The sequence below is a fragment of the Nostoc sp. CCY 9925 genome, assembly GCF_963920935.1.
Lineage (GTDB): Bacteria > Cyanobacteriota > Cyanobacteriia > Cyanobacteriales > Nostocaceae > Nostoc.
This window is the reverse complement of record NZ_CAWUDO010000025.1, coordinates 1-93,049: the sequence shown is the minus strand read 5'-3', so window position 1 is coordinate 93,049 and position 93,049 is coordinate 1. Positions and strand designations below refer to the sequence as shown.

The 93,049-nt window shown below is 41.1% G+C and carries 83 protein-coding genes, 1 tRNA gene and 1 pseudogene; 46 read left to right on the top strand and 39 right to left on the bottom strand.

Annotation, left to right across the window (positions count from 1 at the left end):
• Positions 1 to 99 precede the first annotated feature (99 nt).
• Entirely contained in the window at positions 100 to 3,282 is a 3,183-nt protein-coding gene (locus tag ACM0OY_RS15550) for an efflux RND transporter permease subunit (RefSeq protein WP_414569735.1), read from the top strand.
• Positions 3,283 to 3,345: 63 nt separating this feature from the next.
• Here the strand turns inward: ACM0OY_RS15550 and ACM0OY_RS15545 are convergent, their stop codons facing one another.
• On the bottom strand, positions 3,346 to 3,744 hold the full coding sequence (locus tag ACM0OY_RS15545; RefSeq protein ID WP_414569743.1) for a hypothetical protein: 399 nt from the start codon (positions 3,742 to 3,744) through the stop codon (positions 3,346 to 3,348).
• Between the two features lie 58 nt (positions 3,745 to 3,802).
• Between ACM0OY_RS15545 and ACM0OY_RS15540 the strand changes: the two genes are divergently transcribed.
• The gene (locus tag ACM0OY_RS15540; RefSeq protein WP_035139556.1) at positions 3,803 to 3,925 is read left to right on the top strand and encodes a membrane protein; all 123 of its coding nucleotides are present in this window, start codon (positions 3,803 to 3,805) and stop codon (positions 3,923 to 3,925) included.
• Between the two features lie 304 nt (positions 3,926 to 4,229).
• Positions 4,230 to 5,900 (top strand): MBL fold metallo-hydrolase, encoded by a 1,671-nt coding sequence (locus tag ACM0OY_RS15535; protein ID WP_414569734.1) that lies wholly within the window; start codon positions 4,230 to 4,232, stop codon positions 5,898 to 5,900.
• Between the two features lie 154 nt (positions 5,901 to 6,054).
• On the opposite strand, the gene ACM0OY_RS15530 is transcribed toward ACM0OY_RS15535, so the two are convergent.
• The 8 genes from ACM0OY_RS15530 to ACM0OY_RS15495 all read right to left on the bottom strand — a co-directional run bounded on the left by ACM0OY_RS15530 (position 6,055) and on the right by ACM0OY_RS15495 (position 13,255).
• Positions 6,055 to 6,366 carry a DUF6679 family protein gene (locus ACM0OY_RS15530; protein WP_414569733.1) on the bottom strand — a complete coding sequence of 104 codons (312 nt, stop codon included), beginning with the start codon at positions 6,364 to 6,366 and terminating at the stop codon, positions 6,055 to 6,057.
• A 678-nt stretch (positions 6,367 to 7,044) separates the two neighbouring features.
• Positions 7,045 to 7,263, bottom strand: a complete 219-nt coding sequence (locus ACM0OY_RS15525; protein WP_414569732.1) for a hypothetical protein — start codon at positions 7,261 to 7,263, stop codon at positions 7,045 to 7,047.
• A 304-nt stretch (positions 7,264 to 7,567) separates the two neighbouring features.
• Entirely contained in the window at positions 7,568 to 8,356 is a 789-nt protein-coding gene (locus tag ACM0OY_RS15520) for a Nif3-like dinuclear metal center hexameric protein (protein WP_414569742.1), read from the bottom strand.
• A gap of 34 nt (positions 8,357 to 8,390) precedes the next feature.
• A complete protein-coding gene (locus ACM0OY_RS15515; RefSeq protein ID WP_414569731.1) occupies positions 8,391 to 9,140 on the bottom strand; it encodes a hypothetical protein in 750 nt (249 codons plus the stop codon).
• 273 nt (positions 9,141 to 9,413) lie between these two features.
• On the bottom strand, positions 9,414 to 9,827 hold the full coding sequence (locus ACM0OY_RS15510) for a secondary thiamine-phosphate synthase enzyme YjbQ (protein ID WP_414569730.1): 414 nt from the start codon (positions 9,825 to 9,827) through the stop codon (positions 9,414 to 9,416).
• Positions 9,828 to 10,166: 339 nt separating this feature from the next.
• Positions 10,167 to 10,691, bottom strand: coding sequence for a hypothetical protein (locus ACM0OY_RS15505; RefSeq protein WP_414569729.1), 525 nt, complete (start codon positions 10,689 to 10,691; stop codon positions 10,167 to 10,169).
• 200 nt (positions 10,692 to 10,891) lie between these two features.
• On the bottom strand, positions 10,892 to 11,974 hold the full coding sequence (locus ACM0OY_RS15500) for a glycosyl transferase (RefSeq protein WP_414569728.1): 1,083 nt from the start codon (positions 11,972 to 11,974) through the stop codon (positions 10,892 to 10,894).
• Positions 11,975 to 12,061: 87 nt separating this feature from the next.
• Positions 12,062 to 13,255, bottom strand: a complete 1,194-nt coding sequence (locus ACM0OY_RS15495) for an aminotransferase class V-fold PLP-dependent enzyme (RefSeq protein ID WP_414569727.1) — start codon at positions 13,253 to 13,255, stop codon at positions 12,062 to 12,064.
• 183 nt (positions 13,256 to 13,438) lie between these two features.
• Here ACM0OY_RS15495 and ACM0OY_RS15490 point away from each other — a divergent pair, with 183 nt between their 5' ends.
• The 10 genes from ACM0OY_RS15490 (at position 13,439) to ACM0OY_RS15445 (ending at position 26,386) form a co-directional block, all read left to right on the top strand.
• Complete coding sequence (locus ACM0OY_RS15490) at positions 13,439 to 14,899, top strand: TM0106 family RecB-like putative nuclease (RefSeq protein WP_414569726.1); 1,461 nt, start codon at positions 13,439 to 13,441, stop codon at positions 14,897 to 14,899.
• A 243-nt stretch (positions 14,900 to 15,142) separates the two neighbouring features.
• Complete coding sequence (locus tag ACM0OY_RS15485; RefSeq protein WP_414569725.1) at positions 15,143 to 16,327, top strand: esterase-like activity of phytase family protein; 1,185 nt, start codon at positions 15,143 to 15,145, stop codon at positions 16,325 to 16,327.
• 571 nt (positions 16,328 to 16,898) lie between these two features.
• A complete protein-coding gene (locus tag ACM0OY_RS15480; protein WP_414569724.1) occupies positions 16,899 to 18,518 on the top strand; it encodes a serine/threonine protein kinase in 1,620 nt (539 codons plus the stop codon).
• Positions 18,519 to 18,618: 100 nt separating this feature from the next.
• On the top strand, positions 18,619 to 20,145 hold the full coding sequence (locus ACM0OY_RS15475) for a serine/threonine protein kinase (RefSeq protein ID WP_414569723.1): 1,527 nt from the start codon (positions 18,619 to 18,621) through the stop codon (positions 20,143 to 20,145).
• 235 nt (positions 20,146 to 20,380) lie between these two features.
• Positions 20,381 to 20,454, top strand: a tRNA-Asp gene (locus ACM0OY_RS15470).
• Positions 20,455 to 20,628: 174 nt separating this feature from the next.
• The gene (gene gltX / locus ACM0OY_RS15465) at positions 20,629 to 22,077 is read left to right on the top strand and encodes a glutamate--tRNA ligase (RefSeq protein ID WP_414569722.1); all 1,449 of its coding nucleotides are present in this window, start codon (positions 20,629 to 20,631) and stop codon (positions 22,075 to 22,077) included.
• A gap of 166 nt (positions 22,078 to 22,243) precedes the next feature.
• The gene (locus tag ACM0OY_RS15460) at positions 22,244 to 22,735 is read left to right on the top strand and encodes a hypothetical protein (RefSeq protein WP_414569721.1); all 492 of its coding nucleotides are present in this window, start codon (positions 22,244 to 22,246) and stop codon (positions 22,733 to 22,735) included.
• Between the two features lie 373 nt (positions 22,736 to 23,108).
• Complete coding sequence (gene ftsH2 / locus ACM0OY_RS15455) at positions 23,109 to 24,995, top strand: ATP-dependent zinc metalloprotease FtsH2 (RefSeq protein WP_414569720.1); 1,887 nt, start codon at positions 23,109 to 23,111, stop codon at positions 24,993 to 24,995.
• A gap of 206 nt (positions 24,996 to 25,201) precedes the next feature.
• Positions 25,202 to 25,657 (top strand): NUDIX hydrolase, encoded by a 456-nt coding sequence (locus ACM0OY_RS15450; RefSeq protein WP_414569719.1) that lies wholly within the window; start codon positions 25,202 to 25,204, stop codon positions 25,655 to 25,657.
• A gap of 159 nt (positions 25,658 to 25,816) precedes the next feature.
• The gene (locus ACM0OY_RS15445) at positions 25,817 to 26,386 is read left to right on the top strand and encodes a hypothetical protein (protein ID WP_414569718.1); all 570 of its coding nucleotides are present in this window, start codon (positions 25,817 to 25,819) and stop codon (positions 26,384 to 26,386) included.
• 532 nt (positions 26,387 to 26,918) lie between these two features.
• Here the strand turns inward: ACM0OY_RS15445 and ACM0OY_RS15440 are convergent.
• A complete protein-coding gene (locus ACM0OY_RS15440) occupies positions 26,919 to 28,229 on the bottom strand; it encodes an aminopeptidase P N-terminal domain-containing protein (protein ID WP_414569717.1) in 1,311 nt (436 codons plus the stop codon).
• Between the two features lie 523 nt (positions 28,230 to 28,752).
• On the opposite strand from ACM0OY_RS15440, the gene ACM0OY_RS15435 reads away from it, so the two are divergent.
• Positions 28,753 to 29,985: an FG-GAP repeat domain-containing protein gene (locus ACM0OY_RS15435; protein WP_414569716.1), complete on the top strand. Its 1,233-nt coding sequence runs from the start codon at positions 28,753 to 28,755 to the stop codon at positions 29,983 to 29,985.
• 73 nt (positions 29,986 to 30,058) lie between these two features.
• Here the strand turns inward: ACM0OY_RS15435 and ACM0OY_RS15430 are convergent, their stop codons facing one another.
• From ACM0OY_RS15430 to ACM0OY_RS15390, 9 genes are all read right to left on the bottom strand, one after another.
• Positions 30,059 to 30,826: an MBL fold metallo-hydrolase gene (locus ACM0OY_RS15430; protein ID WP_414569715.1), complete on the bottom strand. Its 768-nt coding sequence runs from the start codon at positions 30,824 to 30,826 to the stop codon at positions 30,059 to 30,061.
• 3 nt (positions 30,827 to 30,829) lie between these two features.
• Positions 30,830 to 31,429, bottom strand: a complete 600-nt coding sequence (locus tag ACM0OY_RS15425) for an anthranilate synthase component II (protein WP_414569741.1) — start codon at positions 31,427 to 31,429, stop codon at positions 30,830 to 30,832.
• A gap of 203 nt (positions 31,430 to 31,632) precedes the next feature.
• Positions 31,633 to 32,088 carry a diacylglycerol kinase family protein gene (locus tag ACM0OY_RS15420; RefSeq protein ID WP_414569714.1) on the bottom strand — a complete coding sequence of 152 codons (456 nt, stop codon included), beginning with the start codon at positions 32,086 to 32,088 and terminating at the stop codon, positions 31,633 to 31,635.
• Between the two features lie 152 nt (positions 32,089 to 32,240).
• Positions 32,241 to 32,768 (bottom strand): rRNA maturation RNase YbeY, encoded by a 528-nt coding sequence (gene ybeY, locus ACM0OY_RS15415; protein ID WP_414569713.1) that lies wholly within the window; start codon positions 32,766 to 32,768, stop codon positions 32,241 to 32,243.
• 38 nt (positions 32,769 to 32,806) lie between these two features.
• Positions 32,807 to 32,962 (bottom strand): DUF3285 domain-containing protein, encoded by a 156-nt coding sequence (locus ACM0OY_RS15410; RefSeq protein WP_099070512.1) that lies wholly within the window; start codon positions 32,960 to 32,962, stop codon positions 32,807 to 32,809.
• A gap of 170 nt (positions 32,963 to 33,132) precedes the next feature.
• A protein-coding gene (gene prfB / locus ACM0OY_RS15405) for a peptide chain release factor 2 (RefSeq protein WP_414569712.1) occupies positions 33,133 to 34,255 on the bottom strand; the annotation gives its coding sequence in 2 pieces (ribosomal slippage) (positions 33,133 to 34,182 and positions 34,184 to 34,255; 1,122 coding nt in all).
• A gap of 137 nt (positions 34,256 to 34,392) precedes the next feature.
• Positions 34,393 to 34,905 (bottom strand): peptide chain release factor-like protein, encoded by a 513-nt coding sequence (locus tag ACM0OY_RS15400; protein WP_414569711.1) that lies wholly within the window; start codon positions 34,903 to 34,905, stop codon positions 34,393 to 34,395.
• 33 nt (positions 34,906 to 34,938) lie between these two features.
• The gene (locus tag ACM0OY_RS15395; RefSeq protein WP_414569740.1) at positions 34,939 to 35,412 is read right to left on the bottom strand and encodes a PCRF domain-containing protein; all 474 of its coding nucleotides are present in this window, start codon (positions 35,410 to 35,412) and stop codon (positions 34,939 to 34,941) included.
• Between the two features lie 231 nt (positions 35,413 to 35,643).
• On the bottom strand, positions 35,644 to 36,372 hold the full coding sequence (locus ACM0OY_RS15390) for a Bax inhibitor-1 family protein (RefSeq protein ID WP_414569709.1): 729 nt from the start codon (positions 36,370 to 36,372) through the stop codon (positions 35,644 to 35,646).
• Positions 36,373 to 37,010: 638 nt separating this feature from the next.
• On the opposite strand from ACM0OY_RS15390, the gene ACM0OY_RS15385 reads away from it, so the two are divergent.
• Positions 37,011 to 37,796, top strand: coding sequence for an RNA polymerase sigma factor SigF (locus ACM0OY_RS15385; protein WP_414569708.1), 786 nt, complete (start codon positions 37,011 to 37,013; stop codon positions 37,794 to 37,796).
• Between the two features lie 154 nt (positions 37,797 to 37,950).
• Here ACM0OY_RS15385 and bchD read toward each other — a convergent pair whose 3' ends face one another.
• On the bottom strand, positions 37,951 to 39,972 hold the full coding sequence (gene bchD, locus ACM0OY_RS15380; RefSeq protein WP_414569707.1) for a magnesium chelatase ATPase subunit D: 2,022 nt from the start codon (positions 39,970 to 39,972) through the stop codon (positions 37,951 to 37,953).
• A 267-nt stretch (positions 39,973 to 40,239) separates the two neighbouring features.
• On the opposite strand from bchD, the gene ACM0OY_RS15375 reads away from it, so the two are divergent.
• Both ACM0OY_RS15375 and ACM0OY_RS15370 read left to right on the top strand, forming a co-directional pair.
• Positions 40,240 to 40,458: a hypothetical protein gene (locus tag ACM0OY_RS15375; protein ID WP_414569706.1), complete on the top strand. Its 219-nt coding sequence runs from the start codon at positions 40,240 to 40,242 to the stop codon at positions 40,456 to 40,458.
• A gap of 373 nt (positions 40,459 to 40,831) precedes the next feature.
• Positions 40,832 to 41,452, top strand: a complete 621-nt coding sequence (locus ACM0OY_RS15370) for a CP12 domain-containing protein (protein ID WP_414569705.1) — start codon at positions 40,832 to 40,834, stop codon at positions 41,450 to 41,452.
• Between the two features lie 192 nt (positions 41,453 to 41,644).
• On the opposite strand, the gene ACM0OY_RS15365 is transcribed toward ACM0OY_RS15370, so the two are convergent.
• The 4 genes from ACM0OY_RS15365 to purH form a co-directional block, all read right to left on the bottom strand.
• Entirely contained in the window at positions 41,645 to 42,760 is a 1,116-nt protein-coding gene (locus ACM0OY_RS15365) for an LptF/LptG family permease (protein WP_414569704.1), read from the bottom strand.
• Between the two features lie 415 nt (positions 42,761 to 43,175).
• A complete protein-coding gene (gene lptB / locus ACM0OY_RS15360; protein WP_414569703.1) occupies positions 43,176 to 43,904 on the bottom strand; it encodes an LPS export ABC transporter ATP-binding protein in 729 nt (242 codons plus the stop codon).
• A 28-nt stretch (positions 43,905 to 43,932) separates the two neighbouring features.
• A complete protein-coding gene (locus ACM0OY_RS15355; protein ID WP_414569702.1) occupies positions 43,933 to 44,430 on the bottom strand; it encodes an LptA/OstA family protein in 498 nt (165 codons plus the stop codon).
• 1,143 nt (positions 44,431 to 45,573) lie between these two features.
• Entirely contained in the window at positions 45,574 to 47,094 is a 1,521-nt protein-coding gene (gene purH, locus ACM0OY_RS15350) for a bifunctional phosphoribosylaminoimidazolecarboxamide formyltransferase/IMP cyclohydrolase (RefSeq protein ID WP_414569701.1), read from the bottom strand.
• 306 nt (positions 47,095 to 47,400) lie between these two features.
• On the opposite strand from purH, the gene ACM0OY_RS15345 reads away from it, so the two are divergent.
• A complete protein-coding gene (locus ACM0OY_RS15345) occupies positions 47,401 to 47,598 on the top strand; it encodes an NblA/ycf18 family protein (protein WP_414569700.1) in 198 nt (65 codons plus the stop codon).
• A 582-nt stretch (positions 47,599 to 48,180) separates the two neighbouring features.
• Here the strand turns inward: ACM0OY_RS15345 and ACM0OY_RS15340 are convergent.
• The 4 genes from ACM0OY_RS15340 to ACM0OY_RS15325 all read right to left on the bottom strand — a co-directional run bounded on the left by ACM0OY_RS15340 (position 48,181) and on the right by ACM0OY_RS15325 (position 52,427).
• The gene (locus tag ACM0OY_RS15340; protein WP_414569699.1) at positions 48,181 to 48,477 is read right to left on the bottom strand and encodes a hypothetical protein; all 297 of its coding nucleotides are present in this window, start codon (positions 48,475 to 48,477) and stop codon (positions 48,181 to 48,183) included.
• Between the two features lie 167 nt (positions 48,478 to 48,644).
• Complete coding sequence (locus tag ACM0OY_RS15335) at positions 48,645 to 49,682, bottom strand: ABC transporter ATP-binding protein (RefSeq protein WP_414569698.1); 1,038 nt, start codon at positions 49,680 to 49,682, stop codon at positions 48,645 to 48,647.
• Positions 49,683 to 49,796: 114 nt separating this feature from the next.
• A complete protein-coding gene (locus ACM0OY_RS15330; protein ID WP_414569697.1) occupies positions 49,797 to 51,413 on the bottom strand; it encodes an ABC transporter permease in 1,617 nt (538 codons plus the stop codon).
• A 3-nt stretch (positions 51,414 to 51,416) separates the two neighbouring features.
• Positions 51,417 to 52,427, bottom strand: a complete 1,011-nt coding sequence (locus ACM0OY_RS15325) for an iron ABC transporter substrate-binding protein (protein WP_414569696.1) — start codon at positions 52,425 to 52,427, stop codon at positions 51,417 to 51,419.
• Positions 52,428 to 52,690: 263 nt separating this feature from the next.
• Between ACM0OY_RS15325 and ACM0OY_RS15320 the strand changes: the two genes are divergently transcribed.
• The 4 genes from ACM0OY_RS15320 (at position 52,691) to coaBC (ending at position 55,863) form a co-directional block, all read left to right on the top strand.
• A complete protein-coding gene (locus ACM0OY_RS15320) occupies positions 52,691 to 53,443 on the top strand; it encodes an SDR family oxidoreductase (protein ID WP_414569695.1) in 753 nt (250 codons plus the stop codon).
• Positions 53,444 to 53,520: 77 nt separating this feature from the next.
• Entirely contained in the window at positions 53,521 to 54,141 is a 621-nt protein-coding gene (locus tag ACM0OY_RS15315; RefSeq protein WP_414569739.1) for an alpha/beta hydrolase, read from the top strand.
• Positions 54,142 to 54,296: 155 nt separating this feature from the next.
• Positions 54,297 to 54,509 carry a DUF2555 domain-containing protein gene (locus tag ACM0OY_RS15310; protein ID WP_414569694.1) on the top strand — a complete coding sequence of 71 codons (213 nt, stop codon included), beginning with the start codon at positions 54,297 to 54,299 and terminating at the stop codon, positions 54,507 to 54,509.
• An 85-nt stretch (positions 54,510 to 54,594) separates the two neighbouring features.
• Positions 54,595 to 55,863: a bifunctional phosphopantothenoylcysteine decarboxylase/phosphopantothenate--cysteine ligase CoaBC gene (coaBC, locus tag ACM0OY_RS15305; protein WP_414569693.1), complete on the top strand. Its 1,269-nt coding sequence runs from the start codon at positions 54,595 to 54,597 to the stop codon at positions 55,861 to 55,863.
• Positions 55,864 to 55,939: 76 nt separating this feature from the next.
• On the opposite strand, the gene gcvH is transcribed toward coaBC, so the two are convergent.
• Positions 55,940 to 56,521: a glycine cleavage system protein GcvH gene (gene gcvH / locus ACM0OY_RS15300; RefSeq protein WP_414569692.1), complete on the bottom strand. Its 582-nt coding sequence runs from the start codon at positions 56,519 to 56,521 to the stop codon at positions 55,940 to 55,942.
• An 85-nt stretch (positions 56,522 to 56,606) separates the two neighbouring features.
• Between gcvH and ACM0OY_RS15295 the strand changes: the two genes are divergently transcribed.
• Entirely contained in the window at positions 56,607 to 57,392 is a 786-nt protein-coding gene (locus ACM0OY_RS15295) for a lipoate--protein ligase family protein (protein WP_414569691.1), read from the top strand.
• Positions 57,393 to 57,689: 297 nt separating this feature from the next.
• Here ACM0OY_RS15295 and ACM0OY_RS15290 read toward each other — a convergent pair whose 3' ends face one another.
• On the bottom strand, positions 57,690 to 58,076 hold the full coding sequence (locus tag ACM0OY_RS15290; protein ID WP_414569690.1) for a DUF4280 domain-containing protein: 387 nt from the start codon (positions 58,074 to 58,076) through the stop codon (positions 57,690 to 57,692).
• Between the two features lie 182 nt (positions 58,077 to 58,258).
• Here ACM0OY_RS15290 and ACM0OY_RS15285 point away from each other — a divergent pair, with 182 nt between their 5' ends.
• The 3 genes from ACM0OY_RS15285 to ACM0OY_RS15275 are packed head-to-tail and all read left to right on the top strand — an operon-like array spanning position 58,259 to position 60,110.
• The gene (locus tag ACM0OY_RS15285; RefSeq protein ID WP_414569689.1) at positions 58,259 to 59,740 is read left to right on the top strand and encodes a site-2 protease family protein; all 1,482 of its coding nucleotides are present in this window, start codon (positions 58,259 to 58,261) and stop codon (positions 59,738 to 59,740) included.
• 5 nt (positions 59,741 to 59,745) lie between these two features.
• Positions 59,746 to 59,922: a DUF6888 family protein gene (locus ACM0OY_RS15280; protein ID WP_414569688.1), complete on the top strand. Its 177-nt coding sequence runs from the start codon at positions 59,746 to 59,748 to the stop codon at positions 59,920 to 59,922.
• On the top strand, positions 59,919 to 60,110 hold the full coding sequence (locus ACM0OY_RS15275) for a DUF6887 family protein (protein ID WP_414569687.1): 192 nt from the start codon (positions 59,919 to 59,921) through the stop codon (positions 60,108 to 60,110). Before ACM0OY_RS15280 ends, ACM0OY_RS15275 begins: the two co-directional genes overlap by 4 nt.
• 89 nt (positions 60,111 to 60,199) lie before the next feature.
• Here the strand turns inward: ACM0OY_RS15275 and ACM0OY_RS15270 are convergent, their stop codons facing one another.
• The 3 genes from ACM0OY_RS15270 to ACM0OY_RS15260 all read right to left on the bottom strand — a co-directional run bounded on the left by ACM0OY_RS15270 (position 60,200) and on the right by ACM0OY_RS15260 (position 63,666).
• Positions 60,200 to 61,444, bottom strand: coding sequence for a glycoside hydrolase family 10 protein (locus ACM0OY_RS15270; protein WP_414569738.1), 1,245 nt, complete (start codon positions 61,442 to 61,444; stop codon positions 60,200 to 60,202).
• Positions 61,445 to 61,654: 210 nt separating this feature from the next.
• The gene (locus ACM0OY_RS15265) at positions 61,655 to 62,785 is read right to left on the bottom strand and encodes a hypothetical protein (protein WP_414569686.1); all 1,131 of its coding nucleotides are present in this window, start codon (positions 62,783 to 62,785) and stop codon (positions 61,655 to 61,657) included.
• Between the two features lie 377 nt (positions 62,786 to 63,162).
• A complete protein-coding gene (locus ACM0OY_RS15260) occupies positions 63,163 to 63,666 on the bottom strand; it encodes a hypothetical protein (RefSeq protein WP_414569685.1) in 504 nt (167 codons plus the stop codon).
• Positions 63,667 to 64,344: 678 nt separating this feature from the next.
• On the opposite strand from ACM0OY_RS15260, the gene ACM0OY_RS15255 reads away from it, so the two are divergent.
• From ACM0OY_RS15255 to ACM0OY_RS15230, 6 genes are all read left to right on the top strand, one after another.
• Positions 64,345 to 64,752 (top strand): DUF2267 domain-containing protein, encoded by a 408-nt coding sequence (locus tag ACM0OY_RS15255; RefSeq protein WP_414569684.1) that lies wholly within the window; start codon positions 64,345 to 64,347, stop codon positions 64,750 to 64,752.
• A gap of 32 nt (positions 64,753 to 64,784) precedes the next feature.
• A complete protein-coding gene (locus ACM0OY_RS15250; protein ID WP_414569683.1) occupies positions 64,785 to 65,444 on the top strand; it encodes a phosphoribosyltransferase in 660 nt (219 codons plus the stop codon).
• 75 nt (positions 65,445 to 65,519) lie between these two features.
• The gene (locus ACM0OY_RS15245) at positions 65,520 to 66,149 is read left to right on the top strand and encodes an HPF/RaiA family ribosome-associated protein (protein WP_414569682.1); all 630 of its coding nucleotides are present in this window, start codon (positions 65,520 to 65,522) and stop codon (positions 66,147 to 66,149) included.
• Between the two features lie 4 nt (positions 66,150 to 66,153).
• On the top strand, positions 66,154 to 66,354 hold the full coding sequence (locus tag ACM0OY_RS15240) for a hypothetical protein (RefSeq protein WP_414569681.1): 201 nt from the start codon (positions 66,154 to 66,156) through the stop codon (positions 66,352 to 66,354).
• Positions 66,355 to 66,592: 238 nt separating this feature from the next.
• Positions 66,593 to 69,178: a GAF domain-containing protein gene (locus tag ACM0OY_RS15235; RefSeq protein ID WP_414569680.1), complete on the top strand. Its 2,586-nt coding sequence runs from the start codon at positions 66,593 to 66,595 to the stop codon at positions 69,176 to 69,178.
• A 249-nt stretch (positions 69,179 to 69,427) separates the two neighbouring features.
• Positions 69,428 to 69,913, top strand: a complete 486-nt coding sequence (locus ACM0OY_RS15230; protein ID WP_414569679.1) for a hypothetical protein — start codon at positions 69,428 to 69,430, stop codon at positions 69,911 to 69,913.
• Between the two features lie 127 nt (positions 69,914 to 70,040).
• Here the strand turns inward: ACM0OY_RS15230 and ACM0OY_RS15225 are convergent, their stop codons facing one another.
• Positions 70,041 to 76,310 (bottom strand): AAA family ATPase, encoded by a 6,270-nt coding sequence (locus ACM0OY_RS15225; protein WP_414569678.1) that lies wholly within the window; start codon positions 76,308 to 76,310, stop codon positions 70,041 to 70,043.
• Between the two features lie 88 nt (positions 76,311 to 76,398).
• A pseudogene (locus ACM0OY_RS15220) lies at positions 76,399 to 76,587 on the bottom strand (hybrid sensor histidine kinase/response regulator); the annotation flags it as partial.
• A 1,230-nt stretch (positions 76,588 to 77,817) separates the two neighbouring features.
• Between ACM0OY_RS15220 and ACM0OY_RS15215 the strand changes: the two are divergent.
• Complete coding sequence (locus ACM0OY_RS15215) at positions 77,818 to 78,927, top strand: response regulator (protein ID WP_414569677.1); 1,110 nt, start codon at positions 77,818 to 77,820, stop codon at positions 78,925 to 78,927.
• A 58-nt stretch (positions 78,928 to 78,985) separates the two neighbouring features.
• On the top strand, positions 78,986 to 79,369 hold the full coding sequence (locus ACM0OY_RS15210) for a response regulator transcription factor (protein ID WP_414569676.1): 384 nt from the start codon (positions 78,986 to 78,988) through the stop codon (positions 79,367 to 79,369).
• A gap of 91 nt (positions 79,370 to 79,460) precedes the next feature.
• On the opposite strand, the gene ACM0OY_RS15205 is transcribed toward ACM0OY_RS15210, so the two are convergent.
• Complete coding sequence (locus tag ACM0OY_RS15205; RefSeq protein ID WP_414569675.1) at positions 79,461 to 79,940, bottom strand: YbjN domain-containing protein; 480 nt, start codon at positions 79,938 to 79,940, stop codon at positions 79,461 to 79,463.
• A gap of 196 nt (positions 79,941 to 80,136) precedes the next feature.
• Between ACM0OY_RS15205 and ACM0OY_RS15200 the strand changes: the two genes are divergently transcribed.
• From ACM0OY_RS15200 to ACM0OY_RS15170, 7 genes are all read left to right on the top strand, one after another.
• Positions 80,137 to 80,658, top strand: a complete 522-nt coding sequence (locus ACM0OY_RS15200) for a hypothetical protein (protein WP_414569674.1) — start codon at positions 80,137 to 80,139, stop codon at positions 80,656 to 80,658.
• Positions 80,556 to 81,083, top strand: coding sequence for a WD40 repeat domain-containing protein (locus ACM0OY_RS15195; protein ID WP_414569737.1), 528 nt, complete (start codon positions 80,556 to 80,558; stop codon positions 81,081 to 81,083). Before ACM0OY_RS15200 ends, ACM0OY_RS15195 begins: the two co-directional genes overlap by 103 nt.
• 60 nt (positions 81,084 to 81,143) lie before the next feature.
• Positions 81,144 to 81,323, top strand: a complete 180-nt coding sequence (locus tag ACM0OY_RS15190) for a hypothetical protein (protein WP_414569673.1) — start codon at positions 81,144 to 81,146, stop codon at positions 81,321 to 81,323.
• A complete protein-coding gene (locus tag ACM0OY_RS15185) occupies positions 81,316 to 81,663 on the top strand; it encodes a type II toxin-antitoxin system PemK/MazF family toxin (RefSeq protein WP_414569672.1) in 348 nt (115 codons plus the stop codon). The genes ACM0OY_RS15190 and ACM0OY_RS15185 overlap by 8 nt, the downstream gene beginning before the upstream one ends.
• Before the next feature lie 80 nt (positions 81,664 to 81,743).
• Positions 81,744 to 81,998 (top strand): hypothetical protein, encoded by a 255-nt coding sequence (locus tag ACM0OY_RS15180; protein ID WP_414569671.1) that lies wholly within the window; start codon positions 81,744 to 81,746, stop codon positions 81,996 to 81,998.
• On the top strand, positions 81,979 to 82,398 hold the full coding sequence (locus ACM0OY_RS15175; protein WP_414569670.1) for a PIN domain-containing protein: 420 nt from the start codon (positions 81,979 to 81,981) through the stop codon (positions 82,396 to 82,398). The genes ACM0OY_RS15180 and ACM0OY_RS15175 overlap by 20 nt, the downstream gene beginning before the upstream one ends.
• Positions 82,399 to 82,463: 65 nt before the next feature.
• Complete coding sequence (locus tag ACM0OY_RS15170; protein WP_414569669.1) at positions 82,464 to 83,609, top strand: protein kinase domain-containing protein; 1,146 nt, start codon at positions 82,464 to 82,466, stop codon at positions 83,607 to 83,609.
• Positions 83,610 to 83,643: 34 nt separating this feature from the next.
• Here the strand turns inward: ACM0OY_RS15170 and ACM0OY_RS15165 are convergent, their stop codons facing one another.
• From ACM0OY_RS15165 to ACM0OY_RS15155, 3 genes are all read right to left on the bottom strand, one after another.
• Entirely contained in the window at positions 83,644 to 85,056 is a 1,413-nt protein-coding gene (locus ACM0OY_RS15165) for a collagen-like protein (protein ID WP_414569668.1), read from the bottom strand.
• 205 nt (positions 85,057 to 85,261) lie between these two features.
• A complete protein-coding gene (locus tag ACM0OY_RS15160; RefSeq protein WP_414569667.1) occupies positions 85,262 to 87,343 on the bottom strand; it encodes a cation:proton antiporter in 2,082 nt (693 codons plus the stop codon).
• Between the two features lie 53 nt (positions 87,344 to 87,396).
• Entirely contained in the window at positions 87,397 to 87,567 is a 171-nt protein-coding gene (locus ACM0OY_RS15155) for a hypothetical protein (RefSeq protein ID WP_414569666.1), read from the bottom strand.
• 360 nt (positions 87,568 to 87,927) lie between these two features.
• On the opposite strand from ACM0OY_RS15155, the gene bchM reads away from it, so the two are divergent.
• The 5 genes from bchM (at position 87,928) to ACM0OY_RS15130 (ending at position 92,976) form a co-directional block, all read left to right on the top strand.
• Entirely contained in the window at positions 87,928 to 88,614 is a 687-nt protein-coding gene (bchM, locus tag ACM0OY_RS15150) for a magnesium protoporphyrin IX methyltransferase (RefSeq protein WP_414569665.1), read from the top strand.
• 351 nt (positions 88,615 to 88,965) lie between these two features.
• Positions 88,966 to 89,445 (top strand): hypothetical protein, encoded by a 480-nt coding sequence (locus ACM0OY_RS15145; RefSeq protein ID WP_414569664.1) that lies wholly within the window; start codon positions 88,966 to 88,968, stop codon positions 89,443 to 89,445.
• A 101-nt stretch (positions 89,446 to 89,546) separates the two neighbouring features.
• On the top strand, positions 89,547 to 89,927 hold the full coding sequence (locus ACM0OY_RS15140; RefSeq protein ID WP_414569736.1) for a DUF423 domain-containing protein: 381 nt from the start codon (positions 89,547 to 89,549) through the stop codon (positions 89,925 to 89,927).
• Between the two features lie 279 nt (positions 89,928 to 90,206).
• Complete coding sequence (locus ACM0OY_RS15135; RefSeq protein WP_414569663.1) at positions 90,207 to 91,097, top strand: phosphate/phosphite/phosphonate ABC transporter substrate-binding protein; 891 nt, start codon at positions 90,207 to 90,209, stop codon at positions 91,095 to 91,097.
• Positions 91,098 to 91,116: 19 nt separating this feature from the next.
• Positions 91,117 to 92,976 (top strand): ATP-binding protein, encoded by a 1,860-nt coding sequence (locus ACM0OY_RS15130; protein WP_414569662.1) that lies wholly within the window; start codon positions 91,117 to 91,119, stop codon positions 92,974 to 92,976.
• Positions 92,977 to 93,049 lie beyond the last annotated feature (73 nt).

The following is a 93,049-nucleotide window of genomic DNA, read 5'->3' as shown; positions in this document are numbered from 1 at the left end:
ACATTTTATCAGTTTTACGCTCCGGTTTTTTCTGAGTTTGTGAGAAATCCGGGCTAATGACTAATGACTGATCCAAAATCTAAAATCTAAAATTTCCTAATGTCTTTTAATATTTCTGCTTGGTCGATCAAAAAACCTGTTCCGACGATAGTTTTATTTTTAATTTTGACGGTATTGGGCTGGTTTTCCTTCATGTCTTTAGGGATTGATACGAACCCAAATATTGATGTGCCAGCAGTTTTGGTAAAAGTCACTCAACCGGGTGCAGGGCCGACAGAACTAGAATCCCAGGTGACGAAAAAAATCGAAGATGCTGTTGCTGGCTTGGGCAATATCGATAATATGATTTCCAAGGTCAGTGATGGCAATTCTCAGACGACAATCAATTTTATTTTGGGTACAGATAGCGATCGTGCCACTAATGATGTCCGCAATGCGATCGCTCAAATTCGCCAAGATTTACCCCAAGACATCAATGACCCAATTGTAGAACGCCTAGAATTTTCCGGCGGCCCAATCGTTACCTACGCCGTTAAATCAGACCGCCGTTCCGTAGAAGAATTAAGCAACCTCGTAGACCAAACTATTAGCCGCGCCTTATTAGGAGTTCCTGGTGTAGCGCAAATTCAGCGTATCGGCGGAGTTGACCGAGAAATTCGCGTTAACCTCAACCCTGACCGCTTACAATCTCTAGGTATCACTGCCACCCAAGTAAACGACCAAATTCGCACTTTAAATATTAACTTACCTGGCGGACGTGCCGAAATCGGTGGTAGCGAACAAAGTATTCGCACCCTTGGAAGTGCTGCCAATGTGGATATTTTGAAAACCTACGAAATCCTCTTACCAGCAGGTGGTTCTGTACCTTTATCCAGCTTGGGAACCGTAGAAGATAAATTTGGCGATGTTCGCCAAGCTGCCTATTTAAACAATCAACCCGTAGTAGCTTTTCAGGTGTTGCGTAGTACTGGCAGCGTCCTGGTGACCGTGGAACAAGGAGTAAAAGCAGCAGTTAAACAACTGGAAAAAACACTCCCCGCAGATGTCAAACTGGATTTAATTTTTACGAGAGCGGATGTTGTCCGTCAATCCTACCAAAGTACCATTGATGAATTAATTCAAGCTTCGGTGCTGGCTGTCATCGTTATTTTAGTATTTTTACGTGACTGGCGAGCAACATTAATTACTGCCGTTGCCTTGCCTTTATCAATGATTCCCACCTTTGCAGTGCAGCAGGCTCTTGGTTACACCCTCAACAACATGACTTTGTTGGCATTAGCCCTGGCAGTGGGCAATTTAGTTGATGATGCTGTGGTGGAAATTGAAAACATGGAACGACACATGGCCATGGGTAAATCAGCTTGGGAAGCTGCTTTTGACTCTTCTGATGAAGTGGGATTGGCAGTAGTCGCAAGTGCAGCGACGATTATTGCTGTGTTTCTGCCCGTTGCTTTTATGGGCGGGATTCCAGGGCAATTTTTTCAACCATTCGGCGTTACCGTTGCCGTTTCCACAATTTTCTCAACTCTTGTAGCGCGGATGATTACGCCAATGATGGGGGCGTATCTGTTGCAGGATAAGCAGGGAAGTGGGGAGTGGGGAGTAGGGAGTAGGGGAGCAGGGGAAGCAGGGGAGCAGGGGAGCAGGGGAGCAGGGGGAGTAATAAAATTCTTTAATTTCAAATTTACAGTTCCTGGTAGCAAGAATGACAGCAGAAAACTCACAACTGTAAAGCGTCGGCGTTTTCAACCTTATAAATCGCTTCTCCAGTGGGCGTTACGCCATAGATTGACAACAATGGCGATCGCCTTAGCTTTTTTCATTGCCAGTGTAATGCTGGTTCCTTTGATTCCCAAAGGTTTCGTTGATGATGGTGACTTCGGAATTTCCAACGTCACTATAGAACTACCTCCTGGTTCCACTTTGGCAGATGTTAACAAAGTAGCAACACAAGCCACTGACCTGATCCGCCAAAACCCAGTTGTTGAAGGCGTACTAGCAACCCAAGAAATAAATTCTGCAACCCTGACCATTAATCTTAAACCCAGAGAAGAAAGAGATATCTCTCAACAACAGTTTGAGGAACAAGTACGCCCTTTATTTGAGCAAATACCAGGAGCAAGAATTAGTTTTCAAAGTCAGTCACCAGGTGACAGTCGCAAAGCTTTATCAATTGTCCTCAGAAGTGAAAATCCCGAAGCATTGAATCAAGCTGCTGATGCCCTAGAAAAGCAGATGCGAACTATATCGGGGTTGGTGGAAGTTTCGTCAACTGCGAGTCTAGTCAAACCAGAAATTTTAGTAATTCCTAACCCGCAACGGGCAGCAGATTTAGGAGTGACAGTGCAAGCGATCGCTCGGACTGCTTCTCTTGGTACTATTGGCGACAATGATGCCAATTTAGCAAAATTTAATTTGAGCGATCGGCAAATCCCCATTCGCGTGCAAATCGACCCCGAAGCACGGGCTGACATCAATACAATCACAAATCTCCAAGTCCCCAGCCAAAATGGTAAATTAGTTCCTCTAGTAGCAGTGGCAGATATTCGCTTTGGTAGCGGCCCTGCTACCATCAACCGCTACGATCGCTCCCGTCAAGTTGCTGTAGAAGCGAACCTACAAGGCATTTCTTTAGGAAAAGCAGTAGAAACAATCAACAAACTACCTGCAATGCAAAACTTACCGCCAGGAGTAGTACAGCAACCTTCAGGCAGTGCCAAAATTATGCAAGACATTTTCAGTCGTTTTGGCAGCGCGTTGGGACTGGCATTAATGTCTATCTATGCAATTCTGGTGCTGCTGTATAACAACTTTCTCCATCCATTATCGATTATGGCAGCTTTACCCTTTTGTTTAGGCGGCACATTGGTAGCGTTGATGGTTGCCCAAAAACCTTTGGGAATATATGCCTTAATTGGTGTCGTGTTGCTGTTAGGAATTGTCACCAAAAACTCGATTTTGTTAGTAGATTACACAATCATCAACATGCAGGAAGGCAAAAACCAACGTCAGGCACTCGTAGAAGCTGGCGTGTCACGTCTGCGCCCAATAATCATGACTTCCCTGGCAACCATCGCAGGTACTCTGCCTTTAGCATTAGGAATTGGTGCCGGTTCTGAAGTCCGTCAACCAATGGGAATTGCCATTTTGGGCGGTTTCACAACTTCGACTCTGTTGACACTAGTTGTAGTGCCAGTGATATTTAGCTACATTGACAACTTCCAAACTTGGATTATGGATACACTGCGCTATGGCTTTGGCAAGAAACCATCGCGCCAATAACGCCCACCAAAGACCCGATAAATCACTGTTTCTAGCTATGGGCAGCAGTTTGATAGTTTATGATTACGTCAAAACAGCTGGTAAGAAAACTCCAGGGTTAAAAACCCTTGCTGAATAATTAGGCGATCGCTTCGCTTTAAAGTTAGCAATTAAGGAAGGTAATACCAATTCAAAATTAAGAAAGCTAGACAGAACAAGGGTTTGGGAGTATGTATCTGTCCTATTCTTTAAATTGGTATAAGTTGGCGAAATTTGGAGTTCGGATACGGCAGGAAAGTGAGTATGCGACGGTTTGTCGTTTTTCCATTGAGCAGATTCTAGATGAAGATTTTTACGGACTGTAGGTTTACATCTAAAGGATGGACAGGTTGACCGAAAAGTTCTACAATCTGAACTGATTGCGGTAATTTTACCTATTGCCCAATCCAGATATGCATAGTAAAGATTTTCTAGTGATTCCATTTGATTGTGGAAGCACTAAATTAATATAGGAAAGTCTTGAATAAAGGACAGCAAACAAATGGATGTCAAGCTGATTCTAGCTGGTTTAACAGTTATATTTACGGTTTCGTGTCTATTTTTTGGCACGAAAAACGGATTCTATGACTCAGATAACTATCACGGCAATGGTTCGGCGCATTAAGAGAAATTTGTAGACGCTGGGGCAACTTTCCGTAGGGTAAGTTGGCTAAGAGCGCTCATAACTTTCACAGGGAAAACAGGCAAGAGGCAAGACTCCTTTAGCTCCTAGTTTGGTAGCTCTCTCGTTATCCAACTTTTCCGAACTAGTGCGGGTTCGGTAGAGGCGTCCTCCCCAATCAAAAATCCGTATTCTCAGGGTGTAGGGGCGCATGATAAAACTTACCCCTAAGTCACAAAACCAAAATTTCTGCAATTTTTGGGTTTTGGGATATGTCCATGACGATGAGGTTTGAGGGGAGGAGAGCATGAGGGATAATCTGTCGGCATCCTCTCGCGTAGATGCTGGGGAAGCGGGTAGTGAATTAGAATGTTTGCCCTATAGTGTTCAGCATCACGATGAGGGCGTTTGTTTATTAGTGAAGATGGGACCACACCGCATCCTGTTGGACTGTGGTTTGGAAGATATCTCATCACTGGCAAGGGGGCTGAGCAAGTCGGTACGTGGAGCGAGTCCGCCCCTACCAGCAGATTTAGTTTTAATTAGTCACGCCCACCCAGATCACGCCAGAGGCTTACTGGCGCTGCACAAAGCTTTTCCCAAGTTACCCATTTATGGTAGCGAAGTAACCAGCAAGTTACTGCCACTGAATTGGCAAGATCAAGACCCCCAAAATATCTCTCAATTTTGTCATGCTTTGCCGTTGCGATCGCCTGTGGAATTCCAAGAAGGTCTGGTGGCAGAATTATATCCCGCAGGGCATCTACCAGGGGCAGTGGCAATTCTCCTCACCTACACTACCCAACAGCGTAGTTACAAGCTACTGTATACAGGGGATTTTTTCTTATCGAACTCCCGCTTGGTAGAAGGTTTGCGTTTAGAGGAACTACGGGGCTTAGACTTGGATGTGCTGATCATTGAAGGCACTTATGGCACATCCCGCCATCCCCACCGCCGTAACCAAGAAAATCAATTAGCAGAGCGAATTAATAGAGCGATCGCTGACCATTGTTCTGTAATCCTCCCCACCCCGGCTTTAGGGCTTGGTCAAGAACTGCTAATGCTTTTGCGCTCTCATCACCACTTCACTGGACGAGATTTAGATATTTGGGTAGATGGTGCCGTTGCCACTGGCTGTGACGCGTACCTAGAATTGCTGCCCCACCTCCCCCCATCAGTACAGAACTTTGCCCGCCATCAACCTTTGTTTTGGGACGAACGGGTGCGTCCTCGCGTGCGTCGTTTGCACCCAGAAGAACGTGCCACTGTTGGCAAGTCACCCTGTATTGTCCTAACTGACTCTACGGCTGATTTGGGCGAACACTGCCAACCCAATACCGGTCCTTGGCTGATTCTCGTACCGGAAAAAATTGATATAAAACTCAATAAAAAATATTTAGCACCCACCACTGTCGAAAGCTACCTCCTAGCTCAGCATAGTGATGGCCCTGGGACTACACAGCTAATTCATAATTTGCGACCCCAGCATGTGATTTTTGTCCACGGTTCTCCTGCCTACTTAGCCGACCTCACAAGCTTAGAGGAGTTACAAAACCGCTATCATATACATTCTCCAGCGGCTGAGACTTTGGTGGAACTGCCTATTGGCGATACGTTCTTGCAACCCGCAGCCCCAGAGACGAATTACGAAGGCGAACTGACGGAGTTAGGAACAGTAGTTACAATCACCCTACCCGATGCCATCACAGCCGATCCTCGTTGGCAAGAGTTTGCCGATACTGGCTTAATCGAGGCTCGTTGGCAAGGGGAAGAACTAGTATTACGGGGATTATCTCAAAGAGAACTGCTCAATCAAAATAGCGATCGCTATACATGGACAGATGTAGACTGTTGTGGTACTTGCCGACATCAAAGGGGGCAGCGGTGTTGGAATCCAGCTTCCCCATTATATAACTTTAAGGTAACTTTAGAAGGTTACTGTCCTGCTTTTGAGCGGTTAAATGATAGTCAATCATAGTCAATAGTCATTTGTCCTTTGTCCTGTTTTACAAAGTTACGCTCCAAGGAAGCCTTGGCTTTTGACTTTGCGCTTTGTCATTGTGTCTTTGCGAATAATTAATGACCAATGACTAATGACTAATGACCAATGACTAATGACCAATGACCAATGACTAATCCGGATTAGAGTCAGTGTAACGATTGCGGATGCGTTCAGCCTCGGGACAATCCTCTGTCAGGAGAGGTTCCACATTTCCGCGTGGCACGGAAGCCAATTTTTGCGTTACAGCACCAATGCTCTCGAGGCGAACCATTTCTTCCCAAGAACAAACTTCGTCCTCTTCTTCTGTTTCATAGCGTAGGGTTACTAAATCACCCTCTATATCTATGATGCGGGCGCGTTCAATCCAGCGTTGCTGGTCCCGCAAGAAAACACATACCTCCCGCCCGTCGCAACACAGTTGATAAATCTTGCGGTGTAGCATGTACTGCTTCTGCCTTTTTAAACAACGTAGTTAAACCTGTCAAAATCTGGGTTTGACCCCATTAGATTACACCTTTAAGAGATTAATTTCACAGTTGAGAACAAGTACGCCTCGTGACCAAATCTCAAGATTTGCTTGTAGTTGTCACAATCTGGGGAGATTTTGGGTCATCAACCAATGGTTGCTTTACTAATGAACTCAATCTCTTTCGGGCTGAATTTTAGGGAATGTTTGCTTCATAGAAGTCGAACAAGTCAATATTTCTCCTCACAAGGTTAATATTTGCTGGTGAGTCCTTTCTAGCATTATGTAATAAAAAATACTGAGAAACAAGCGTTGATTGCGGTTGTTTAATTTGCCTACTTGTAGTCATTGGCATTACTATGAAGTCCGGGGACTGTGCTTTACTTTTACCCCTGTGTATTTGATCTTAACTCATTCTCTTGCTGACCTTGATGATTTTCAAAAACAACACACAAAGAGTTTTGAGTTTTTCAAGTTTTTGCTTGAACAAGAGGATCAAGGAGATGCAAAAGAGGACACGGGGACAAGGTGACAAGGAGAGAAGTGTAAGGCCGGCTTGGAGCGAACATAACTTAGGAGGAAAGACTTGTTGCAATTTTTCCTTTTGTCTGTTGTCTTCTTATCCCCGTGTCTTTGACTTGCCTTGTATTAGTATCAACAAGATTTGTACGGTAGGGGTAATTCCATTAGCACATTGGACGAGGATGCTTCTCGTTTAATTTGACCTGTGCGAACTGCATCATATAAAGCTGCGAGGGCTGACAAATCCTCTGACTGATAGCATTTAGTAGTCAGCACTTGATGGAGTAAACCTTCAGATTCAACACTAAGATATCCAGTTTGGAAAGCAGATTCAACAATTGTGCGAATCATCTTGATTAGGCCAGAGTAAGCGATTTATAACGTCTAGTGTGGAATATTTCCCTCTGCTGCTAATTGACATGGAACATTAATAATATGTGATTATCATTACAAGTGTCCAGTGATTTATATCACAAGAATGATTGATAATATAAGTTTTTGGCGCATTTACCTATGTAATATAGGCGCATAGATAAATACAACAATTTTCAGTACCTTGGCTATGTAGCATCAAGGAATGATTGAGCATTTAAGAATATTAAAATATAGTAAAACTTTTAGGCAAGCATCCAAAATAATAGTTAAAACATAGACATCAAGCAAAAAAGTGGCGGAAATCCTCATCTTTTTGGCTCAATTGCACCCAGTCTAGGTTCAAGGACTGGAATTTTTGCACCAAGCGATCGCAAGCAGGACGTTCGGTAGCATAATGTCCAGCGTCAATTAAAATGAGATTGCGATCGCGGCTTTCCTGAAACTGATGAAATTTGCAGTCAGAAGTTAGGTAGGCTTGGGCACCAGCTTTGCTAACTGCTGAAATGAAACTAGCTCCCGAACCACCCAAAACGGCAACTCGTGAAATTGTTTGCTGTAAATTAGCTGTTGGTGAAAAAATTAAATTCGGTGGAGCAAGTCGGATTTGAATTGCTTTGAGTAATTCCTGTAGTGTCATCGATGGCTGTAGGCAACCAACACGACCATATCCTAATCCTGGTTGTGTGGGTAGTATGGGAGTAACTTGTTTAAGTTCTAAGATTTGAGCCAAGACATCAGCAGTACCATCCTCTACTTGGTCAAAATTCGTATGGGCGCTGTAAATACCAATATTGTGGGTAAAGGCTAAGCGTGCCATTTCTGCGATCGCCTCACCATTACGTAAGCACTTGGGTGGTGTAAAAATGAGAGGATGATGGGCAAAAATTAGATTAGCATTAACAGCGATTGCTTCGTGCATAACTGCCAGAGTTGGTGTCAAACACACCAATACTCGTACCCTTTCCTGCAACACTCCTGGCTCAATCTGCCAGCCACAATTATCCCAGCTTTCACACCAAGCGGGATTTGCCCATGCTTCAAACCAAGTAATTAAATCAGCAATTTTCATCATTAATTTTTCAGTTGTAATTTCTCATTACTAATCAGTGTTTCTGTGGTTGAATATCTAATTTTAATGCTATTTGCTGACGCATTTCTTGGAAAGGTTTATTCCATACAGGCTTAGCATTCCAGTTCCACACTGCTACGGGAATTAGTTGTTTCTCAGCAAGATAAGTTAGCAGGCGGTATTCATCTTCTGGTTCTCGAGAAAAGGAGAATGGATTGCGGTAGCCTGTCTCACACAGTTTATAAGAAGTGATTTGACCGTGACTAATACGTTGTATCAGTTCCTTACCTTTAGTAAGTAAATAATCAAAAAAAACTAAGCTAAAAGGCTCTATATGGGCACGAGCTTCGGGGTCTTTTTGTACCCATCTTGCCCAATCAAATCCATATAGAAAGTCGTGGACATAGCGAAAGCGAATTTCTGTGTTAATTCCGAACATCTCTGTCAGGGAAACCATCTTTTCACAAAAAGTCTTTAAAAAAGAAACAGCACCTTCATCTGCTACTAAAGCCTGTCTCAACATACTACTTACTAGAAAATCAAAATCCCAGAATATGTTTTCTGGAAAATTTTGCAACTGACTATCAACTATACATGCCAAACTTTCTTGAAGGGTTGTGATGATTTGGATGTCAGTGCTTTGTTCAGCAATCAAATTTCCTAATTCTGTAAAACTGGTAATTATTTTTTTTTGGGGATTAAGTGACAAAAGATTAACTGAGTGCTGGGCAAGTATTTTATCAAGAAGTTGGAAAGTATGAGTCGGTCTTAGTTCTTGCTTCATAGTAATTGAAATAGCCCAGTCAGCTGACAATAAGTATTAGTTTATATGGAAATAAACTAATTATTAAAAAAATATAAACAAACTTAATTTTTCATTTACAAACTGATACATACAATTTTCTCAGTATGTATATGGTTAAATTGTCATGAAGATCTTTCGCCAAAAAGGCGTTCAAGTGAGGTTAAAAATATTCTATCCAAAGGCTAGCCAGTAACAACAGAGTATTTAAACTCTATAAAGCTACACCTTAAATAAATTAAATTTTAAAAATTGCTATTCAGAAATGTGGACAACTAATTCCCTTGAATGACTGCGCTGGCGGTGTTCCCAAATATAAATTCCCTGCCAAGTTCCCAGTACCAGATGACCACGATTGATGGGGATATGTTCAGAAGTGTGGGTGAGAGCTGTACGGATGTGTGCGGGCATGTCATCGGCGCCTTCTGCATCGTGAATATATTTAGCTGATTCTGGCACTAGTTTTGCCATAAAATTAGCTAGATCGACAAGAACATCAGGATCGGCGTTTTCTTGGATGACTAAGCTGGCTGAAGTGTGGCGTAAAAATAAAGTGCAAAGACCAGTTTCAACGCCCGACTCTGCAACGATCGCTTCAATTTTATTAGTGATATTGTAAAAAGATTTGCCAGTCGTGGTAATTCTTAGTAACTTTTGGTAGTGACTCATCTGGAAGATTGTTATTGATGTTAGTAAAAGCTAATTAGCAGTTCAATGTGCTGGCTGGGTTTAGTTGTTCGCCGTTGAATTATAGCTAGACAAATTAGATAGGTATAGGAAAAATGCGCTTGAACAACTCAAATATTGACGGATAATGTTTATTATTTGATTGCTCTGATGTATTTGCTCCCTTATTTCGCCAAGGAGAACCAAAGCGATTCCATGGAAGGATAGGTGTGTTAGGAAGATTCTGAGACAAAACTGTAATGTTATCTAGATCTGCCTTTGGCAAAGACAAGGACTCTTTTAAGTATTCTGTAGGAGATTTTGTACAATCTTGGTTCTTGCTCATAGTTTTTGAAGATAAGGAATGAAATAAACCTTTACTTGATGTAACAAGGCAACCATAGCAAGTCCGCTGGTTACAAAATTTGCATATTTTAATGCTTGAGAAATATCATTTACTATCTCTTGATTTATATTATAAGTCTCTTTCCAGTTTGCTATCATCTTTACCTGGTATTCCTGAGGTGAATCATGCCAATAATTCTCCGGAAATGTGGATTTTATTTTATCAGTACTGATATTGAGGTTCGGACTGATAGTCCATGTACGTGGTAATACAGCCCGGATTAATAACGTAAAATTGATCAAAAATAACAATAGTTCTACTATGCTGAAGGTACTGAAGGTAGTAAGTAGTTTAGATATCGTTACAAAGCTTAGCAGTGCAGTGTTTACGAAAAATAAGATGTTTACCTGGCTGATTAACATTTGACGTTCTTCTTTTTGTTTTTCTAGCACTCGAAGCACATCTTGAACAACTAATTTCAAAGTTTTCTCAGGGATATTTGGATTGTCCATTGATTCCATTATTAACCCTCTGCTCACTTGAAGTAGATAAAATCTCAAATCATTATCGCCACATAATTTGACCCATTGATTTGCTTTTAGAGGTTGAGGTGAGTTGGCGATCGCTAATTCCCTTACAAACTCAGAGTTTCATTCTTTAGCCTTGATTATTCTGTCACCAGAGTGACGGAAGAGGGTTTATTTATCTTGTTTTAATAACTTTAATTTGACTGGAAATAATTAATAACAGCCTGAGCGACCGCTTCATTACCATCCTTAGCAATTGGTTGGGATTGCTTTGGCGGTTGGGGTAACTCACGCAGAAAATCCCAAGTTCCTGCAAAAAATTCAGCAGGGGTAACGATTTGATGTTGGTTGTAATTACTTACACCTTCTAATAAAAAACTTGCTTCAGCAAAGTCTTCACGGGGAATAGTAACAATCGGTAGTTGTAATTTTGTCGCTTCAGCAAAAGTACTGTAACCAGGTTTGGAAACCACTCGCCCACAAATGGGCATAAAATCTACAGGGCGGTATTTACGGTCATTAATTTTGACTAAATTTGGTAAATCCGGGGCAGATTGATCGAAAATAATGAATTGCCAATCTGAAAATTCTCGCACGTTATTATAGGGAATTTGCTGTAAACCCAAACCACCAAAAGTCAATAAAATAGTTTTTTCCACTGGTGTAGTTATCCCCCAAAGAGAGCGTAAATCATCAAGAGAATAACCGGGAGAACCGCCTGTTAAGCCAATATCTGTGATATTGTTAAAAGCTTGCATTGATTCATGGAAAGGGAGACGAAACAGGCGATCGCACTTTGAATACCAATCACTGATCCAGTCTGCAACTGGGATAAATTCACCTCCCCAATCTCGATATATCAAGTCCCAGCCAAAGTTACTAATCATCCAGCAGGGAATGTTTGCAGCATTAGCAAACCCAGAAGCCAGAAAGGGAACATCTGCCAAGATGAGATTCACGCGATTTTGACGGATAAAATTGACTTCTGAGGCAATTAAGGAATTTTGATGCTTTTTAATATCCAGCAACTTTTCTAAAGTCGCTGCTTTATCCATTGTCAAACTATCCGCTTGCACCACACCCAAATCAAATGCACGGGGACGATAGATAAAATCGCCTTCTATGTAGCACTCTAACAACCAGCGTGGTGCAGTGGTCACCATAATTAGCAGAACTTCTGGACATGACTTTTGAATTGTCGCAGCTACAGAAGCCATGCGGGTGGCATGACCAAATCCGTGATTAGTGATGGCTAAATATAAAATTGGACGTTCCATTTTGAAGTGGGGAGTGGGGAGTGGGGAGTGGGGAGTGGGGAGTTAAAAGTTTGTAATTTTTATTTATTAACTTCTAACTCTTAAGTCTTAATTACTTTTGCAAAAACTTTGAATTGCCTCAAATAATTGGTCGATTTCTGATTCTAAAGTAAAGTAATGGACAGTAACGCGGATACAGCTAGGGTCGGCAATTGTGCGAGTTAATATTTTTTGTGACTCTAAAAATTCCACTAATTTGAGATGAGCTTGGGGCTGATTATTTGTAAGCTGAAAAGAGACTATACCGCTTTGGGGTGGAGAAGTTCCCAGACATTTAACATCAGCTAACGCCGCTAACTGTCGCCAGAGATAGTCACTGTTATGACAAATTTGTTCGTAACGTTCCTGTGGGGTTCCCCATTGCTGATGGATAGCGATCGCCTCCCGTAAACCGACATACAAAGGATAAGCTACTGTAGAGACTTCATATCGTCGCCCATCTGGAAGCCAATCCACAGGCTGAGATTGACTATCGACAACAATACCATTCAAGCCAATAAACGTAGGTTTGAGGCTTTCTCGCGCTTCTGGTCGCACATACAAACCGCCTGCACCAGCAGGGCCACATAACCATTTGTGACCAGTAAAAGCATAAAAATCTACTCCCAATTCAGTCAAGTTTAAAGGCAACAAACCAGCAGATTGGGCAGCATCTATTAACAGTGCAGAATGATTGTTTCTGCATACTTCGGCAATTTTATCCAGAGGTAAAACTTGACCCGTATTCCAGAAAACATGACTCAATATTACTAGGCGGGTATTGGGGCGTAAATGTTGGCTAATGACTTTTAGGGGGTCGCCTTCATTTAAAGTTGCCTTTAGAGGACAGGTAGTAACTTCTACAGAGAACCGCCTGCTGATTTCTTGAGCTGTAGCAATCACGCCTGGGTGTTCGCAATCTGAGAGCAGTATATGGTCGCCAGCACGCCATTCCAGACCCCACATAGCGATATTACAGCCAACAGTGACATTTTGAGTCAGGGTTATTGTATCAGTTGGGATCTGGAACTCGGAAGCGATCGCAACTCTAGCAGCTTGCACTTGTGGTCTTATCCAGCGATATGCCTCATTACCAAAAGGGCCTATATGCTGAAGATGAGTTTGAGTTTGAGCCATCGCATCCATCGCCCCCAGAGGCATCGGCCCTTGTCCTCCATAATTAAAATAAGTCTTATTTGCTAAAGCGGGAAATTGCTCTCGATGGCGATTTAACCTGGTTTGTGCAACAGAACTAGTGGTCATGGCAATTTTGGATTTTAGATTTTGCGGAAAGTCTGAGCGCCGGCTTCCGGCGCTCAGAACTTTCTAAGAGAGATTTTGGATTAGTCATTGGTCATTAGTTATTCCCCGCGTCCCCACCTCCCACTCCATTATTAATTGTCTGAGTTACTCCCAGAGAGTGCTAATTGTTGTTAACTTAAAGAAATGCTGATTAATGCTGAACTCCTACTGCAATACCAACGCTGTAAACGCCGATCTTTTTTAGATATCCACGGTGACAAAGGTCAGCGCGATGCTCCCAATGAGCTGCTGGGGAAACTACAACAAGACAAAATTGCTCATCAACTGAGTAATTTGGCACAGTTGACTTACCAGCAGCCTGATTATCCATCTGGAAGTTGGAAAACGGGAGAAAAGGCAACTTTAGAATTGATGCAACGAGGGGTTGAGTACATCTATAAAGGAGTGTTATCAGCAACTTATTCTGAAGCATACACCTTACTGAGTCGTCCAGATTTACTCGTTAAACAGCCAGGACAATCCCATTTTGGAGATTGGATGTATGTGCCGGCTAGTATTGAACTCGGTAAGCGTCCCAAACAAGAATATCAAGTTGTGGCCGCGTTTCATGCCCAAGTTTTGGCAACAGTCCAAGGAACTGTACCCGAAACAGCTTTGCTGATTTTGCGGACTAAAAACACTAGTTATGCAGTGGATCTGTTGAAATGGACGCCACAGATGCAGCGAATTCTGGAGGAATTTATTCAAGTTTTAGAATTACCAAATCCACCAGAGGTGTTTATTTCTCGGCAGAAGTGTAATCTTTGCCATTGGTATAGTCAATGTTATGCGATCGCTCAAACTCAGCAACATCTCTCGCTGTTACCAGGCGTAACACCCATTCGCTACACTCAACTCCAAACCTTAGATATCAATACACTGGAATCTCTCGCCAACACCAGTCCTGCCATTTTAGAAAACCTGGTTGGTTTCGATAGGGAAGTAGCGCCGAAGTTGGTAGTGCAAGCTCAATCTGTACTCCAAAAACGACCTTTAATCTTACCTTACCCCCCACCAAAAGAAAATATTACATTCACAGCGCCTATAGAACTTTACTTTGATATTGAGGCACAACCAGATTTGGATTTAAATTATCTGTTGGGTGTTTTGGTAGTTGATAGACTTGCCAATACAGAACAATTTTATTCTTTTTTAGCAGATAAACCAGAAGACGAAGAATTAGTTTGGCAGCAATTTTTGAATTTGGTTTGGCAATATCCCCAAGCGCCAATTTATCATTTTTGTGTCTATGAATTTGATACAGTCAAACGACTGGCAAAGCTTTACAATACTCCGTATTCCTCGGTGCGTCCTGTCCTGAGTCGATTTGTCGATATATATGAACAATTAACCCAAAGCGTAGCATTACCAGTAGAAAGCTATGCCCTCAAAGCGATCGCTCGTTGGTTAGGATTTGAGTGGCGTGACAAAGAAGCTAGTGGAGCCAAGTGTATTTACTGGTATGAACAATGGCTAGAAACAGGCGATCGTACTTTGTTAGAAAGTATCCAACGCTACAACGAAGATGACTGTCGCGCCACCCGCATAGTCAAAGACTGGCTCGTTCAGTTTTTCGAGGATGAATATGCTTGGCAACTTGCTTGATTAGTGCTTCATAATAGTGTGGAGATGAGTGAATAGATGAAGAATTCCTAATAGCAGTTTGCATGTCATTTGGGTAATTTAGAAATTTCTTCTCTCCACATCTACTCCGTACTTACTCAAACTGAAAGTTACAAAGTACTAAATACTGTGAAATTGTGACAAAATTTGTCTGTGGGTAATAGCACCGGACATAATTTTGGAGTTGATTACTCAGTCCCTTTTACAATTTAGCAATAGCTTTTCATGCGGTTAATTAAAAAAATCTTCGTATTTCCACGAGTTATTTACTTTTTTATCCCGATTGTAATTATCAGTCTGTTCTTCACAAATTTACCGTCAAGTGCTGCTGAGATTACTAGCATAAAATTTATCGGAGAAGTTACTTTACCGAAAAAATTAACCTTACAAAAAACCGAAGTTGGAGGTTTATCTGGAATTACCTATGATGTAAAGAATAACCTTTATTACGCTATTTCTGATGACCGTGGGCAAAAAGGTAATACCCGTTTCTACACTTTAAAAATTGATTTAAGTAAGGGTTCCTTACAAAAAAATGGAGTTGCTGTTGTTAATGTTACCACTTTATTAAATGGAAGTGAAGAAAAATTTCCTCCTAGTCAAACTGATACAGAAGGCATAGCTTTAACTAACAAAGGTACTGTATTTATTTCTTCTGAAGGCGATGTTGGCAAATTAATTAATCCTTTTATTAAAGAATTCTCACTATCTTCTGGTAAAGAAATTACAACACTTCCCATACCAAACAAGTTTTTACCAGATAAAAATGGTCAACAAGGTATCCGTAACAATTTGGCTTTTGAAAGCCTGACCATTACACCTGATGAAAAATATCTATTTACAGCTACAGAAAATGCCTTAATTCAAGATGGCTCAGCTGCTAAACCTAAAATCGGCAGTCCTTGTCGGATTTTGCAATATAACTTGCTCAGCAACCAGCCAGAACAGGAATTTCTTTACCAAACTGAACCAGTAGGACAGTTTTTGAATTTGACGGGTAAGTTTGCTAGTGGATTACCTGATTTATTTGCTCTCGACAATCAAGGACACTTGTTAAGTTTAGAAAGGTCTTTTACAGGTTTAGGATTTGCTGTTTCTCTGTTTCAGGTTTCTTTAGAGGGAGCCGACGATCTTCACAGGATTAATAGCCTTTTAGCAGTTGATTCAAAGAATATTAAACCAGTTCAGAAAAAACTGTTATTAGATTTGAGAACTCTAGATGTAGTACTAGACAACATCGAAGGCTTAACTCTTGGACCTAAATTACCTGATGGAGAGCGCTCATTAATTCTCATCAGCGACAACAATTTTAACTCTCTACAACGTACCAAAATCCTCGCTTTTAAAATCAAAATCGAAACACCACTAATCAGATTACTACGCCGTTTACTACCGAATCTGAATCGTTAACGGTACACAGTTTAAGCAATTTATTTTACTGCTATAGCAATCCTAAATCATTCGTCAAAAGTTATATCTTCGACTTCTTTAAGAAATCGGGGATCTGGACACTGGAAATTTTCACAAATCAAATACGATTGCTATATTTACTTTTTCTGGTTGTTATACCAATTTGAAAAAAGAATGCGACAGATACATACTCCCAAAGCCTTGTTCTGTCTGGCTTTCTTAATTTTGAATTTTGTTAGCGCAGCTAAGCCGTGTCCGCGAGCATCATTTTTAATTTTGAATTGGTATTACTGTGTATTCACGGAATCTACCAGCTAAATTTATCTAGTTTAATCGCACTTTCAGTGTAATTTCTCAACCGTATTCCTTAATAAATATGTTACATAATGTATAAGAGCTTTTGCATAGAGGCGATGAATGTTTAAGAAAATAAATTTTTCTTAGAGTAATTTTTCAACTTATATCGTTCAATTACCCTAAAAAATTTGAATTTATTTTTACGAATAAGAATTAATAATTGACTAAACTTATTCAAGTATTTTGCCAACAATATTTTTCATAATTGATTTTTATGACACAAAAAAAAATTGAGAATATGGTAGGGCAAAAAGTAGAATTAGACAATTACATTGGACAATTTTTAAATAATCGCTATTTAATCAAAGATTTGATTGGTAAAGGAGGGATGGGTAGAGTTTACCTAGCAGAAGATACTGCTAAAGGTGGGATGGCGATCGCCATCAAAATTTTATCACTCAGTCTAGCCAACCAGCACATGTCTCAACGCTTTGCCAGAGAGATTTTTATTGGCGCTCAATTGGGCCGTAAAAGTAAACATATTGTTCGGATTTTAAGTTACGGCGTGACTGAGGATAAAATTCCCTTTTATGTAATGGAGTATCTCCAAGGTAAAAATCTTAAACAAATTCTCAAAGTTCAGCCTTTAACAATATCGCAGTTTTTAGAGATTTCTACTCAAATTTGTTTAGGTTTACAATGTGCCCACCAAGGTATTAGCCTCAAAGGAGAAATTTATCCCATTGTTCACAGAGATATCAAACCAGAAAACATATTTCTGAGTCAAGATGCTAAACAAGGAGAAATTGTCAAAATCCTCGATTTTGGTATTGCCAAGTTTTTAACAGAGCGAAGTGGGATGACCCTGACAGATTCTTTTATCGGCAGTTTGCCTTATTGTTCTCCAGAACATATGGAAGGGCGGAAACTGCTGGATGTACGCTCTGATATTTACAGTTTGGGAGTATTAATGTTTGAAATGTTAACAGGTAAACATCCATTTCAGACAAAAAGTCACTCATTTGGTAGTTGGTATCAAGCACATCGTTTTCAAATGCCGCCTACCGTTGAAGAAGTAAATCCGCAAGTAAAAATACCGAAGGGATTACAAAAAATATTAATGAGTTGTTTAGCAAAAGAGGTAAGCGATCGCCCTGAAAATATTAGCCAAATATTAGACGAATTAGCAAAGTTAAATAGTCACTTTGAAAACAATATTATTAGTAGTAGTAATAATGTTGAAATCTCACCAGATATGCAATTAGTTCCTATAACATTATTATCAGAAAAAGAATGTTTACAGAAAAATTGGCCTAAAAATAAACCAGTTGCCCCAATTGGATTTCCCCATTTATTGCATACTCCACAAAGACCTATCCCAACTTTTTGGGCAATGTTACCCAAACAAGAAATTATAAAATTTTTGGATAAAGTCCATAGCACAGAATTTATCACTAAAATGAATATATACCCAATGTTATTATGGGTAACAGTGCTGTACGATGCCGAACCTTCTCTAACGAAATGGCTACCTTATTTTCTGGATTTGAAAGATAATAAAGGACAGAATATAGCGCGTAGTTTAGCAGAAGTAGGTTATTATCATCTACTATTTTTTCCTTTAGAAGATCCCGATCGCTGCTCTCATGTCACAACTTTAAGTCTCACAGCTAGCCAACGTCAGCAACTTATAGATTCGTTAAATATGAATCAACAATTAAATGAATCAATTTTACCTCAGGAAGCAAAAAATATTTTAAAGCTCGAGTATGAAAAGCTAAAATTAGATATGTTACGAAAGTTATTTGCACAACAAAAAGCTGAAAAAGAAAATTTAAAAAATAGATTAGCTAAATTTTGGGAGATAATTTTTAAATTTTTATCTATACGTTAAAATTTTGCTATCAAAATTAAAAATATTCCCACATTAGCTAACAATATTTATCTTCGCGTATTAGGAACTGTAAATAGACTAAGGAGCAGAGGTTATCAAAGTGAATCAAAGCCCATTTGCATCTCCAAGTAGTACGGGCTTGCTTGCCAATCGTTATCAACTCAAGCAATTAATTGGCAGTGGTGGCATGGGGGAAGTTTTTTTAGCAAATGATATTTTATTAGGGGGAACACCAGTTGCGATTAAGTTTTTGACTCAGACTGTTGTCGATGGCAAAATGCAACAAGACTTCGCTCGTGAAGCTTTAATGAGTGCAGCTTTGAGTCAAAAAAGTGTACACATCGTGCGGGCGTATGATTATGGCGTCAGTGAAAAAGGAAAACCATACTACGTCATGGAATATCTATTTGGTAAGAGTTTAAAAGATTTAATTCCGCTATCCTTATCAATGTTTTTAACTATCTCCCGACAAATTTGTTTGGGTTTACAGTGTGCCCATCAAGGAATTAATATTGACGGCAAAATTTGTCCGTTAGTTCATAGAGATATTAAACCTGCGAATATATTAGTTATCCCCGATCCAATATTGGGTCAGTTAGTTAAAATTTTAGACTTTGGTATTGCTAGATTTTTAAATTATGCATCAACAGCCAGTATAAGTAGAGGGTTTAATGGCACTTTGCCCTATTGTTCTCCAGAACAACTAGATGGTGAAAAGTTAGATGCTCGCTCTGATATTTATAGCCTGGGTGTAATGATGTTTGAGATGCTCACAGGTAAAAAACCTTGGCAACCAGAAACTGACTACTTTGGTGCTTGGTATAAAGCACATCACTTTGACTCTCCAAAGACGATCGCAGATGTAAAACCCAATCTAAAATTACCTCAAAAACTCAATAATTTAATCATGGCTTGCCTTGCTAAAAAAGCAAGCGACCGCCCACAAAATATTGCTCAAATTTTGCAAGTTATCAACAGTCTAGAACAATCTAATTGTCCCACTTTACCTACAACTTTAGCCTCTAGATCCATCCTCAGCCGTCCCTTAGATTCTGGGTTAACAATCCCATTAGAACAAATCTGTAGGCAACTTTCCTGGCCAGAGAAAAAACCAATTCAAGAAATTGTTTTTCCCCAGCTTGTACACACAGGACAAAAATCTGTAGCGGCACTATGGTTAATGTTGCCGAAACAAGAAATCAAAAACCATGCTCTTTCTACCCGATACAATCAATTTATTTTCATTACATCGCCCCACCCAATGCTGTTGTGGGTGACTGTACTATACCATCGGGAACTAGCCCCTAAATGGCTACCCTGCTACCTAGATATGCAAAATCCTCAAAATCTTAAGCTGGTGAGTTTATTAGCTCAAAATGAGCGCTACCCGTTGATTTTCTTTACTCTGGAAGCACCAAATTCCTGCGCTAATGTTCTCAGCAGTCGCATCGACCCAACTCAGTGCCAAATGTTAAAAACTTGGGTGGAACAGAGTCAGAACTTACCACCGAGTTCTCAACCCCACTTGAGTAAACAACTATTAAAACAGCAGTATAAACAAATGCAATCCCAGGTATTGCAGCATCTAGAATCAAAGCCCCAGGTTGTATTATCAGGCTCTATTTAAACCACTAATCTGCAAGTTTTGAGGGAGTGGGAGATGAGGGGACAAAGGGACAACGAGAATAATTCTTAACCGGAGCTTCGGAGTCTTTGGCTTTGCTCCTAAGAGGCTAAACGCCCTGCTACCGCTAACAGCACTCCCCAAACCTAATGACTACAGAAAAATAATTTTGAATTTACTACCCAAAAACACTTGACAAATAGAAAAAAAATAGCGACAATAGCAAAGTTGCCATCAAGGGACTGTAGTTCAATTGGTTAGAGCACCGCCCTGTCACGGCGGAAGTTGCGGGTTCGAGCCCCGTCAGTCCCGTTACAAAACGCTAATTAGTGAGTGTTGACTTCTGGGTATCAGAGGAATATAGCCGAGATATCTCGTATTAATAGGCTCAGCACAGAAGTCAGGAATCGTATCTCTATGGACTCAGGGCTTACAGTTTAAATATAAGGTACATTTATTCATGCTTTGCAAAAGAGAGAATTAACTGTGACTGTCAGAGTCCGTATTGCGCCGAGTCCGACTGGAAATTTACATATTGGTACAGCGAGAACGGCTGTATTTAATTGGTTATTTGCCCGCCACCACGGCGGGAAGTTCATTCTCAGAATAGAAGACACAGACCTAGAGCGATCGCGTCCCGAATATACCGAAAATATCCTTCAAGGACTGCGTTGGCTAGGACTTAACTGGGATGAAGGGCCATTTTTTCAATCCCAACGCCTGGATCTTTATAAACAAGCAGTAAAACAACTGCTTGACCGAGGATTAGCCTATCGCTGCTACACCACCGCCGAAGAACTAGAGGCTTTGCGAGAAGCCCAAAAAGCTAGAGGTGAAGCTCCCCGCTATGACAACCGTCACCGCAACCTTACCCCAGAACAACGCGCCACTTTTGAAACAGAAGGTCGTTCTTCTGTGATTCGCTTCAAAATTGAAGACGATCGGGAAATTGTCTGGAACGATCTAGTCAGGGGAAAAATGTCTTGGCGAGGTAGCGATTTAGGTGGTGATATGGTTATTGCCCGCGCCTCAGAAGAAGGTAGCGGTCAACCTTTATACAACTTTGTAGTTGTAGTGGATGACATCGATATGCAAATCACCCATGTCATTCGTGGAGAAGACCATATCGCCAACACAGCCAAGCAAATTTTGCTGTATGAAGCTTTGGGGGCAAAAATCCCAGAGTTTGCCCACTCGCCACTGATTTTAAACAAAGAAGGGCGTAAGCTTTCCAAGCGGGATGGAGTCACTTCCATTTGTGACTTTCAGCAAATGGGCTTTACCGCCGAAGGCTTGGTAAATTACATGACATTACTTGGTTGGTCACCCCCAGATTCAACCCAAGAAATATTTACCTTAGAAACAGCAGCCAAGGAATTTAGTTTTGAGCGCGTCAATAAAGCAGGTGCAAAATTTGACTGGGATAAGCTGGATTGGTTGAACAGTCAGTATATCCACAATACGCCTGTAGATAAACTCACAGATTTACTCATACCCCATTGGGAAGCAGCTGGGTATAAATTCGATGGTGGACGCACTCGCCCCTGGTTAGAACAGCTAGTAACTTTAATTAGCCAAAGCTTGACTCGACTGGTAGATGCTGTAGCTATGAGTCAAGTGTTTTTCAGCGACATAGTTGAATTTAGCGAGGAAGCAAATACACAACTCAAGCAAGAAGGTTCTGCTGCCGTCCTTGAGGGGATTGTCACAGCTTTGCAAAATCAGTCACAACTCTCGGAGGAATCTGCTCAGGACATTATTAAACAAGTGGTCAAAGAGCAAAAAGTCAAAAAAGGCTTAGTAATGCGATCGCTCAGAGCAGCCTTAACTGGAGACGTTCATGGCCCCGACCTCATCCAATCTTGGTTACTGCTCAATCAGATTGGTTTAGATCGGCCGCGTTTAAGTAGAGCAATAACTGACAGTAGGGAGTAGGGGGAGATAAGGGGGATAGGAGGGATAAGGAAGTATGGGGAGATTATAAAAAAGCTTCGCACCCTTCCTATTCCCCATTCCCTTTTGTAGTCAATTCTCCTCATATTGGGAACTTGGCATGTAAAATTCATGTCTTCAAAAACACTTAGAAGCAAACCTAATTACAATGCCGATAAAAGCGCTCAATAGAGGGATAAGATTATCGTTGATGATAGTTACGCTTTTCATCACCTCAGTTAATGCCATAGCTGATGCCCAAGAAGCGCCAACGATATTTGGAGATCTCACCATTGGCCCCCAGTTTTCCCCAGACCCACTGACAGTTCGCGGGATGAGTGGTGGCTCAATATCTGGGAATCAAGTAGCTGGTAGAACTGAAACAGCCACCGGTCCTTGTACTGGATTTGTTGATGAAACACCAGACCACACATTAGTGTTAACAAGTAAATTTGATTACCTAAAGCTACAAGTCCAAAGTCCTGAGGATACCACCATGATTGTTAAGGGACCCGGTGGTAGTTGGTGCAATGACGATTTTGATGGTAAAAATGCCGGCATTGTTGGTGAATGGCTGGCTGGAACTTACCAAATTTGGGTTGGTTCCTATGACAAAGGCAAGTATCTTCCTTACACTCTACAAATTACGGAAGTTAAGTAAGGCATAGCAAGTGCTGTTAACGGTAGCGGGGGTTTAGCCCGTGCTGAGTTTAGGAGTACAGACGCGATTAACCCTTTTCTGTACAACAGTTAGGAATTATGAGTTATTTTCCTTTTTTGCCCATCTCCCCATCTCTCGACTCGCCTTTCTCTTTCTTTTCTGGCACGATATTGTATTAAAATTAAGTTAACTTTAATTAAGATTCTTGTTGGCATCGCCATAATGGTCTAAAGCTTCTATGGCAGTGCATGTAAGAAATCAAATTAAAAAAATGGATTTATGAACATCCGTTTAACAGCTCAAAGTGACAGAGTGATAGACCATTCGGTTGCTAAGGCTAATGAGTTGTATAGGTATCTAGAGGCAAATTAACATGAAATTCTCCTGGAAAGTCCTGGTACTCTGGACCTTGCCGGCTTTGGTAATTGGCTTTTTCTTCTGGCAAGGGGCTTTTGCAGGTGCACCTGCGGATATGACTAAAAATGCAGCCAACACTCGGATGACCTATGGTCGCTTCCTAGAATATTTGGATGCCGATCGCGTCACCAGTGTCGATCTGTACGAAGGCGGTAGGACGGCAATTTTAGAAGCCCGCGATCCAGATCTGGAAAATCACATCCAACGGTGGCGGGTGGATCTGCCTGTTAACGCCCCTGAGTTAATTAGCAAGCTTAAAGAAAAGGGAATTAGTTTTGATGCTCACCCCATGCGGAATGATGGCGCAATTTGGGGATTATTGGGCAATCTGGTGTTTCCAGTTTTATTGATTACTGGATTGTTCTTTTTGTTCCGACGTTCTAGCAACCTCCCCGGTGGGCCAGGTCAAGCAATGAACTTCGGCAAATCCCGCGCCCGCTTCCAAATGGAGGCAAAAACCGGAATCAAATTTGATGATGTAGCCGGGATTGAAGAAGCCAAGGAAGAATTGCAAGAGGTTGTCACCTTCCTCAAACAGCCAGAAAGATTTACTGCTGTGGGCGCACGCATTCCCAAGGGAGTGCTGTTAGTCGGGCCTCCTGGAACTGGTAAAACTTTACTGGCAAAAGCGATCGCTGGTGAAGCAGGCGTACCTTTCTTCAGCATTTCTGGTTCCGAATTCGTGGAAATGTTTGTTGGTGTGGGTGCATCCCGCGTCCGCGATTTGTTCAAGAAAGCTAAAGACAACGCCCCCTGTATCATCTTCATTGATGAAATCGACGCAGTTGGACGCCAACGCGGTGCTGGTATCGGCGGCGGTAACGACGAGAGAGAGCAAACCCTCAACCAATTGCTCACCGAAATGGACGGGTTTGAAGGTAACACAGGCATCATTATTATTGCTGCTACCAACCGTCCCGATGTACTAGACTCAGCATTGTTGCGTCCCGGTCGCTTTGACCGCCAAGTAACAGTTGATGCACCCGATATCAAAGGGCGTTTGGAAATCTTGCAAGTTCACGCGCGAAACAAGAAACTAGACCCTAGCGTATCCTTAGAAGCGATCGCTCGTCGCACTCCCGGATTCACTGGTGCTGATTTAGCCAACTTACTCAACGAAGCAGCAATTCTCACTGCTAGAAGACGCAAAGAAGCTATCACCCTCCGGGAAATTGATGATGCGGTGGATCGGGTAGTCGCCGGGATGGAAGGTACTCCATTGGTAGATAGCAAGAGCAAGCGCTTAATTGCCTACCATGAAATTGGACACGCTTTGGTAGGAACTTTGTTAAAAGACCATGACCCAGTGCAGAAAGTCACCTTGATTCCACGGGGACAAGCACAGGGCTTGACCTGGTTTACTCCCAACGAAGAACAAGGATTAATTTCTCGCTCCCAGTTGAAAGCCAGGATTACTGGTGCTTTGGGTGGTCGCGCCGCCGAAGAGGTGATTTTTGGCGCTGCGGAAGTGACCACTGGCGCTGGTGGAGATTTGCAACAGTTGTCAGGAATGGCGCGGCAAATGGTGACTCGTTTCGGGATGTCAGACTTAGGCCCACTGTCGTTAGAAAGCCAGCAGGGAGAAGTATTCTTGGGTCGTGACTGGACAACCAGATCAGAGTATTCTGAATCCATCGCTTCCCGGATTGATGGACAAGTTAGAGCGATCGTTGAAGATTGCTATGAAACTGCTAAGAAAATCATCCGCGACCATCGCACCGTCACTGATCGCTTAGTAGATTTGCTCATTGAAAAAGAAACTATTGACGGTGAAGAATTCCGTCAGATTGTGGCTGAGTACGCTGAAGTGCCAGAGAAACAACAGTACGTACCACAACTGTAATAATTGATTTCTAGGCTAATGCCTGGAAATGAAAAAAGAACAAAAAATAAAATGGGGATAGTGCTGACTATCCTCATTTTTTATTGCTAAACTATTCCTGAAACTACAAAACTGCTGTGCAGGTTTAAACCGCAATATAGTTGGTTGGATTGAAGTAATAGCTGAGTTTCAGCAATCAACAGATTAGGCTTTTTGTAAGCAAAAATATGGCTACTAAATCTACAACAAAAAAAGTAATTGCCTATGTTACTAACAAAGATAAATTAATGGTATTTACACATACTGATTTTCCGGAAGCTGGCGTTCAAGTACCTGCTGGTACAGTTGAAGAAAGTGAAGAGCCATCTGAAGCTGTAGTGCGAGAAATTTATGAAGAATCTGGTGTTAAAGGAGTTCGTCTTATTGAGCTATTGGGTATTTATCAATATGACATAGCTCCTTCTCGTGAGGAAATTCAAGAACGCTACGTTTATCATTTGGAATTGACTGAGCCTACACTATCGACTTGGCGACATTGGGAAATGCATTCAAATATAAATAAAAAATCTATAGATTTTGATTTTTACTGGTTGAAGTTGGACGGCTCAGATTTAGATTTGGCTGGTGGTCAGGGTTACTTTTTACCTAAGCTTGCTCACAAGATAAAAAAGAGTAACTATTGAGTAAAAAAGTAAATTATATCAATTAAAAATTATGTTCGCCTCACCCACTCGAATGAAGTAGTAATCTGTAGCCAAGTTTGAGCAATTAACCGAATAAAAATCCGAAACTAGCAACATGGCTATTGTATATAAATATCTACCCATTTTGATTTGCAGCAAATGAATAGTAAAGCTAAATTATTGACTCTTGTACAGACGCGATTAATCGCGTCTGTACTGTTAACTTTTGCTCTTTCATCTGTGACTGTGGGAACAGTCATAGCACAGACAAAACTTACCAATCAATCTAAATTGTTCACCAATGGTATTGGACAGGTACGAGTTGGAATGACGGTCTCTCAAGCGAGCAAAGCTGCTGGTACTCGGCTAGTTGGCGACCCACCGAATAAATATTGCTACTACGTCAAGCCGGAATGGGGCCCTAAAAATGTTGGGTTCATGGTGACAGAAGGTCGTATTTCTAGAGTGGATGTCTGGAGAGATAGCAAAATTACTACCTTAAAAGGTGCAAAAATTGGTGACACGGAAGCACGGATTAAATCCCTCTATCCAGGACAAATTAAAGTCACTCCTCATAACTATGTCCAAGGTGGTCACTACCTGACATTTATACCAAAAGACCAATCTGACCAAAATTATCGTGTAGTATTTGAGACTGATGGCAAGCGTGTTACTGAGTTTCGCTCAGGTAAATTACCAGAGGTTGAATTTGTAGAGGGATGTAGTTAATTTGAGAGATTCAGGGCTTCTACCGTTTCACTTTAAAATTGATACAAATAGACAGCAGGGGAGCAGGGGGCAGGGGGAAAGAATTAGAGACTAATCATTATGTATCAAATATTTCGTGAAATGGTATTACGCAAAGGCGTCTTGGCGGTTCGATAAATTAAAAGAAATAGACAAAATCTTAGGAATTTTAACAACTACTCTAATGGAGTCCCCCAAATTTTAGTTTTGGGATAAGAATTCAGAATTCAAAATTTAGAAGCCAGAATTAATCAATCTTAGATAGCCAAACTTGATAATTTGAACAAAATCAAGCAGGTATACAATCATTGATTTTTCAACCATTCTAACTTCTGACTCCTGAATTCTGACTCCTTTTTATCTCTGACTTTTCACGGTATCTGGAAAACCCCGCTTCCATTCCTCTCCCCTGCAAGGAGAGAGGCTTTGATTTCTCCCCCTTCCCTACTAGGGAAGGGGGCTGGGGGGTTAGGTTTTGCGTTAGCTTTTCCACATGACGTGAAAAGTCAGCTTTTTATCTTTCCACTTCATCCACTTCCTTGGGAACTCCCGCAGTTAACACCTCATGTCCATTAGGTGTAACTAAGACATCATCTTCAATGCGAATACCAATGCCAATCCATCGGGGGTGAGTCTCTGGTTGGTCTTCTGCTAATTTAGTATCTGGGACAATATAAAGTCCTGGTTCCACTGTCAAAATTTGACCTGGTTGTAAAATCTGTGGTTTATCTTCACCGTGCTGGTAAACTCCCACATCATGCACATCCAAACCTAACCAATGGCTGGTGCGGTGCATATAATATGGTTTGTATTTATCTTCTTCAATTAATTTGTCAATTTCGCCTTGGAGAATGCCAAGTTCAACTAAACCTTCAGTCAAGACGCGCACTGCTGTATCATGAACTGATTTGAAGGAATTACCTGGTTGCACTTGAGCGATCGCTTGTTTTTGTGCCTCCAAAACAATCTCATATAATGTCTTTTGTTCTGGTGTAAATTTCCCTCCCACTGGAAATGTGCGCGTAATATCGGAGTTGTAATAACCATAAGCACAACCGGCATCAATTAACAGTAATTCTCCATCCTGCATTTGCCGTTCATTCTCAATGTAGTGCAATACGCAAGCATTCACACCGGAAGCCACAATGGAAGGATAAGCCGGGCCCATTCCACCCCGCACTCGAAAGATGCGTTCCATTTCCGCCTGAATTTCATACTCATAACGTCCGGGTGCTGTGATTTCTTGGGCGTGATTGTGTGCTTCAATAGCGATCGCTGCTGCTTGGCGCATTAACTCCAACTCGGCTTCGCTTTTAATCAGTCTCATGCTGTGGATAATAGTCCCGGTATCTTCAATGGCCACAGGCCCTGTACCGCGTTTGGGGTAAGTTTGTAGTAACCGTTGGTAATGCCCTAAAATTGTGTCATTAAAAGCGCGATCGCGTCCTAAGTGATAATAAATGCGATCGGCTTTTTCTAAATACTGCGGCAATTTTTCATCTAATTCGTTAATTGGGTACGCTTCATCAGCACCATAAATTTCCTTCGCTGCATCTATCCCACAGCGATAACCACTCCATACTTCCTTTTCCCGATCTTTGGGTTGCACAAACAGCACAAACCGATGTTCTGCATGATGAGGCGCTAACACTGCAACGGCCTGTGGTTCGTTAAATCCAGTTAAGTAGAAAAAATCACTATCTTGACGATAAACATACTCAACATCGTTGTGCATCACTGCCATTGGCGCACTGCGAAAAATAGCTGTGCCATTACCAATTTTTGCCATTAACTGCTCGCGACGTTGCCGATATTCTGTTTGCATAGTTGATTTATTTGTAAACTGTCGTATTATTTTACACTTTTGGCAACCAGAGGATGCACAGATGATGCTTCTCGCTAGTTGCTAATCTTAGTTATTCTAGCCAATATTTGTTTCCACTCAAGTTATAAAACATAAGCATTCAGAATAGAGAATTGAGAAGATTTTGATACCAAGCTGAATCAGCGAAAAAATCAATAAGCTATATGGCAATCTATTTGAGTTTTGAAAAATATCAGTGGTGACTGTTAATAGTTAACATTTAACAGCAATTATTAGCAGAACATAACATGATTTTGTCTATAAATCATCACATAGAAAATGGATGTGCTAACTGTTTGTATAGCACTTGAAATTTTTGAATAAATGATTTAAAACCAATAATAATTTATTTTTAAAGGCTGACATTAAGCAAAAAAAAACAGTTATAAAGAAATATTGAAAGCCTGGTAAATGTTCTTTGATTACAGAAAGGCATGGCTCGAAAAAGTTAAAAACAGATAACAACCAATGATAAAAAAACACCATGTTTGGAAAAAGTTCCTCAGACTTGTCTTTGAATACGTCTCAATTGGCATCAGAATCTTTCCAAAAATCGCAAGCATTATTAGCATCTCCACTTGATAATTCAAATACTCTAAAATCTGGCTCATTTTTTGGCAGCAGCAGTTCTTCTCAATCAGAACAATCTGCGGTGGTGTCAGAAAATCCCAATCCTAATCCTTACTTAACCAGTGCAGCGATCGTTCCTGATTTCAACGGTGATGGCAAAACAGACAAAGTTTGGGTCAATACTCAAACTGGTGAAATTATCGTTCGCCTGATGGATGGAACAAGAATTGTTGAACAGGGTTCTTTAGGTCAATTCGACCTATCAGCTTATGATTACAAAATTGGTGATTTCAATGCTGATAACAAAACCGACTTCTTATTACGCAATAAGACAACCGGCGAGAACAGCATTGTCTTAATGGACGGAACCAGAGTTGCTAGTGCGGCTGCTCTCACCAACGTTGACCCAGCATGGACTTCTCAAATTGGCGATTTCAATGGCGATCGCAAAACTGATATCTTCTGGCACAATAGCCAAACCGGCGAGAACGCTATTTGGGAGATGGATGGCACAAATGTTGTGAATGCAACTGTTTTAGACACCACTGACCCAGCCTTAACTTCTACCATTGTTGATTTCGATGCCAACGGCAAGAGCGATATCTTCTGGCGCAATCAGACAACTGGTGAGAACAGTGTTTGGTTTATGGATGGTGCCCAAAAGACTGAGTTTAGCTTGCAATCACAAGATGCAGCCTGGACTTATCAAGTTGGCGATTTCAATGGCGACTTAGCCACAGACTTGCTCTGGAGAAACACTCAAACAGGTGAAAGTAAGGTTTGGGTGATGAGAGGCATCGTAGTTACAGAAGGTGCTTTGGGAACACTTGACCCCTCTTGGACTTCTCAAATTGGTGATTTCAACGGTGATGGTAAGACCGATATCTTCTGGCGGAATGCAACCACAGGTGAGAACACAGCTTGGTTGATGGATGGTACAAACGTTGCCACTCAAGCCTTCCTACCGAGCAATAGTGCATCTCTAACACCATCCCTCGGCGATTACAACGGTGATGGCAAAACTGACATCTACTGGCGCGATCAGACAGCAGGTGCAGACAACATTTGGACTATCGATGGCACAACCGCCGTTGAAACTCCCATCGGCGAAGCAGATAGACTGACCCCAGAGTGGTATACGTTCTAAAATTAGAATTCAGAAGTTAGGAGTGGGGAGTGAAGAGTTATTATTCTCCCTCATCTCCCTCATCTCCTACTCATCAAAATTTGTAACTCAAAACCTGAACCACGCTGCTTTCCGGCAAATCTTTAGGATTAATGGAAATAGTATCTCCACTGCTACGCCGCACTGTTACTCCTTGCATTAAGGCCAGAAAATCATCGAGTGGCGAAATCTCACAGGCAGCACCATCGGCGGCTTGTGTTCGGTAATGGGTGGGAATTACTAGCTTGGGATTTAATACTTCAACGGCCTGCTTTGCTTCTTGAGCATTGTAGGCTTTTGCGCTGCCGCCCACTGGAATAAATAGCACGTCGGGACGACCCATGAGAATTTTTTGCTCAATGGAAATAGGTGCAGCAGCTCCACCTAAGTGTAGGATATTAATTCCGCCTTGTTTCCAACTCCAAGCGGTATTGGAGCCAAACTGCTTACCACCTTTGCGATCGTGGTCTGTAGCGATTCCTTGGAACTTAATACTTTTGAATTCGTAAACCCCTGGTTCATAGATCAGCTTTGCATTGGCTGGTAGTGTATCTACAGCACCTTCATCCAGCAGTTGGCTGCTAATTAATACTAAATCCGCTGCAACTTTTGGCACACGATACCCAGCAGTACAGCCGACCGCCCGAAATGGATTGACGAGAATTTTTGCACTGCTACCATCAAAAAGAAAGCAAGTATGACCCAACCACTTAACTGATAAACCGCTAGATTGTGCGTCAGCTCGCAGGTGGGAACCCAAGGTAGTAACTGAAGCTGTGACCAATCCCGCCCCAGCATAACCCATCAACTGTCGTCGTTTCATTAATTAAGCTCTCGACTGTAACTGTTGGAGAAAGTTTCGCAATAATTGTTTTCCTGATGATGTCAGGACACTCTCTGGGTGAAACTGGACGCCCTGAATCTGAGGATAGTTCCGGTGCCGTACTCCCATAATTGTGCCATCGTCAACCCAAGCGGTGATTTCCAGCACATCAGGGCAAGTCTCGCGATCGATGACTAAACTATGATACCTGGTGGCGGTGAGCGGATTTTCTAATCCTTGGAAAACCCCCACCCCAGTGTGAGTCACCAGAGAGGTTTTACCATGCATCAATTCTGGAGCAGAAACTATTTTACCACCGAACACTTGACCGATACTTTGATGGCCCAAACAAACACCCAAAATTGGTAACTCTTGTCCTAGTCGTTCAATCAACTCTAGGGAAATACCGGCATCTTCTGGGCGGCCGGGCCCAGGAGAAATAACCACAGCTTCTGGCTTTAATGCCCGAATCTCATCTATAGATATTTTGTCGTTACGAAAAACTCTAATATCACCTGCCACTGGGAACTCTGCTGCCAATTCTCCCAGATACTGCACCAAATTATATGTAAAACTATCGTAATTATCGATGACTATTAACATAACTAAGAAAAAAATATAGGTTGCAGGTGACAGATATAAAACTGTCATAGCTCATAGGGGTAGACAGGCGAGCAGCTACTTGAGAAAGCATCTAGTCAGTTACTAAGATACTTGCCATGATCCCATTGTTGAATTTGGAATTTTGAATCCTTAAGAATCACTTGGCGATGCCTGCGGTGTTTGCTAGCCTACGCACATCACATCTACAAACTCGATATAATTAACGCTACCAGAGGAGGAAGCAACAATGTAGCAGCTACCAGCACCGCTACCAAAGCCGAAACCAGCACTGCACCAGCAGCACAATCCTTGGCGACTTTTGCCAGCTCGTGGTAAGTCTGCTTAACTGTTAAGTCTACAATGGACTCGATCGCTGTATTGAGTAACTCTAATGCCAAAACTAAACCACTAGTGATACCAATTACTGCTATTTCTACTGGTCGCAGATGTAAATATACGCTTAAAGCGATCGCCATTGCACAAACACTGGTGTGAATCCGAAAATTACGTTGAGTTTGAAAACTATAGGTGATTCCAGCCCAGGCATACTTAAAACTAACAAATAAATTAGAAGCAACCTTCCACGAAAATTCCCGTTCGTTGGTCACAATTTTTTGTAACGAGGTAGGCGTTGGCGATGGAGAAATTTTTTGGGACATAGACTTAAAATATATAAAAACACAGTTACTACAGTGGGAATTTTGGCCGATATTTATAGCGTAATTAACTTTGAGTCTATATTTCAGCAATTTTCCATAGAGGTATTATAAAAGTATTACCCAAAATTAACACTAAGGCGTGACTAATTGTGCTAGTCTTTGTCAATAGGAATACCTACTGCATTCAGCAATTTTACTTGCTGTTCTAACATTCGCTCCAAACTTTCTTCGTCAGGATGATCCCATCCCAATAGATGCAACAAACCGTGAGCAGTTAACCAGACCATCTCGGTTGTTAAACTGTGTCCCTGCTGTTGGGCTTGACGTTGTGCGGTATCCACAGACACAATAATATCGCCTAAATATAGTGGTACAGAGGCAAGCATTTCTTCGCTGTGAGGAAAATCTACCTCCAAAGCAGCAAAAGCTAAAACATCTGTGGGCTTATTTTGTTGACGATATTGGGCATTGAGTTCTTGAATTTGCGAGTCATCTGTCAAACGCAGCCCAATCTCATAACCTGGTGCTGGTGGAATATCAGGCTGAAGTATTTCTAACCAGTTATTAAACCACTTCTCCCAAGTTTCAGGAGTAATTTGGGCATAGGTTTCGCCAAGATTTACCGAGTTTGTCAGGGACAACTCGTAAAAATAATCTTCTACATACAATTCAACTCCCAAAGCTACGCACTCTCCTAGTCTGAGTTCACGGTTTTTTGTTAGTGAGTTAGATAGGCAAGGCCAATGAGGACGGCTAAAAGTCCTATAGTTGTTAACGCAAAATGTTTCAGGGAAGTTCCACCCTTACGCACCATATTTCGCATGGCGAGTTTTACGTAGCTGGGTTGAGGTTCTGATGAAGGAGAGTTACTCATAGTTAGTTCGATGGCCGATTCTTCTATTACTGTAACAGTTGGGTCTGCTATGGGATTGCGATCGCCAAAGGCGGGGCGTAGCCCATCGCTGCAATCTCAAAATACTAAAAAAATAATAGGTACTAAGTAATAGTAAAAATAATTACTTAGTACCTATAGCTAATGCCCAATTATGCAGGAGTATTTTCTACTAGTTTATTTTCTTGGCGCAGATAAGCTTGGATGAATGTATCAAGTTCGCCATTCATTACATCTGTAATCCCTGTTGTTTCCGTATTTGTGCGTAAATCTTTCACCATTTGGTAAGGATGAAACACATAGTTACGGATTTGGTTACCCCAAGAGGCTTCCACCATATCGCCACGAATTTGGGCAATTTCTTGGGCGCGTTGTTCTTGGGCAATGACGAGTAGCTTTGCCTTGAGTCGAGCGAGGGCTTTTTCTTTATTTTGCAGCTGCGATCGCTCTTCTGTACAGCGCACTGCAATTCCGGTCGGAAGGTGAACAATTCGCACCGCAGTTTCTACTTTGTTGACGTTTTGCCCACCTTTGCCACCAGAACGAGTTGTGGTGATTTCCAAATCTTTATCAGGAATATCTAGTTGTACAGAGTTATCAATCTGCGGCATTACTTCCACCCCTGCAAAACTGGTTTGTCGCTTGCCGTTGGCATTGAAGGGGGAAATTCGCACTAAGCGATGTGTACCCATTTCTGAACGCAAGTAACCATAAGCATAGCGACCAGTAATTTCTAAGGTTGCCGATTTAATTCCGGCTTCATCACCTTCCGACTCTTCAGCTAAAGTCACCTTGTAGCCGTGAGCTTCGCCCCAACGGGTGTACATCCGCATCAACATAAATGCCCAGTCTTGGGCATCTGTGCCACCAGCACCAGCAGTAATCGTCAGTACAGCACCCTCAGCATCGTATGGGCCAGAAAGTAACTGTTGTAACTCCCACTGATCCAGGTCACGATTTAGTTTAGTGATGGTAGATTCTGCTTCTTGGAGTAGTGCCTCGTCGGTTTCTAACTCCAACAACTCAACAACTGCCTTAGTATCTTCCAGATTGGCGTGCCAGCGATCGTATTGCTCGATGTGGGCTTTTAAGTCGTTGAGTTCTTGTAGTGTTTGTTGGGCTTGGGTTTGATCATCCCAAAATTCTGGCTGAGCAGATATTTGTTCTAGGTCTTGAATTTTAGCTGTCAGTGCAGGTACGTCAAAGATAGTCCTGGGTTTTACCCAGGCGGCTAGACAACGTTTCGATTTCGCGTTTGAGTTCTAAAACTTCCATAGTGCTTGCTGAATCTAGGAATAGAGCGCTTTGGATTTGGAAATTGCTCTTTATTTTACTCGTCTTTATTGATTTTAGCTGTAGTTGGGCAAATTCTCTTGACGCGGCTCAATATAAGTGACAAAAATTACTTGAAACTAACCAGAGGTTCTTTGCTGTTGTATGGAGGCTTTGAGAAACAAATCGATTTCACCCTCCAAAACATCTGTCACAGCAGTTGTTTCAACTTTGGTACGCAGATCCTTTACTTTTTGGTAAGGATGTAAAATATATTCCCGGATGAGCTTTTTGGATAAAGATTCTATTTGTCGGGGTTGAATTTCGTGAAGCTGGACACCCTGAGCTAGAGCGTAGGCGTAGCCCGTCGTAGACATCGCCAACAGTTTACTCTTGATAATAGCTAAACCTTTCTCTTTGTTCTCTATCTGACGGCGCTCTTGGTCGCAAAATACACTAATCCCGGTAGGAATGTGAATCACCCGCACCCATGTTTGTGGACGGTTGACATTGCCTTGTGAGCGTGGCAGAGTAATTTCCAAATCTCTTTCTGGAATCTCAAAGTCCATAGACCGATCCAGAATCGGGCTGACTTCTACAGTGGCTGGCCAAGTATATCGCCTGCCATTGCCACAAACGGGAGAAATCCGCACTATTTTTGTATGAGTTCCTTGTTCTGATTTTAGTCAGCCATAGGCATAACGCCCTCTAATTTCTAGGGCATAACTAATGCTACCTTTATCCGTATCATTAATGTCTAGCGGACATACCTGATGTAGGTGACTTAATCCCCATAAATAGTACATTCGGAACAACATAGATGCCCAATTTTGGGTTTCTATGTCACCAACTTTAGTAGTAATAGTTACTAATGCTCCGGATGAATTGTAAGGATTAGACAATAACTGCCTTATTTCTGGTGTTTCGATTTCTGGTTGAAGTTGAGTTAAGTTAATTTGAATCTCTTGGAGTAATTGTTCGTCAACTGATGATTCCAAAAGTTCTATGGCAGCCTCGATATCTTGTAAAATAGAGAGCGATCGCTGATATTGTTCCTGCCTTCTAGATATCAGGTATTCAATTTTTTTAGATGTCTGATGAGCAGTAGCTGTATTTTCCCAAAAAGCCGTTTTAGCGATTAGCTGATTTAGGTTGTGAATTATTCCAGTTAAATATCGCAGGTCAAAGACAATCCTGTGGTTTGCCCAAGATATTCGACAATCTTTCTACTTCACTTTTGATATTTAAGAGTTCGAGCATAGTTTTGCTCACTTTCATCTCAACTTATCTACATATTCTACTGGGAAACAGATGAAAAAACCGTAGTTGAATTTTTAGCAACCACGGTTTTACTTTAAAAACTTGACTTTTGTACTAGTGCCTACAAACGATTAATCGCGGCCATTTATCGCAATTAGCAACCGCAGGATAAAGACAAACAAATTGATGTAAGTAAGGTACATCGATAAAGCTACAGGCAGATACTGGTCATCGCTGTAAGTGCGGGGCAAGATGTAGAAATCGACAACAGATGCCCCAACAAAAAGGAACACTCCTAAACCGGAAATAGCGATTTCTAACCAATTTGGCGTGTAAACACCAAATAAGGCAAATCCAAATTGGGCAAGACACACAACCACCAAGGCAATGATGCCGAGATTGATGGTTTTCGTCAAAGCCATACCGTCTTGTTCAGATAGATTTGAACCTATTTGACGGGCAGCAATAAATGTGATGCCACAACTGAGTGCAGCTAAACCAATACCTTGAATGCCAACACCTTTTTGTCCCAAAGCGACAAACACCAAGCCACTGAGTGTATACCCAGATAAGAGGCTGTAGGTTGCCAACAAGGGCAATGCAAGCCCCTTGTTACCTTTTTCGGCAACATTTTGGGCAACAAAGAACAGAATTAACTCTACAATGACTGCACCTATGAAAGTGGGAAAGAACAGCTGGGGATTAGTACGGATAACTCCCAGACCGCCGTATGTCCCCAATGCGGTTAGCACAAGACCACCGCCGACGTAAGGAAGGGCTTTGGCAATTACATTTGGGCCGATAAGGGCTTGAGTTTTAGCTTCACGGAAAGCTTGACGAAAGTTGCTGGTATTGCTCATAGTGAGTTTTTTCAGTCAAATGTCCTATTTATTTCCATTGTTACCAATATTTACGGCTAACAGCCAAGGTAAATTGCCTTTGTGCCAACTGTTAAGCTTACGCATTTCTGGCACAGTTCTGCAATTTTGAAGGTTATATCAGCGCCAAGTGTCTTGCCAAAAGTTTGAATCAGACCTGGGAAAAGGTTAAGGGGTAAGGGGTAAAGGATGTATTCAAAACCTTTCCCCTTTTTCCTTTTCCCTTTAACCGAACCGTATTGCTATATCCATACCTAACTAAAAAAATCAGATTGCCCAGTTTCTTTCAGGATTAATCTAGTACCGATCCGCGTTGTACTCAGTATGACAGATGAATATTGGGTCACTAATGCATCTTTCAGCATAAATAGCTAGTTTTTTAGCAAAAGCTAAGGATTACCGGCGATTTAATTGTTACTTGGCACATAAAAATAAGCAGCCAGAGATCGAGTAGCAAAATCATGCGTACATCTACTGAATTGTGGAGTGTGACCCCTGATAAGTTCAGTGAAACGACGATGGCTTATTCAGCCTTGGCTAACGAAAATAATTACAGCCTTGAATAAGATATACGCAACTCCATTTTGTCATGAAATAGGAGTTACAACAAAGGAATTTATATGGCAGCAAGTGAGTCCTCTCTACGAACTGATGGTATAGAATTATTACACTTGTACCACCAGAATCCATCTATAAAACTTCGTAATAAACTTGTACAATTACATACTGGCTTAGTGCGGAAGATGGCTCATAAATTTAGCCATCAATGTAATGAACCTTATGAAGATTTAGAACAAATTGGTTATTTTGGTTTAATTAGAGCGATTGAGCGTTTTGACCCCAGTCAAGGATATGCTTTTAGTTCTTTTGCTGTACCATATATTCGCGGTGAGATGCTGCACTTTCTACGCGATCGCAGTACTCTATTAAAGATTCCTCGTCGTTGGCAAGAACTCTATAACGAAGGACAAAAAATTCGCAAAGAATTGGCTATGTCTTTGGGTCGTGCTCCCAAAGATGCTGAAATTGCTAAAGAACTTCGGGTCTCTCTGCAAGAATGGCAAGAAACCAAGTTAGCTGCTCAAAACCGTTTGCCTTTAAGTTTAGATGCCACCGCAGTTAACTATGTTGATTGCCAAATCACCTTGGGTGAAGCACTTCCTTGCCCTCGTTCTACTGCCCAACAACAACTAGACGAAGAACGGCAACAACTCCAAGGGGCAATCAATATGTTAGAAGAAAAACCCCGAATGGCAGTTGAAATGGTATTTTTGAAGGAACTTTCTCGCAAGGATGCTGCTAAGAATATCGGCACTAGTCCGATGACAGTAACGCGGTATTTACAAAAGGGAATTCAAGATTTAATTTGCTATTTACAACCACAAATTATGCCCACTGGATCGTAGTTATTAGTCAATAGTCAGTAGTTATACCATTTTAGATTTTGGATTGATAATTTATTTCTCTTAAAGAGTTTCGTGAATCCATCTATCTAATTAATTTTTTAGATTGGTATTTAGTAGAAAAGCAACAAACAAGTGACTAATGACTAATGACTAATTATCGAGATTTTAAATCAGCGATCGCACCTCTAGTCATAGCAGCAATGGCTTGATCTGTCGCTTTTGGTAAATGATAATACTTACCTGCTGCTGTTTGGGCTAATTCCTTCGCAAAGCCGGTAGAAACAAATTTACTCTCCGTATCAATTACTAATAGTTGCATCCCCAAAGCACGAATTCTCGCAGCAATTTCGATCAATTCTGCTTTGATATCTGGCTTTTCTCCTGGTTCTAGTTGTTCACCTAAAGAACGCGCCAAAGGAATATTACCCCGTCCATCGGTGATTGCTACAAGGACTACTTGCCCAATATCTCCACTCATTTGGGCATTTAAGCCGACGCGCACAGCTTGGGTTAAACCATGCGCTAAGGGCGAACCGCCACCACAGGGCAATCTTTCCAAGCGGTTACGCGCCAAGGCAATGGAACGCGTTGGCGGCAATAATACTTCCGCCTGTTCTCCACGGAAGGGAATCAAAGCTATTTGGTCGCGGTTTTGATAAGCTTCTGTCAAAAGTTGCATCACTGCGCCTTTTGCCGACTGCATCCGATTTAAGGCCATTGAGCCAGAAGCATCTACTACAAACACGACTAACGCCCCAGCTTTGCGTACCAAGCGTTTCGAGCGAATGTCACCCTGTTCGACAATCACTTTTCTGTCTGGGTGTCGCTCTCGGCGTGCTTTTTGATATGGCGCAGCGGCTCTGAGGGTAGCATCTACGGCAATGCGTCGCACTTTCCCCTTGGGCAACATTGGCTTAATGTAACGTCCTCGGTCATCAGAAAAGATGACGCTGCGACTACCAGATTTCCCCTGCCGCTTCGCCATCTGAGTAAAATAAAGCACACTGTCATCCAAAATTACCCCTTCAGGATCGAAGATGAATTCTTCCGGGATACTGGGGGGTTCTTGCTGTTGATTTTCTTCCTGTTCTTCTTGTTCTTCCTGTTCTGATTCGTCTGGTTCTTCTTGATTTTGAGGTGGGGGTGGCGGCGGTGGCGGTGGTTGTTCTGGTGGCGGTGTTTGCACGACTGTTGCCCGTGGTACAATCACTAATTCCACGGCACGGCGTAAATCTTCGGCATTTACTGTTGTGCGTCCTTCCAAAGCTGCTGCTGCTTTGGCAACTCGCACAGCAAATAACTCGGCGCGATGTCCCTGAACTCCGCCACGAATGGCTTCATTCACCAGGTAGGCGATTTGTTCGTGGGTAATGCAGACATCCTTGAGCCATTCCCGCGCCAGGATAATTTGGGTTTTCAGGGCGTCTAAGTCTTCGTTGTACTGCAAAAGAAACTGTTGCGGAGATTGGGAGTAGGCGATCGCTTGCTCTACTGCTGCTACTCTTTGATCTAAGCCGAGTACACCGTCAGCAGAAAGAGCGATCGCAATTCTATCTAGTAAATGTTCCCTTAATGCTCCCTCTTCTGGGTTATAAGTGGCAATAAATAAGGATTTACACGGATGCTGAAAACTAATCCCTTCCCGCTCAATTTGGTTGCGTCCCTCAGATAATACTGTCAGTAACTGATTTGATATTTGGTCATCTAATAAATTAATTTCATCCACATACAGCACACCTCGGTTGGCTGTAGCGAGTAACCCAGGTTGAAAAATCGTATCACCTTGCTTTACCGACTTTTCCACATCTACAGAACCTAATAGTCGGTCTTCTGTAATACCTAGAGGGATTTGCAAAAAAGGCGCAGGAATGATTTCGACAGGAATATCTTGAATGTCTTTATCTGCATATTCCGCCAAAAGTTGATCGTCCCATTCTTCTGGGTGGTTGGGGTCACAGTTGCTGATTGAGCCTTTGACAACTTCAATGGGCGGTAGTAGAGCGTGGATAGCACGAGCCATCACAGATTTTGCTGTACCGCGACGACCTGCGATCGCCACTCCCCCCAACCCCGGATCGACGGCTGCTAATAGCAAAGCTAATTTAATCGCTTCTTGACCGACTACGGCTGTTAAAGGAAACGCAGTGATAGTAGGGTTGATAGTGGGCGCAGGCATGGTTTGAATGATAGCTAGTCTCGGCCTTTAGCATATCAATTTCTCGCACATTTAAAATAATTATTTATGGGAATTCATGCAGAATTCTAGCCTTGTCACGCCACTACGCGTATTTCAAAATTAAATATGAGTTCTAAATTGGCAAAGCTATCGATCTAAAAAAGTGTAAAAGAGCGAAGATTTAGAACCTCCATTTTAGATAAACTCTAAGTTCTTACCCTATTTTTATAAAAATCCGAGATAGACACAAAAGTTAATACGCAAGCAATGATGTTTAACGAATCCCAAACTGAACTAGCTACTCTGTGGGAAGAACACATACGCCACGAGTTTGTGACTAAAAACACTGAAGATACACTTCAAACGATGGTTGCAGATGCATATGTCAACCATGTTCCTGTTTTGACAGGCGGTGTTGTCAGGAGGCACTCAGAACGTTTTACAGTACTCATTTTATTCCGAAAATGCCGCCAGATACGGAAATAATTCCAATCTCCCGTACGATTGGTACAAATCAAATTAGAGATAGTTGAGGATTTGCTCTTGGTATTTTTGCTCGTAGTAAGTAGTCTATCCCTCGGTCAAGTATAGTTCAAAGTCTGATTTTTAGATTCTTAGAGTTATTGAGAATACTGCTAGATTTTATTTGACAGAATATTATCATTAATTGATGCTGAGTTTTTAAGCATTGGTCACATTCGATAACATCAGGAATTGACAATTGCTCTAAGTTTATTGTTGTAGCTGGGCAAAAATTCAAGCTTTTCACTTTCTAGTTAACAAACTGTGCGCTGCAATGCTTCGCTACGCTTCTAAGGGCACTATGCCGCACTGTACTATTTTCCAGGAGACTACAGCAATGATGAAAGCTGAAGATATCATGACCAAAAACGTAGTTACCATTCGCGGTTCGGCGACTGTTGCTGAAGCGGTGGGGCTGATGAAAGAGAAAAGATTGCGGGCGCTGGTTGTGGATCGTCGCTATGACAATGATGCCTATGGCATTGTCACAGAAACAGATGTTGTCTATAAGGTAATAGCCTACGGTAAAGATCCAAAGGAAGTGCGGGTTTACGAAATTATGAGTAAGCCTTGTATTGTGGTAAACCCCGATTTGGGTGTGGAATATGTAGCAAGATTATTTGCTAATACTGGTATCCATAGAGCGCCTGTGATTCAAGGTAAGCTGTTGGGTATCATCTCAATTACCGACATTTTGACCAAAAGCGACTTTGTGGAAGCGCCAAAAGTCCTACTGTTAGAGGAGAGAATTCAAAAAGCTATTGAACAGGCTCGTGCTATTTGTACTGAACAAGGTGCTTATTCTAAAGCCTGTGCAGCTGCTTGGGATGAGGTAGAAGAACTCCAAGCAGAAGCAGCTCATCAAAAAGCTGAGGGTATGGTGTCAGCTAAAGTTACTTTTGAGAAATATTGTAAGGAAAATCCAGATGCACCAGAATGTCGAAATTATCACCCGTGATTGAGGTGGGTAAAGAAGAGGACGCGGGGAGTAGGAGACGCGGGGACGCGGAGAGTAAGAAGAAATCAACAGTGGCAGACATACGGAGAAATTATCAAATATCCTCTCTGTGTTCTCCTTCCCCGCGTCCCCGTGTCTCCGTGTGCCCGCGTCTGTGCGTCCCCGTATCACCGCGTCTTTGTGTCTCAGGATTTACCGTTTAGCGACTCGCATCAATAAAAATATACCTATTCCTAAAAAAACGAAGTTGGGTAACCAAGCCCCCATAAAGGGAGACAAGACGCCTGCTTGTGCGATCGCACCACTAATAAAGAAAATTAAGTAATAAGAAAAAATAACTATCACGCTAATTCCAAAACTGGTGCCTCTGCCGGTGCGCTGGGGTATGCTTCCCATCGCTGCACCAACTAAGCCAAAAACTACGCACACAAACGGCAAGGAGATTTTTTGTTGAATTCTAACTTCGAGTTTCCGAATTTTTTGGCGATCGCCACCGAGACGTTCCACTTCTAATTGATCGAACCCTTCGGCAATATTCATTTCGTCATAATCCCGGCTTTTTTCTGCCAAACTTAATGCCGTGCGGGGTAGTTGCAGTTGTTGTTGTTCAAATCTGACAATGTTGCGGTAAGAGCGATCGGCTGCGACAAAATAGATAGTGCCGTTATAAAAATCCCAAACATTTTGAGAAGCATTCCACTGGGCGGATTCTGATACTACAATTTGATTCAGACCTTTGGTTGAACGATCTATAATTGTCAAACCCGTCATACGCTTACCATCAAATTGGTCGGCGTAAAACAAGCGTGTCAAGATTCTATTCCTAGAGCCATCTGGCTGTACAACATCCTGGTATTCAGGATAAAAAATATTTTGCTGTTTAAAAGTTGGCTTGTCTGATTTGAGGGCTTTATCCAGAGTCATAGCCGCTTGGTAATTTGCTGCTGGTGCGATTTGTTCATTAAACACAAATGTCATTCCTGTAACCAGAAGACTTAACATCACACCAGTTAGCACCATACGATAAACACTCACCCCACAACCACGTAAGGCTATTAGTTCACTTTCGCTGGAAAGACGACTGTAGGTCATCAAAGTAGCCAGCAGTGTAGACATAGGGAAAGCTAAAACGATAAAGTTGGGAAACTTTAATAAAAAAACCTGAATGGCAATGCCTACAGGCAATCCAGATTCGACAACTTTTCTAACTAGATCGAATACAGCATCAATCGTGACGCCAATTGAAGAGAAAGCTCCGACACCAAAGAAAAACGGTGGCAACAATTCGCTGGCAAGATAACGATCCATAATCGTAAAAGGCAGCAGCGAATATAGATTGTAGAAAGACGTGAGTTTCTTTGATATCATAAGCAACTTCAAAAGTTAAATATTGGCAACCCTGGTAAAGCAAAGCATACAGTAGGAGTCAGAATTAAGAATTCAGAATTCAGGACAAAAACAGGTTTCATATCTGGTTTGAAAGTGTCTAAATTCTGTACTTCCTTAGCTGTATCGTGTTTAGTATCAAAATTCAATTCTCAATAACTAAAAATTAACTAAGAAATTCATACTAAAAAATCAAAAAGTAAACTATTCTTTGAAAATATTAACTAAATACAGTAGTTTGTGATTAGATGAAGTATGGCATCTCAGCCTCAAAACTAGATATGAAGATTTTTTCACCCCTGACTCCTGACTTCTGAATTCTCTTGTAATTTCTAATTTAGACTTGAAAACTATCGCCCAAGTAATATTGGCGCACGAGGGGGTTGTGGTAGAGTTCGTCAGAAGTGCCAAATGCGAGAATTTGTCCCTCACGCATGATGTAACCGCGATCGGTGATGGCGAGAGTTTCACGGACATTATGATCTGTAATTAAAATACCCATACCGCGATCGCGCAATTGAGCTACAATTTGCTGAATTTCTGAGACTGCTATAGGATCGACTCCCGCAAATGGCTCATCCAAAAATAAAAACTTTGGCCCTTCTCGTCCAGCAGCTAAAGACCTTGCTAATTCCGTCCGGCGTCGCTCACCACCAGAAAGTTGAATCCCTTTGCTATTGGCTAATTTTTCCAAGCGAAACTCCCGCAGTAAACTTGTTAGTCGCCTTGACCACTCCCATCGTGGCACATTAGTTTGCTCCAGCACCAATAGAATATTATCTTGTACCGAAAGTTGACGAAAAACACTTGGTTCTTGTGCTAGATAGCCAATACCCAATCGTGCCCTTCTGTGCATTGGCATTCCTGTAATATCGAGATTATCTAGCCAGACTTTTCCTTGATTGGGTTTTTCTAGACCTGTAGCTATGTAAAAAGTCGTCGTTTTACCAGCTCCATTAGGACCCAGCAAACCAACGACTTCCCCTTGAGCAACAGAAAGGTTGACACGATTGACAATTACTCGCTTGTTGTAAGATTTGTGAATATTCTCTAAAACAATTTTCATTGTTGACAGCCTTTCTTAGTAGTAGATGCTAATTAGAACGCTTAAATTCCGGTGTTTGTGGGGGAGGTGTCGCAGTTTGTCCAGCGTTATCTGATTCCTCCACCATGTAGATGGACTCTACCTGACGGTTGGGTTGGGGTAAGGCGACAAATCGCCCTTCATCAATTAAATAGGTTACCTTCTCTGCCCGAATACTGTTACCTCCCTGTTGCAAAATATAGACGTTGCCACTAAAATCAATCCGGCGTTCTTTACTAAAGTACTGTGCTTGGGCGGCTGTTGCCTGAAGCTGGCGAGAAGGATACGACATTTGCACATTGCCACGAGCCGTGATTACTTGAGTTTTGGCGTCATATTCTTGCACATCAGCACGAATAGTCAGAGGGCGATTTTCTCCAGATGTTTGTGCAGTAGCGGTTTGCAGTTGGTTCGGCAAAGCAAAAGTTCCTAAGAGAAAAGCTGGCAGCATTAAGGCTAATCCAATACGGTGCATCTGGGATATGGGCAATTTATAGCAGGGCATCATTGCAATTTAGGGTTGAGAATTTGGGCTTGTGTTTTAATTATCTCAAGTACTCTATCCAGAAATGAAATGTACAATCTGGAGCGATTTACGATAACTACTGGCTGAAATAGTGACGCTACGCCCAACCTCTAGGTTTCACACAACTTTATATAAAATCGACTTTCAAAATTCGGTTATTAAAAAAATTAAATATTCTGCTGATTATTACCGTTATTTTTGTTATTTTCTATCGGTAACACCATTTTGCACAAAGACTAATATACAGTAGATTCCAAGTTAGTAAGGTACACCATCTAGGTCTGGAGAAACTAAGACACGGGGACACGGAGAGTTTTAAATTACAAGTAATTAACCGGACTTGATATTACGCAAAGCTCCGATTATATAGCCCTAGTCGTATCGGTTAGGCAATCTTGATCGCTCAAAGACTTGAAGCAAGTCGGTTTATACTCAGCACTTTGCTATAGTTGGTAGGAATTTTTTATATTTTTATGTATACCAAGCTAAAAAGCGCCTGGGAGTGTTGCCGTGTTTCCACCCCAGACGCTTTTTATTCTTAACTTGCTCCTCACACACAACTAAAAGATATCACTGCTGTAACTAAAACGCGAGTGTAGCGAGTGACACTTTGAAAACTGCACCACAATCCAATTTCTAAACAAAAATTAAAAAGCGCCTGGGAGTGTTGCCGTGTTTCCACCCCAGACGCTTTTTATTCTTAACTTGCTCCTCACACACAACTAAAAGATATCACTACTTCCATGAAAAGGCAAGTATATTGAATAACAATTTTTTTAAAGTCTTATTTATGATGTCCGGCAAATCACCCTTAATATGTCATTGCGAGTGGAACGAAGTCAAACGACGCAATCACAAGGTTTTTGTCATTGCTTCCCTACGCTGCGGGAACGCTAAGAGCGAACAGTGGCAATGAGGCTTATTTGAACTGACATCATATTACAACCAATCCAATTTTGTAGACACAAATTAAAAAGCGTCTGGGAGTGTTGCCGTGTTTCCACCCCAAACGCTTTTTATTTTTAACTTGCTCCTCACACACAACTAAAAGATATCACTGCCTTTATCAAAGAGCAAGTATTTTGAGTGACACTTTTAAAACTGCACCAGGTTACAGCCCAGAAGTTAGTGTAAAAAGTGACGTACACCAGTTAAGACCATTACTAAACCCAGGTCGTTAGCAGCTTTGATAGAATCTTTATCGCGCACACTTCCCCCTGGTTGGACAATGGCTGTAATTCCTGCTGCTGCGGCTGTTTTGACTGAATCATCGAAGGGGAAAAAGCCATCGCTGGCGAGAGTTGCGCCTTTGGCTTTTTCTCCGGCTTGTTCTAGGGCAATTTTCACTGAGCCGACGCGGTTCATTTGACCAGCGCCTACTCCTAGTGTAGTCCGATCGCTTGTCACAACGATGGCATTGGATTTCACGTGTTTGCAAACCTTCCAGGCAAACAGTAATTCTGCCAACTCATCGGCGGTGGGTTGACGTTCGGTCACCACTTGCCATTGACTAGTATCAGCAATGATGTCATCGCTAGTTTGAACGAGAAAACCACCTGCGATCGCTTTTACTGTTTGTTGAGGTCCACTGCTCAAATCTGGTAAAATTAAAACCCGCACGTTAGATTTCTTGGCTAAAATTTCTTGGGCTTCCCCTTCACAAGCTGGTGCAACCACACATTCTAAAAATGTTTTAGTTAATTCGCTGGCTGTAGCCGCATCTATGGGACGGTTGAGTGCCACAATTCCACCAAAGGCAGAAGTTGAATCAGCGTTGAAAGCTTTTTCGTAAGCTTCTGAAATAGTACTTCCCAGCGCCGTACCACAGGGATTTGTATGTTTAATAATCGTTGCTGCTGGGGTATCACTGAATTCTGCAATAATTCGGCGTGCAGCTTCCAAATCAACCAAGTTATTGTAACTCAGTTCTTTGCCTTGGAGTTTCGTAGCGGCTACCCATCCCGTTGGCGTAGTACCAGTTTGATACCAAGCAGCAGGCTGGTGGGGGTTTTCGCCGTAACGCAGAGATTGTAATTGTGTGCCGCTGAGGTTGTAGTTTTGTGTACCTGCGAGGTAAGATGCGATCGCTTGATCGTAACTAGCAGTGTGCGAAAATCCTTTTAATGCTGCCTTTTGGCGAAATTCTAAGGATGCTACGCCGTTATTTTGCCGCAATTCCTCTAAATACTCGTTATATTGTCCTGGATCGCATAATACAGTCAGATGGGCAAAGTTTTTCGATGATGCCCGCAACATTGCAGGGCCACCGATATCAATCTGTTCAACAGCTTCAGCTAATGTCACCCCTGGTTTAGCAATAGTTTCTTCAAAAGGATAAAGATTTACCACTACTAAATCAATCGGGCGAATTTGGTTATTTTCTAAATCTGTAATATCTTGGGGAACATCCCGGCGTGCCAAAATTCCGCCGTGAATTCGGGGATGCAGCGTTTTAACTCGACCACCTAAAATTTCTGGAGAACCTGTATAATCAGCAACTTTGGTAACTGGGAGTCCAGCATCTTTGAGTGCCTGGGCTGTTCCCCCACTGCTGATTAAATCAAAGTCGAATTCTTCAACCAAGCTACGGGCTAGGTCAATTAAACCAGTTTTGTTAGATACACTCAGCAGTGCTAGACGCGCCATTGATCAATTCCTTAAAAGTAGGCTGGAAGCGGAGGATCTCAAGTTTTGCATAAGCCTTGGTTCACTTCAAGTGCGTCCAAAAGTCCATATTTGCTGTGCCAGATGGCGCGATCGCCTCAATTTTGTAAATATTTTGTTATACTTATTAATATAAGTTTACACTCAAGCACTACACTGCTAAAGAAAAAAATGCCCTGTTGCTCAATGAGTGTATGACTGACCCACAACAGCTAGGTATTTAGCTTCTTACTAAGATAGCCAGCATTAACCTTTTAGTTTTCACCCAGTTTGGCACAGGAGCCTGCGATGAATCAGCCTATTACATTATCTTTAGAACAAGAATTTAGCCTTAGAATCTTTGCTGACCAAGTGCAGCAGATGTCTCGTGAACAAGCCCAAGAGTTTTTACTGGTGCTGTATAAGCAGATGATGATTCGAGAAACAACCTACCAAGAATTGCTAAAGCATGAGTGGGAAGTAGATTCAGACTCAATCTTTGAGTAAAGCAGGGGAGCAAATATAGTACCTGTTGTAGATATGTGGTTAGCTGCGGATGTATCAGGGCAAACACTAGACAGTCAAAATGAACAAATAAATCTTAATTAAAGCCCAATCTTGTCGCATTTAATCAATTTAAGAAGAAAATCAAACAACACCCTATGATGGTAATTAGTAGCATTCGTGTCTGATACTTTCTTTTTTGCCTTCAAAGGAAATCAAGTAACTCAGCTCCTGATTTCCTGACAGCAGAATCTGAAAGCTTTAACTGATTAACCTATTTGGGAAACTGTGATGTCAAAGGAAAGAAAAAGTAATAAAGAAGCTAAAAAACCTAAAAAAGATCCCAAAGACAAAAAGGAGAAAAAAGACCCAAACAAATAGTAGTGTAAGCACACCTAAATTAGTGTTGACAAAAACCTTAGTTAATAAGTTAACGAAAGAATCAGATTTATCGTTTGATTTATTATTTAAGAGTCAAAGCTATGTCTACAGCAGTCCTTAATGGTGACGCTCCTCACGTCGCTAACGCTACGTTCGCGGAGCGTCTCCTTGGTGCATTCTCTCGTAGAGAACAGAAAATACACCTCAATTATTTTCAAAAGCAGTCAAAGACTCTAACCAAAATAAATTTTGGTGCTGATTCTTATTTTTGAGGTTATTCAAATAGTTATCAGTGTAGCGAAAAGCAGCTGCACAGTCGTAAGCCCCAATAGCCATAGCTTGCAAAAAAACTGTTGCGGGAATTTCAAACTCTAAAAATTTTTCGGCTAAAATCAACAAATCTTTATCTGTTGCAGCTAAAGTAGTTTCTTGCGACTCAAGCGCTGGTTGTTTTGATCTCTCCTGATTCACTTGGGTAATCGGCATTGCAGGAGTGGTCATAAATGCACCCTAATAAATTGGATGAGTGCAGTTTGGATCGAAATGCCTAATGAGTGTAACCGTGTTTTTGCGGTATTTATCAATTAAAGATATGAAAGCACCAGCACAATTGCGGTCATATGTCTCAAGCAGAGGCTATTTAAGTTGAAGGCATAAATCTTAATTTATCACGAAAAAACCTGTCCAGTATCACTTGCTATAGATATCTGCACTCGTGTACCTACAGATAAGGCTGTATCAGTCATCGTTCGAGCATAGAGTTGTTTACCAGAGGGAGTTTGTAAACAATATTGGTATTCGCGTCCTAAAAACCGTCGGGTGCGAATGACTACAGGCGCATCATTGGCTGGCTTTAAGATAAAATCTTCTTGGCGAATCATGATTTCGCCAGCGTCTTCGGTGTCATTTGCCGCTAACTCAAAACTGCCGATTTCTGTTTCCCATAAATTACCTTGACGACGGGCAGGAAGGAAATTTGCTTGGGTGACAAATTCGGCGACAAATCTTGATGCTGGATGAGTATAAATTTCTTCTGGTGTGCCTAGTTGTTCTAAGTGTCCTTGGCGCATGACACCTACTATATCTGAAATCGCTAATGCTTCTTCTTGGTCGTGGGTAACAAAAATAGCTGAAGTACCTGCGGCTTTGAGAATATCTCGCACTTCTTCGCGCAATCGTAATCTAACTTGGATATCAAGATTGCTCAAGGGTTCATCTAAAAGCATGAGTTGGGGTTGGGGTGCCAAAGCACGCGCCAGGGCAACTCTTTGCTGCTGTCCACCTGAAAGTTCATAAGGGTAACGCTTTTCTAAGCCTTCGAGTCTGACCAAAGCAATGACTTCGGCTACACGTTTTTGTATTTGTTGTTTAGGAAAATGTTTCAGCCCAAAGCCCACATTTTCTGCCACATTGAGATGGGGAAAGAGTGCATAATCTTGAAAAACAATGCCGATGTCGCGCTGTTCGGCTGGGATACAAATAGAAGTATTACAAACTATTTTTTCTCCAATTTTAATTTCTCCTATTTGCAGACGCTCAAACCCGGCAATCAATCGCAACAGCGTAGTTTTACCACAACCAGATGGGCCGAGCAATCCTAATATATCTCCTTGTTGCAATGTCAAAGATATGTTATCTACAGCAGGAAAATAATTTTCTGTAAACTGCTTGGTGACATTCTGTAAGTGGAGAATTACTTGTTGCATAAAAGAGGGGTTAGAAAAGAGATTTTGGCGTTGCTGATTAAAAGTATAAATTTAGTCTCACGCGCTGCCTTGCCTTTGCGTGAGATAAAAAATATTTCTGCAAGATATCTAAATCTAAAGTTTTGTTTGTATTTGCGTTTGATTGATAATTTTCTCTTTTTTGATGTTTTCTTGAGATAAGACTAATAAGGTTGAACCTATGGAAACTAGCAACATGGCTAGAGAGGACGCGGCTGCGTCGGCAAAATCTACATTTTCTGTGGCTTGCCAAATTTGCATCGCTAAGGTGGTAAATCCGATGGGTGCTAATAGTATAGTAGCGGGTAGTTCTTTAATTGCTGTCAAAAATACTAGCACTGCACCACTTAAAATTCCCGGTTGTACTAATGGTAGGGTTACTTCTCTTAAAGTTTGCCAAGGATTCCTACCTAAGCTACGTGCTGATTCTTCTATTTGGGGATTTAATTGTAAAAGTGAACTGCGGACTGTTCCCACTGATTGTGGTAAGAATAAGACTAAATATGCAAATATCAACATGGGTAATGTTTGGTACAGCACTGGCAAATAGTTGGCACCAAAAAATACTAGAGATAAAGCAACTACAATTCCTGGAACTCCAAAACCTATATAAGAACAACGTTCAATTATAGCGGTGATTTTATTGGGAAATCTAACTGCTAAAATTGCAACTGGTAGGGCAAAGATGGTAGTAGCTAAAGCTGCTAGTCCAGCTGCGCCAATGGAGTTGAGAACGTTGGGGAGTAAGTTGGGGAAAGTGTAACCACTGTTAAATCCACGAATCAACCAAAATAGGGTAATGCCTACTGGCAAAACTACACCGAAGCTAGTAATTAGCAGACAAAAACCGAAGGCTGGCCATTTCCAAATTCCTAGTTTGGCAATTTTTGGTGGACGCAGGGAAGCGGAACCACGACTATAATATGCAGCACGCGATCGCATTCGATATTCTAACCACAAAATCACCAATACTAGTATTACTAACATCAATGATAAAGCTGCGGCTGAGTTGCGATTAAAACTAGCTTTGTATTGCAAGAAAATTGCTGTTGTAAAGGCATCAAACCGCATCAATGAAGGTGTACCAAAGTCCCGCAAAGCATACAAAGCAACTAATAATCCACCTGCAATTATTGATGGTTTCAACTGCGGCAAAACTACCCGCAAAAAGGTTTCTCTGCTACCATAACCCAAACTCCTAGCTGCTTCTTCCAAAGATGGGTCAATACCTTGTAAGGCTGAACGTACACTCAGCAGCATGTAGGGATAGGTAAACAAAGTAATTGCCAAAACTGTTCCAGGAAAACCATAAATAGAAGGTAATTCTTCTACTCCCAATGGTTGCAACAACAACTGTAAAAAGCTGCCCCGTGGTGCCAAAGTTGCAATCAGCGCAAAACTGCCTACATAACTAGGAACTGCTAAGGGTAATGTTGTCGCTACTAACCAAAAACGTCTTCCTGGTAAGTCTGTCCGTACTGTTAAAAATGCTAAGGGTATGGCAATTAAGGCGGAAAATAATGTTACCGTCGCTGCCATCGCCGCACTGTTGAAAAAAACCATGACATTGCGGGGACGAGAAATTAATTGCCATAATTGTTCCCCGCCAATGCCTGTGGTACGAATTACTAAATACAGTAGTGGCACAGCGATCGCAACTGCCACTACTGCTGCGGCTAATGTGAGAAATAAGGGAGGTCTAACCGCTTTCAACTGTTACAAAACTCCTGCCTGCTGCAATAAATTCAATGTTCCTGGCAAATCATCTAAGTCTGTCAGGCTAACATTTGGTGGATTGAGTTTGCTAATTGGCACCTGTTTTGATGGTGCTGAAATTCCTTTTACTAAAGGATATTCGTTAGTTTCTTGAGCAAAGTAATTTTGGGAACTCTGTTTGAGCAGGTAATCAATTAAGGCTTCCGCATCAGCTTTTTGGTCAGTTGTATTTGTAATTGCTACCCCTGCCACATTAATTATTGATCCTGCATCTTTTTTGGTGTAGTGATGAGCAACAGGGAAGTTAGGATCGTCTTTTTTGAAACGATACAAGTAGTAATTGTTTACCAAACCAAGATGAATTTCTCCGCGTCCCAAAGCTTCAACGATCGCCGAATTTTTACCGTAATCTTTGACAGCATTTGCTTTCATATCTTTGAGCCATTGTAGAGTCTTTTGGTCTCCATCTATGACTCGCATGGCGGTGACAAATGACTGAAATGAACCGTTAGTTGGTGCCCAACCGACTTTACCGCGCCATTTTGGTTGTGTTAACTGCGAAATTGATGTTGGTAATTCGCTTTGTTTGACTAGCTTGGTGTTGTAGTCAATTACACGGGCACGTCCGGAAATTCCGACCCAATGACCTTTGCTAGAACGAAAACGAGAATCAACTTTGTTCAGCAATTTCGGGGCAATTGGTAATGTCAGTTGTTTTTTCTCTAAAGTGCCTAAAGCACCAGCGTCTTGAGCGAAAAACAAGTCTGCACGGCTATTTTTGCCTTCTTCTAAAAGAGCGATTGCTAATTCCGCAGTATCGCCATAACGTACTTGGATATCTTTGTTCAGGTCTTTTTTAGCTTTTTCGATTAAAGGCCCAATCAGTTTTTGCTCTCTCCCTGAATAAATTACCAGCGTTTTTGTTTGGGCGTCTACAGCTATCCCGATTCCCCAGCCGAGTGTTAAAGCTAGAGCTAACGCTGAAACTTTCAGCAATGGTAAAGTTTTCAATCTTCAGTCCTCCACCTTAATACTTACTAGGAAGTTTTTGCAATAAATTTGGTATTCTCAACCTTTACCATTAACTTGTGCTACTAAGCAAGAATATTTCTCAAAACATTAAATTTTCATTCTCTAGCCAGATGATTTTCAGGCAAGGAAACCTAGCCTTTTTTCTAGGTTTTCTTACCTGAAACTTTGTGAGAGCATTTAAACAGAGCTTAAACATACTGTTGTTAAATGCATCATAGATTCTCAATTCAAAGGAGTGGCTAATGGTAGGAAATAGTGAACTCAAGAATAAAGTAGCCTTGATTACTGGTGCAAATAAGGGTATAGGATTGGAGATGAGTCGCCAATTGGGACAACATGGATTGACGATTTTGATCGCAGCCCGGAATTTAGAAGCAGCAAAAACGGTAGCTAGTAACTTGCACGATCAAGGAGTCTCAGCAGAAGCGATCGCTCTTGATGTAACTAACAGTAGTCAAATTCAGTCTGCTTTTCAACAGATTAGCGATTCTTTTGGTAAGCTCGATATTTTGATTAATAATGCAGGTGTATTTTTGGATGACGACTGGTTAACCAGTAATGCCAGTTCTGTTTCAATAGACATTATTCGTCAGACATTTAATACCAACTTTTTTGGCTTAGTTGAACTGACTCAAGTACTGCTACCGTTAATTTTAAAAAGTCCTAGCGGTCGAATTGTCAATATCTCTAGTATTGAAGGCTCATTGACACTTCATGCTACTCCTAATTCACCAATTTATGACTCTAAACCATTTGCTTACAATGCTTCTAAGGCAGCAGTCAACGCCTTTACCATCCATTTAGCCCATGAGTTACGCAATACTCCAGTAAAGATTAATAGCGCTCATCCAGGTTGGGTGAAAACTGAATTAGGTGGTGAAGGCGCAATGATAGATATCGCCGAAGGGGCAAAAACTGGCGTTGAGTTAGCAATATTCCCTGACGATGGACCTAGTGGTGGCTTTTTTCATCTTGGTCAATCAGTACCTTGGTAAAAAATTTAGCTAATAAGGTGGAAGTTTACTTCAAGAGATAGGATCTACTAAAAGAGTTATGTTTTAGGAGTAGACCTCTGTCTTTACAATTTATTAACGTTCCCACAGCCAATTCTCAACCGCCCGCAGGTTTAATTGTCACTTTGCATGGTTGGGGTGCTAATGCTGAAGATGTAGCATCTTTGTTGCCTTTGCTTGACTTACCCAATTACCAATTTGTATTACCCAATGCACCTTTTCCTTATCCCTATTCTCCTATAGGGAGGGCATGGTATGACTTGAGGGCAGAAAATATGTACGAAGGGTTGGCACAAAGTCGGCAACTGCTAATAGATTTTTTGCAATCTATAGAAAGCAATACTGGCGTGCCTTTGTCACGGACTATTTTGAGTGGGTTTTCTCAAGGTGGGGCAATGACTTTAGATGTAGGATCGAAATTGCCCCTAGCAGGTTTAGTTGTTATGAGCGGGTATTTACATCCTGATGCCGTAACAGCCGCGAAAGGTGAAATTTCCCCGACTTTAATTTCCCACGGGAGATATGATGAAGCTGTGCCACTAAAAGCAGCGTCAAAGGCACGAGAAACTCTAGAGTCTTTAGAAGTGGCGGTGGAATATCACGAATTTGACACGGGGCATGAAATAGATCCACAAACGTTAAACGTGCTACGGAAATTCGTTGTCAAGACAATTGCTTAGTCAAGATTACGATTTTTTTATAATTTCTGGTATAAATGCGGAAAAATTTCACGAAATCAATGACCTCTAGTGAGTAATATATATTGGGAGGCTGCAAAATAACGCAACTTCACCCATGCTGAAGGCGAATGCTGCATAAGGGAGGGGCAAGCATTATGACAACTCTAAGCATTTCCAAGAAAGAAATTGCTGCCATGACTGCGGCAGAAGTGGAACAGTTAGCTACACGTCTAGAACTGGATAACTACAGTAATGCTTTTGAGGGTTTAAATGATTGGCATCTACTACGAGCGATCGCATTTCAGCGTCCAGAGTTAGTGGAACCCTACATTTATCTGTTAGACTTAGAACCCTACGATGAAGCGTAGCATTTTTAGATTTTAGATTGGGTTGAGTGGCTAAAATCAGAAGTTATCAGGGTTAATGTATCACTTGCTTAATCCGAAAGTACCAATGCAATCTTCCTTAAATCCAAAATCCAACTTGCGCTTCGAGCGCACTAAAGGTGCGACCCAAAATCCAAAATTGAACAGGGTTCTTATTGGTATAGGTGGCGGTATCGCCGCCTATAAAGTCTGTGAGTTGATTTCGACGCTGTTTAAAACTGGGGTGGAAGTGCGAGTCATCCTCACCCGTTCGGCACAGGAATTTATCACGCCTTTGACTGTCGCAACCCTATCTCGCCATCAAGCATACACAGATAATGATTTTTGGCAAGCAACTCACTCTCGTCCGTTGCATATTGAGTTGGGTGAATGGGCAGATGCGATGGTAATTGCTCCCTTGACGGCTAATACATTAGCGAAGTTAGCCTACGGCATGGCTGATAATTTACTCACAAATACTGTGCTGGCTTCTACTTGTCCCGTGCTGTTAGCACCAGCGATGAATACGGATATGTGGGAACAACTATCGGTGCAACGAAATTGGCAACAGCTATTAATAGATAGCCGATATCATGGGATGAATACAGCATCAGGTTTATTAGCTTGCGATCGCGTTGGTGCTGGGAGGATGGCAGAACCCCCAGAAATTCTAGCTTACATTCAATCACTGTTACACACCGAAGGCAAACGAGATTTAGTCGGGAAACGAGTTTTAATCAGTGCTGGGGGAACGCGAGAATATCTCGACCCAGTAAGATTTCTTGGCAATCCTTCCACAGGTAAAATGGGATTAGCCCTAGCCCAGGCAGCACTCCACCGAGGCGCAAGGGTAACTCTGGTGCATACTCCAGCTAATTGGGAACTACCATTGGGAGTACAAGCAATTCCTGTCATTAGTGCAGACCAAATGCACCATGCTATGGTGGAATATTTAGCCAACGCTGATATCATTGTCATGTCAGCAGCCGTGGCAGATGTCAAGCCCAGAGATTATAGTATAGAAAAATTGCCCAAGCGATCGCTCCCCCAAGCTTTACCCTTGGAAGCCGTACCCGATATAGTCGCCCAATTAGGACAACTCAAACAGTCGCATCAAATATTAGTTGGCTTCGCTGCACAAACTGGAGATATTGTCAATCCTGCATTAGAAAAATTACAGAAGAAAAAATTAGATGCGATCGTCGCTAATCCTATCGACAAACCAGATAGTGGTTTTGGCAGCGATCGCAATCAAGCGATATTTTTAGATATACATGGGCGGCAGCTAGCGATCGCACCTTGTTCTAAATTAGAAATGGCACATCAATTATTTGATTTTCTCACCAACGAATTTTAGATTTTCAATTTTGGATTTATCCGTGGGGTAAATCTAAAATCTAAAATTGTCTGACGAGGGAGTTAGCCCTGGACTTCTAGGCCTCTTCTGATTTTATGAACTCATCGTATTTCTGGTCAGAGAGCAAGGCATTAAGCGCAGAGGAATCGCTAAACTTGATTTTTACCAACCAACCTTCGCTATAGGGGTCTTCATTGAGTAGTTCTGGGTCATCAGAAACTGCCTGGTTGACCTCTACAACTTCGCCTTTTAGGGGAGCAAAGACCTCTGATACTGCTTTAACCGATTCGATAGTACCTAATTCGTCGTCCTGGTCGAAAACGCGGCCAACCTTTGGCAATTCTACGAATACAACCTCACCGAGCTGCCTCGCTGCATAATTAGTAATGCCCAGTGTAGCAATGTTGCCTTCAACCCGAACCCATATATGCTCCTTGGTATATTTCAGGTTGCTAGGAATGTCGGCAAAGGCTAGTTGGAGAACGCCGGTTAGCCAAGACTGATTGCTTTGTGGGTGGTTGGTCTGTACAGGTAGGGCCTGAGCGATCGCTTCACTCGCGGCTGGCCAGAATAGGTTGGTAACAAATAAAGCCATAGTCAGTACCAGAGCGATCACGGAACGGATCGCGTACTGACCGAGCATTTTGATTAAATTCATGGACAGATTCTTCTTATAATTTGAAACAAAAGTATTATTAAATACTGATATTAGGATGTCAATAAATCTTTAAAGTCCGAAACCTATGAGGCAACTAGTAACTAAGTCATCATCCACCTGGCGTTTCATTCCCATGCTTCAAACATCAGGAGGAGTACAAATGGCGATCGATGCTTGGTTGTTTAAGCAATGCGAAAACGGACAGCATCCGCCTACCTTGCGTTTTTATAGTTGGTGTCCCAATGCGCTTTCCTTGGGACATCTGCAAAAACAATGGCCTGCCCAGTGGCATAATCTAATCTACCAGGGACAGGAACTCGATCTAGTTCGTCGGCCAACGGGAGGTAGAGCTGTTCTCCATCAAGGAGACTTAACCTATGCCCTGATTACAAGAGCGAGTACTGGAAAAAGCTGGGCTATTTATGAAAACATCTGTAACTTTTTGATCCAAGGCTGGCAAACGTTAGGTATTGAATTAGATTATGGTTCTGCCGGACGGGGTTACATTCATAATCCCAGTTGCTTCAACACAGCAACAGCCGCAGACTTAGTTACCGCCGATGGAAGTAAATTTATTGGTAGCGCCCAACGCAAGGGAAGAAATACCATTCTGCAACACGGCTCGATGATTTTATCTACAGATAAAGGTTTATTTGAAGAAATCTTTGAGCAACCGGCTCCCTGGAATACCTCGCTTTGTAGCATACAAGAACAGGATAGCTGGATTGTTAAGATTGTGGATAATCTGACAGAGACGGCAAAACAGTACTTTGGTATAGAATTAGTCACCCAACCATTTACCGATCTAGAATGGCAGGATATCCTCAAATTGCGATCGCTTTATGAAGTGCGTAGGCGTAGCCCGTCGTAGACATCGCCTATTCTAAAACTTTAAGTTATGTAGGAAATACTTAGAAAGAAAGTTGCTATACAACATAGTTTTGCAGTGCTTTGAGTGTATGAACTTCTTCAAAAAAGGAATATAGGAATCCGGTTTGATTTCTGAAAAAAATCCGTACACTTCTAATCCCCTTCTTCAGTATTGCCTATTGCCTATTGCCTGTTCCCTGCCTCTACGAGTAATTTCAAAAATCAAATACTAGTCTTATAGTTTCCATACCGTATTAGAAAGTATGGGTCAATCTAAAATCTAAAATCTAAAATTCTTTTAGGGAATAAATACTGTTGATTGACCAGGATAGACCACCTCAATCACACCCGCCCACGCACACATCAATTTAGATGTATTATTCAGTGCTGGGCTGTTAGCGATCAAAACGGTGGGCGAACCAGGCGCCCAAGGCGCGGGGATCACAGGCACACAAGGCATAGGCGTCAATACACCCGAAGCAGCTGCTGTGGCGGATGCAACCGCTGGATTGGCTAAAGACGAACACATACCAAAAGGCATGATATTCACCATTGGCTTATTATCCAAAATGTTCGCATCTGGCGTACCGGTCAATACCCGATTGATGGGCAGAACTACCAACGAACTTGGTGTAAGCCCAAAGCTACACTTGAGCGTTGCGCCGGAACATACTTGCAGAGCCATAATTATCCCCTCCACAAATCAAGATACAATTTCCTGGATACTGTAGCGTAGCATTCATCAGGTTGTATTGCAAAACGCCAAGGCGGATAATTTGGGCAGAAGACGGGCGACGTTATACATTAATAAGTGTGTCTGCAATACCGGACTTGTTCTGGCTTAGTCTCAATAGCAAAGGTTTGGAGATGTCTACTTTATCAGAAACTTCTATCCTGGCGGCAATTCTGCTAGTAGCTTTAGGCATTTTGGGTTGGGGCTTTTATCGCGCTAGACCTTTTGGCAAGCTAGGAATCTTGGCTTGGTTACAGTCGGTGGTGTTGATGACTCCGTGGCTACTGTTTTTTGGATTATTTGCCGCAGGAATTTACATCAACATAGCAGGTATATTGTTCTTAGTGGTGACTTCTGCTGGATTGTACATCTACTTAGGCAGCCAGTTACGGGCAGCTGGACAAGATGCCATACTCAAGCAGCGGGCAACCGAAAGACTCGCCGCCCAATCCTCACCTGAAGAAAATTCGCCACAACCAACAGTAATAGAACTCAAACCCCAGATTCCACCGATACCAGAAGATGACTTGAATGCAATTAAAGGTATTTTCGGTATTGATACTTTTTTCGCCACAGAAACGATCCCTTACCAGGATGGAGCGATTTTTAAAGGTAATCTGCGGGGAGAACCAGAAGAAATTCACAACCGTTTGAGTGTAAGTTTGCGAGAACGGCTTGGCGATCGCTATCGCTTGTTTTTAGTGGAAAATACAGATGGCAGACCAGTAGTTATTGTTCTGCCCAGTCGCAACGATCCCCGACCAATGCAGTTATCGCAAAAAGCTTTTGCAGGTATTCTCTTGGTAGCCACCATAGCCACAAATTTAGAAGCTGCGGGATTACTGCTGAATTTTGATTTCTTTACTAGTCCTGCAAGGTTCACAGAAGCTTTGCCCATAGCTGCCGGCATATTTGCGATTCTAGTAGCTCACGAAATCGGTCATTGGGTACTTGCTCGCCGTCACCAAATCCGCCTGAGCTGGCCGTTTTTTCTACCTGCTGTGCAAATTGGTTCCTTTGGTGCAATTACCCGCTTTGAATCTTTATTACCCAACCGCAAAGTATTATTTGATATCGCCTTGGCAGGGCCAGCCGCAGGTGGTATCGTTTCTTTGGTAATGCTGATTACTGGCTTGCTGCTTTCCCACCCTGGTAGCTTATTTCAATTGCCAAATCAGTTTTTCCAAGGGTCAATTTTGGTGGGAAGCTTGGCGCGAGTTGTCCTTGGTTCCGCCTTGCAGTCGTCTTTGGTAAGCGTTCATCCCTTAGTGGTGATTGGTTGGCTAGGGTTAGTAATTACCGCTTTGAACTTAATGCCCGCAGGACAACTAGATGGCGGCCGTATTGTCCAGGCGATTTATGGACGCAAAACCGCAGGACGAGCAACTGTAGCAACTTTAATTTTACTGGTGCTAGTGTCTCTCGGTAATGTTCTGGCTATGTACTGGGCGTTCGTGATTTTCTTCTTGCAACGAGATTTAGAACGCCCCAGCTTGAATGAAATCACTGAACCCGACGATGCTAGAGCCGCTTTGGGTCTTTTGGCTCTATTCTTGATGATTACTACTCTTTTACCTCTGACTCCTGGCTTGGCTGGACGCTTGGGAATAGGATAGTGCTTATGGAGCCTACACCCAAACAAGCAATATCCGCAATTCGAGTGTGCGCTCAACTTACCAGGGTTTATAAACAAATAGACCTTGTGAGATTGGACGAGCGCACCAGAAATGTTTATATTTTGGCCAATAATTCAATAGAAGTTGAGATCACACCGACTGGAAAAATTCTTTGGTTATGACAAAACCTAACTTTCAACAAATGCCTTTAGAGCAGCTAAAAGCTTATATTTTGGAGCATCGCAATGATGATGAAGCATTCCATATCTACATAGATAGGAGACGTGCCCAATCTCCAAATCAATTGCCAATGACAATTGAGGAAGCAGAGGCTGAATTACAAAGACGGTTTGGACAGCAAGCTAGTTAAAAACACATGAAAAATTCTTAAGTAATTGTCGATGAACCTCACCTAAATTAAGCGATATGTTCACCGACAGATTCTGATAAAAATTAACTTTATGGTTTCCAATCTGCAAGTATATTCGGATAAGTCGTTGGTGTGGGGAAAATTTTCTGGAAACTGGTTTGACGATCTAGGGGCTTTTCTTTGCTCATGTTCCAGAGAGTTTCATAGAAAAAGAAAGAGACTCCAGCAAAGTTGCGATCGCGTACTTTTTGCACTTGTGTCTGAATTTGTTGCATGGGTATAGATCTATTTTTTAATCCAGCTAAAATGCCGATACTCACCGGAATATGACTCTTTGCAGCTTTCACTTCTGGATATTCTAATTCACTCACAAAAACATTCAAATCATCCCGATAAATTTGTAAAACCAAATCTTCAACAATTCCCATCCGTTCCCACTTCTGCCAGTCTGCTAAAAAGTATTCGTAAGAAAAACGCTGAGGATTGGGTGCAACAGAAACGATACAATCTTTTTTAGTAGCTTTGATTGCTATAAATACCCGCTTCATAAAGTCGGTGATTTTGTTAGCTCTCCAACGTACCCATTCTGGATCTTTAGAATTTTTAGACGGAGCTTTACCACGGTGTTCTTTTTTATAAAGTGCCACTGTATAAGCATCGTATCCTAATTCTGAAGGTAAACCAAAATGGTCATCAAATTGAATGCCATCGATATCATAATTTCTAACAATTTCAACGATTAAATCTTGGATGAATTGTTGCACTTCTGGGCGAAAAGGATTTAACCAAACCCGATTATGTGTGCCTTCTTTGACAATCCGCGTCCCATCACTGCGACTAGTCAGCCATTGGAGATGATTTTTAGCCAGTAGGGAATCCGCTGGTGCCATAAAGCCAAATTCAAACCAGGGAATGACTGTTAACCTTTTTTGGTGTCCCACATCCACAATTTCTTTGAGCATATCTCGCCCTCGCAGTCCTGGTGTGGGATCGATCGCTCGTCCAATTACTTTCGCTGCAACTTTGCTAGGATACAATGTATACCCCCAATTCCAAACCGCCGGGTATACGGTGTTAAAATTGAGTTCACTCAGGCGTTGTAAAGATCCCTTAAGGCGATCGCGCTCAAATAACACATCACTATCAATATTCGTTAACCAAACTCCCCTTAACTCATGCGTCGGTAATTTCTGAGGAATAGTTTGAGCGTTTAACGGCAACGATAACATCACCGTAGCTACCACGCTTAAGGTAGCCATCAGGAGAAATAACGCTGACTTTCTACCTTGGCGAATATTCCAAAACCCAACACACCACTTTACAAGTTTTTTCATCATCTACCACAAGTGCGATCGAATTATCGTTTCGATTGTATGTCCAATATGAGGCATTGGGCATGGGGTATGAGAAGAGGACAAGGGGGCATGGGAAAAGGGAAAGGGGTAAGGGGAAAAGGGGAAAGATTAAATTTATTCCTTTTCCCTTTAACCTTTAACCTTTTCCCCTGTTCCCCATCTCCCCATCTCCCCAGTAAAGAGTCGCCATTATTGAGCGCTAGCTGTAATCTGATTCCAAGCTTTAACTACTAGTTGTAAATTGCTTGGCAGATTATTTTGAGAAATATCGTTGTACTGAACTGTATTTTTTTGGCTTGTGAAAGTGTAGGTGATAAAGTCAGCAGCACCGCTTGGTGCTGGATAACTGAGATTGCGGAATTGAGTAAATTTATAGCGTTCTAGCGATCGCAAAAATTGTCGCACCTGTTGTACAGAAACACGGCGAACACTACGTTCAGAATCATTCGCATCACCAATCCGCACGCGAATCAATTGCCCATTTTTGAGTAAAATAGTCTCGTAAGTTCTACCAGCAAAACCCCCACTGGAGATTTGCCGAAATACTACATCTCGATCCAAGGGTGGTGGTAAGTCGCTGACTGGAATTTGCACAGGTGTCAGTGTACTTTGGTTAGCCTTTTCATTCAGCCTAACTATCGAACCTGTTTGATTTGTATGATAAACCAAAGTTTGTTCCCGTCCACCAACAACTACCCGCCAGCCTGGTACCAAGGCTTGGGTACAGAATTCATCAGCACTAGCTAATTCTAAACAGCCATTTTTCCAAGTTTGCTGTTGAGACTCAACAATCGTTAGCTGAGAAATCAGCTGTTGCAAACGTCTAGATGCTACCTGCAAAACAGCATTTTTTACAGATGTGGGTAATTTATCTGAAGGAGTATTTGGCGAGGCTAAACGTAGCGATCGCCCATCGTTAGTAGTATGATAAATCCAATTTTGTTTGCCATTAGATACCACAACCCGCCAACCAGTAACTAACGCTTCGGTGCAGCCTTCATCCGGTTGAGGTAATCCCAAACAACCATTACCCCAAGTCTGTTGACTATAGTTAGTAATTTTCAGTTCTCTAGTCGAAATTCCCTGTCTGCGAGCTAAATCTTGCAGTACCGCGTTAGCTACTGGACGCGGCAAGCGATTTGATTTAATATTGTCTTTAGAAACCTCATTACTCGTTTCTAGTGAGAAATTTGCAGAACCCGCTGTGGCGCCTTTGATGAGTGTTAAACCGCTGGTAACAGATAAAATACCAGTCAAAAGCAAAGCCGTAAAAATTCGTGCTTGATTCGTGCTAAAACAAGTTTTCACCATGATCTTCATACTAATATACTGCTATTAGTCAATAGTTATAAAACTAATAAATAATATCCTGTGACTCAGGACAAAAAACTGTATATTCCCAGAACTTCACTAGTTGGGATTAGCTTAATTTTTGTCTTTTGAGGCAGATATAAAGACACAGACGCTAATGTAATGATTCTTTGTTCCTGAACTTTACCCTGCCTTAAGCTTTCTGACGGGCGTATAGGTTTCTCAAACACGACTTGACGTTAGTCGGATGCGATCGCATTGCCTCTGAATGTAAAGAAACATTTCTATTTTTCGAGAGCAGCCCAAGGGCAGTAACCAACTCCCACTCATTATTCCCGTACAGAGGTAATTAATCGCCTCTCTACTCCCTATGTTTCTCAAAAAGGTTAGGCTCTAATCGCTTGTTGTTCAGGTTGAACTAACTGATTATTAGGTACATCAAATCTAATAGTAGTAGATGCCCAATCTTTGAAATCGGGTGCTAACCAGACTAGCTTGCAAAGAATTTCGTCATTAACCCACAACACCAAGGGAAACTTAAACTGTTTGCGAAACTCATCTCGCATGATGTTGGTACTGATGATTAGTTGATTAATTGCCACTACAGATTCTAAGCCCCGTACTATCAAAGCTTCGGGTTGAGTAGCACCAATTGTATTGGCAATAGGCGTGTACAACGTATCAGCGGCAGGTGTAAGCAGGATTTCCGGGATGTCTGCTGATGAAAATTCTGTTAACAAATTCAGGACTTGCTGTTGTCTTTCAACACAGTTACAACACGCTAAAATCAGTGAAAACTCTCCAGCAGAAACCATCATTGCTCTTGCCAGCCTCTTAGTGGCTGCTGTGCTGCTAACTGTAGTGTTTTCCGAATTAGTTAAGCCGATCATTTCTAAAAATCCTGCTTTGATATTAAAAATAGCTGATCGTTATTCAGTTATTCTACCCTATTGATTTTGACTCAAAAGTGTTAAAGCATAATTAGGATGATATTTATCAAACGAATTTTAACATAATTTTATACTTGCTTCAAATAATAAGAATATTGTGAATTTTCGCAAATTTATAATTCAGGGATAATGTGAAGAAAACATCAATATTTGATTAAATAAAACGGGAAAAGCCTAAAATTAGCAGTTCCATGATTACTCTATCCTCTATAAATTTTCGGATCTAGGAGTTATTAAGTAAGTTATATTGAAGATTTAGTTAAAATATATACTCAGAATAAATCTAATAATCAACATTGGCAAGTGGGAGAAAATTGATAGCAATTGACCAGGGGCATAGCTAGCTGTGCCCCTTAATTTGTAGCTTATTCAAATAGAAAAATCTTCCTCCCTTGGTTTATAGTATTTCACGGAATCTGATACCCATACACAGCTAAAGGCTCACAGCTAGCTGCTCCTAGTTGCCAAGATTTTGAGAAATGTAGTGTGAGTCATCCGTTTGATAGAACTGTAGATTGAAGATGTCGCCCCGTTAGTCAGAGGACACGGCATTTTTAGCTTTCTAAGATCGGCTCAGAAGGTCAGACTATAACAAGTCATGCACGATCTGGAGGGAAAATGCAACACGATGAGTTTATTGGACAGGTGCAAAATCGTGCCCGTCTCAGTTCACGTGGTGATGCGGAACTCGCAACCCGCGCGACTCTGGAGACGCTAGCGGAACGGTTAGCTGGAGGAGAGCCTTTCAATGCCGCTGCTCAACTGCCAAGAGGGATTGCAGAATATATGCGACATGAATATGCAGGTGCTGGAGAACGTTTCTCTATTAATGAATTTTTTGAGCGAGTCAGTCAAAGAGAAAGTGTAGAGCTTCCAGACGCTGTTCATCATGCCCGTGTGGTTATTGAGGTATTGAGTGAAGCGATTAGCAGAGGCGAGATCGATGATATTCGCTCTCAATTGCCATCAGAATTCGATCCGTTGTTTGAGGCAGGTAGCGAAGGACGAATGCGTATAACTACTTGAAATTTTTGTAAATTCATAAGGGGTGTTACACCATGCTATTCAAAGATAGGAGGTTTGCAGGTCAACTTTTAGCTAAAGAGTTAGCTGCCTATGCTAATCGCTCAGATGTTGTAGTTTTAGGGTTACCAAGGGGTGGCGTACCCGTTGCCTTTGAGGTTGCTAAAGCCTTAAATGCTCCCTTAGATATTTTGGTGGTACGTAAATTGGGTGTACCCGATCAAGAAGAACTAGCAATGGGAGCGATCGCTTCTGGTGGTGTGCGGATACTCAACAAACACATTATCAACTCGGTGAACATCTCCGACGAAGTAATTGCTAGGGTGGCAGTGCAAGAAGAACGAGAGTTAGAGCGACGGGAACAGCTTTATCGAGGTGAGCGCCCCTTAAGAGACTTACGCGGACGCGTGGTTATTTTGGTAGATGATGGTTTAGCTACAGGTGCAAGTATGTGGGCTGCTACTGTGGCTGTGCGAAAACAACAACCAGCTGCAATTGTAATTGCTGTGCCCGTAGCCGCGCGTGAAACTTGTCAACAGTTAGAATCCGAAGTAGACCAAATCGCTTGCGTCTCCACACCCAACCCTTTCTACAGCGTTGGTCTTTGGTACGAAAACTTTCCTCAGACTACAGATGAAGAAGTCCGAGAATTACTCATAAAAGCCGCGAATGGTCAACCATTATTTACTGGCTGAGGGGAGTGTTGACTAAGGAGTTATTATTCTCCCCTTTGCCCCTCCGCTTCCCAGTTCCTGATTCCCAATTTTCAAATGAAAGTTACACCAGAAATTACCTATCGCAATCTAGAGAAAACTGATGCGATCGCTGCTTTAATCAATCAAAAAATTGCCAAGCTAGAACATATTTGCAATTACATAAATAGTTGCCACATCGCAATTGAAAAGATACACGATCGCCCCCGCAGTGGTTCTCCTTATAGAGTTAGAATTGATATCACCGTACCTCCTGGCCACGAACTAGTAGCAGAAAGTAATCCCGACGAGGGGAAGCACTATCAGCCACTAGATGTGGTAATTAGAGATGCCTTTGATGCGGCTTGTGGGCAACTTGTCAAACTCACCCAGCGCCAACATCACAGTAATAAGAATTTGAGCAATGAAGCAGCCCAGGATACAAGGGCATTTGTCACCAAATTATTTCGCGATCGGGGCTATGGCTTCCTTAAAACCTTCGATGGACAGGAAATTTACTTCCACTGTAATAGTGTGCTACATAACGAGTTTCAACGGTTAGAAATTGGTACTGGTGTCCATTTTTGTGTAGAGCAAGGTGAAGAAGGACTGCAAGCAAGCACAGTAAAAATTGTTGATAAACCAGGAGTGCGTGCTGGCAAATCCCAGCAGACTGTAATTGAACCGCCATTGGACTGGAGGGAGTAGAGGTGTGAACCTACAAGTCTATGAATTGAAACAAACTGCATCGCAACTGCTAGCTGCAATGCTATCCAACCCCCACATTTATGCTCAAGTCAGCGACGAGGGAGGCTATGGAAAAATGGAACAACAATTGATTATCGTCGCTGTTGAAATGGCTGAAAGCTTAATTGAGCATATTGAAAATGCTCATCCTCGTAGTGGGGAGTAGGGAGTGGGGAGATGAGGGAGCAGAGGGAGCAGGGGAGGCAGGGGGAGTGTGGGGGGAAAGATTTCTTCCCACACCTCCCACACCTCCCAATGCCCCATGCCCTTGCTTGACGGGATGACGCTGGCTGAACAAGCGATTAAACTATGGATAATATGAAATGTTGCTTTTAGCACCTCTTACATAAATTTAATTGCATTGTTAAATCTAACATCTCATCCTGTTATATCTAATACTAATTATGTCAGTGTATCAAGGAAGTTGTGGGGAGACCACCGATGTGATTATTGGTGTTCACAACCAAGAAAACGGCGAATTTCAATCAAATTCTGCTCCTGTGGGTGCTCTTGCCACAAGACAAGGAACTTTTTCTACGTTTCTTGCTCCCTTGACTCAAGATACTTTTAAACAGGTTGTTAAGGATGTTGAGCAAAAATTACAGATTGTTCATCAAACCCTATCGATGCTCGATTCTCAGGGTTTTGAAACTATCTTGCAAGAAATGTTGCATTCGATTACCTTAAAAACCGGGGAATTACTGGGGGCAGACCGGACGACGATATTTTTATTGGATGAGGAAAAACAAGAACTCTGGTCAATTGTGGCTGAGGGAGAGGGCGATCGCTCCTTAGAAATTCGCATCCCCGCCAATAAAGGTATCGGTGGTGAGGTCGCTACTTTCAAGCAAGTTATCAATATTCCCTTTGATTTTTATGACGATCCGCGATCGCATTTTGCCCAAGCACAAGAAAAAAGAACTGGCTATCGCACTTACACAATGCTGGCTTTGCCGTTATTAAATGAACATGGGCAATTAGTCGCAGTAGTACAATTACTGAATAAATTAAAATCTGGTAGTAATTCCAATGCTCCACTGGCAGAGCGCATTGATACCAACGGTTTTATCTGCGCCGACGAACAATTATTTCAAGAATTTGCCCCTTCGATTCGGCTGATTTTAGAGTCCTCACGCTCTTTTTATGTAGCTACCCAAAAACAAAGAGCAGTGGCGGCGTTGATGAAAGCAATTAAGTCCCTTTCTCAAAGCAGTCTCGATTTAGAAGATACCCTCAAACGGGTAATGGATGAAGCCAAGGAATTAATGAATGCCGATCGCAGTACACTGTGGTTAATAGACCGCGATCGTCATGAATTGTGGACGAAAATCACCCAGGACGATGGTTCAACCAAGGAGTTACGCGTCCCCATCGGTAAAGGCTTTGCTGGGATAGTAGGCGCATCTGGGAAAAAGCTAAATATTGCCTTTGATTTATACGACGATCCCGACTCGGAAACAGCCAAACAACTCGACCAGCAAAATGGCTATCGCACCTGTAGTTTACTTTGTATGCCAGTATTTAACGCCGACCAAGAATTAATCGGTGTTACCCAGTTAGTAAATAAAAAGAAATCTGGGGATTTTCCGGCTTATGATCCCGCTTCTTGGCCGAAAGCTCCCGAATGCTTCCAAGCTAGTTTTGACCGCAACGATGAAGAGTTCATGGAAGCTTTTAATATTCAAGCGGGAGTAGCCCTACATAATGCCCAGTTGTTTGCCACAGTCAAGCAACAAGAACAAATGCAACGAGACATTCTCCGCAGTCTTTCCAATGGAGTAGTTTCTACTGATAAATCTGGATTAATTATCGCCGCCAATGAAAGCGCTAAACGTTTGCTGGGGCTGGAAGCAGACGACCGTTTAGAAGGTAAATCAGTTAATGATGTCATCGCCATTAAAGAAAGCGACTTTAGCAAGTGGTGTCAGGATGCTTTACACGGAGCTGACTCGAAACGCCGCCAACAATATTACCCCGATCGCACTCTTTTAAGTGCTGGTACAGAACAGCATAGTATTAATTTATCGATTAATACAATTGCTGATGCCAGCGACCACGAGCAAGTCCGTGGGGCGTTGGTGGTGATGGAAGATATCAGTGATGAAAAGCGGCTCAAAAGTACCATGTACCGCTACATGACCCAAGAATTAGCAGAAGAATTGCTGAAGTTGGATGACGCTAAACTAGGAGGCGATCGCAAAGAAGTTTCAATTTTATTTTCGGATATTCGCGGCTACACCACTTTGACGGAAAACTTGGAAGCAGAAGAAGTGGTGAGTATGCTCAATGAATATTTTGAATCAATGGTGGAGGCAGTTTTTAAACATAAAGGTACTCTTGATAAATACATCGGCGATGCCATTATGGCTGTTTTTGGTTCTCCTTTACCTTTACAAGAACACGCTTGGATGGCGGTGCAAACATCTTTAGAAATGCGCCAACGCTTGCATGATTTTAATCAGCGTCGCCATTCACTTAATAAGCCCAGAATCAACATTGGTATTGGCATTAATTCCGATACGGTGATTAGTGGAAATATCGGCTCTAGTAAGCGAATGGAATTCACAGCCATTGGGGATGGTGTTAATCTCGGCTCTCGACTGGAAAGTGTTAGTAAACAGTATGGTTGCGATATTATTATTAGCCATAACACTTTTAAACCATGCCAAGAAAATATTTGGGCCAGAGAACTAGATTACATTCGCGTCAAAGGCAGAAATGAGCCGGTATCCATATATGAATTAGTGGGTTTGCGTTCCAATCCCATTAATAGCGAAAAACTACAAGTGATTGAGCATTATCATAAAGGACGCGAATATTACCTCAAACGCGATTTTAACCGTGCCAGAGCTGAATTTGCCCTAGTTTTAGCAGCTGATAACCAAGACAAAGCTGCTATGTTGCATCTGTTACGTTGTCAGCATTGGTTACAAGCACCCCCAACAGAGTCAGATTGGGATGAAGGAGTCTGGACGTTTCTGGAAAAATAGGTAGGAGCGTACAGCTGTACGCCCTTACTTGTCGAATTCCTACACAAAAATTGAGTGTTTCTGAGAGTTAAAATTACTTTTTAAAGCTTTTTAATATTTCTTAATTATCTTTAAAAAAACTTGGGATTTAACGAAGAATTAAGAGCGATCGCCCTTGATATTCCCAATCAATGTAAAGCTTAGTTGATATTTCTTGTCAAACTGGTGATCAAGTTACAAACTAAGAAATACAACACACGCAATTATTTTATGACTGCTATTTCTAACGTTGCATTCAAACGGCCAATTTGGCAAACCGCGATCGTATTGACTTTGGGCTTTTGGCTGAGCGCAAGTCTAGTTTTAGATTGGGTAATTATGCCTAGCCTTTATGTTTCTGGCATGATGAACCAAGCTGGTTTTACTACAGCGGGCTATGCGATTTTTTGGAACTTTAATCGCATGGAATTATTATCTGCTGCTGTAGTATTGACGGGAGCACTGGTTTTAAGCAAAACCCAATTTCAAAGGGGTATTAGCAGCGTCGTTATATCTGTACTGCTGTTGAGTGTAGCTCTGCTTGACACATATTTCTTGACTCCGCAAATGTGCGCGATCGGAATTCAACTCAATCTATTTGAAGCTGCTGCTGCTATTCCATCAACAATGAATTTACTACACGGTGGTTATTGGCTACTGGAAGTAATTAAGCTGATAGCAGGTGGCGTACTTTTAAGCTGGTTCTGGCGCGAGTAGGTTTCAGTAAATAGTGGAGTATAACGCTGAGAATGTCCACTTTTAAATATCATCTCAAAGACGCAAAGAGTTTCTTTGCGTCTTTTTGCTAGATGGCAAAATGCTGACTAAAAACCCAAGCCAAAAATTACAGCGGAATTTCAATAATAAATTCTGTGCCTTTACCCAGAACAGAGTTACAACTTAATTTACCAGCGTGAGTTGATTCAACAATTTGCCGAGCGATCGCTAATCCTAATCCTGTGCCTTTACCAACAGCTTTTGTAGTAAATAAATGGTCGAATATTTTATGTTTGACTGATTCACTGATCCCTTTAGCATTATCAGCAATGGCAATTTTGACTAGATTGTTTTCCACTGAAGTTGTAATTTTAATACAGTTAGGATTGGCTTTAACTTCCTCAAAATTGCGTCCGTCATTAGATTCCTCTAATGCATCAATAGCATTTGCGAGAATATTCATAAATACCTGATTTAATTGCCCAGGAAAACATTCAAGTCGAGGTAAATTACCGTAGTTTGTGATAACTTCAATAGCGGGACGTTGTTCGTTAGCTTTCAGACGATGCTTGAGAATGAGAATAGTGCTATCAATGCCTTCGTGAATATTAAACGGCACTTTGTAATCGCGATCGGCACGAGAGAAAGTGCGTAAACTGGTGCTGATATTTTTGAGCCTATCACATGCCATAGTCATGGAATCAAGCATTTTGGGCAAGTCTTCTAAGCTATATTCCAAGTCAATTTCTGATTCGTGTTCAAGAATTTCTTCACTTTTGTTAGGTAAACTTTCTTGATAGAGTTTCAAGTGTTCAACAATATCAGCCAAAGTAGGTTTAGCTTGTTTAATACTGGCAGCAATAAAACCTAAAGGATTATTCATTTCGTGAGCGACACCAGCAACTAAGTTACCCAAAGCAGACATCTTCTCACTTTGGATCATTTGTAATTGGGCTTGTTGCAGGTTTTGTAAAGCAGTTTCTAGCTCTTGTGCTTTTTGTTGAAGTTGGACTTGAGCAACTTTGCGAACGGTAATATCATCTGCTAGGGAAGCAACTCCAATTAACTCGCCATCCACATTCACAAGTGGATTATTATACCAAGCGCAAATAATAGTTTTGCCATCCTTTGTGATATTTTCATTGACACTGTAATTGCCACCCTGCTGCGATAAAATATCGGCGGCAACTTGCTTTATTTGTACTTGAATCGTTTGAGGAACGATGAATTGGAATTGACGACCCAAAGCCTCCTCTTTTGTGTAGCCAAATATCCTTTCTGCTGCCGGGTTCCAGTCAGTAACCTGAAAATTGGTATCCCACTCTACAACTGCTAATGGAGTTTGTTGAACTAATAGCTGGAGTCTTTGCTGGGATGCTCGCAGTTGTTCCTCTGCTTGTTTACCTCCGCTAATATCCAACAACAATCCATCCCAAACTACAGTTCCATCGGCTTTTTGTTCTATTCGAGCTTGGGCGTGAATCCATTTAACAATCCCAGATAGTGTAATAATTCGGCCTGACCACTCAAAAGGGGTTAGGGTTTGCATTGAGTTAGTAACAGACTGCTGATAAGTTGCGGCATCATCTGGATGTATTCTTTCCAAGAGCAACTGCACATTAGCGATCGCTTGTTCGGCTGTGATTTCGTATAGTTGATAACATTCCCTACTCATATAGGTTAGAGACATTGCACCATCAGCAGATATCTGGTACTGATAAACAACCCCAGGAACATTATCTACAAGTTTCTCAAAGCGAGAGTTACTCGCACTTAACTCATCAAACGATCGCTCTAACTTTTGGGCATATTCCTGAGAACGTTCATAAAGTCGGGCATTTTCTAGGGAAATTGCGGCTTGGGCACAAAGTAGATTCAGGAGTTCGATGCGATCGCTAGTGAACGCTCCTGTTGCTAAATTATTTTCTAGATATAAAATGCCCATCAACTTGCCTTGATGCAAAATGGGACTACACAAGATACTCTTGGGCTGTTGACGAACAATATACGGGTCATTGGCTAAGGTTGGATCTGCTGTCGCATCCACCAAGACAATAGTCTGTTTGTTGTGCTTAACTTTGTAAATCAGCTTCAGGGGAATTTCCTGGCTCTGTTCAACCGGAAGGCGCTGTAACACGACGGGCTGTGTTCCTTCAGTAATCGACCCTTTAATTAGCAAGCGTTCGTCTCGCAACAGCATTAACACACACTTATCGGCTCCTGCATTTTCGATGACGATAGAAAGTAACGATGAAAGCAGTTTTTCGAGTTCGATTTCACCGGAGATAGTGTGGGAAGCTTTGAAAATGGCAGCTAAATCAAGGTTATCTGAGACACTGCTATTAGATGTGGGGGAACTAGTGGATGTAACACTCCCTAATGCAAAGATGGTTTCTTTAATGGAAAGGGGAGAACGGATTTGCTGTAATATGGGCGCAAGTAATTGGGGATAGCGTCTTTCTAAGTCGGCGACTTTGGCTTTTGCACCCCAGCGAGCATAGGCATAGTAGGCTTGAGTCATATACTCCTGAGCAATCCGATCCTTACCCCATTCCAGGTAAAACTTGGCTGCTAGTTCGTTGGCGAGTGCTTCAATTTGGGTAAAGTGATTTTCTTTAGCTGCGGTAATGGCGCCATCGTAACAGGCGATCGCATCTGCGTAGTTACCAGAAACTCTTGCCATTTCAGCCGCCAGCAACAGCGATTGATGCAAAAAGTTCTCTGGACAGGTCTGCGTCCAAGTTTCTAGCAGCTGCCGGTGCTGCTGCATTACATTCCAGTAGTGCTGTTGATTCTCTGGTGTTGCTTGTGGATAAAGCGCGGCTAAACTCAGCGGGTAATAGAAGTGGAATAGAATGATGGGAAACAGACCAAGATTAGAAGCCAGGGTTTTTTCAGCAATAGCAGCGACTTCCAGAGCATCGGTATAGCGACTATACAAGTACAATAGCTGGAGTTTCAAGAAGCAATACCAATTGATACCAGCTTCAAAATTATTCTTTTGCCAAGCATCAAGGCAGAGAATTTGGCGATCGCCACCATCGACCAGTAAATCGGGTTCTGACAACAAACCTTGCAGGTGCAAAAGAAATTGCTGCTGTAGGTTAAATGTATGCGTCATATTCCCGTTATTTACTTGTTGCACATAGCCCAAGTATTTCTCGGTTTCGGCATACACTTCTGATAGACAATCGCCCTTTAACAGCATCGTCCAAATGAGACATATTACTGCCCAGATACCAAACCCAATGTCACCTGTTTCATAACTGGTCTGAAAAGATTGTTGGTAAACTGCTAGGTTTTCAACCAGTGGTCTATTGTAGGGATTGATTGTATGACCAAAAACGTTATTGGTTTTGGGAATGAACTTGATGCTATTGAATTGGCGATCGAGCTTTCGCCCCAACGTCGCGAACTCATAAGCACTTCGATAGTTTCCCTGAATCGTGAGCATCATCCCATACAAACAGTAAGCACAGCCCGAACTTTCGGCATTGCCATAGGTTAATGAAGTATGAACCATTAAAAGGATGCTCAGAATTGTCAACGCTTGATTACCACCGACATAAGCAGCTCCCCAGAGATTGGGGAGAATTGACATACATACCTTCCTCGCCGGATCGGTCATCGTAGGTAAGTCAGATAAATCTGCGGGTTGCACAGTTGCCAGTTTGAACTGGATTTCCTGGAGTGTGGTTGCAATTAGCGCTTGCTGACCTTCGTCGGTTGCGGGAATGCTCATACCCATCACACTCAAGCTACTCAGTGCAGCCTCATAAGCGGCGAGTAGATTCTCTCCCTGATTGGATCTCAGGGCTAGTTGCAGCCCATAAATCTCTGCTAGATCGAATTTATTCTGAACGTACTGTAATGCCCGATGTAATAGTTGTTCTGCCTCGTCAAAGCGCCCTGTGATGTATTGGCACTCTGCACATTCCTGATAAAGCTTAAACGTGAGGTCGTAGGCAGTCTCCCAACTATCTTCGGGAAGCATTTCCATAGCGATCGCGCAGTATTTAATGGCTGCCTTATAAGCTGTGGAAACTTTTGCTTTCTTGCCAGCAATCAGATTCAACTGAGCTAACTCATAGCGATCGCCGATTTGTTCTATCAGAGCAATTCCATTGTTCAACTGATTAACAATATCAAAAACATGGAGTTCTACAGCTTCCGGTGCAGTATTTTGCAACAGCAATTGCCCAATTTTCAGATGAGTGGCTTGCTTTTGGTCGTCAGGAATCAGAGAGTAGGCAGCTTGCTGGACGCGATCGTGTATAAATTTGTATGTAACTGACATTTGTACTTGGTCATTGGTCATTTTTTCGCTCTTTTCTAATGACAAATGACGAATGACTAATGACTCTTGTTGATAAAACTTATAAACATCACCAATTGGTAAAATTAACCCTTCTTGTAATGCTTTCCACAAACTAGCAGCCGTTTCAATTTGTGAGTGTTCCGAAACAATAGCTAAAGTTTCTAAATCAAATTGATTGCCAATACAAGCACCTAACTGCAATATCTGTTGAGTTGATGGCGGTAGTTTTCGTAATTGCAATGCCATAAAGGCAACAACGTCATCTGTAACTGCTTGAGTAGTCACTTGTGCAATGTCAAATTGCCAACAGCCTAACTCAATATCAAATTGAATCAGATTTTCTTGATGTAATGCTTTGAGAAATTGGGTTGCAAAAAACGGATTACCTTTGGTTTTCTGATAAATCAATACAGAAAGATTCCATGCCAAATCTTCTATACATTTTAGTGTATCAGCAACTAAATTATTTATTTGTACTTGACTCAATGCTGCTAAAGTAATCGTATTAATCGTTGCTTGTGATTTGGTAATTTCATCCAAAGTCAATATTAATGGATGTGTTGTTTGGACTTCGTTATCACGATATGCACCAATGATAAAAAGATGACCTGCATCAACCATTAATAGCTGCATTAAATTCAGTGATGCCGAATCTGCCCATTGCAAATCATCTAAAAAGATGACTAACGGATGTTCAGCACTGGCAAAGACTTGAGTAAAACTTTTAAACAATAAATTAAATCGATTTTGTGCCGCCGTTCCTGATAGCTCTATGGCAGGTGGTTGTTGACCAATAATTATTTCTAGTTCTGGTATTACTTTAATGATTACCTGTCCATTTTCTCCAACAGCATCTAATATTTTGTTTTTCCATTGCTGAATCTGGGCATCACTTTCTGTTAACAATTGTCCCATTAAATCACGGAAGGCTTGCACAAAGGCACTGAAGGGAATGTTGCGGTTAAACTGGTCGTATTTACCTTTGATGAAGTAGCCGCGTTGCCGCACAATCGGCTTATGCACTTCGTTGACAACTGCTGTTTTCCCAATCCCCGAAAACCCAGCAACCAGGATCATTTCTGTTGCGCCAAGGCTAACTCTATCAAAGGCTTGGAGTAGGGTTGATACTTCGGTTTCTCTGCCATAAAGTTTATCGGGGATGATGAAGCGATCGCATACATCCCTACTCGCAATTTGAAAGCCTTTAATTTCACCATCAACTTGTAGCTGATGCAAGCATTTTTCTAAATCAAATTTGAGTCCCAATGCACTCTGATATCTATCTTCAGCATTTTTCGCCATCAATTTCATGACAATATCACGGAGTACTTGGGGAATCTCTCTTGCCTTTTCCCTTAAATCCGGTGTTGGTTTAGCAATGTGACAATGCACTAATTCCATCGGATCGTTTGATAGAAAGGGTAATTCTCCTGTGAGTAATTCATAGAAAGTCACACCGGTTGAATAAAAATCAGTCCGGTAGTCAATTCCTCGGTTCATTCTCCCTGTTTGTTCTGGGGAAATATAAGCCAGCGTCCCTTCCAAGACATGGGGATTTACAAGAGTTTGAGTTTCTCGTGGTAGTAGTGATGCAATACTAAAGTCAATTAATTTAACTTGTTTTGTTTTGGGATTGATTAATATATTACTGGGTTTAATATCTTTATGAATAATGCGTTCTCGATAGAGAATATCTAAGGTATTGCATAGTGCGATCGCTATTTCTAAAAACTCTTGTATGGATTGTAAGTTTTCCCCCAATCCCCACTCCCTATTCCCTACTCCCCATTCCTTGAGAGAAATTCCCCCAAAATCTTCCATCACTAGTGCATAAGCATTCTGATACGCTTGGAGGCTATAAGTTTGGACAATCAGAGGTGAGTTGAGATTTTTAGTTATGGTGTACTGATTGCGAAACGACAAGAGTTCGCTGAAAGCCGGATAAGGATTTTTCAGTAGTTTAATCACTACTGGTAAGCAGTCAGTCTCTCGATTCCCTCGATAAACTACGGTTCTGGAACCATTGTAGAGTTCTTCAGTTATGCGATATCCAGGAATATCCACAAGAGTACTGATCATACTGTTAAATCCTCAAAATCTCTGGATTTAGTATTCCCGGATATATCTAGTTATCTTTAAACCAAAGCAAAAATTTACACTTGATTTACTCAAAATTATGTCCGTGGTTCGATTCCTTTAATAACTCAATAGCGTTTGCTGAAATATTCATAAATACTTGATTTAATTGACCAGAAAAACATTCGATTTCAGGTAAATTAGCTTAGTTCGTGAAAACTGCGATCGCCGGACGTTTTTCGTTAGCTTTCAGACGATGTTTGAGAATGAGAATGGCGGAGATCGCAAAACAAGCTACAAAAGCCTTTTACTCTCGCTTATTAGCCTGTATCAAGATATCTTTTTGAAAAATTAGCGCTCCAAATATCATGCTTAATACTTAGAATTTGTATTTATTTCCTATACTTCATGCTTATCGAAAAAATAGTAGATATTTGTGATATTTTAAACATGAAAATTTTCATTTTCAGTTTTTTTACAAATTCTGAATTTTTACCTACAAATTAACTTTTACTATACATTTTCAGCATCTCCGGACATCCACACAAATAAATATTTATAACAATTTGATGGAAAATGCTATTAATTAATTTTCATATTTTCTTTACTTATTTCTCATCAAGTTTATATATTTCTGCTATTTTTCTTGAAAAATTATAGTAACCTAAATTTTAGTGAGTACGTTACTTGCAATCTACCATCTAGCTAAAAATCATTATTTTTCAGGTATGTACCACAACTCCACAACTTCGCTGTCAGTTCTTGAATGTGTCACTCAAAATCATCCACAGTGACTACTTCTCCCCACACAACACTAGAACCCGTTTGCAGTATTTATGAAGAGATTCCCTTGTGCTGAGTCAGTCGCCTGTACATCTCACTACACACCATCATGGCGCCAATTATCAGCTAACTCATCTTTGGTCGCACCTGACCCTTGTTGTCGCCCATGCACAGAAGTTCTACAATCACAAATTTAAGTAAGATATTGAATTGATTGAATGCTGAGTTTGAAACTATACTTTTTATCAATGCAGTTCTCCTCAAGAATCAAATTCTGAAAAAAGTGACTATAAGCCAGTTACTCAGGTTCTTCTTTAATCAATTATTACTTGTAATTTTAAGCTGTAAAATACGTATGACAGTGATATTTTTGCGACTGATGGGCGAGAGCCAATGGTCTGTGCGTCGCACTTGAGTTACTGTTAGATTGGCTAGATTAGCGAAAGATACAGAAAGTCAATCTGATTTTTGAAATACTATTTCCTGACAACAGTCGGGTCATTTTGCTATTGGGCAATAGCATATGGGTTGATTTATTTGTATTCGTGCATATAGCTTAGCAGAGATTGGTGAATTATCAGTTGGGGGGTGTGGAATCTCTGTACTAACTAAAATGTGACCGCTATATTTATCTGAACAGTGCTTCTAATTAATGTCGCTGTGAATTCTGAAAAGGAAATTCACCGATTTTGCGTGCAAATATTAATTTTATTCCAGAGCCATCCCAATGAAGACACTTCCGATTAGTAGATACAGATTTTTCCAAAAACTCCAACCCTTATCTTTGTTGAAAAAAATCACAAGTAAGTCCGTTACTGGTTGTTTGCAAGTATTTAGCACTTCAGGTTCTTGGTCAATATATGTAGACCAGGGTAAACTGATTTATGCGTGCTACTCAGAGAAAATGTTTGAGCCGCTTTACAGAAATTTGCAACGCTTGAGCCAGCAAATTTCTACTCTTCCTCGCGGAATTCACGAACAACTGCGGGCGATATTTGAAACTGGTATTGAAAATCAAGCAATACCGAACCCAGATTATTTAGCTATTTGCTGGTTAGTCAATCAAAAATATATTAGTCCCTCTCAAGCAGCGATTTTGATAGAGGAATTAGCACTAGAAGTTTTGCAGTCATTTTTGAGCTTAGAACAGGGGAGTTATGAATTTATTCCTGAAAGCTTTTTGGATGATATGCCAAAGTTTTGTCATCTGAATCTGCGTTTACTAGTTGAACGATGTCAATCCCCTAGAAGCAAGACAGAGCATTTTTCTGTAAGGGTAGGAGTTAATAGCCAGACATCAACAGTTTCTCCTGTGCAACCCTCGCAATTTTTGCGAAAAAATCAGCCACAACCTCAAACCAACAGTACACAAAAGCTTCCCAGTCAGCACAACGATAATAAACCAGGAACATACATTTTAAATACTAGTGATAATACGAATCAGCAAGTTGTACAACCTCTGGCTGAGAAAAAAGTCTACAAAATATTCTGTATTGATGATAGTCCTACGGTATTGAGTACTATTCAAAGTTATTTAGATGAGCAAACCTTTTCTGTTGTCGGAGTCAGCGATTCTTTCAAAGCTTTGATGCAGATTATCCGCACAAAACCCGACATAATTTTCTTGGATATTTCTATGCCTAATTTAGATGGATATGAACTTTGCTCTTTGCTGCGGAAACACTCATATTTTAAAAATACACCTGTGATTATGGTGTCAGCAAAATCAGGATTGATAGATAGAGCTAAAGCCAAAATAGTTGGAGCATCAGGCTATTTAACCAAGCCTTTTACGCAAGGAGATTTATTAAAAGTAATCTTTAAGCATATTGTTTAATTTTTTTAATAGATAAAATAAATCAATTTGATTAACATATTTTTCAGGAGACTGAAGCTTGAGTATTACCTGGGTGACTACTATTCTAGTTGTGGAAGATTCTCCACAAGAATTGGAATTAATTAGTTATTATCTGAGAGATAAAGGTTACAATGTTATTGAAGCAACTAGCGCTAAAGAAGCTCTAGAATTAGTTTTAGAAGAAAAACCGGATGCAATTGTGACTGATGTTGTAATGCCCGGGATGAGTGGATTTGAATTATGTCGCTTCCTGAAAACAAATCCGACTAATCCAAAAATACCTATCGTAATTTGTAGCAGTAAAAATCAGGAAATTCACCGCTTGTGGGCAAAGAAGCAAGGTGCTGATGCTTATATAACTAAGCCATATACGCCTGAACAGCTACTGAGTGTGATTCAATCAGTAGAGGCTATTGTTTAGACTGACGCGGGGATGGGGGACGCAGGGAGAAGCTTGATATGAAATTTGGGATTTTGAATTATTCAATAGAAAATCCAAAATCCAAAATTCCTTAGGCTGCGCCAAATTCAGATTGTAAGGCTTCATCGTTGTCATCAGCGATCGTTGCCACAATGGTGATTAGCCGAGAGACTTCACCGGGAGACAACTCCGCTAAGGTGCGTGTGGATATCACAACCACCCGATTTTCAATAATACCGAAACGCGCTTCAAAAGTGCTAGAGCAGTTTAACTCCAAAAGATACCGCATTAACTTAGGTTCATTTTTGGCAGGTAAATCTAGCACCGTAGACCAAACGGTTATGGTGTCTTCATCGCTTTTTCCAGTGAGTTGGACAAATACTTCCACACTTCCGTACTTAAATTTCCAGAGATGACCACCCTCTGGCGTGTGGCTAACCATTGCACTGTCATCTTGTTCTAAGCTGTCGATGACATTTTCAATTACCTCCAGATGGTTAATACCCGTTGTCTCGGCGATTAACTCATTGATGGCTTCGTCACTAGTTATGGTTTCTTGGTAGCTTGTCATACAGATTTTTTTCTCAATATACTCGCTGTTTTATCTACACATACTTTATAGCTTGTTGTCACGGTTAGTTTGAGCTTCCTGAGGTCATAGTCTTGTCATCAGTCATACCAAATCAGGTGCTTCTAAATAAATACTGTCAAAAATATTACTTTAATTTAATTAATCAAGCCTAACGCCGAAAAGGATGTGCAAACTTATGACCTCTGTTTTTGAAACCATACAAAATAGTGATGTTCGCCAGTTAGGTATTAACCCAAATCACTGGTATATAGTTGCACTTAGTAGTGAAGTGATCAATAAGCCTGTGAGTGTGGTAGTTTGGAAACAGGCGATGTCTACGACGGGCTACGCCTACGCACTTTACCGCGATAGTATAGATAAAATTTGGTCAATATCTCAATTATTTTTTCCAGCCTTGCGGAAATTGCATTCCGAACCATTGAATGTGAGTTATGTTTATCCGCACTGGGTTTCTACATTAGGGAAAGATTTTAAAATTTACTGTTTATTGTGTCCGGTGAATGAAAGGCAGACTAAAGCTTATTTGATTCATTTCACATCATTAAATGCTTTTTGGCGATTACATAAATTACTAGTGGAAGTTGGGACAACACAATCAAACTATGGGCTATTAAAACAAGACGCGAAATTTTTACCCTTAAAGGCCATACAAACAGTGTTCATTTTATTACTTTTAGCCCAGACGGTGGTACTTTAGCTAGTGGCAGTGAGGACAAAGCTATTAAGCTATGGGATGTTAACAATCGACAAGAGATTTTTACTATAATGGGACATTTAAGCACGGTTAATTCACTTGCTTTTAGTCCTGATGGCAAGATTTTAGCAAGTAGCAGTTGTGACAAAACTATTAAACTGTGGGATGTTAGCTCTAGAAGAGAGATTGCCACTCTTAATGGTCATTTAAACTATGTTGTTTCTGTAGCTTTTAGTCCTGATGGCAAGATTTTAGCTAGTGGTAGTTGGGACAATACAATTAAATTGTGGAATGTAAATAGCCAAAAGGAAATTACTACCCTAAAGGGTCATTCAAACTATGTTCTTTCAGTCGCATTTAGCCCAGATGGTAAAACTTTAGCGAGTGGTAGTAATGACGAAACTATTAAGCTTTGGCGATGTGATTAAATGATGATAGTGTATAAAAACGATTAAAGTGTTTGGTGTAATCAAGAGAGGTGATTATTGATGGCAGTTACTCCAAGTATTGAAGAAATCAAAGCAGTGATTTTTCAACTACCAATTGAAGAACTCATAAAACTCATTGCAGAAATTGAAGAAAGACTCGAAACAGTAACAATGATGCAAGTGGCAGAAACTGGATTTAAAGAGTGGAACGACCCAGAAGAAGATATTTACAATGACTAATCCTAAAGTATTACAAATCTGGTTAGTCCGTTTCCCTTTTAGCGATTTGACTTCTACCAAACTTAGACCAGCCCTTGTTTTAGCAGTTAATCAACAAGAATTAATTATCTTGGGTATTTTCTCAAAAATTCCTGCTGGTGATTTGCGCGATACTTGGGTATTGATTTCGGATACACATCCTCAGTTTTCACAAACAGGGTTAAAAAAGACATCTTTGATTAGGGCTGATAAAATTGCCACTGTTAATGAGTCTGTGTTTGAAAGGCAATTAGGAATCTTGCCATCAGATATGTTGACTTTGGTGCAAGAAGCGCTAAAGAAATCTCTGAATATTAGTTAGGTAAAGCGATCGCCCCTTTATTAACCACACATCCAAAATGCTAGAATCGCCTTAGCACAGATGCTTTCACAGGAGGCGACGTGGAAAATATAGAATTGCAAATTGACGAAAAAACCCTTGAGAAAGCACGCGCTTTGGCAAAGTCCCACCATTGTGACTTGTCGCAATTGATTGCTTATGCAATTGAACAGCTACCAGTGGTTGAACCACCAAAAGACCGTTTATTAGGATTATTCGCTGACGATCCTGAGTCAGTTGATGAGATGCTAGAAGAAGTAATGAAAGATCGGGCAGCACACCCGCTAAATCAACGCTTTGGACAAAGTACTTATTGATACCGATATTTTTTCTGAGATTCTTAAGGGAATTAATCAACGTGTTGCAGGAAGGGCTTCTGCATATCACACTAACTTTGGTTACTACACCATCTGTACTATCACAGTCTTAGAGATTGTCAAAGGCTGGCATAAGCGTCAACGGGAAGATAAGATTCAGCAGTTTTTTGTTGAAATTATTGAGGCGCAGGTATTAACACTTGAACTGACTGATGCTGAGTTGGGGGGACGCATTTATGCAGATTTGGAACGCACAGGACAACCGATAGGACTTGCTGATGCTATTATTGCTGCTATTGCAATCCAACAAAACTTAACTTTAGTCAGTGGCAATTTATCCCATTATCAGCGGATTCAAGCATTAGGCTACAACTTGAAGCTGGATAATTGGCGAATATAAATGCCCTTTTGCTGAGGACAGTGGAAAATAAAGATAAGTAAGAACGATTCTGGGCGCCATTCTCCATGAGTTATTGCCTTAATCCCCGTTGTCCCAAGCCTGAAAATTCTGGTAATGTCAAGTTTTGCTTGACTTGCGGCTCTAAGTTACTTCTCAAAGAGCGATACCGTGCTATTAAACCAATAGGTCAAGGTGGTTTTGGCAGAACTTTTTTAGCTGTGGATGAAGATAAACCATCAAAACCGCGCTGTGTAATTAAGCAATTTTATCCCCAAGCTCAAGGTACTAATACTGTACAAAAAGCGGTGGAGTTATTCAACCAAGAAGCGGTACAGTTAGATGAATTGGGCAACCATCCACAAATTCCAGAACTATTAGCATATTTTACTCAGGAAGACCGCCAATATCTAGTACAAGAATTTATTGATGGGCAAAATTTAGCTCAAGAATTAGCACATAAAGGTGCTTTTAGTGAAGCACAAATCTGGCAATTACTCAATGATTTATTACCAGTATTGAAATTTTGTCACGCTAGACAAGTGATTCACCGCGATATTAAGCCGGAAAATATTATTTTACGTAGCGCTGATGGCAAATTAGTTTTAGTAGATTTTGGTGCTTCTAAATCTGCTACTGGCACTGCCTTAAATAGAACTGGCACTAGTATTGGTAGTCCCGAATATGTCGCCCCGGAACAAATGCGAGGTAGGGCTGTTTTTGCCAGTGATATTTATAGTTTGGGTGCTACTTGTATTAACTTATTAACCAGGCGATCGCCTTTCGATTCTTATGATACAAATAACGATACTTGGATTTGGCAGAAATATTTAAAAACTCCTGTTAGTAATGCATTAAGTCGCGTTCTGAACAAGATGCTAGAAAGTATCCCAATGCGGCGTTATCAAACAGTGGATGCTGTTTTCAAAGACTTAAATCAACACTCACAACCAGCTACACCACCAAACACAGTAAAACCTATTCCACAACCCCCACCTAATTCTACACCCCCTTTGGTCGCCCAATCTCCTAGTCAAATAGATCTAGAATTAGAGGAAATGAAAACCCAATTCCTCGTTGGTGGTAAACCCCAACAAAATAAAATCCAACCACCAAATTCAACACCTCAACCTTCTAGTAAAAGTCAAATAGACCAAGAATTAGAAGAACTCAAAGCTAAATATCTTGGGAAGAATAACACGCCAAATCCATGACAAAATCAGATATAAAAAGCCTCTATTACAACTACTAAATCCCTCTTCTCGGCTTGCGGACTACACCTTGCCACCGAATAGTTTGTTTAGCAGAACGTTCTCCCAAAGAACGAGTTGCTATCACTTCAATCTCAACATTCACACCAGGACGTAAAGCTTCATTATCAATTTTCAGCTTACCCAAAGCTAGAGTAAAACGGTTATAGTCACGAGTCACAAATTCATCGGGAATATCCCCTTCATATTCAGTTTTGTAGTCAGAAAAACCATAGGAGCTATCTTTGGCGCGGAATTTGACGCGAAACTGAGTATTAATGGCATCAGATTTTGCTGCCAAATCAACTATTTTTAAATTCAGGTTTTGTCCTGCATCAGCGAATTCTGCTACAGCTAACCGCGTGACATCTTTCTTGGGAATGGCATGGTTAACAGTAAAAGTTGTCAAGTTAGCTTCACTTTTGCTGTTCCCATCAACCCATAAATCCTCAGGAAAAGTAACTTCTACTTGTTTGCTGTCAGTTAAATTTACTGTTACCGCTTCATTGGCAAAGCTAGTGATGGGTTGTCTTTCTTGCCAGACTATTTGAAAAGCTTCTTCTAAACGCTGTTCAAACTCTCGATAATTATCGGCGATCGCGGAACCAGGTGCAAGTAGAGAAACTGCCCCCTGGCGTACATTCCATTTGTTTTTCGAGAGTTTAAATGGTTTATTTGTCAGTTCTGAAATTGCTAATTTCACAGTCGGGTTATCATCAGCCAAGGGTTCCTTGCTGTTGACAATACTCAAAGTTCCGAAACTTCCATCCCTACCATCGCTACCATCGCTACCATCTCGCCCATCATTACCATCACTGCATCGATAAACCTTGTTAGTACACTTGTAATTCGGAGTACCGGGAGTTCCTTCACAAGTTTGCACTTCCCATTTCCGTCGGCGACATTTACAACCCGTCGTACCACTCGCACCTCTACCGCCGCGTCCGCCTTCGCCGCCAGTGGCGCGGACAAAAATGTTCCGCAAGTCTGCCAAATTTGTGTAATAAACTGTTATCGAACCACCATTGCCCCCATCTCCTCCTTTACCACCATCACCACCACTACCGCCATCTGGTGCATCTATGTCGTGGCTGACATTATCGGGTTGGTTTCTACAGTTAGGCCGATAACCACGTTCTCCATCTTCCCCATCTTCCCCATCTGTCCCAGACAACTCAAGATTTACAGGTGAACCATTGACAAAAATATTCTGGTTTTGACCACTAGAACCATCTCTACCCGAACGCCCACTGGTTCCTGTGCGTCCATCTGTGCCATAATTTCTGGCTAGTTTATAGTATTCTTCAGAGGCAAAAGCTGGACATAAAAGTGAATCAGAGGCAGGCAAAAAGTTAGTAAATAAGCAGAATGTCAAAAGAAGTGGCAGCTTACTTTTAAAACCTTTGTGCATCTAGTTACACCTAAAACCTCACTGGAATTAAGTGTATCTTATTTTTGTCATCTTTCCACGGACAGAGAACTTTCAAGTATATATTTTGACTTTTCAAATATCGTGTTAAAAGTCAAGCGATCGCCATTATTTCTCACAATAAAATAAAAGCGATCGCCAGGGAATGGGGGAATAACCAATGCCCAATGCCCAATGCCCAAATTTATTACGAATGAGGTTCTCCAACTAAGACAATTGAACACTTCAATTCTTGAATCATCTGGGTTGTGACTTGGCTAACGGCTAGTCCACCGGCTGTGCGATAACGGACGGAGCGTAACACGACTAAATCAAATGCTTGAGCTTGGCGAATTACTGCTCTAGCGACATCATCACCTTTGATGGTTTGAATATTCGTTTTCACCTGTAACTGGCTTTTAGAGGCGATATCAGACAATTGAGAGACAAACTTTTCGACTAGATTTGGGCGTGCGTTGCGATCGCAAACGTGTAACAATACAACTTCTGCCTGATTTACATCAGCCAAAATCTGGGCAAAACGTAAAGCGCCTATGGTTTGGCGAGTTAAATCTCCAACTGGTACAAGAATTTTTTGGATTGTCTTGGGGCTGCTCAAAAGGCGTGTAACTGCGACCGGACAATGAGAAGACCAGAAGACGCTATCAATTACATTACCAAATAAGCGGGCACGTAAACCTGTTGTCCGCGACCAACCCATCACCACCAAATTAGCGTTTTGTTCTCGACTAGTGCGGCTAATTGCCAAAGCTATATCATCATCAATCCGATTTGTTGGTGACACTTCCACATCAAATTCTTGAGTGATTTCTCTAGCTAAATTCAATCTTTGCCTACTTTGTTCAAGTCCTGTTACTAATTGCGGATCGTCCATTTGGATATGTGCTTTAGTAATAGCTAATGGCACAATTTTTCCAGATTCATGACTAGCTAGCAGTGCTGCCATTTCTATCAAATAGCGCTGAGTTTGAGGGTTGTATATTGGCACTACAACAGTGAATGAATCTTCTTTCTTTTCTGCTAATTCTCCTTCATTACCTCCCCACCAAGTAGCCAGACTATCGGTTTCAAAATCTGTCTCTTGCAGCTGTAATGAAGAAGCAACTCTAGCTGTGATTACCGGGCCTAATATTGCAGTCACCAGCATGAGGACAATCACGCTGTTTAACACACCTTCATTGATTAGCCGTTCCCCCGCAGGATTTAAACTTTGATAAGCTACTAAAGTTGCTGCTAGTGTAGCTGCTACCTGTGGCAGTGACAATGACCACATCGTTAGCAATTCCGCCGTATTGTAGCGGTACAACAGTTTAGCTAAGAATGCTGCGATAAATTTACTGCCAATCAAAGCCAGTACAATTGCCACAGTCAGCCAAACTGAACTGAGAGTTTTAATAAATGCCGGAATATTAATCAATAATCCCATGTCTACAAAGAAACAAGGGATAAACAAAACACTGCCGATAAATTCAATTTTTTCTTTGACAGGGCTACGTCCCAGAACATCATTGACAGCTAAACCTGCTAAAAAAGCACCAACAATTTTTTCAACTCCAATTATCTGCGCTCCCACAGATGCCAAAAATAATGCTAGTAATATAAACAAAAACTGGTTACTTTGCTCATCTCCCGAACGGCGAAAAAATTCTTTTCCTGCCCAATCAAAGCCAAACAGAACAACAACTGAGTAAATTGCTAACCCACCTAACAACATTGCCAAACTCAAGGCGGAAAATTCTCCTCCATGAATTCCCACACAAATTGCTAATACCAGTAAAGCACCTGTGTCAGTAAAAATTGTGGCACCAATTGTCACAGTTACAGCTTCATTTGTTACCACACCCAGACGGCTCACAATTGGATATGCCAAGAGAGTATGTGAAGCTAGTAAAGAACCAATTAATACTGAAGAATTCCAACTAAAATTGAATAAACGTCCGACAATAATACCTGCAATTAATGGAACTAAGAATGTGAGTCCCCCAAACCCAATTGAGCGATTTCTAGTTTTCTTGAACTGCTCTAAGTCAATTTCTAAACCTGCTACGAACATCAAATAAAGTTTACCGATATCCGAAAGCAGTTTAATAGTTTCAGACTCTGGGTTTAACAACTTTAGCCCATTTTGTCCTAGTATTATCCCTGCAAGCAACAATCCCACTAAGCCAGGGAGTCGCAAACGCTCAAATATAGGAGGTATAGTAAAGATTACTATCAGGAGAATGGTAAATGCAATGATAGGACTGTTTATTAGCGAGCTTTCTGGCATTTGTAATAAATAAACCTAAATTGTAAGTGTACTCTGTAAATACGAAAATTCACTTAAAATTCCCGTCGGCTTAAGTTTTCTTGATGATCGTCAATTAAATCTTTAACAGCATAAATGTTGCATTGCGATCGCAATTCTATCTTAAGAAGGGTTTCTTGAGATCCGTAGACAGAAATATATATAGATTTTAAAATTGCGAAGATTAGAGATATTTCAACAAGCATAAATAGTTATATTTTAGAGAAAAAGAAGTTTTTATTGAAGATAATTCAAAATCTGAGCTTGGGAGTAAGTTTAATGTAAAAATAATGCCAATAATTGCTCGAATTACAACATTAAATTGGTTAATTTAGAGCAAAATAAACTAATATAATCAATCGTGTGATATTGTAATATCACGCTCGGTTAATTACTGAATAATTAATAATTCAAAGCTCTCTGTGCCCTGGCGTCCCCGCGTCTCCAGTTTCTATAAGAATATTTGCTTATGCGCCAGCTAGATCTAGAAAAATCTGGAAAAGCGCTCCTGTGGGTTCCTATCAATGATAATTTTAAGCATTGGGAACCCCTAAAAATCAGAATTTATGAACGCAGCCGACGATAAAACAATTGTTCGCGAGTATTTCAATTCCACAGGGTTTGACCGTTGGAGGCGGATTTACGGCGATGGCGAAGTCAACAAAGTTCAGCTGGACATCCGTAATGGACACCAGCAAACGGTGGATACAGTTCTCGACTGGTTAAAAGCTGATAACAATTTGCCACAACTATCAATCTGCGATGCTGGCTGTGGTGTGGGTAGTCTCAGCATCCCGTTGGCGGTAGATGGTGCCAAGGTGTACGCGAGCGATATTTCTGAAAAGATGGTGGAAGAAGGCAAGGATAGAGCGAAGCAAACCTTGGGAAACACTGAAAATCCTACTTTTGCTGTGCAAGATTTAGAATCGTTGAGTGGTAGTTACCATACTGTTATTTGCTTGGATGTCCTCATCCACTACCCCCAAGAAAAAGCGGATGAAATGATTTCTCACCTCTGTTCTTTAGCACAGTCGCGGATAATTCTCAGTTTTGCCCCCAAGACCTGTGCTTTGACTATACTCAAGAAAATTGGCAGTTTCTTTCCTGGGCCGAGTAAAGCGACTCGTGCATATTTGCATCGCGAGGCTGATGTGGTGAAAATTTTGGAAAATAACGGCTTTTCAGTGCAACGTCAAGCGATGACTAAAACTCGCTTCTATTTTTCCCGCCTACTTGAAGCTACGCGTGGATGAAGTAAATATCATAGCAGCTAAACCGACAATAGTTAAGTAGGGTGCGTTATGGCTGGAGCCTAGCGCACCGCCATACAACAAACTATTGATTGGAAGATGTCGAATTTGGTAGCGAGTTTTATTTATAAATAAATAAGTAGGTAGACATAGTTAAATGTAAAATACAAAAGTTTAAAACTCCCGATCGACACTGGCTTTTCCCTTCTGCCTTCTGCCTCCTGCCTCCTGCCTTCTACTTATCATCAAGGAAGCGATCGCTAAAAAACTGTCTTAGGGAGTAGATTGATATACTGGAACCTCTGAGAAAGTCAGGTTAGAATCTCTAGCAAAGTTCAAATCTGAAGTGGAACTATGAAAACTGCTGAAAAATTGGCTGCCGGTTGGCTACTGACACTCGGATTCATGTTTTTAACGCTATCAGCATCAGCAGCACTAGAAAAATTTGCTACACGTAAGCTGTCCATACCAGTGAGAGATGCCTATGATTTTCCGGCGCCAAATCCTACTTATCAAGATAATAATACTGTTGCTGGTGGTCTAATTTTTGGTGTCCCTAGCTTCACACTGGGTGCATGGTTAGCATTGGGATTGTATCGTCAAAGTCGGCAAGAGAAAAAGTCACTTAATCAACAACGCAGCGATCGCTTGCAAGCTCTTTTTTATGAGATGCTACAAGAAAATCATGGACGTGTGACTGTTTTAGGCTTTGCTATGCAATCACAACTACCCCCAGCAGACGCCAGACAATATTTAGATCAAAAAGCTAAAGAATTCAATGCAAATTTTAAAGTGAATGAAGAAGGGGCTGTATCATATCATTTTGATGTCTAATTGTCATTAGTCATTTGTTCTTTGTCCTTCATCGTTTGTCATTTGTTATTCACTAATGACCAATGACTAATGACTACTTTACCAAATTACGGCTAGGTCTAATGACGCAAATTTTCTTGAGCTTAGCTGCTGTTTTAGGCGGTTTGTCAGTCGCTGCTGGTGCTTTTGCTTCCCATGCATTGCGAGAGAAAATTAGTGAGCGATCGCTAGAAATTTTTGAAACTGGCGCTCGTTACCAAATGTATCATGCTCTCGCACTTTTTTTAGTAGCACTACTAATTAGTCGCAGCGAATTTCCCCAACCCACCCTCGTAGCCAGTGGATGGTTATTTATCATTGGTATTGCTATTTTCTCAGGAAGTTTGTATGCCCTTAGCTTAACTGGTGTCAAGTCTTTAGGAGCAATTACACCATTAGGTGGCGTAGCTTTTCTTGCTGGCTGGGGTGCTTTAGCTTTTGCTGCTTGGAATTTGAAGTTGTAAAAAATGAGGAATTAAAAATTCAAAATCAGAATTCAGAATTCAGAATTTAGTAATCAGAATCAATTAGTAAGGGATAAGTGCGGAAAGTCAGAACTACGATACTTCAAGATTATTGAAATCCGCTGTAATTCATTCTAAATTCTGAATCCTGAATTCTTTTTTCTTAAACTTATTTCCGTAATTTTACAGAAGCCAGCGATACAATAAACCAATAAACTTCATAAGTATATTACTAACTAACAACTAAGAAATTCTACATTTGTAATATAATTCAAACCTATGAAACGGCGGAACTTGCTTTGGTATTCGCTACTATTTGCTGCTGGCTGCACAACGGGAATCAACTCTACTAATAATAACTCAGAGCAATTGCCAGTAACTGCACCAAAAAATTTAAAATTTGCAGTTACAGATGTCGCGGGAATTGAAAATTTACAACGAGATTTTGGACCTTTTCGGACTACATTAGAAGAAATATTAGGCGTTAAAATTGAGTTTTTTCCTGTAGAAAATCCTACAGCAGCAGCGCCAGCACTATTATCCAGAGAAGTAGATATTGTCTTTGCAGGGCCTTCAGAATACTTAATTTTAAATGCTAGAGCAAAGGCTATTCCAATAATTGCTATTGAGCGCATCAACTACCATTCGATTATTGTAGTTCGTGCAGATAGCAAAATTAAATTGTTATCTCAATTGAAAGGCAAAACAATTGCCATGCGAAAAATTGGCTCAACCTCTGGCCATATTGCTCCTACAAAGCTATTAATGGATGCTGGATTAAATCCACAAACTGACTTCAAAACTGTCATGTTAGATGATAAAGGAGTACAAGCCTTAAAAAAAGGTGAAGTAGATGCCTGGGCCACTGCATCTGACAGATACAAAAACATTTTGGAATCTGAAGGTTTATCTGAGAAAGATTTTTCTATAATATTTACCAGCAAATTACTTCCTAATGATGTATTTGTTGCTAGTAATCAATTGCCATCTAGCTTTATAGAAGATATGCGATCGCGCATGATTAAGCATCAAGATAAACTAATTCAAAGTTTAGTAACCGCTAAAGCAAATCAAAAGTATAAAGGGAGTAAATTAATCACAGCAAATGATACTGATTACAATATAATTCGAGAAGTTTATCAAAAAATCGGACAAGGAAATTTTCTTTAATAGTATGGTCTATAAATAAATGATAGCTGCTACAAAACGCTATTTTACAAAAATTTTTATTTTACTTACTCACTTAAGTAATAATTGGAATATCGCTAGAAAGATTAGTTATGGCTATACTGTGGCAGGTAGTATTACTTTTATAGGCACAATAAGTGGTTTATTAATTGCATACCGTTATGAAATACTTGCCCAGCAACAGTTAAATTTATCTGAAGAACAACAATCTCTTTTGAAAGATTTAGAAAATAAAATAACTAGAGTTAGGTTACATCCCCAAAGATTAGTTACTGTTTGGGAAAATTCTATTTGGTTAGAATTTGAAAAAAATAGATTTGTAGACGAAATGAGTCAAGTTAATCAACAGTTATCTAAACTAGAAACTTTTATCAAAGCTCATACTCATGATTCAAGAATTAGCAATCAAGATTTACTAAAATTATTAAATTATTATCAAAAAAATACCAAAATTTATACTCAAATAATAAAAAATTTTTGGCGACAGATTGACAAAAATCAATTATTAATAAATAAGACAAAAGCTGGACAAGAAGAACTACTAATATTTTTCAAAAAAGAAGTTAATGTTTCTATTGAATTTGAGAAACTCTCAGATGAATTAATTTCGATTATCGGCTATGCTGAAATTCAAAAACAACAAGCAATTGCTACTTTTGAGAATGCTCAAAAACTGCGAATTAAAGTTATTTTTGGAAGTATGCTATTATCAGCAGCGATCGCAGTTCTACTAGCGCTATATACTAGTAGATTAATTGCACGTCCTCTGCAACTAGTTACTAACGTTGCTAGGAAAATTACTCAAGAATCAAATTTTCAACTCCGAGCTAACATTACAAGCAATGATGAAGTTGGGACATTAGCTGCTTCCCTGAATCAATTAGTCGAATGGGTGGGAGATTATACTCAGGAACTACAACTAGCTCGCCAAAGTTTAGAGCAAAGGGTAGAAGAACGAACTCAAGAACTAGAACTAGCTCGTCAAAATTTAGAACAACGGGTAGAAAAACGAACCCAAGAACTTCAAAAAACCCTGCAAGACTTAAAAGAAACCCAAGGTCAATTAATTCAAACCGAAAAAATGTCTTCTCTTGGGCAAATGGTAGCAGGTATAGCTCATGAAATTAATAATCCTGTTAACTTTATTTATGGCAATATTCAATGTATATCCGACTATATTCAAGATTTATTTAGTCTGGTGAGTTTATATCAGGAAAATTATCCAGATTCAATTTGGGTAATTGAAGAGAAAATTCGAGAAATTGATTTAAATTTTATTAATAAAGATTTACCTCTTATACTTTCTTCTATGAAAGTTGGCGCTGAGCGTATCCGAGAAATTGTCTTGTGTTTGCGGAACTTTTCCCGATTAGATGAAGCTGAGATGAAAGAGGTAGATATTCATGAAGGAATTGACAATACATTATTAATTTTAAATCACAGACTTCAGACAGAAATTGAAGTCATTAAAAACTATGGAAACTTACCTTTAGTTGAGTGTTATCCAGCACAACTAAATCAGGTTTTTATGAACATTTTAAGTAATGCGATCGATGCTGTGCTAGACGAAAAAAATGATTCATATAAAAAGAAACAAATTATTATATATACATTAAAAATAGATGATATTTACATCAAAATAGGAATTAAAGATAGCGGCTATGGAATTTCAACAGAAATCAAAAATAAACTATTCGATCCTTTTTTCACAACTAAAATAGTTGGTAAAGGTACTGGCTTAGGTTTAAGTGTTTGCTATCAGATAATTGACAAACACAAAGGTAAAATACAAATAATATCAGAATTAGAAAAAGGTGCAGAGTTTGTCATCACCTTACCGATTAAAACACAAAATAATTAGTGCCTTATCTACGAATAAAGCAGGGCGAACGCATCTAAATGTAGTACATATATACTTAAAGAAGCTTAATCGC

Excerpts from the sequence above, each read along its gene's own strand:
- ACM0OY_RS15375 (WP_414569706.1), top strand. The coding sequence starts at position 40,240 with ATGATGTTTAACGAATCCCAAACTGAACTAGCTACTCTGTGGGAAGAA.
- ACM0OY_RS15190 (WP_414569673.1), top strand. The coding sequence starts at position 81,144 with ATGGCAGTTACTCCAAGTATTGAAGAAATCAAAGCAGTGATTTTTCAA.
- ACM0OY_RS15525 (WP_414569732.1), bottom strand. The coding sequence starts at position 7,263 with ATGATTCGCACAATTGTTGAATCTGCTTTCCAAACTGGATATCTTAGT.
- ACM0OY_RS15365 (WP_414569704.1), bottom strand. The coding sequence starts at position 42,760 with ATGGATCGTTATCTTGCCAGCGAATTGTTGCCACCGTTTTTCTTTGGT.
- ACM0OY_RS15335 (WP_414569698.1), bottom strand. The coding sequence starts at position 49,682 with ATGCAACAAGTAATTCTCCACTTACAGAATGTCACCAAGCAGTTTACA.
- ACM0OY_RS15255 (WP_414569684.1), top strand. The coding sequence starts at position 64,345 with ATGCAACACGATGAGTTTATTGGACAGGTGCAAAATCGTGCCCGTCTC.
- ACM0OY_RS15340 (WP_414569699.1), bottom strand. The coding sequence starts at position 48,477 with ATGACCACTCCTGCAATGCCGATTACCCAAGTGAATCAGGAGAGATCA.
- ACM0OY_RS15280 (WP_414569688.1), top strand. The coding sequence starts at position 59,746 with ATGGAGCCTACACCCAAACAAGCAATATCCGCAATTCGAGTGTGCGCT.
- ACM0OY_RS15165 (WP_414569668.1), bottom strand. The coding sequence starts at position 85,056 with ATGCACAAAGGTTTTAAAAGTAAGCTGCCACTTCTTTTGACATTCTGC.
- ACM0OY_RS15440 (WP_414569717.1), bottom strand. The coding sequence starts at position 28,229 with ATGCAAACAGAATATCGGCAACGTCGCGAGCAGTTAATGGCAAAAATT.
- ACM0OY_RS15540 (WP_035139556.1), top strand. The coding sequence starts at position 3,803 with ATGGATGTCAAGCTGATTCTAGCTGGTTTAACAGTTATATTTACGGTT.
- ACM0OY_RS15290 (WP_414569690.1), bottom strand. The coding sequence starts at position 58,076 with ATGGCTCTGCAAGTATGTTCCGGCGCAACGCTCAAGTGTAGCTTTGGG.
- ACM0OY_RS15320 (WP_414569695.1), top strand. The coding sequence starts at position 52,691 with ATGGTAGGAAATAGTGAACTCAAGAATAAAGTAGCCTTGATTACTGGT.
- ACM0OY_RS15265 (WP_414569686.1), bottom strand. The coding sequence starts at position 62,785 with ATGAAGATCATGGTGAAAACTTGTTTTAGCACGAATCAAGCACGAATT.
- ACM0OY_RS15225 (WP_414569678.1), bottom strand. The coding sequence starts at position 76,310 with ATGATCAGTACTCTTGTGGATATTCCTGGATATCGCATAACTGAAGAA.
- ACM0OY_RS15270 (WP_414569738.1), bottom strand. The coding sequence starts at position 61,444 with ATGAAAAAACTTGTAAAGTGGTGTGTTGGGTTTTGGAATATTCGCCAA.
- ACM0OY_RS15345 (WP_414569700.1), top strand. The coding sequence starts at position 47,401 with ATGAATCAGCCTATTACATTATCTTTAGAACAAGAATTTAGCCTTAGA.
- ACM0OY_RS15155 (WP_414569666.1), bottom strand. The coding sequence starts at position 87,567 with ATGCTTGTTGAAATATCTCTAATCTTCGCAATTTTAAAATCTATATAT.
- coaBC (WP_414569693.1), top strand. The coding sequence starts at position 54,595 with ATGCAATCTTCCTTAAATCCAAAATCCAACTTGCGCTTCGAGCGCACT.
- ACM0OY_RS15480 (WP_414569724.1), top strand. The coding sequence starts at position 16,899 with ATGACACAAAAAAAAATTGAGAATATGGTAGGGCAAAAAGTAGAATTA.
- ACM0OY_RS15295 (WP_414569691.1), top strand. The coding sequence starts at position 56,607 with ATGAGGCAACTAGTAACTAAGTCATCATCCACCTGGCGTTTCATTCCC.
- ACM0OY_RS15450 (WP_414569719.1), top strand. The coding sequence starts at position 25,202 with ATGGCTACTAAATCTACAACAAAAAAAGTAATTGCCTATGTTACTAAC.
- lptB (WP_414569703.1), bottom strand. The coding sequence starts at position 43,904 with ATGAAAATTGTTTTAGAGAATATTCACAAATCTTACAACAAGCGAGTA.
- ACM0OY_RS15145 (WP_414569664.1), top strand. The coding sequence starts at position 88,966 with ATGAAAACTGCTGAAAAATTGGCTGCCGGTTGGCTACTGACACTCGGA.
- ACM0OY_RS15260 (WP_414569685.1), bottom strand. The coding sequence starts at position 63,666 with ATGATCGGCTTAACTAATTCGGAAAACACTACAGTTAGCAGCACAGCA.
- ACM0OY_RS15520 (WP_414569742.1), bottom strand. The coding sequence starts at position 8,356 with ATGAAAATTGCTGATTTAATTACTTGGTTTGAAGCATGGGCAAATCCC.
- ACM0OY_RS15390 (WP_414569709.1), bottom strand. The coding sequence starts at position 36,372 with ATGAGCAATACCAGCAACTTTCGTCAAGCTTTCCGTGAAGCTAAAACT.
- ACM0OY_RS15535 (WP_414569734.1), top strand. The coding sequence starts at position 4,230 with ATGAGGGATAATCTGTCGGCATCCTCTCGCGTAGATGCTGGGGAAGCG.
- ACM0OY_RS15160 (WP_414569667.1), bottom strand. The coding sequence starts at position 87,343 with ATGCCAGAAAGCTCGCTAATAAACAGTCCTATCATTGCATTTACCATT.
- ACM0OY_RS15505 (WP_414569729.1), bottom strand. The coding sequence starts at position 10,691 with ATGGAATCAATGGACAATCCAAATATCCCTGAGAAAACTTTGAAATTA.
- ACM0OY_RS15310 (WP_414569694.1), top strand. The coding sequence starts at position 54,297 with ATGACAACTCTAAGCATTTCCAAGAAAGAAATTGCTGCCATGACTGCG.
- ACM0OY_RS15550 (WP_414569735.1), top strand. The coding sequence starts at position 100 with ATGTCTTTTAATATTTCTGCTTGGTCGATCAAAAAACCTGTTCCGACG.
- ACM0OY_RS15490 (WP_414569726.1), top strand. The coding sequence starts at position 13,439 with ATGCTGATTAATGCTGAACTCCTACTGCAATACCAACGCTGTAAACGC.
- ACM0OY_RS15205 (WP_414569675.1), bottom strand. The coding sequence starts at position 79,940 with ATGACAAGCTACCAAGAAACCATAACTAGTGACGAAGCCATCAATGAG.
- ACM0OY_RS15460 (WP_414569721.1), top strand. The coding sequence starts at position 22,244 with ATGCCGATAAAAGCGCTCAATAGAGGGATAAGATTATCGTTGATGATA.
- ACM0OY_RS15545 (WP_414569743.1), bottom strand. The coding sequence starts at position 3,744 with ATGGAATCACTAGAAAATCTTTACTATGCATATCTGGATTGGGCAATA.
- ACM0OY_RS15495 (WP_414569727.1), bottom strand. The coding sequence starts at position 13,255 with ATGACCACTAGTTCTGTTGCACAAACCAGGTTAAATCGCCATCGAGAG.
- ACM0OY_RS15385 (WP_414569708.1), top strand. The coding sequence starts at position 37,011 with ATGGCAGCAAGTGAGTCCTCTCTACGAACTGATGGTATAGAATTATTA.
- ACM0OY_RS15445 (WP_414569718.1), top strand. The coding sequence starts at position 25,817 with ATGAATAGTAAAGCTAAATTATTGACTCTTGTACAGACGCGATTAATC.
- ACM0OY_RS15420 (WP_414569714.1), bottom strand. The coding sequence starts at position 32,088 with ATGTCCCAAAAAATTTCTCCATCGCCAACGCCTACCTCGTTACAAAAA.
- ftsH2 (WP_414569720.1), top strand. The coding sequence starts at position 23,109 with ATGAAATTCTCCTGGAAAGTCCTGGTACTCTGGACCTTGCCGGCTTTG.
- ACM0OY_RS15435 (WP_414569716.1), top strand. The coding sequence starts at position 28,753 with ATGTTTGGAAAAAGTTCCTCAGACTTGTCTTTGAATACGTCTCAATTG.
- gcvH (WP_414569692.1), bottom strand. The coding sequence starts at position 56,521 with ATGAATTTAATCAAAATGCTCGGTCAGTACGCGATCCGTTCCGTGATC.
- ACM0OY_RS15285 (WP_414569689.1), top strand. The coding sequence starts at position 58,259 with ATGTCTACTTTATCAGAAACTTCTATCCTGGCGGCAATTCTGCTAGTA.
- purH (WP_414569701.1), bottom strand. The coding sequence starts at position 47,094 with ATGGCGCGTCTAGCACTGCTGAGTGTATCTAACAAAACTGGTTTAATT.
- ACM0OY_RS15235 (WP_414569680.1), top strand. The coding sequence starts at position 66,593 with ATGTCAGTGTATCAAGGAAGTTGTGGGGAGACCACCGATGTGATTATT.
- ACM0OY_RS15530 (WP_414569733.1), bottom strand. The coding sequence starts at position 6,366 with ATGCTACACCGCAAGATTTATCAACTGTGTTGCGACGGGCGGGAGGTA.
- ACM0OY_RS15185 (WP_414569672.1), top strand. The coding sequence starts at position 81,316 with ATGACTAATCCTAAAGTATTACAAATCTGGTTAGTCCGTTTCCCTTTT.
- ACM0OY_RS15485 (WP_414569725.1), top strand. The coding sequence starts at position 15,143 with ATGCGGTTAATTAAAAAAATCTTCGTATTTCCACGAGTTATTTACTTT.
- bchM (WP_414569665.1), top strand. The coding sequence starts at position 87,928 with ATGAACGCAGCCGACGATAAAACAATTGTTCGCGAGTATTTCAATTCC.
- ACM0OY_RS15510 (WP_414569730.1), bottom strand. The coding sequence starts at position 9,827 with ATGAGTCACTACCAAAAGTTACTAAGAATTACCACGACTGGCAAATCT.
- ACM0OY_RS15245 (WP_414569682.1), top strand. The coding sequence starts at position 65,520 with ATGAAAGTTACACCAGAAATTACCTATCGCAATCTAGAGAAAACTGAT.
- ACM0OY_RS15275 (WP_414569687.1), top strand. The coding sequence starts at position 59,919 with ATGACAAAACCTAACTTTCAACAAATGCCTTTAGAGCAGCTAAAAGCT.
- ACM0OY_RS15130 (WP_414569662.1), top strand. The coding sequence starts at position 91,117 with ATGATAGCTGCTACAAAACGCTATTTTACAAAAATTTTTATTTTACTT.
- ACM0OY_RS15215 (WP_414569677.1), top strand. The coding sequence starts at position 77,818 with ATGAAGACACTTCCGATTAGTAGATACAGATTTTTCCAAAAACTCCAA.
- ACM0OY_RS15170 (WP_414569669.1), top strand. The coding sequence starts at position 82,464 with ATGAGTTATTGCCTTAATCCCCGTTGTCCCAAGCCTGAAAATTCTGGT.
- ACM0OY_RS15355 (WP_414569702.1), bottom strand. The coding sequence starts at position 44,430 with ATGATGCCCTGCTATAAATTGCCCATATCCCAGATGCACCGTATTGGA.
- ACM0OY_RS15425 (WP_414569741.1), bottom strand. The coding sequence starts at position 31,429 with ATGTTAATAGTCATCGATAATTACGATAGTTTTACATATAATTTGGTG.
- bchD (WP_414569707.1), bottom strand. The coding sequence starts at position 39,972 with ATGCCTGCGCCCACTATCAACCCTACTATCACTGCGTTTCCTTTAACA.
- ACM0OY_RS15370 (WP_414569705.1), top strand. The coding sequence starts at position 40,832 with ATGATGAAAGCTGAAGATATCATGACCAAAAACGTAGTTACCATTCGC.
- ACM0OY_RS15230 (WP_414569679.1), top strand. The coding sequence starts at position 69,428 with ATGACTGCTATTTCTAACGTTGCATTCAAACGGCCAATTTGGCAAACC.
- ACM0OY_RS15140 (WP_414569736.1), top strand. The coding sequence starts at position 89,547 with ATGACGCAAATTTTCTTGAGCTTAGCTGCTGTTTTAGGCGGTTTGTCA.
- ACM0OY_RS15500 (WP_414569728.1), bottom strand. The coding sequence starts at position 11,974 with ATGGAACGTCCAATTTTATATTTAGCCATCACTAATCACGGATTTGGT.
- ACM0OY_RS15515 (WP_414569731.1), bottom strand. The coding sequence starts at position 9,140 with ATGAAGCAAGAACTAAGACCGACTCATACTTTCCAACTTCTTGATAAA.
- ACM0OY_RS15200 (WP_414569674.1), top strand. The coding sequence starts at position 80,137 with ATGACCTCTGTTTTTGAAACCATACAAAATAGTGATGTTCGCCAGTTA.
- ACM0OY_RS15250 (WP_414569683.1), top strand. The coding sequence starts at position 64,785 with ATGCTATTCAAAGATAGGAGGTTTGCAGGTCAACTTTTAGCTAAAGAG.
- ACM0OY_RS15135 (WP_414569663.1), top strand. The coding sequence starts at position 90,207 with ATGAAACGGCGGAACTTGCTTTGGTATTCGCTACTATTTGCTGCTGGC.
- ACM0OY_RS15430 (WP_414569715.1), bottom strand. The coding sequence starts at position 30,826 with ATGAAACGACGACAGTTGATGGGTTATGCTGGGGCGGGATTGGTCACA.
- ACM0OY_RS15410 (WP_099070512.1), bottom strand. The coding sequence starts at position 32,962 with ATGAGTAACTCTCCTTCATCAGAACCTCAACCCAGCTACGTAAAACTC.